We start from the raw sequence: 88,573 nt of genomic DNA, 5'->3' as shown, positions 1-88,573 counted from the left end.
GCACCTCGGGCTATCAGCTTGCCATTCACCGCTCTCACTTCAGATTCTATTCCTTCTCCAAGACACAAGCGGGCTTGCCCCGCGAAGAGGGCAACGCGGACTCAGCGCCGGACCGGGCGCTTCTGCAGCTTGCGCTGCAAGGTCCGGCGGTGCATGCCCAGCGCACGTGCGGTGGCCGAAATGTTGCCCTCGTGCTCGTTCAGTACGCGCTGGATGTGTTCCCACTGCAGGCGGTCGACCGACATCGGGTTTTCCGGCACCAGGGTATCCAGGTCGGTGTGCTCCGACAGCAATGCTGCCAGCACATCATCGGCGTCAGCCGGTTTGCACAGGTAATTGCAGGCGCCGCGCTTGACCGCTTCCACCGCCGTGGCAATGCTCGAGTAACCGGTCAGGATCACCACGCGCATTTCAGGGTCCAGCTCCAGCAGCTTGGGCAGCAGCACAAGGCCGGAGTCACCGTCCATCTTCAGGTCCAGCGTGGCGTAATCTGGCAGGTCCTGCTGGGCCAGAATCAAGCCTTCCTCGGCCGAACTGGCGGTGCTCACGCGGAAACCGCGACGGCTCATTGCCCGGGCCATGACCCGGGTGAAGGTGGCATCGTCATCCACCAACAGCAGGTGCGGCAGCTCTTCGCTTTCGACCTGGTTTTCTTCGCTCATCATTCATCTCCTCGCTTGCCATAGGGCAGGCGCAATTCGGTCAGGGTGCCACCCTGTTCATGACTATAGAGTTTCACCGAACCGCCCGCACGGGTCACGCTGGCCTTGCTCAAGAACAGGCCCAGGCCGAAGCCTTTGCCTTTGGTGGTAATGAAGGGTTTGCCGATGGCTTCGGCAATGGCCGGCGGCACGCCAGGGCCATGGTCACGGATACTGATGACGATGTCCTGAGCGTCCCAGTCCAGGCGCACTTCCAAGTCATCGGGGCAGGCATCGGCTGCATTGTTCAACAGGTTCAGCAGCGCCTGGGTCAGGTCTGGTGGTGGCGTCAGGCGCGGCACTTTGCCATCGCGCAACCGCTGGAAGCGGTAGCTGGCTTCCGGGCGCATCAGGTGCCAGCGGTTCAGCGCCTCGTCCAGCCAGGCGGTCACCTCCTGCTCCACGATCGCCAGGCGGCGGTTGGCTTCGGCGGCGCGCACCAGCTGTTGCAAGGTCTCTTTGCACAGCTTTACCTGGTCCTGCAGGATCTGCAGGTCTTCCTGCAGCAGCGGGTCGGTGTGGTCCTGACGCATTTCGTTGATCAGCACGCTCATGGTCGCCAGTGGCGTGCCCAGCTCATGGGCAGCACCGGCGGCCTGGGTAGCCACGGCCAGCAGTTGCTCATCGCGCAGGCTTTCTTCACGCCGCTCGGACCGCAGTTGCTCCTGGCGGCGCAGCTCTTCGGCCATGCGTGCGGCAAAGAAAGTGATCACCGCCGCAGCCAGGGCAATGCTCAGCCACATGCCGTAGACCTGCATCTTGTCCCGCGCCATGGGCAGGCCCTCAAGCGGGTAGAACTGCACCAGCAGCAGGCTGTAGGCGGTCAGGGCGATACCCGACAGAATCAGCGAATACAGCCACGGCAAGGTCACTGCGGCAATCGCCAGCGGTACCAGGTAATACGACACGAACGGGTTGGTCGAGCCGCCGGAGTAATACAGCAAGGCACTGTGGATCAACAGGTCACAGGCCAACTGCAGGGCGTACTCCATTTCGGTGACGGGCAGCGACAGGCGCAAGCGCAGCGCGGTGAAGGCACACAGCAGCGACGACAAAGCCAAGGTGCCCGCCAGCGACAGCCACGGCAAGGGTAGCAATTCGGTCCAGTAGGCGACGCCCACGGAGCCAGCCTGGGCAGCCAGGACCAGGACCCGGATGACGGTCAGGCGCCAAAGGTTCTGGCGGGTAGCAGATAGCGGTTGTACGGCGGCGAGCATGAGCTCTCCTGATGAGTGCTCCAGAAAATCGGCTGGAGTATACCGAAGCCGGGCGCCTCGCTGCAGCGCTGCGGCAAAGCGCCACAGTTTGTCACAGGTTCATGATGGCACTTTTGAACCCACTACACTGTTGCCGGTCTGATGGGCCATGCGTGGAATGATGGCCAACCCCACGCCTTTTATTGCCAAGGAGTACCACATGCAAATCCCACGTCGCGGCGCCGCCCTGATTCTGTCCTGCGGCTTGCTCGCCAGCCTGCCTGCGCTGGCTGCCGATGAGCCACGTTACAACCAGGTATCGCTGCGCGCTGAAGTGAGCAAGGAAGTGCCGCGCGACCTGATGGTCGTGACCCTGTACAGCGAAGCGCAGAACAGCGACCCGGGCAAGCTGGCCAAGCAGATCACCGAAACCATGAACAAGGCCGTGCAGCAGTCGCGACAGGTCAAGGACGTGAAGATCAGCCAAGGCAGCCGCAACAGCTACCCGGTGTATGACAGCAAGGGCCAGAAGATTACCGGCTGGCGCGAGCGCGCCGAACTGCGCCTGGAAAGCGACAACTTCCCGGCCCTGTCCCAGCTCACAGCCGACCTGCTGCAAGAGCTGAAAATGGGCGGCATGGACTTCTCCATCGCACCGGCCACACGCAAGGCCAGTGAGGATGCATTGCTCAAGGACGCCGTCGATGCCTTCAAGGCGCGTGCTCAACTGGCCACCGAGGCGCTGGGCGGCAAGGGCTACAAAGTGGTCAGCCTGAACCTCAACAGCAGCGGTTACCCGCGCCCGTACCTGCGCAGTGCGCCGATGGCGATGAAAGCCATGGGGGCCGACGAAGCAGCGCCAGCGCCGGATATCGAGGCGGGCACCAGCGAAGTGAGCATGAATGCTGATGGCCTGATCGAAGTGCAAATGCCCTGACAGCCACGAGCTTCAAGCGGCAAGCTTCAAATTGACTGTAAACCCGGTCTGCTTTGGCTTGCCGCTTGGCGCTTGCCGCTTGAGTCTGCTTTTCAGACATTTCCTACGCAACACCCAGGTGCATCCTACGTTTATCACCGCCTAGAAACATCGCGCAAAATGCCATCATTTTGCCTGCGCAAACGTTTAACTTCGCCTAAAGTTATACTGATGCGACATCCATGTACGCCCGTACCACTTTTCCGGCGCCAACTATCCTTATACCTGTTGCATTGGGAACACCCCCTGCATAAGTATCCTCAGGTCGGCTCACGAGGCCACCTCATCCAAAAAATGACAACAATGAGGCCACCATGCTCAAACACGCAGTCATTCCGTTCCTGCTTGGCGCAGGCTTGCTCACCGGCGCGCCGTCGGTCCTGGCCGCGTCCAACCTGGTGTTTTGCTCAGAGGGCAGCCCGGCCGGTTTTGACCCGGGCCAGTACACCACCGGGACCGACTTCGACGCCTCGGCAGAGACCGTGTTCAACCGCTTGACCCAGTTCGAACGAGGCGGTACTGCAGTTATCCCGGGCCTGGCGACCAAGTGGGAAGTGTCCGACGACGGCAAGACCTACACCTTCCACCTGCGCGAAGGCGTCAAGTTCCATACCACCGACTACTTCAAGCCCAGCCGGCCCTTCAACGCCGACGATGTGCTGTTCACCTTCAACCGCATGCTCGACAAGGATCATCCGTTCCGCAAGGCCTACCCTACCGAGTTCCCGTATTTCACCGACATGGGCATGGACAAGAACATCGCCAAGGTGGAAAAGCTGGACGAGCACACGGTGAAGTTCACCCTTAACGAGGTCGACGCTGCGTTCATCCAGAACCTGGCCATGAGCTTCGCTTCCATCCAGTCCGCCGAGTACGCCGACCAATTGCTCAAGAACGGCAAGGCCGCCGACATCAACCAGAAGCCGATCGGCACCGGCCCGTTCGTGTTCAGCAAGTACCAGAAGGACGCGCAGATTCGCTTCAAGGGCAACAAGGACTACTGGCAGCCCGAGGACGTGAAGATCGATAACCTGATCTTCGCCATCACCACCGATGCCTCGGTACGCATGCAAAAACTGAAGAAGAACGAGTGCCAGGTCACCCTGTTCCCGCGGCCGGCCGACATCGAGCCGCTAAAGGCCGACAAGCACCTGCAGATGCCCCAGCAAGCCGGGTTCAACCTGGGCTACATCGCCTACAACGTGATGGACAAGATCAAGGGCAGCAACGAGCCCAACCCCATGGCTCAGCTGAAAGTGCGCCAGGCGCTGGACATGGCGGTGGACAAGAAGAAGATCATCGAGTCGGTCTACCAGGGCGCCGGCCAGTTGGCAGTCAATGCCATGCCGCCGACCCAGTGGTCGTATGACGAAAGCATAAAGGACGCCCCCTTCGACCCCGAAAAAGCTAAACAGCTGCTCAAGGAAGCCGGCATCAAGGAAGGCACCGAGATCACCCTGTGGGCCATGCCCGTGCAACGCCCATACAACCCCAATGCCAAGCTGATGGCCGAAATGCTGCAATCCGACTGGGCCAAGATCGGCATCAAGGCCAAAATCGTCAGCTATGAATGGGGCGAGTACATCAAACGCTCCAAAGGTGGCGAACAAGGCGCCATGCTGATTGGCTGGAGCGGCGACAACGGTGACCCGGACAACTGGCTGGGCACCCTTTACGGCTGCGATGCCGTCGACGGCAACAACTTCTCCAAGTGGTGCTACAAGCCCTACGACGACCTGATCAAGCAGGCCAAGGCCACCTCCGACCAGGCCAAGCGCACCGAGCTGTACCAGCAGGCGCAGCACATTCTCAAGGAGCAGGTGCCGATTACCCCGATCGCCCACTCCACCGTGTATCAGCCCATGAGCGCCAAAGTGAAGGACTTCAAGATCAGCCCGTTTGCGCTGAACGCCTTCTATGGCGTAAGCGTGGACAAATAGGGTAACTCCAGCACCCGCCGTCTGGCGGGTGCCTTGCCCCCTTCCCCCTCTTCATGTCGTCCCGCGGCTATCCGCTGCGGGGTGGGCGAACTGTTGCCGCCATTCGCACCCCGAGGCGGCGCAAACAGCTGAAAAAGGACTTGCCATGCGTCACGCGACCCGTCTTTCAACCTTGCTGGCCCTGGGCCTGATGAGCCAATCCCCGGCCCTGTTGGCGAACAACCTGGTGTTTTGCTCCGAGGGCAGCCCCGCCGGCTTCGACACCGCCCAGTACACCAGCGCCACCGACAACGATGCCGCCGAGCCGATCTACAACCGCCTGGTCGAGTTCGAGCGTGGTGGTACTGCCGTGCACCCTGCCCTGGCAACCCGCTGGGAAGTATCCGACGATGGCTTGCGCTATACCTTCCACCTGCGTGAAGGGGTGAAGTTCCACAGCAACAAGGCCTTCTCCCCAAGCCGCGATTTCAACGCCGACGATGTGCTGTTCACCTTCAACCGCATGCTCGACAAAGGCCACCCGTTCCGCCAGGCCTACCCTACCGAGTTTCCTTACTTCATCAGCATGGGCCTGGACAAGAACATCGCCCATGTCGAGAAGATCGACCCGCTGACTGTGGCATTCACCCTGAACACGGTCGATGCCGCGTTCATCCAGAACCTGGCCATGAGCTTCGCCTCCATCCTCTCCGCCGAATACGCCGGGCAACTGATGGCCAGCGCAAGACCGAGCGACATCAACCAGCAGCCCATCGGCACCGGGCCGTTCGTGTTCCAGCGTTATCAGAAGGATTCGCAGATCCGCTACAAAGGCAACAAGGAGTACTGGGCGCCGGATGAGGTGAAAATCGACAACCTGGTGTTCTCGATCAACATCGACCCTTCGGTACGCATCCAGAAACTGCGCCGCAACGAATGCCAGGTCACCCTGCACCCTCGCCCGGCCGACCTGCCAGCGCTCAAGGCCGACAGCTCGCTGCGGGTATTGCAGCAACCAGGCTTCAACCTCGGCTACATCGCCTACAACACCCAGCACCCACCGTTCGACCGGCTGGAGGTGCGCCAGGCGATGGATATGGCTGTGAACAAGAAGGCCATACTCCAGGCGGTGTATCAGGATTCCGGCCAACTGGCAGTCAACGCCATGCCACCGACCCAGTGGTCCTATGACGAAAGCCTCAAAGACGCGCCCTACGACCCGCAAAAGGCCAGGCAGCTGCTGCAGCAGGCCGGCGTCAAACCTGGCACCGAAGTCACCCTTTGGGCCATGCCGGTGCAACGCCCTTACAACCCCAACGCCAAGCTGATGGCCGAAATGCTCCAGGCAGACTGGAACAAACTCGGGTTCAAGGTGCGCATCGTCAGTTACGAATGGGGCGAGTACCTCAAGCGCATGAAAAGCGGCGAGCACGACATCGCCCTGATTGGCTGGACCGGCGACAACGGTGACCCGGACAACTGGCTAGGCACCCTCTACAGCTGCGATGCCATCGGCAGCAACAACTACTCGCTGTGGTGCGACCCGCAGTACGACAGCCTGGTCAAGCAGGCCAAGCAGGTCACAGACCAACCGCAGCGCAGTGCGCTGTACCGGCAGGCCCAGCAACGGCTCAAACAGCAGGTGCCGATTACGCCGGTGGCGCATTCCACAGTTAACCAGCCGCTCAGCATCAAGGTTTCTGAGTTCAAGGTCAGCCCGTTTGGGCGCAATGATTTTTCCGGTGTGAGTGTTGATTAAGCGTTAGCCAATACCGGCCTCTTCGCGGGCAAGCCCGCTCCCGCAGGATCTCTACAGGTTCGGACCTTGCGCCCTATCTGTGGGAGCGGGCTTGCCCGCCAAAAGGCCAGCACAGGCAACACAACGCCCCCTTTTAGCCCGGCGACCCCGGGCAACTCTGGCAACACCGCAGCAAAAAACCCGGCCCACAAGGCCGGCAATAACTAGAAAGCAATGGGAGCTTCAACCTTGAAAGTACCAACCCTGAGCGCACTGGCCTTATCCATCAGTGCATTTTCCACCGTGGCCCAGGCCGATCCGCAAAGCCAGGACTACATTCCGCTCACCCTCAAAGGCAGCAGCGCGCAGGCGCAAGCCAGCGGCTTCATCGACGGCCAGAGCCTGTCCGGCAGCACCCGCAACTGGTACGCCCGCGAACGCGCTGCACGCGCCCCGCTGTGGAAGTACTACAAGAGCGACGGCACCCGCCACCCCACCCACAGCCGGGAAAACTGGCTGCAGGGCACCATCCTCAACTACAGCTCCGGTTTCACCCAAGGCACCGTGGGTTTCGCTGTCGAGGCCGCTGGCTATAACGCCATCGCCCTGCAGCAGAGCCGCGAAGCGATTGCCGGCCCCAACAACCGCACCCTCACCCACAGCGATGGCGACCCCGTCGGCCAGTGGAGCAAACTGGGCCTGGGCAACATCAAGGCGCGCGTGTCCAACACCACCCTTACCCTTGGCCGCCAGTCGGTGGACACGCCCATGATCGCCTACATCGGCAACCGCGCCCTGCCATCGAGCTTCCAGGGCGCGTTCCTGCACAGCGCCGAGTTCGACAACCTGAGCCTCGATCTGGGCACTTTCGACCGCGTTTCGCCACGCACCGAACAAAGCCTTAGCAAGTTTCGCAGCGAATACGGCGCCACCGGCGTGGAAACCGACCGCGCCAGCACTGCCGGCATCAATTACCAGCCGTTCAAAAGCCTGAGTACCAGCCTGTATGCCACCCAGGTAGACGACTTCTGGAACCAGTACTACTTCGGCGCCAACCACGTGCTCGGCGACAGCGCAGTGCTCAGCCTGAGCACCGGCCTTAACTACTACAAGACCGTCGATGCCGGCAGCCAGAAAATGGGCAAGATCGACAACGACACCTACAGCCTGTCGCTCGGCCTGACCCACCAGGCCCATACCCTCAGCGCCTCGTGGCAGCAGGTGAACGGCAACGAATACTTCGACTACCTGCACGAAACCAACGGCATCTACCTGGCCAACTCGTTGTTGTCGGACTTCAACGGCCCCAACGAGAAGTCGCTGCAGCTTTCCTATGTATTGAACATGGCGCCCTACGGCGTGCCAGGGCTGAAGTTCAACCTGTACAACGCACGCGGCTGGGGCATTGACGGCACTCACTACCGCGGCACCGCCTACGACGTGAATGGCCTGAACGGCGAAACCCACTACGAGTGGGGCATCGGCACCAGCTACGCGGTGCAGAGCGGGCCGCTGAGAGACACCAGCATCCGCGCGACCTACACCACCCACCGCGCCAGCAAGGCACAGGGTGACGGCAGCCTGGACGAGTTCCGGGTGGTTACCACCATTCCATTCAACATTCTTTGACCGCTGGCGCCACGGCCCCCTTCGCAGCGGGCCGTGGCGGCTACGCTGGAATCAATGCAAAAGCAGGGAGTGTTCAACCCATGCAGAGAGCTTTCATCAAATCGCTACCGTTACGCCTTGCCCTCGCCACGCTGGTGCTGGGCAGCGCAACGCAGCTGGCAGCCAAACCGCTGGTGGTCTGTACCGAGGCCAGCCCGGAAGGGTTCGACGTTGTCCAGTACACCACCGCGGTCACACTTGATGCGACGTCCGAGACACTGTTCAACCGCCTGGTCGACTTCAAACCAGGCACCACCGACGTCCAGCCGGCCCTGGCCGAGCGCTGGGACATTTCGCCAGACGGGCTGACCTACACCTTCCATCTGCGCCAAGGGGTGAAGTTCCACACCACCGACTACTTCGAGCCGACCCGCGACTTCAACGCCGACGATGTGTTGTGGAGCCTCAACCGCCAGCTTGACCCGCACCACCCGTGGCACGACAAAACCAGCGTCGGCTACCCGTATTTTGAAAGCATGGCCTTCAAGCAGCTGCTCAAATCGGTGATCAAGACCGACGACCACACCGTGGTGATCACCCTGGCCCGGCCGGAAGCACCGTTCCTGCATGACATGGCCATGGGCTTCACCTCGATCTACTCCGCCGAGTACGGTGACCAGTTGCTCAGGGCCGGTAAAACCGCCGAGCTGAACAGTAAGCCGGTCGGCACCGGCCCGTTCATCTTCCAGCGTTACAACAAGGATGCGCAGGTCCGCTTCAAACCCAACCCAGACTACTTCCGCGGCAAACCGCCGGCCGACGCGCTGGTGTTCGCCATCGCCACCGACAGCAACGTGCGCCTGCAGAAGCTGCGCGCCAACGAATGCCAGGTCGCCTTGTACCCCAAGCCGGATGACGTGCCATCGATCAAGGCCGACCCGAAACTCAAGGTCGCCGAAATCGAAGCGCTTGTCACCGGCTACATCGCCATGAATACCGAGCACAAATACCTCAGCGATGTACGCGTGCGCAAAGCCATCAATATGGCGTTCGATCGGCAGACTCATGTCGACCAGCTGTTCGGCAAAGGCAACGCGCTGGTGGGTGTGAACCCCTACCCACCGACCATGCCTGGCTTCAACACCGCCAACCAGAACCCGCCCCGCGACCTCGCAAAGGCACGCGCCCTGCTCAAGGAAGCTGGCGTACCGGAAGGCACGGTGATCACACTGTTTACCCGCAACGGCGGTGGCATGACCAACCCTAACCCGCGCCTGTCGGCCGAGATGCTGCAGGCCGACCTGAAGCAGATCGGCCTGCAGCTGGATATCCGCGTGATGGAATGGGCCGAAATGCTGCGCCGTGCAAAAAATGGCGAGGCCGACCTCGTGTCCACCGGCTGGGCTGGCGACAACGGCGACCCCGACAACTTCCTCACCCCGCTGCTCAGTTGCGACGCCGCCAAAACCGGCGAGAACTACGCCCGCTGGTGCAACTCGAAATTCCAGGAGCTGATCACCCGTGCCCGCGAGGTGGTCGACAACGACGAGCGCGCAAGGCTCTATAGCGAGGCATTGAAGGTGTACGATGACGACCAACCCTGGATCAGCATGGCCCATCCAAAGATGTTCACCGCCATGCGTGACAACGTGGAGGGCTACGTGATCAGCCCTCTGACCAACAATAACTTCGCCACCACCAAGGTGAAGTAGAACAACAACGACCGCCGGCAACCCACACGCGGACCGGCGGCATTGCCGTACCGGGCTGATCGCCCCGCGGCCTGATGAGGTAACCCCGACAATGTTGAGTTTTATTGCCCGGCGCCTTGGCCTGCTGATACCGACCTTTTTCGGCATCACCTTGCTGACCTTTGCGCTCATACGCCTGATCCCCGGCGACCCGGTGGAAGTCATGATGGGCGAGCGCAGGGTCGATCCCGAAATGCACGCCCAGGCCATGGAGCGCCTGGGCCTGAACAAGCCACTGCCGGTCCAGTACCTGGACTATGTCGGCAAGCTGGCCCAGGGTGACCTCGGCGAATCGCTGCGCACCCGCGAAAGCGTGTGGACCGAGTTTCTCACCCTGTTCCCGGCCACCCTGGAGCTGGCCTTCGCCGCCCTGCTGTTCGCCGGTATCGTCGGCCTGCTGGCCGGGGTGATCGCCGCGCTCAAGCGCGGTTCATTGTTCGACCACGGGGTGATGGGCATTTCCCTGGCCGGCTACTCGATGCCGATCTTCTGGTGGGGCCTGATCCTGATCATGTTCTTCTCGGTGAGCCTGGGCTGGACCCCAGTGTCCGGGCGCATCGACCTGCTCTACGACATTGAGCCGAAAACCGGCTTCATGCTCATCGATACCCTGCTCAGCGACGAAGAAGGCGCCTTCAAGGACGCGGTGATGCACCTGATCCTGCCGGCCATCGTGCTGGGTACCATCCCGCTGGCAGTCATCGCCCGCATGACCCGTTCGTCGATGCTTGAAGTACTGCGCGAAGACTACATCCGCACCGCCCGCGCCAAAGGCCTGTCGCCGGCCCGCGTGGTGTTCGTGCACGGCCTGCGCAATGCCTTGATTCCGGTGCTGACCGTGTTCGGCCTGCAGGTCGGCACGCTGCTGGCCGGTGCGGTGCTGACCGAAACCATCTTTTCCTGGCCGGGCATCGGCAAGTGGCTGATCGAAGCCATCGGTGCCCGTGACTACCCCGTGGTCCAGAACGGCATCCTGTTGATCGCCTGCCTGGTAATCCTGGTCAACTTCGTCGTGGACATCCTCTACGGCCTGGCCAACCCACGCATCCGTCATCAGCGCTGAGGCCTTCGCCATGACTAGCCCGATTGCAAAATCCGTGTCGCCGGCCAGCCCGGTGGACCAGAGCCTGCTCTACCCCTCGCCGTACAAAGAATTCTGGCAAGCCTTTGCGCGCAACAAAGGCGCAGTGATGGGCCTGGCCTTCATGTGCCTGGTGGTGTTCTGTGCACTGTTCGCGCCGTGGGTCGCCCCGCATGACCCGAGCGAGCAGTACCGCGACTTCCTGCTGACCCCGCCGGTATGGCTGGAAGGCGGCACCTGGCAGTTCATCCTCGGCACCGACGAACTGGGCCGCGACCTGCTTTCGCGCCTGATACAGGGGGCGCGGCTGTCGCTGCTGATCGGCCTGTCGTCGGTGGTGATGTCGCTGATCCCGGGCATCCTGCTGGGCCTGCTGGCCGGCTTCTTCCCGCACATCCTCGGCCCATCGATCATGCGCCTGATGGATGTGATGCTGGCCCTGCCCTCCCTGCTGCTGGCCGTGGCCATCGTCGCCATCCTCGGCCCAGGCCTGATCAACACGGTAATCGCCATCGCCATCGTCTCACTGCCCTCCTACGTGCGCCTGACCCGGGCTGCGGTAATGGTTGAACTGAACCGCGACTACGTCACCGCCGCACGCCTGGCGGGTGCCGGGCTGCCACGGCTGATGTTCGTCACCGTGCTGCCCAACTGTATGGCGCCACTGATCGTGCAGGCTACCCTCAGCTTCTCTTCAGCGATCCTCGATGCTGCCGCGTTGGGCTTCCTGGGCCTGGGCGTGCAACCACCCACCCCGGAGTGGGGCACCATGCTGGCTTCGGCCCGTGACTATATCGAGCGCGCCTGGTGGGTGGTGAGCCTGCCCGGCCTGACCATTCTGCTCAGTGTGCTGGCAATCAACCTGATGGGCGACGGCCTGCGCGATGCGCTGGACCCGAAACTCAAGAACGCCGCCTGAGGAGAACGCCATGTCACTGTTGCAGATCAACAACCTGAACGTGCGCTTCGGCGACGCCAATGCCGTACCTGTCGTCGATGGCCTGGACCTGTCGGTGGAGGCTGGCGAGATCCTGGCCATCGTCGGCGAATCCGGCTCGGGCAAATCCGTGACCATGATGGCCTTGATGGGCCTGATCGACGCCCCCGGGCGCATCACCGCCGACGCCCTCAGTTTCGACGGCATCGACATGCTCAAGCTCAGCGGCCGCCAGCGGCGCAAGGTTGTGGGCAAGGACATCGCCATGGTCTTCCAGGACCCGATGACCGCCCTCAACCCCAGCTATACCGTGGGCTACCAGATCGAAGAAGTGCTGCGCCAGCACCTGGGCCTGAAGGGCAAGGCCGCGCGCCAGCGTGCCCTTGAGCTGTTGAAAAAGGTCGAGATCCCAGCTGCGCAAAGCCGCCTGGATGCCTATCCGCATCAGCTGTCTGGCGGCATGAGCCAGCGTGTGGCGATTGCCATGGCCATTGCCGGCGAGCCCAAGCTGCTGATCGCCGACGAGCCGACCACCGCACTGGACGTGACCATCCAGGCGCAGATCATGGAGCTGCTGGTCAACCTGCAGAAGGAGCGCAACATGGCGCTCATCCTGATCACCCACGACCTCGCCGTGGTCGCCGAAACGGCCAAGCGGGTATGCGTGATGTACGCAGGCGAAGCCGTCGAGGTGGGCCAGGTGCCGACGCTGTTCGACGTGCCCGCCCACCCCTACAGCGAAGCCCTGCTGGCGGCGATCCCCGAGCACAGCATCGGCGCCGAGCGCCTGGCCACCCTGCCTGGCATCGTCCCTGGCCGCTACGACCGCCCCGTCGGCTGCCTGTTGTCGCCGCGCTGCCCCTATGTGCAGGAAAACTGTCGGCGCCAGCGCCCTCCCCTCGATCCCCAGGCTCACAGCCTGGTGCGTTGTTTCTACCCGTTGAACCAGGAGGTGGCGTGATGGCCGTCGTTCTATCTGCGCGCGAGCTTACCCGGCATTACGAAGTCTCCCGCGGCCTGTTCAAAGGGCACGCCCTGGTCCGTGCGCTGAATGGCGTATCGTTCGAACTGGAAGCCGGCAAGACCCTGGCGGTGGTCGGCGAGTCGGGCTGCGGCAAGTCCACCCTGGCCCGCGCCCTGACCCTGATCGAAGAGCCGTCGTCCGGCTCGCTGCAAATTGCCGGCACCGAGGTGAACGGCGCCAGCAAGGCTGAGCGCAAGCAACTGCGGCGCGACGTGCAGATGGTGTTCCAGAGCCCCTACGCCTCGCTCAACCCACGGCAGAAAATTGGTGACCAGCTGGCCGAGCCGCTGCTGATCAACACCTCGCTGAGCAAAGCCGAGCGGCGCGAGAAAGTGCAAAAAATGATGGAGCAGGTGGGCTTGCGACCCGAGCACTACCAGCGCTACCCGCACATGTTCTCAGGGGGCCAGCGCCAGCGCATCGCCTTGGCCCGAGCGATGATGCTGCAGCCAAAAGTGCTGGTGGCGGACGAGCCGACCTCGGCATTGGATGTGTCGATCCAGGCACAGGTACTGAACCTGTTCATGGATTTGCAGAAGGAGTTCAACACCGCCTACGTGTTCATCTCGCACAACCTGGCGGTGGTGCGGCATGTGGCCGATCACGTACTGGTGATGTACCTGGGGCGGCCGGCAGAGATGGGGCCGAAAACGGATATTTACGAGCGGCCGCTGCATCCCTATACCCAGGCGCTGCTGTCGGCAACACCTGCCATTCACCCGGATCCGCTGAAGCCGAAGATCCGCATTGTCGGGGAGCTGCCCAACCCGTTGAACCCGCCAGATGGGTGTGCGTTTCACAAGCGCTGCCCGTATGCGACGGAACGCTGTGCCAAGGAGGTGCCGGCGTTGCGGCAGGTGAGTAGCCGACAGGTGGCTTGCCACTATGCCGAGCAGTTCCTGTAGATGACCGGGGGCGCTCTGCGCCCCATTCGCAGCACAAGGCTGCTCCTGCAAGGGACCGCGATAACAGGGGATATCGCGGTCGTCTGTAGGAGCAGCCTTGTGCTGCGAATGGGCCGCAAAGCGGCCCTCTCGGTCAATGCATGAAAATGGCAATCAGGATGATGACCGGGATCGGTACACCAAGCATCCAGAGCAGTATCGAGCGCATGTCAGTTCTCCTTGCTTAACGTTGAATGGTGCGATGGGCTACGTATTCGCCTTCCAGCCACTGCACCTGGTCACGGCGGCGACCACCGTAAAGCGCTGCAAGGCTGGCGAAGAAGGCGCCACACAGCAGCGCGACGAAGGTCCACAGCGCTGTCCAGGCAGCGACCTTGGCGGCGGTATCAGCGGCTTGCTTGGCCTTCAGCTTCAGCTGTTGCACCTGGCCCATCACCTGATCGACACGGGCTTCGGCTTCGGCCTGGGTCAAGCGCGTACGCTGGGCCACCAGCTGCGCCAGGTAGGTACGGTCTTCGGCAGGCAGCGCACCATCGCTGGCAATGCCTTTGGCCAGGATGCGTGCGGCCACGCCATTGGCTGCATCCTCGCTGACCGGCGCCGGGCCATCCCCACGGAACAGGCTATCGACGAAATAGCCCATCGAATCGTTGTTGTCACCGGACGCCGCGGCACCACCGGCAGCGGCCGATACGGTAGCCGCCTGCGAAGCTGCACTGGCACCAGCACCCACCAGGTTGCCCGCAGCACCCAGCACCAACATGGCAGCCACCAGAGTTGCTACGGCCCAGGACAGGAAACCATGCGCGGTATCGCGGAAATACACTTCATCGCCATGCAGGTTGGCCCATTTCACCCGCAGCCGGCCGGCAATGTAGCCACCCAGGCCCGAAGCGATGATCTGCGTCAGCAGCAGCCATACGATGGTGGAAATGCCCAAGGCTTTTGCACTCGCCCCCTCGTCTGCCCAAGGTGAAGTGGCTGCAAAGCCAAGCCCTGCACCAAGGACCACCAGGATCAGAGACAAGGCAGCTGCAGTAGCGGCGCCAGCGAAGATCGCAGCCCAGGAAACACCTGAGCGGCTTTGTGAATCGACAGCGGGATAGTCGGCAGGGGTGATCATGATGTTTTCGCCTTAAGTGGTTAGCGACAAGTCCATTCGCGCAGTAACCTTTGCAGCGGCTGTGCCAGTTGTGACAAAAAATTAACCCATTGAAAAACAATGAGTTGGAAAAACGGATCAATTTTGAATCGTGCAAATTGCGCGACTGGGCCCTGTGCATCAGGTGTTCTGCATTCTTGTCGCAAACTTGGCGACGAGGCATCATTCACCCATGACGCTCCCTGATGGCCCTGCCCACACCCCGATTACCGCAGACACGGTGCTGCGCTATCACCTGTGCTGGAAGCACCGCGATCTAGACGGCGTGATGGCGCTCTACCACCCTGACATCCAGTACCACGACTTCTTCCAGAACCGCGTGCTCGGCTACCAGGAGCTGCGCGACTACGTCCGCGCCTGCCTGCCCCATGAGGCCGGCGAAGACATCGTCCACAGCGACCGCATCCGCGTCGACGGCTGCACAGCGTTCATCCAGTACCAGGTCACGGTCCAGGGCGGTGACGGCCTGGTAGCGTTCAAGTCCAGCGAAGCGATCACCGTCAAGGACGGGCTTATCTGGCAGGTCAACGAATACGCCACGCTGGTCCGCCACAACGGCACCCGCCACGCCAGCGCAGGCCCGCGCCCGGCAACCAGTCGCCTGGGCCTGTCACCCCGGCAGTTGTCGACCATGGCCCAGGACCTGGAGCACTACTTCCAGCGCAAGCGCCCCTACCTGGACGCAGAACTGAACCTGCAGCAAGTCGCCGACGCCAGTGGCTACAGCCGCAACCAGATTTCCTACCTGCTGAACCAGGTGCTGGGGCAAAGCTTCTACCGCTACGTCAACCAGGCCCGCCTGCAGCACCTGATGGCCAGCCTTGACGATGACAGCGTCGAAGCGACGATCGATGAGCTGGCCTTCAGCGCCGGCTTCAACTCGCTGTCGGCGTTCTACAAGTGCTTCCGTGAACACACCGGGTTCACACCCAAGGCTTACCTGAAGCAATTTTCCCTGCGTGCACGCACGTAAGACAGCGGCCGGCCCACATCACTAGGATCACCCACAGACCTTGACGGATGTGGAGTCGAACCCGATGCAACCCCTGCGCACGATAAGCCTGTGGATGGACCAGCTCGACGAGCCACTGTGCGCCCGCCCGGCCCTGCGCGAAGACCTGCACGCGGATGTGTGCATTATCGGCGCCGGCTACACAGGCCTGTGGACCGCCTACTACCTCAAGCGCCAGGCGCCACAGCTGAACATCGTGGTGATCGACGCCAACATTGCCGGTTTCGGCGCCTCTGGGCGCAATGGCGGCTGGCTGATGGGCAACCTGTTGGGCGAAGACCGCTTGCTGGCCACCCTGTCGCCCCAACAGCGCCGCGCCAGCATCGACCTGCTGCACGGCATACCCGATGAAGTACACGCCGTGCTGCAGCGCGAAGGCATCGACTGCGACTACCGCAAAGGGGGTGTGCTGTACTGCGCGGCACGCTACCCGGAGCAGGAGCGCAGCCTGCGCGCCTACCTCGACGACCTGTATCGCCAAGGCATGACCGAGGATGACTACCGCTGGCTACGCCCCGAGCAGTTGGGCAGCCAGCTGCGGATCAGCAATGCGTTTGGCGCCATCTACAGCCCGCACACCGCAACCATCCAGCCGGCCAAGCTGGTGCGCGGCCTGGCGCGCGCGGTCGAAGCGCTGGGTGTGCCGATCTACGAAAACACCCCTGCAATCGATTGGCAGCCCGGCGAAGTGCGCACCCCGCTGGCGCGCATCCGCTGCCAGTGGATGGTGCCCGCTGTTGAAGGCTATGCGGCCAGCCTGCCGCCGCTGGGCAAGCACCAGTTGCCTGTGCAGAGCTTGCTGGTGGCCACCGAACCGCTGCCGGAGGCCACCTGGGAGCAGATCGGCCTGAGCCAGGGCCAAGCCTTCAGCGAGAGCAGCAGGCAGGTCACCTACGGCCAGCGTACTGCCGATAACCGCCTGGTATTCGGCGCACGCGGTGGTTACCGTTTCGGTGGCCGCCTGCGCGAAAACTTCAACCTCCAAGCGCACGAAATCGAACTGCGCCGCTACCTGTTCAGCGAGCTGTTCCCCCAGCTCAAGCATGTGCGCATCACTCACTCCTGGGGCGGCAACCTGGGCATGGCGCGGCGCTTCCGCCCGCACATGCTCTGCGACCGCCAGCGCGGCATTGCCCTGGCCGGTGGCTACGGTGGCGAAGGCGTCGGTGCCACCAACCTGGGCGGGCGCACCCTGGCCGCGCTGATCCTTAACCAGCACAACGAACTGACGGCACAACCTTGGGTACTGGACAACCGCCCGGTTTCGAGCCTGGCCAGCTGGCCGCCCGAGCCCTGCCGCTGGCTGGGCTACAACGCGATCATCCAAAGCTTCGTCCACGAGGACCGCACCCTCGCCAACCCCGCCAGCGCGCCGTGGAGGCGGCGCCTGGCCAGCTCGCTTGCGGACTTCATGGAAGGCTTCATGCACTGACTTCCCTTATCAACTGCACAGGATCCACCGGTCATGAGCATCACCCAGTTCAAGAACACCGACAGCGCTGTGCTCGACAGCTCCAACCCGGTCGCGGTGCCACTTGGCGACCCCGTGGCTGTAACGTCTGTCACCTGCGTGGAGCGCAGTGATGGCGTCGAGACCGGCATCTGGGAGTGCACCCCCGGGCGCTGGCGGCGGCAGATCGTGCAACAGGAGTTCTGCCATTTCATCAAGGGCCGCTGCACCTTCACCCCTGACGGTGGCGAACCCCTGGTCATAGAAGCCGGAGACGCATTGATGCTACCGGCCAACAGCACAGGCACCTGGGACATCCAGGAGACCGTGCGCAAGACCTACGTACTTATCTTCTGATCCGCTGATCGCCTGCCTTCGATAACAACAGACAAAGCAAGGTAAACCCGACATGCGCACGCTCCTTCTCGCTCCTCTGATGCTGGCCGCCAGTGTGGCCAGCGCCGCCGAAACGGTGAAAATCTACAACTGGTCCAGCTACGTCGCCCCCGACACGCTGAAGAACTTCCAGCAAGCCAGTGGCATCGTGCCCACCTACGATGTGTACGACAGCAACGAAACCCTCGACGGCAAGCTGATGACCGGCAACTCCGGCTACGATGTGGTGTTCCCCTCCAACCACTTCATGGCACGGCAGATCCAGGGCAAGGCCCTGAAGAAGCTGGACAAGTCGCAGCTGCCCAACTGGCAAAACCTCAACCCGGTGCTGCTCAAGGCACTGGAGGTAAACGACCCCGGCAACCAGTACGGCTTCCCGTACCTGTGGGGCAGTACCGGCATTGGCTACAACATCGACAAGGTCAAGGCGGTGCTCGGCGACAACGCGCCGGTGGATTCGTGGGACCTGATCTTCAAGCCCGAGTACATGAGCAAGCTGAAAAGCTGTGGCGTCGCCGTGCTGGACAACGGCCCCGAACTGCTGCCGATTGCCCTGCACTACCTGGGCCTGCCGCACCACAGCCAGAACCCGGCGGACTACGAAAAGGCCAAGGCCCTGCTGATGCAGGTGCGGCCGTACATCAGCTACTTCCATTCGTCCAAGTACACCGGCGACCTGGCCAATGGCGATATCTGTGTGGTGGTGGGCTTCTCGGGGGATGTGCTGCAAGCGAAAAACCGTGCCGAAGAAGCGAACAACGGGGTGAAGGTGGGCTACTCGATACCCAAGGAAGGCGCGCCCATGTGGTTTGACATGGTGGCCATGCCGGCCGATGCGCCGGACGAAAAAGCCGGGTATGCCTACATGAACTATCTGCTGCAACCAGAGGTGATGGCCAACATCAGCAACCATGTGCAGTACGCCAACGGTAACCTGAAGGCGGACGGGCTGGTGGAGCCGGCAATGAAGGGCAATACGATGATTTACCCGAGCGAAGACATGATGGGTAAATTGTATGCGCTGGAAGCGATGCCAGCGAAGATCGACCGCATTCGCACCCGGATCTGGACCAGTATCAAAGCCGGAAATTGAAATGGGGCCGCCTAGCGGCCCTTCGCGGGCACGCCCGCTCCCACAGGTATCCCATGACCTCCAGGTATGGTGATTCCCTGTGGGAGCGGGCGTGCCCGCGAAGGGCTGCAAAGCAGCCCCGATTTCAGGCCTTAATGGTGCTCGCGGGTCGCGCGGAACTTGACGTCCGGCCAGCGCTCTTCCATCAGCGCCAGGTTGACCCGGGTCGGCGCCAGGTAGGTCAGGTGCCCGCCACCGTCGATAGCCAGGTTTTCCATGGCCTTGGTCTGGAATTCCTCGAGCTTCTTCTTGTCGTCACAGCTGATCCAGCGCGCCGACCACACGGTGATCGGCTCGTAGGCGCATTCGACTTTGTACTCTTCCTTCAGGCGGCTGGCGACCACATCGAACTGCAGCACACCCACCGCACCGAGGATGATGTCGTTGCTGCGCTCGGGGAAGAACACCTGGGTCGCGCCTTCTTCGGCCAGCTGCTGCAGGCCCTGGCGAAGCTGCTTGGACTTGAGCGGGTCCTTCAGGCGCACGCGGCGGAACAGTTCCGGGGCAAAGTGCGGAATCCCCGTGAAGCCCAGCGCCTCACCTTCGGTGAAGGTGTCGCCAATCTGGATGGTACCGTGGTTGTGCAGGCCGATGATGTCGCCGGCAAAGGCCTCATCCAGCTGCTCGCGCTCAGAGGAGAAGAAGGTCAGCGCATCACCGATGCGCAGGTCCTTGCCGGTACGCACGTGGCGCATCTTCATGCCCTTTTCGTACTTGCCCGAACAGATGCGCATGAAGGCGATACGGTCACGGTGTTTCGGGTCCATGTTCGCCTGGATCTTGAACACGAAACCTGTGAACTTTTCTTCCACCGGCTCCACGGTACGCTCGTGGGCGACCCGGGCCAGCGGCCGCGGCGCCCAGTCGACTACGGCATCGAGCACATGGTCGACACCGAAGTTGCCCAGCGCCGTACCAAAGAACACGGGCGTCAGTTGGCCGTTGATGAATTCGTCCTGGTCGAACTCATGGCATGCACCCTGTACCAGCTCAAGCTGCTCGAGGAAGCGATCATATTCGTCACCCAGGTGCGCGCGGGCTTCATCGGAGTCGAGCTTCTCGATGATCTTCACCTCGGTACGCTCATGGCCGTGGCCAGGGGTGTAGACAATGATGTAGTCACCGCGCAGGTGGTACACGCCCTTGAAGTCGCGGTAGCAACCAATCGGCCAGGTGATCGGCGCAGCCTTGATCTTCAGAACGGCTTCGATCTCGTCGAGCAGTTCGATCGGGTCGCGGATGTCACGGTCGAGTTTGTTGATAAAGCTGACAATGGGCGTATCACGCAGGCGGCAGACGTCCATCAGGGCGATGGTACGCGGCTCTACACCTTTACCGCCGTCGAGCACCATCAGCGCCGAGTCCACCGCGGTCAGGGTGCGGTAGGTGTCTTCCGAGAAGTCTTCGTGGCCGGGGGTGTCGAGCAGGTTGATCATGTGCTCGCGGTACGGGAACTGCATCACCGAGGTGGTAATCGAGATGCCGCGCTGCTTCTCCATTTCCATCCAGTCGGAAGTGGCGTGGCGGTCGGACTTGCGCGACTTCACGGTACCGGCGACGGCAATGGCCTTACCCATCAGCAGCAGCTTCTCGGTGATGGTGGTCTTACCGGCGTCGGGGTGGGAAATGATTGCGAAAGTGCGGCGCTTCGCGACTTCGGCGGCCTGGTTGGTCATGGGAAATCGCCTGACTGGGGGATTCAAAAAGGGGCGATATCATACCTGAAGTTGGGCTGGGACCAAAATCTGCTGAATCAGCGGCAGTTGCGCCGGCGTCTCGCGGGTGAACCCGCTCCCACAATGACCTGCGCTGTTTTCAAGCCTTGCGCAGTACCTGTGGGAGCGGGCTTGCCGGCGACAGGGCCAGCCCAATGGCAAAAAAAACATCTGACAATCGCTTTATCGCGACAAATGGCCAAAGCGCAGTTATTTCAACGCCTGCAGCGCATTAAGCTGCTGTTTTTTCTCGCCAAAATTCCTGACACCCAGTGATTAACGCTGGCCAAATGCCGCCTCAAATGGGAACCTTTACGCCCACGGAGACGTCCATTCCCCTGCAACCCGCTTCGGTTGGGGACTGGTTTCATCAGCATTTTCGGGCCCGACGGGGTTCGGCTCATGGCCTGATCGCAGCCTTCGGCGTGCGTCACGCTGCTACTCGCGAACACACCAACCGCCGCCAGGACTGGCCGGCAAAAAAGAAGTGTGCTCGCCGACAACACAAGGAGTCCGCCTGTGGCTAAACGCTACGGTAAAGGGCTGTTGGGATGCGCCACCGTGCTCGTCATCCTGGCCCTGCTGGTCCACTGGATCGGCATCGACACGATCGCGCGTTACCGCGACGATCTTGGGTTCTACCTGCAAGCGCACCTGGTTCTGGTGCTGGCTTCGATGGCGGCGGCGCTGGCCGTGGGCATCCCGGCTGGCATTGCCCTCAGTCGACCGCACCGGGTCGACAAAGCCGAACGCTTCATGCAGTTTTTCAACGTTGGCAACACCATCCCTCCCCTGGCCGTTCTGGCCATCGCGCTCAGTATCCTGGGCATAGGCGCCGGGCCTGCGATCTTCGCGCTGTTCCTCGCCTCCCTCCTGCCCATCGTGCGCAACACCTACGAGGGCCTGAAAAACGTCCCCGCCTCGCTCAAGGAAGCCGCCACCGGCATCGGCATGACCCCGCGCCAGCAACTCTGGCAGGTGGAGCTACCGAATGCCGTGCCGATCATCGTCGGGGGTGTACGTGTGGCCCTGGCATTGAACGTGGGCACCGCGCCACTGGCATTCCTGATCGGCGCCAACAGCCTGGGCAGCCTGATCTTCCCCGGCATCGCCCTGAACAACCAGCCACAGCTGCTGCTGGGTGCCGCCTGCACCGCACTGCTGGCGCTGGTACTGGACGCGGCGGTGAGTTTCTCCAGCAAGCGCTGGCTGGAACGTGGCCTGGCCCAACAAGGATAGGGAACCTATGAACAAGAGAATCGCCTTGCTGCTGGGCGCGGCCCTGCTGTTCGCAGGATTTGCCCAGGCAGCGGAAAAACCGCTGGTGCGCATCGGCGCGCGGGTGTTCACCGAGCAGACTGTGCTCGCCGAAATCACTGCGCAATACCTGCGCGCCAATGGCTTTGACGTGCGCGTCACCACCGGCCTTGGCAGTAACATCGCGCGCCAGGCCCAGGAAACCGGTCAGCTTGATCTGATGTGGGAATACACCGGTGTTTCGCTGGTGTCTTACAACCACATCGACGAGCGCATGCCCAGTGCCGAAGCCACCTTCGCCAGGGTCAAAGAGCTGGATGCAAAGAAGGACCTGATCTGGCTGACCCCGTCGAAGTTCAGCAACACCTACGCACTGGGCCTGCCCAAGCAAGTGGCCGAGGCCTACCCGCAGGTCAACACCATCAGCGACCTCAACCAGGTACTGCGTGACGAAAGCCCGCGCAACCACCTGGTGGCGCTGGACACCGAGTTCGCCAACCGCCCCGACGGCCTGGTTGGCCTGCGCGAGATGTACGGCTTGCCGCTGGACCGGCGCAACATCCGCCAGATGGACGGTGGCCTGGTGTACACCGCCATGCGCAACAACCAGGTGTTCGCCGGTTTGGTGTACACCACCGATGGCCGCCTGAGTGCGTTCAACCTCAAGCTGCTGGAAGACGACAAGCACTACTTCCCCGACTACACCGCCGCGCCTGTGGTGCGCAAAGCCGTGCTCGACGCCAACCCGCAACTGGCCGCCCTGCTCAAGCCACTGGCCGAGCAACTGGACGACGAAACCATGCGCCAGCTCAACGCCAAGGTTGACGTCCAGCACCAGAACCCGAGCACCGTGGCCGCCACCTTCCTGCGCGAGCACCCACTGAACAGCGAGGGCCAGCCATGAACCTGATCGATACCTTCAGCCACCTGGACTGGGCCCAGGTGCTGCAACTGACCTGGCAGCACATCATGCTGGTGGGCGTTGCAGTGAGCCTGGCCATCCTCGTCGGCGTACCGTTGGGCATCTTGATGACCCGCTTCCCGGCTGTTGCCGGGCCGCTGCAAGCCAGCGCCACGGTGCTGCTTACCATCCCGTCGATTGCCCTGTTCGGCCTGCTGCTGCCGTTCTACTCCAAGTTCGGCCAAGGCCTGGGTCCACTACCCGCGATCACTGCAGTGTTCCTGTACTCGCTGCTGCCGATCATGCGAAATACCTACCTGGCCCTGACCAATGTCGAGCCCGGTATCCGGGAAGCCGCACGCGGCATTGGCATGACCTTCGGCCAACGCCTGCGCATGGTCGAGCTGCCTATCGCGGTACCGGTAATCCTCGCCGGTGTACGCACTGCCGTAGTCATGAACATCGGCGTCATGACCATTGCCGCCACCATCGGCGCCGGCGGCCTGGGCGTACTCATTCTTACCTCCATCAGCCGCAGCGACATGTCGATGCTGCTGGTCGGCGCCGTACTGGTCAGCCTGCTGGCGATCATCGCCGACCTGCTGCTGCAAACCCTGCAACGTGCCCTGACTCCAGAAGGACTGCGCTCATGATCGAACTGAAGAACCTCAGCAAAACCTTCAACGTCAACGGCAAGGAAGTCAAAGCCGTCGACTCGGTGAACCTCACCGTCAATGAAGGCGAAATCTGCGTGTTCCTCGGCCCCTCGGGCTGCGGCAAGAGCACCACGCTGAAAATGATCAACCGCCTGATCACCCCTACCTCCGGCCAGGTGTTCATCAACGGCGAAGACACTACCGGGCTGGACGAGGTCACCCTGCGCCGCCGCATTGGTTACGTGATCCAGCAGATTGGCCTGTTCCCCAATATGACCATCGAGGAGAACATCACCGTGGTCCCGCGCCTGCTCGGCTGGGACAAGCAAAAGTGCCACGAGCGGGCGCGTGAGCTGATGCACATGATCAAGCTCGAACCCAAGCAGTACCTGCAGCGCTACCCGCGCGAGCTGTCCGGTGGCCAGCAGCAGCGGATCGGCGTGATCCGTGCCTTGGCGGCCGAAGCACCGGTATTGCTGATGGACGAGCCGTTCGGCGCGGTCGACCCGATCAACCGCGAAATGATCCAGAACGAGTTCTTCGAGATGCAGCGGGCGCTGAACAAGACCGTGATCATGGTCAGCCACGACATTGACGAGGCCATCAAGCTGGGCGACAAGATTGCCATCTTCCGTGCCGGCAAACTGTTGCAGCTGGACCACCCCGACACCCTGCTGGCGCACCCGGCGGACGACTTCGTGAGCAACTTCGTTGGCCAGGACAGCACCCTCAAACGCCTGCTGCTGGTACGCGCCGAGGATGCAGCGGACAACGCGCCGTCGGTGAGCCCGGAAACGCCCGTGAGCGATGCGCTCGAGCTGCTGGATGAGCACGACCGCCGCTATGTCGTGGTGACCGATGCACAGAACAAGGCACTGGGCTATGTGCGCCGACGTGACATGCACCGCCAGCAAGGGACGTGTGGCGACTTCCTGCGTTCGTTCAATGCCACGGCGTCGCACGATGAACATTTGCGCATCCTGCTGTCGCGCATGTACGAGTTCAACCGGGCGTGGTTGCCGGTGCTGGATGCCGAGCAGGTGTTTTTGGGCGAGGTGACGCAGGAGTCGATTGCGGCGTACCTGAGTTCGGGCAGATCGCGCGGGGCCAAGACCAGCATCGTCTCGCCAGCCGAAGCGGTGGTTTCGTAGAAAGCCGGGGGGCGCTTCGCGCCCCATTCGCGGGACAAGCCCGCTCCCACAGGTACGGCGCAAGCCTTGAGACTGACACTGTACCTGTGGGAGCGGGCTTGTCCCGCGAATGGGGCGCAACGCGGCCCCAGCAATCTCCAGTCAGAACCCTACGCTGGCCTGCACATAAAAGGTCCGCGGCTCACCTACATAGAGGCCGGCGTTGTTGTCGCTGGAGCGGGTGAAATACTGCTTGTCGAACAGGTTCTTCACCCCCGCCGCCAGCTTCAGGTTGGACATCTCTGGCCCGAACTCATACCCGCCACGGGCATGCCAGGTCACGTAACCCGGGATATCACCATACTGCCCATCCGCACTCGGCTCGGTGATGTAGTCGCCGTTGAAGCTGCCATCGGCATTGATCCCGGTCCCCGGTGCGCGCTGCCTGGATTGGGCATAGGCGTCCAGGTTCCAGGTCCAGCGGTTAACCGCGTAACGCACGCCGGCGGTGGCCACCTGACGTGAATAGAACGGTAGGTCACGGCCCTTGAAGCCCGGGATTTCACCTTCATACGTGGCCCGGGTAAAGGTGTAACCACCATTCACCGAAAGCCCTTCCAGGCGCGGGTCCAGCCCAGCCAGGTCATAACGCACCGAAGCCTCGATACCCTGGTGCTTGGTCGCCCCGAGGTTGGTCCAGCCTACGTCGTTGCTGATGTACTGCAGTTCGTCATCAAAGTCGATGTAGAACGCGGTCAGTTCACCCGCGAAACCGCCATTTTCATAACGCGTGCCGATTTCGTAGGTCTTGGCCTTTTCCGGCTCCAGGCCATTGGCCGTGCTGTTGCCAGTACCGCCTTGGCCCAGCTGGAAGTACTGCAAACTCCCGAACGAGGTTTCGTAGTTGGCGAACACTTTCCACGCGTCGGAGATGTGGTACATCACGCTCAGGGCCGGCAGTGGCTCGTTACTGGTGATGCTGCGCTTCTTCTCCGCCACCGGGCGGTTGTTGGCATCCAGCACCGGGCGGTCGCGCCAGTCAGTATTGATGTGCTCGAAGCGGATGCCCGGCGTGATGGTCCAGTTGCCCACATCGATCTTGTCGTCGATGTAGTACGCGCTGGCCTCCGTGCCGCCGCTGCGGTCCTGGAACACATGGCCGTCAGAGGTCGGAGTCACGGTCGGCACGTTGTCGATCAGCGCCAGGCGGGTCGACTGTTCGCGCATCGCTTCCTTCAGGTAGCGATAGCCCACGCTGACTTCCTGAGTGGTGGGGCCGGCAAAGAAGATGCGCGACACCCGTGGCTCGATGGCGAAGGTGTGGTAGTTGCGCGGGTAAGAGGACAGGGTCTTCATGTCACGCGAGGCGATGGCGCTGCCGCGGAAGCTGTCGGTGTAATACGTCAGTACTTCGAACTGGGTGGCATCGTCGAGCTGGCGTTGCCACTTGAACGACACATCCTTGCGCCTGCCGGCGAAGTAGTCGTAGTCGCGCAGCGACTGATAAGGGTTGCTGTCGTACTGCGCCTGGGTCAGGCCGCCGGGCATGTCGGCACGGCCATCGTAATAATGGAAGTTGAGCCAGAACTCATCGACATCGGTGGGCGCCCAGTGGGTCTTGAGGATGACGTCGTCGATGTCGTTGCCATTATTGCTTTCACGGTAACCGTTGCCGTTCACCCCGGTGTACAGCAGCGCCACGCCCATGCCGTTGTCCGCCGTGCCGCCGACGAAGGCCGACTCGGTGTGCTTCCAGCCGCCGTGTTGGGAGGTTTCAAGGGTGGTGGACAGTTCCGCCGAGGCCTTTTCCGGAATCGCCCGGGTGACGAAATTGATCACCCCACCCACGTTCTGCGGGCCATAGCGCACCGAACCGGCACCACGCACCACATCGATGCTGTCCAGGTTGCCTGAGGAAATCGGCGCCATCGACAGCTGTGGCTGGCCATACGGCGCGAAGGCGGCCGGGATGCCGTCGATCAATACGGTGGAGCGTGGCGACAGGCGCGAGGTGAGGCCGCGTACGCCCACGTTCAGCGACAGGTCGCTGCCGCCGGTACCGTTGGAGTCCTGCACCTGTACACCCGGGATGCCACGCAGTACGTCGCGCACGCTCATCGCGCCCTGCTCAACCATTGCCTCGCGGCGCACCACGGTGCGGGCACCGGGGTGGTTCTGCACCACGCTTTGCTGGGCATCGCCCAACCAGTCACCGACCACCTTGATGTCGGTGGGCGCCAGCTCCAGGCTGCCGCTGCCCAGGTCGAGGGCCGTCGGCAGCGGCTTTACCACCACGGTGTCCTGGGACATCTCGAAGGTCAGCCCGCTGCCTTGCAGCAACTGTTGCAACGCCTGCACCGGCGCCAGGTTGCCGGACACCGCCGGGGCCTGTTTGCCCGCCACCAGCTCGGGGCTGAAGAACAGCTGCAGGTTGGTTTGCTGGCCGAGCTGGTTCAGTGCCGAACCCAGCGGTTGGGCCTGGATCTGGAGGGTTTTGCCCGCCTCTGCGGCCTGGCTGTTGACGGTCACGGCGCTGACCGCCAAGGCCAGCGACAGGGCGCGCAAGCGTAATAAAGGCTTGTTGTTGTTCACGTCGTCGAAACTTCCTGAATGCGGAATAAACGCCAACTGCATGCAAATGGAAATGCTTGGCAGTTGCAGCTGGCGAGGAAGACGAACGAGCGAAAAAAAACCTGAATCTATTTCGCGATTATTTCGCGGGAGCCATCTTCATGGGCCTTGATGGCCACCGGCAGGATGCTCGGCAAGGCCCGCAACAGTGCGTCGGTGTCGTCGGTGCTGAAGGTACTCGAAAGGCGCATCTGGGCGACTTTACCGGGGGCAACGCGCAACGGCTGGCTACGGTAGCGCGATGCTTCGGCCACCACTTCGGCGAGGGTGGCGTTGTCGAACACCAGCTTGCCCTGGCGCCACGCTGTGACGGCAGCCGTATTGACTGCGTAGGGGGCGGTCACCGCGCCTTGTGCATCTATGTGCGAACCCTGGCCAGCCGCAAGCTGCGCCAGGGCGGCGCCCTTGCCCTGCACACGCACCGAACCCTGCTCTACCGCGACACGGGTACTGGCCGGGTCCAGACGCACATCAAAGCGGGTACCGGTCACGGTCACACGGCCTTGAGCTGTGTCCACCACAAACGGCCTGGCACTGTCGTGGGCGACGCTGAACATCACCTCGCCGGCATTCAGGCGGATATGCCGCTGGCCAGCGCTGAACTCGACCTGCAACTGTGTACTGCCATTGAGCTCCAGTTGCGAGCCATCCGGCAATTCGACCTGGCGGCGCTCATTGAAGGCAGTCTGCACGCTGGCTTGGTGATTCAGTTGTTGATAGTGCCAGCCGCCCCAGCCCAGCCCCAGTGCCAACACCGCCACACTGGCGGCCAGGGCCTGACGCATGAAGCGCCGACGTGGCAACTGCTGCACCCGGTCCGGTTGGCACAACGCTTCAAGGCGTTGGCGTGGAATGAAGTTGGCGGCCTGCCACACACGGCTGAGGTGCTGGTACTCCTGACGGTGGCGCTCGTCGCTGGCCAACCAGGCGCGCAACTGTTTTTGCAGCCCGGCATCCCGAGGCGCATCCTGCACGCGGGCAAACCATGCGGCCGCCTGCTCGCGGACGGTATCAGTACCGTGCTGTTTCATCGAAAAGGTCTCCTGACGCTTCATGCCGACACATCCAGGTGCTCACGCAAATGCCGGAGCGTGCGGATCATATACTTTTCGACCATGTTCTTGCTCAACCCCATGCGCTCGGCGATCTCGGCCTGGGTCAGGCCCTCGAGCTTCTGCCAGATGAACACCTGGCGGCAGTTCAGCGGTAACTCGGCCAGCGCCCGCTCGACGCTGTCGGCCAGTTCCAGCGCATGCACATAGGCCTCCGGGTCATCGCTGCCGGTGGTGCCATTGTCGATGGCTTCCAGCGCCAGCGCCTGGCGGCGGTCTTCGCGGCGCAAGCCATCTACGGCCAGGTTGCGTGCGGTCTGGTGCAGGTAGGCGCGCGGCTGCTCGACCTGCTCGCGCGGGTTTTCCAATACCCGGACAAAGGCATCGTGGGCGAGGTCCTCGGCCTGCTGACGACTGCGCAGTTTGCGCGTCCAGGTGCCGATCAGCTCATGATAATGATCGAGGAAGCCTTTGTGTCCGGACACGGTCTGGGTCATCAGGGAGGCGGATAAGGGTGCGAATAGTAATGTTTCGCATCAAAACCAGCAAATCCGCCAGTCGGTAACAAAAAATTTATGGAGGATTTCCTGTACGTGGGTACCAGGAAAATGTGGCCATAAATATGAACACCTGAGGCCCATTGGCAGGTGAACCCGCGCCTGCAGGCATTCCACAATCCCTATGGAAGCGGCTTCACCCGCCAAAGCGCCAATACGGTGTATTCCACAATATTTAACGCTTGAAACATCGCAGGGAACATCAGCCGGTCACACGAGTCGGTTATTCACATGGCTGGTCGTCGAGCCAGGTCGATCACGCCCGGATTGCCTGTTGATTCTGCATTCTTCACGCCCTAAAGTGCGCGCCGAACGTCCATGCTGGAAACGATCCATCCGGCTCAAGTACTGAGTAGGCGAACCAAAGTGGGGATACGGAGGACGTTCAGTTTGCAGCCACTTAAATTTTCAGTTTGCCCATGGAGTCCCTGAGCATGTCGATCCAGGTCGAAGATTATTTCGCGCGTGACACCTTCCAGAAAATGAAGGCGTTCGCCGACAAGCAGGAAACCCCGTTCGTACTCATCGATACCCAGATGATCAGCCAGGCCTATGACGACCTGCGTGCGGGCTTCGAGTTCGCCAAGGTCTACTACGCCGTCAAGGCCAACCCTGCCGTCGAAATCATCGACCTGCTCAAAGAGAAAGGTTCGAGCTTCGACATCGCCTCGATCTACGAGCTGGACAAGGTGATGGACCGCGGCGTCAGCGCTGACCGCATCAGCTACGGCAACACCATCAAGAAGTCCAAGGACATCCGCTACTTCTACGAGAAGGGCGTGCGCCTGTACGCCACCGACTCGGAAGCCGACCTGCGCAATATTGCCAAGGCCGCACCGGGTTCGAAAGTGTACGTGCGTATCCTGACTGAAGGCTCCACCACTGCCGACTGGCCACTGTCCCGTAAATTCGGCTGCCAGACCGACATGGCCATGGACCTGCTGATCCTCGCGCGTGACCTGGGCCTGGTGCCTTACGGCATCTCCTTCCACGTGGGCTCGCAGCAGCGCGACATCAGCGTGTGGGACGCCGCCATCGCCAAGGTCAAAGTGATCTTCGAGCGCCTGAAGGAAGAAGACGGCATCGAGCTGAAGCTGATCAACATGGGTGGCGGCTTCCCGGCCAACTACATCACCCGTACCAACAGCCTGGAAACCTACGCCGAAGAAATCATCCGCTTCCTCAAGGAAGACTTTGGTGACGAGCTGCCGGAAATCATCCTGGAGCCAGGCCGTTCGCTGATTGCCAACGCCGGTATCCTGGTCAGCGAAGTGGTGCTGGTGGCGCGCAAATCGCGCACTGCCGTCGAGCGCTGGATCTACACCGACGTGGGCAAGTTTTCTGGCCTGATCGAAACCATGGACGAAGCCATCAAGTTCCCGATCTGGACCGAAAAGAAAGGCGAAGCCGAAGAAGTCGTCATCGCCGGCCCGACCTGCGACAGTGCCGACATCATGTACGAAAACTACAAATACGGCCTGCCGCTGAACCTGGCCATCGGTGACCGCCTGTACTGGCTGTCGACCGGTGCCTACACCACCAGCTACAGCGCGGTGGAATTCAACGGCTTCCCGCCGCTGAAGGCTTACTACCTGTAATGCACAACGGGGCCGCAAGGCCCCGTTCTATCCGCAGCGATACCCCGTACATCACAGAGGCTTGTAATCGGCCAACGTAAAGTGCACCTCATCGCTCGTGACACTATGAGTGCTCAGATAGGCAATGAGGCTGAGCCCCGGGCCGTGGGTTTTGATCTTCACGGTATACCCCAGGCGATCTCGCAAAATGAATGCGGGACGAGCGTTCTCCCCTTCCCCATGCACACCAATCTCCTCGATCTTCCAGAACACATCGTCGGACACTGATCGGTAGAAACCAAGAAATCGATTGAGACTGGAATCCATTTGCCGCCCGAAGTAGTGCGAGCCCTCTGTAACGCAGGTAACCCGATAATGCCGACGGTTATCCCGTCGCTCGATGAAATCGAAGCGCAGCGTCACCGGCGTCGTATTTACTGTATCGAAGGATTCAGGCAGGCACAGCCAGCCAGAATCGGCCATGTCCATGAACGCACTCTCGATGATCATTACGGGCTTGATCGACGTGCCCCAATTAAGACAGTCCAGCTGGGCTGTAAAAGAAGTGTCCAAGTTTATTGCTGTCATACCATTCATCCCCCCGCCCGCACTACGTTTTGATTGAGGGCGAGGAGATTATCGAAGCGCAGGCATGTCTCTAAGCTGTGGACGTTTCCTCGGCAACTCGTTGCTGCAGTTCTTCGGCATAGGCTTGCACATAGGCTGCCATCGGTGCCCCGCCAGTCTGCAGTGTGGCCAGTGCGCTCTTGAGGAAGTTCACATTGCCCTCCTTTCGTGCACGCGCCAGCCAAGGCTCGGCCTCAGCAGCCTGCCCTCGCTCGAGCAGCACCGTCGCGAGGCTGAACATCCCACGAAAGTCTCCCGCCTGCGCCGAGCGCCGATACCAGCGCACGGCCCGCGCGGGGCCCGCCGCTGTGGCAATGCCGAGCTCAAGATAGCGCCCGTACAGGTTCATCGACTTGGCATGGCCCATCTGCGCGGCCTTCTCGTAACAGAGCAGGGCCTGGGCCTGGTTGGCCGGCACCCCACGCCCCGTGGCCAACAGGTTGCCTAAGTTGTAAAGGCCCCAGTCCAGACCGACATCGGCCGCGCGCGCATAGTGAATGGCTGCCTGGGCCACATCCTGATCGCCACCCCAACCATGTTCCAGGCACCGGCCAAGCATGTTGTGCGCCATGGCACTGCCGCCCTGGGCGGCGATACCGAACCAGCGCCGCGCCACGGCCTCATCCGCCTCGATGCCACGCCCGTCGAGCAGGATCTGCCCGAGCAGCAACTGCGCCTCGACCACGCCCTGCCCGGCGGCCGCCAGGATCGCCTGGGCGGCTTGGCCGGGGCTGTGTTCGAGCATGGCCTTGAGGCCGGCGACATCCACCGCTTCTTCACGCCACAATTGGTAAGACACGGCTCAGACCTCGGCCCAGCGGCGTAGCAGGTTGTGATAGGTGCCGGTCAGTTGTAGCAACGAAGGGTGCTCCGGTACATCGGCAGTCAGTTGCTGTATGGCATTGTCCATCTCGAACAACAGCGCCCGCTGGCTGTCCTCGCGCACCAGGCTTTGAGTCCAGAAGAACGCTGCATAACGCTGGCCCCGGGTCACCGGGTTGACCTTGTGCAGGCTGGTGCCGGGGTACAGCACCAGGTCACCGGCAGCCAGTTTGACCTGCTGCACGCCATAGGTGTCCTGGATCACCAGCTCACCACCGTCGTAGCTGTCCGGGTCGCTGAGGAACAGCGTGGAAGACAGGTCGGTGCGTACCCGCTCCGGGCTGCCCTTGGGCTGACGCAGGGCGTTATCGATATGAAAGCCGAAATTGCCACCCTCGCGGTAGCAGTTGATCAACGGCGGAAACACCTTGTGCGGCAGGGCCGCCGACATGAAGCGCGGGGTGTTCCACAGGCGGTCGATCAGCGCAGTGCCGATTTCCTTGGCCAACGGGTGCCCTTCCGGCAACTGCAGGTTGTGTTTGGCCTTGGCCGACTGGTAACCGGCAGTCACCTTGCCATCGGCCCAGTCGGCCTGCTCCAGCGCCTCGCGGATACGGGCCAGTTCGTCAGCGTCAAACAGGCCTGGGATGTGAAGCAGCATGGCGGCAGCACCGTTAGGAAATGTAAAGGCGCCAATGATATTGATTCCCTTTTGCGCTACACAAGCCCTTTCGCCGCTTAAGACGTTTCAGCTTGATGAAACCGTAAAGGCTAATTGTAAAGATTGTAAATTCTTCACGAATGGTAACGAATCTCAATTGTGAGTCACAATTGCTTACATTAAGATCCGCCGCCTCAACACCTTGGGGAAGGTCCTTAGCAATGCGCCAGTACGTACCATCTGCAGTGAGTTCGCCACGCCTGATCGTATCCGCCATCGGCGTCGCGCTTAGCGCCTCGTCGGTGTATGCCGCCGACCCGGCCGCCAGCAGTGCCATCACCCTCGATGCCACCAGCGTCAACGGCAAGGCTGAACAAGCCAGCACCGATTACAAGGTCGAAAAAGCCGCTTCGCAGAAGTACACCGCGCCGCTGGTGGACACCCCGCGCTCGGTTACCGTGATCCCGCAGCAAGTGATCAAGGACACCAATGCCCTGACCCTGCAGGACGCCCTGCGTACCGTGCCAGGCATCACGTTTGGCGCCGGTGAAGGGGGTAACCCGCAAGGCGATCGCCCGTTCATCCGTGGCTTCGACGCTCAGGGCGATACGTACCTGGACGGCGTGCGTGACACTGGCGCGCAAACCCGCGAAATCTTCGCCATCGAGTCGGTGGAAGTGGCCAAGGGCCCGAACTCGGCCATCGGTGGCCGTGGCGCCGCCGGCGGTACCATCAACCTGGTCAGCAAGCGCGCGCACCTGGGCAACTCGCTGGACGGTGCCTGGACCTGGGGCAGCGACCAGACCCAGCGCTACACCTTCGATGGCAACTACCAGTTCAGCGATACCGTTGCCGGCCGCCTGAACCTGATGACCCACGAAAGCAACGTTGCCGGCCGCGACAAGGTCAATTACGACCGCTGGGGTATCGCCCCGTCGCTGGCCTTCGGCCTGGGCACGCCGACCCGCGTCAACCTCGACTACTACCACCTGGAGAGCGATGACCTGCCGGATTCGGGCATTCCGTACACCATCCCGACCAACGGCAGCGCCGGGCGCACCTCGGCCCACCCGAGCAAGCCGAATGACGGCGGCGACAGCGACAATTTCTACGGCCTGACCGGTCGCGACTTCCGCAAGAGCCGTGTAGACATCGCCACCTTCGCAGTCGAGCACGACCTGACCGACTCGCTGACCATCAAGAACACCCTGCGTCACGGCAACAGCATGCAGGACTACATCCTGACCCAGCCTGACGACAGCAAGGGCAACGTCAACAACGGCAGCGTCTGGCGCCGTGCCAATACCCGCGTGGGCAACACCGCCACGACCACCAACCAGACCGACCTGTTCGGCGAGTTCTACGTCGGTGGCATGAAAAACAGCTTCTCGACCGGTATCGAACTGAGCCGCGAAGAGAGCGACCGTTCGTCCTACACCGTCGACACCGACACGGTCCCTGGCGGCGCTGCCAATACCAACTGCACCCCGGGCATGATCGGTGCCACCAGCGGCTACAACTGCACCTCGCTGAGCAACCCGAACCCGGATGACCCGTGGAACGGTGCCATTTCGCGCAACTACGCCGGCACCACCACCAACAGCAAGACCCGTGCACTGTACGTGTTCGACACCCTGGAGCTGACCCCCGAGTGGCTGGTCAACATGGGCCTGCGCTACGACCACTTCGACACCGACTACAAGACCTACAACGCTGCTGGCACCACCACCGCCAAAGGCAAGGATGTCAGCGAGTTCGTGACCGGCCAACTGGGCCTGGTGTGGAAACCGGCGGAAAACGGCAGTATCTACGTGTCCTACGCCACTTCTGCAACGCCACCAGGCTCGATGCTCGGCGAAGGTACAGAAGGCAACCCGCTGGGTGGCACCCCTGACCGTACCGGCAACCTGTTGGCCAGTGACATGGAGCCAGAGGAAACCACCAACTACGAAATCGGTACCAAATGGGACCTGCTCGACCAGCGCCTGTCGCTGACCGCCGCGCTGTTCCGCACCGAGAAGGAAAACGCCCGCGTCCAGGTGGACACCACCACCTACGAAAACGTCGGCGAAACCCGCGTACAAGGCATCGAACTGTCGGCCAGCGGCAAGATCACCGACAAGTGGCAGGTATTCGCCGGCTACACCTACATGCAGGCTCGCCAGATCGACGGCGGCCCACTGGGCAAGGCCAACGATGGCAACCAGTTGCCGAACACCCCGAACAACAGCGCCAGCCTGTGGACGACCTACTCGATCACGCCAAAGCTGACCGTGGGTGGCGGTGCGTTCTACGTGGATGACGTGTACGGCAGCGTGGCCAACACCACCATGGTTGACAGCTACGTACGCTACGACGCCATGGCCGCCTACAAGCTGACCAAGAACGTCGACTTGCAGTTGAACGTGCAGAACCTGACCAACGAGGTTTACTACGACAAGGCCTTCTCTACCCACTTCGCCAACCAGGCGGCCGGGCGGACTGCACTGCTGACCACCAGCGTGCACTTCTAAAGCAACAACCAAGGGCCCCGTTCATTGAGCGGGGCTTTTGCGTATCAAGGCATAATGCACGCCGCGCAGTCTGCGGTAGCAACACAAGGTGATCGATGTGGTGAAGAAGACGCTGTTCCAATTGCACTGGTTCTTTGGCATCACCGCTGGCCTGGTGCTGGCCCTGATGGGCATCACCGGAGCCCTGTACTCGTTCCAGGAAGAACTGCTGCGTGCGTTCAATGCCGATGTACTCAAAGTAGAAGTGCGCGCCGAAGGCGTGCTGCCTCCGGCCGAGCTGGTGCAACGGGTCGAAGCCCAGCAGCATGACAAGGTGTCGATGCTGTGGGTGGACGTGCGTGAAGGCAACGCCGCACGTATCTTCTTCACGCCAGCACCGGGCGAGCGCCGAGGCGAGCTGCGCTATGCCGACCCGTATACGGGCGAACTCAAAGGTGAAGTGGCCGGGCAAGGCTTCTTCAACCTCATGCTCAACCTGCACCGCTTCCTGGCCATGGGCGACACCGGCCGGCAGATCACCGGTGCCTGTACCCTGATGCTGGTGTTCTTCTGCCTGTCCGGCCTTTACCTGCGCTGGCCGCGCAAGGCGCTGGACTGGCGCACCTGGCTGACCTTCGACTGGGCCAAGAAAGGCCGTGCCTTCAACTGGGACCTGCACGCCGTGGCAGGCACCTGGTGCCTGCTGTTCTATCTTCTGTTCGCCCTTACCGGCCTGTTCTGGTCCTATGAGTGGTACCGCGAAGGCCTGAACAAGCTGCTGGCCGACGCCCCGGCAACCGGCCAGCAACAAAAACGCGGTGAAGGCCGTGGCCGCCACGGCCCGCAGAAAGTCGACAAGAACGCCCCGCCGCTGGTGGTCGACTATGACGCCATCTGGGCCAACCTCAAGGACGCCGCAGGCCCAGGCCTTGCCACGTACAACCTGCGCCTGCCACCGGTTGGCGGCCAGTCAGCCAACCTGTTCTACCTGCTGGACAGCGCCGACCACCCACGCGCCTTCAACACCCTGATGCTGGACCCGGCCACCGGCCAGGTAAAAAAACACGACCGCTACGCCGACAAATCCTTCAAGGCCCAACTGCTGCAGAGCGTCTACGCCCTGCACGTTGGCGAATACTTCGGCCTGCCAGGGCGCATCATCGTCACCCTCGCCAGCCTGACCATGCCGCTGTTCTTCGTCACGGGCTGGCTGCTGTACCTCGACCGCCGCCGCAAGAAGCGCCAGGTACGCGCAGCCCGTGGCAACGTTGCCAGCAGCAATGGCAGCGACGACAGCTGGTTGATCGGCTTCGCCAGCCAAAGCGGCTTTGCCGAACAACTGGCCTGGCAAAGTGCCGGCCAGTTGCAGGCAGCTGGCTTGCCAGTGCAGGTACGTGCACTGGCCGAACTGCGTGAAGACGACTTGCGCCAGGCCCGCCGTGCGCTGTTCGTGGTCAGTACTTTTGGCGACGGCGAAGCACCCGACAGCGCCCGCGCGTTCGAGCGCAAGGTGCTCGGCCAGCCTTGGGCGCTGAACAACCTCAACTACGCCCTGCTCGCCCTCGGCGACCGTCAGTACCCGCACTTCTGCGGCTTCGCCCGCCGCCTGCAGGCCTGGCTGGGAGAGCGCGGAGCCAGCAGTGCATTCAGCCCAGTGGAGGTGGACAACGCCGACCAGGCCGCCCTGCAGCAATGGCAGCAGGAACTGGCACAACTGACGGGCGCCCAGCCGGTGGCCGCCTGGCAGCCGCCAAGCTTTGGCAACTGGTCACTGGTGCGTCGCGAACTGCTCAACCCGGGCAGCCAAGGCCAGCCGGTGTACTTGCTCGGCCTGCTGGCTGAAGAGCCTGCAAGTTGGGACGCTGGCGACCTGGTGGAGATACTGCCACTCAATGGGCAACCAAGGATCGACGCGTTCCTCAAAGGCATGGCGCTGGACGCCAGTGCACGGGTACACGTGAACGGTCTGGACGAAACCCTTGCCCAAGCCCTCGCTGGCCGCCAGTTGCCGGCGCGCCGTGATCACCTGATCGGCTTGCAGCCGCAAGCGCTGGTCGACGCTCTGGTGCCAATCGGCAGCCGCGAATACTCCATCGCCTCCATCGCCAGTGATGGCGTGCTGGAGCTGATCGTACGCCAGGAGCGCCATAGCGATGGCAACCTGGGCCTGGGCTCTGGCTGGCTCACCGAATACCTGCCACTAAACGGTACGCTGAGCCTGCGCCTGCGGCGCAACAGCGGCTTCCACCTGCCGGAGGCAGCTGCACCGATGATCCTGATCGGTAACGGCACGGGCCTGGCCGGCCTGCGCAGCCTGATCCGGGCCCGGGTGAACGCTGGCGAACAGCGCAACTGGCTGCTGTTTGGCGAGCGTAATCAGGCGCATGACCTGCTGTGTGGTGACGAGCTGCAAGGGTGGCTGCAAAGCGGCGACCTGGCACGCCTGGACCTTGCGTTTTCGCGGGATCAGGCCGAGAAAGTGTATGTGCAGGATGTGTTGCTGCAGCAGGCCGAGGAGTTCAAGCGCTGGGTGGCGGATGGCGCCTGTGTGTATGTCTGCGGCAGCCTGCAAGGGATGGCTGCGGGGGTAGATGCGGCGCTCAACGGCATGCTTGGGGAGGCCGCAGTGCAGCAGTTGATCGAGGATGGGCGGTATCGGCGAGATGTTTACTGATCATTCATTGATGTAGCCGGTACTGGCCTATCGCCGGCTAGCCAGCTCCCACAGGTACAGCACCGGGCCCGAGGGCAGTGGGTTACCTGTGGGAGCTGGCTTGCCGGCGATAGGGCCGGTACAGGCTGTCAGTGTAAATCGAAGGTATCGGCATCCAGGTTGGCCGGGAATTTGGCCCGGTACGCCGCCAGTTCCGCAGCGCTCAACACGGCGGTAAACACCCCGTCTGCCTCACCGGCACTGAGCAGGCTCTCGCCCTGGAAGTCCAGCACCTGGCTGTCGCCCGAATAAGCAAAGCCCTTGCCGTCCGTGCCCACCCGGTTCACGGCCGCCACATAGCACAGGTTCTCGATGCCCCGCGCCGGCAGCAGACGATTCCAGTGCTGGCGGCGCGCCGCCGGCCAGTTGGCGGTATACAGCAGCAGGTCCGTGTCCTGAGCGTCACGGCTCCACACCGGGAAGCGCAGGTCGTAGCAAATCAGCGGGCGGATCCGCCAGCCCTTGAGCTCGAACTGCACCTGGCGTTCACCGGGGGTGTAGTGCTTGTGCTCACCGGCCATGCGGAACAGGTGGCGCTTGTCGTAGTGCAGAATTTCGCCGTCCGGCCGGGCCCACAGCAGGCGATTGCGGTGGCTGCCATCGGCGGCCTGGATGATCACGCTGCCGGTAATCACCGCGTTGTACTTCTTCGCCTGGGCCTTCAGCCACTTATAGGTCGGGCCATTTTCCGGCTCGGCCAGGCTTTCGGACTGCATCGAGAAACCCGTGGTGAACATCTCCGGCAAGATCACCAGATCCACCTCCCCGACCTGTTCCAGCAGCACCTCGAAGTGCGCATAGTTGGCCTCGCGGTCGTGCCAGGCCAGGGTCGTTTGCACCAGGGCGACTTTCAGGTTGGGCAGTGTGCTCAGATCGCGCATAGTCGTTCCGCTGCCTGACGCAGCGTCTCCTCACGTTTGGCAAAGCACAGGCGTACCAGGCGTTGCTCGGGGATGGGTTGCTGGTAGAACACCGATACCGGGATGGTCGCCACACCGTGCTCGCGGGTGAGCCACAGCGACATGTCGACATCGTTCAGGTCCGGGCGGATCTGCGAGTAATCCACCAGCTGGAAATAAGTGCCCGCCGTGCGGGTAAAGTTGAAGCGTGAGCCCTCCAGCAAGCCGCAGAACAGATCGCGCTTGGCCTGATAGAAAGCCGGCAGTTCATCGATATGCTCAGGGTGCTCGGCCATGAAGTCGGCCAGGGCGCACTGCAGCGGCGTCACGCCACAGAAGTTGACGTACTGGTGCACCTTGCGCAGCTCTGCACTCAACGCCGGGGGCGCAATCACATAGCCGGTCTTCCAGCCGGTCACGTGATAGGTCTTACCGAACGAGCTGACCACAAAGGCACGTTGATACAACTGCTCGTGGGCCAGTACGCTGGCGTGGTGGACGCCGTCGTACACCAGATGCTCGTAGACCTCATCGCTGACCAGGTAGATATCGCGGTCGGCAATCAGCATTGCCAACTGTTCAAGGTCTTCGCGGGTGATCAGGGCGCCACTGGGGTTGTGCGGCGAATTGAGGATGACCATGCGGGTGCGCGGGCTCAGGGCCTCGCTGAACTTCTGCCAGTCGATACGGAAGTCGCCGTCGCTCAGTTGCACATGCACGCAGCGACCACCGGCCAGTTCCACCGAAGGTTCGTAGCTGTCGTAGCACGGGTCGAAGACAATGACCTCGTCACCGGCATGGACCACCGCCTGGATGGCACAGAAGATCGCCTCGGTGGCACCAGGGGTGATGGTCACTTCCTGGTCGGCATCCACCTGTGCGCCATACAGCCGCGCCACCTTGGCCGCCACCTGCTGGCGCAAGGCCGGCAGGCCGGTCATTGGCGAATACTGGTTGTGCCCGGCAGCCACATGCCGGCCCACTGCATCGAGCAGGGCCTGCGGGCCGTTGAAATCAGGGAAACCCTGGGACAGGTTGAGCGCGCCAGTCTGCACGGCGAGCTGGGACATGGTGGTGAAGATGGTCGTGCCGACATTCGGCAGTTTGCTGCGGATCATGGAGCCCTCTTTCCTGGGGTGTATCCGGCACGGGGTGGAGTCCGAGCATAGCGGATCAAGCAGTCAGGAAAAAGGTTGAAACAATAGGGGGATTGCTCTGGATCAAAGGGCCTCTTCGGGGTGAACCCGCTCCCACAGGTGCTGCACAATATTCAAAATCTGTGGAGGACCTGTGGGAGCGGGCAAGCCTGCGAAGAAGCTGACGCGGAATCAGCGCTTGTCGCGGCGCTTCTTCTCGGCCTTCTTGTGATGCGACATCAAGCGGCGCTTCTTGTTGACCTGGCGGTCGGTGAGGGTGTTCTTCTTGCCCTCGAACGGGTTCTCACCGCCCTTGTACTCGATGCGGATCGGTGTGCCGACCAGTTTCAGCACGCGGCGGTAAGTGTTTTCCAGGTAACGGGAGTAGGACTTGGGGATGCTCTCGGTCTGGTTACCGTGGATCACGATCAGCGGCGGGTTGGCACCACCCAGGTGGGCATAGCGAAGCTTGATGCGGCGGCCGTTGACCAGCGGCGGCTGGTGCTCGCTGACCGCGTCTTCAAGGATCTGTGTCAGGCGGCTGGTTGGCCAGCGGGTCACAGCCGAGGTGAACGCGGCCTGCACCGACTTGTACAGGTTGCCCACGCCGGTGCCGTGCAAGGCGGAGATGAAGTGGATGTCGGCGAAGTCGACGAAGAACAGCCGGCGCTCCAGCTCGGTCTTCACGTAGGCACGCTCACCCGGCTCCATGCCATCCCACTTGTTCAGCGCAATGACGATGGCGCGGCCGGCTTCGAGGGCGAAGCCCAGCAGGTTCAGGTCATGATCAACCACCCCTTCACGGGCGTCCATGACGAAGATGACGACGTTGGCGTCCTTGATCGCCTGCAGCGTCTTGACCACCGAGAACTTCTCGACTTCCTCGTGGATCTTGCCGCGCTTGCGCACCCCGGCGGTGTCGATGAAGGTGTACTTGTCACCATCACGCTCGAACGGGATGTAGATACTGTCTCGGGTAGTACCCGGCTCATCGTAGACCACCACACGTTCTTCGCCGAGCATGCGGTTGACCAGGGTCGACTTGCCGACGTTCGGGCGGCCGATGATGGCGATCTTGATGCCATCCTTCTCGCTTGGGCCAGGAATGCGCACGGCCTCCTCGCCTTCTGCGACGTCCTGGTCGAGGGCTTCTTCCTCGGCATCACGCGGCAGGTGGCCGAGCACAGCTTCCATCAGGGCGCTGATACCACGACCTTGGGAGCCCGCCACCGGAATGGCGTTGCCCATACCCATCGGCGAGAACTCGGCGCGAGCCACGTCGGGGTCGATGTTGTCGATCTTGTTGGCGACCAGAATCGCCGACTTGTTGCGCTTGCGCAGGTGCTCGGCAATCATCTGGTCGGCGGCGGTCATACCGGCGCGGGCATCGACCAGGAACAGCACGTAGTCGGCTTCTTCAATGGCCATGAGCGACTGCTCGGCCATTTTTTCATCCATGCCCACTTCGTCACCGGTAATACCGCCGGTGTCGATCAGGATGAAGGAACGACCCTGCCAGCTGGCATCACCATACTGGCGGTCACGGGTCAGGCCTGACAGGTCACCCACGATTGCATCGCGGGTTTTGGTCAGGCGGTTGAACATGGTGGATTTGCCGACGTTCGGGCGGCCCACCAGGGCAATTACGGGAACCATCGGCTCTCCACTCTCGAATTCTTGAAAATGCAAAGGCCGCTGCAAGGCAGCGGCCGGAGTTTGGGCGGCGTGTCCTACGCCGCAGCTTGAAACCCGCCAAGGTTTCAAGCATAGCTTCAGCGGATGGTCAGTGCCTCGAGCTTGCCGCTGTTGCCGAAGACATAGATGGTGTCGCCGACCACAAGTGGGCGGGCGCGCAGGCCATCGCTGTCGATACGCTCACGACCAACGAAGCGGCCATCCACCTGGCTCAGCAGGTGCAGATAACCTTCAAAGTCACCCACAGCCACGTAGCTGCTGAACACTTCAGGAGCGGTCAACTGGCGGCGAGCCATGCTGTCGTTGCTCCACAGGGCGCTGGAAGAGCGCTCATCCACGCCTTCCACGGTACCCGAGGCTTCGCTGACGTAGACGTTACCGAAGCCCTGTGCGACACCTACATAGCTGGAAGCATCGCGCTGCCACAGCTCGCGGCCGCTTTCCAGGTCCAGGCCAGCTACACGGCCCTGGTAGGTGCTGACGTACAGGGTACCACCAGACAGCAGCAAGCCGCCGTCGATATCAACCACACGGTCCAGCTCGGAACGGCCCTTGGGGATGGCCACGCGGCTTTCCCACACCGGCACGCCGTTGTTGATGTCCACCGCGACCACCTTGCCGGTGGACAGGCCGGCGACGGCCAGGCGATTGGTGGCAATCGGTGCACCGGTGCCACGCAGGGTCAGCACGGCCGGGGAGTTCTCATAGATCCAGCGGCGGTCACCCGTGGCGGCATCCAGGCCGATCAGGCGGTCGTCCTGGGTCTGCACCACGACCACGTCACCGTTGTTGGCAGGCGGGGCCAGCACTTCGCTGGTCACGCGCGAGCGCCAACGCTCTTCACCGGTGCTGGAGTCCAGGGCGATGACTTCACCCTTGAGGGTGCCGAGCATGACCAGGCCATAGCCCACGCCAACCGCGCCGGAAACCTGCAGCTCCAAGTCCTTCTTCCACACCACATCACCGGTGATGCGGTCGAGGGCGAAGACTTCGCCGTTGACGTCGGAAGCATAGATACGGTCGTTCTCGATGGCCGGTACCAGGGTGTTGTAGGTCTCACCCTGGCCGTCACCGATCGAACGGCTCCACTGCTTCTTCAGCACCACTTCCTCGGTGAACTTGGTCAGCTCGGCCGGGGGCAGTTCCTTCTTGCTGTTGCTGCTGCAACCGGCGGCCAGTACGGCCAGGGTCAGCACTGCTGCATGTTTCCAACCGATCACTTACGCGTCCCCTTTAGCCAGGTCATCCAGCTTCAATTGCAGGCCACCGACCGCCGCCTCATCCGACAGCGCAGCCTTGGCTTTCTCGTAAGCGCTGTGCGCGTCGTCGGCGCGACCCAGCTGCACCAGCAGGTCACCCTTCAATTCTTCACGGCTGGCCAGGAAAGCCTTGTCGGCGTCGCCGTCCAGCAGCTTGAGGGCATCCTCGGCTTTGTTCTGGGCTGCCAGCACGCGAGCCAGGCGCTGGCGCGAAATCTCGCCCAGGGTCACATCGGCCGGCTTGTCCAGCACGCCTTTGAGCTCGGCAGCGGCGTCGTCGAGCTTGCCGCTCTCGACCGCGACCTTGGCTACGAACAGGCTACCGTACTGGGCGTAAGCGGTGCCGCCAAACTCGCTCTTGAGCTTGCTGGCCAGTTCCGCGACCTTGGTGGCGTCTGGCTGGCCAGTCGGCGTCAGGCTGGTTTCAATCAACGCCTGATACAGCTGCGAGGCACCTTGGGACTGGTTGTTCTGGTACTTGTGCCAGGTATTCCAGCCCAACACCACCACGCCTGCCAGCAACGCGCCAGTCAGCAGCGGCTTGCCGTTGCGGTTCCACCAGTCCTTGACCCCTGCCAGGTCATCATCATCGGTACTCGACACCCCAATACTCCTTTTCGCCTATTCGCTTGTTGAACCGCGTTACGCTTGCGCGATCGCGGTTTCCAGGTGCTCTGCCAGAGCATCCCAGGCAATGTTCTGTTGTTCACCCTGGCCACGCAGGGGCTTGAAGCCGATTTCTTGCCTGGCCAGTTCCTCGTCACCGAGGATCAGGGCGAACAGCGCCCCGCTCTTGTCGGCTTTCTTGAACTGGCTCTTGAAGCTGCCACCGCCTGCGTTCACCGCCAGGCGCAGGCCCGGCAAGCGGTCGCGCAGGGTTTCGGACAGGCGCAGGCCTGCCAGCTCGGCCTGCTCACCGAAGGCGCACAGGTAGACGTCGATCTGGCGGCTGATGGATTCCGGGACCTTGCCCAGGGTTTCCAGCAGCAGGATCAGGCGCTCGATACCCATGGCGAAACCGACGCCGGTGGTCGGCTTGCCGCCCATCTGCTCGACCAGGCCGTCATAGCGGCCGCCGGCACACACGGTACCCTGGGCGCCCAGCTTGTCGGTGACCCACTCGAATACGGTCTTGCTGTAGTAGTCCAGGCCGCGCACCAGCTTGGTATTGATCACGAACGGAATGCCGGCGGCGTCCAGGCGGGCCTTGAGGCCTTCAAAGTGCACGCGCGACGCTTCGTCCAGGTAATCTTCCAGCTTCGGCGCACCCACCAGCACCGCCTGGGTGTTCTGGTCCTTGCTGTCGAGGATACGCAGCGGGTTGCTCTTCAGGCGGCGCTGGCTGTCTTCATCCAGTTGCTCCAGGCGCGCCGAGAGGAACTCGACCAGCGCGTCACGGTAGCGCGCGCGGGCTTCGCTGGTACCCAGGCTGTTAAGCTCCAGCTTGACCGCGTCCTGGATGCCCAGCAGGCCCCAAAGGCGCCAGGTCAGCATGATCAGCTCGGCGTCGATGTCCGGACCGTCCAGGTTGAACACTTCCACGCCAATCTGGTGGAACTGGCGGTAGCGGCCCTTCTGCGGGCGCTCATGGCGGAACATCTGGCCGATGTACCACAGTTTCTGCACCTGGCCGTTGCCGGTGATGCCATGTTCCAGCACGGCACGGACGCAAGCGGCGGTGCCTTCGGGACGCAGGGTCAGCGAATCGCCGTTACGGTCTTCGAAGGTGTACATCTCTTTTTCGACGATGTCGGTCACTTCACCGATCGAGCGCTTGAACAGCTCGGTGAACTCGACGATCGGCGTGCGGATCTGGCTGTACCCGTAGGTGTCCAGCAGACCGGCCACGGTGCCTTCGAAGTAGCGCCACAGTGGCGACTGTTCTGGCAGGATGTCGTTCATGCCACGGATGGCTTGCAGCGATTTGCTCACGAAAAGTCCTTACGAATTCTGTGTGTCAGCCACGGGCGATCAGCGCCGCGTCGGCTTCGACCTTTTCGGCCGCTTTCTGACGGATGAGCCTTTCCAGCTCATCGACCAGGTTGTCATTGGTCAGTTTCTGCGCCGGCTTGCCGTCGATGTAGATCAGGTTCGGCGTGCCGCCGGTCAACCCTACATGGGCTTCCTTGGCTTCACCGGGGCCGTTGACCACACAACCGATCACCGCCACGTCCAGCGGCACCAGCAGGTCTTCCAGGCGCCCTTCCAGCTCGTTCATGGTCTTGACCACATCGAAGTTCTGCCGCGAGCAGCTCGGGCAGGCGATGAAGTTGATGCCACGCGAACGCAGGTGCAGCGACTTGAGGATGTCGTAGCCGACTTTCACTTCTTCGACCGGGTCGGCCGCCAGCGAGATACGGATGGTATCGCCGATGCCCTCGGCCAGCAGCATACCGAGGCCGACGGCGGATTTCACCGTCCCCGAACGCAGGCCACCGGCTTCGGTGATGCCCAGGTGCAGTGGCTGCACGATCTGCTTGGCCAACAGGCGGTAGGCTTCGACGGCCATGAACACGTCGGAGGCCTTGACGCTGACCTTGAAGTCCTGGAAGTTCAGGCGGTCCAGATGTTCGACATGGCGCAGGGCCGACTCGACCAGCGCCGCCGGGGTGGGTTCGCCGTACTTCTTCTGCAGATCCTTTTCCAGAGAACCGGCGTTGACACCGATACGGATGGGGATACCACGGTCGCGGGCAGCGTCGACCACGGCGCGTACACGGTCTTCGCGGCCGATATTGCCCGGGTTGATCCGCAGGCAATCGACGCCCAGTTCGGCCACGCGCAGGGCGATCTTGTAGTCGAAGTGGATGTCGGCAACCAGCGGTACGCTGACCTGTTGCTTGATCTTGCCAAACGCCTCGGCCGCGTCCATGTCCGGCACCGAAACCCGCACGATATCCACGCCGGCATCGACCAGGCGCTGGATTTGCGCCACGGTGGCGGCGACATCGTTGGTATCGGTGTTGGTCATGCTCTGCACCGCGATAGGTGCATCACCACCCACCGGCACATTGCCGACCCAGATTTTGCGGGATTCGCGACGTTTGATCGGAGATTCGCCGTGCATGACTTACTGTCCCAACTTCAGGCGAGCAGTCTCGCCACTGGTGAACGGGGCAACATCGACGGCCTGGCCGTTGTAGCTGACCTGGGCGCCCCGGGCAAAGCCCAGGCGTACCGCGAACGGCGGTTTGCCGGTCAGCTCGAGGTTGTCCCCCTTGCGCTTGACGGCGCTGAACAGCACCTTGCCGTTGCCATCGGACACCTGGGTCCAGCAATCGGCGGTGAACTGGATGGCGACCTTGGCGCTGCCTGCCGGTACTGCGGCGGGCTCGGCAGCGGCCACGGCAGCTGCAGGTGCTACAGGCGCAGCGGCGGCCGGTGCAGCTGGTGCTACCGGCGCAGGCGCTACGTTGGCTGCAGATTGCGCAGGCGCCTGCCGGGCGGGTGCGGCAGCAGCCAATTGCGCCGGGCTTGCCGGCGCCTGTTCGGCGGCAGCGGCAGGCTGCTCGGCAGTGCCCTGCTCCAGTGCCAGCGGCGCGCTCTCGGGCTGCTGCCCTGCGGTAACCGCCTGATCTTCAGGTTCGTCGAGCGGGTGAATCTGGGTGGTGCCGTCGGCACTTTCGACTTCGACGTGCTCCAGGGCGATCTTGGCCAGGTCCTTGCCACGCAGGCTGCCCTGGTCCTGCCACCAGACGAAGCCACCGCCGACCACGACCACCAACAACAGCAGGCTGACGCCGCGCAGAATATTGTGCGACAGGCGTACTGGCTCTTCGATACGCCCCAGCGAGTGCACATCGCTGCCTTTGGCGTGGGTACCGGTGTAGCGGTCGAAGGCCTCTACCAGGGTGGCCTGGTCAAGGTCCATCAATTTGGCATAGGCGCGAATATAACCACGGGCGAATGTATGACCGGGCAGCTTGTCGAAGGCGCCGGTTTCCACATGGTTCAACGAACTGACAGTGAGGTTGAGCTTGCGGGCCACCTCGGCTTGAGACCAGTCCCGTTTCTCACGGGCCAGGCGCAAAAGCTCACCGGGGTTCTGGCCAGGCGCTACTGCTACTTCGGGATGCGCGGCGTTCATCGTTGCTCCGACAGGTATTGCTGATATTCCGGCGTACCGGGATAAAGTCGTTGTAATTGCTGGCCCAGCTCGGCCAGTGTGCCCTGCTCGTCGAACACCCTGGCAAGGCGGCTACCCAGCAGCAGGCTACGGGCATCGTGGTCGCTCAACTGGCTGAAACGATCGTAGTAGTCCCGGGCCGGCACATAATGCCTGTTTTCGTAGGACAACTCAGCCATTTCCAGCAACGCTTTTGGTTGCCGCTGGTTGAGTTGCAACGCTTTGAGCAGATACGCGTGCGCCTGGTCGCGGCGTTCGAGCTTCAGGGCAGTCAGGCCCAGGTTCTCGTACACGCGTGAGCGCTCAGGATACAGGGTATCGCTACTGGCGAGGCGAAACATCTGCTGGGCCTCGGCAAATCGCCCCTGAGCATAAAGGAAACTGCCGTAATTGTTGCGAATTCGCGTATCGCCAGTGCGGGCCAGCAAGGCCTTGTGAAAGTGCGCTTCGGCCAACACCGGCTCACCTTCGGCCTGGAACACCATCGCCAGGGCGGCGTGCGCGTCGGCATCACGGCTGTCGAGGGCCAGGGCCTTGCCCAGCGGCGCCTTGGCCTGCCCGGTCAAACCCTGTTGCAAATAACCCAGACCTAGCTGCACATAAGCCCGCCCCGCTTCCACCCTGCCCTGGCGGCTGGCCAAGGGGTCGCCCGCGCCGCCCGACACGCAGCCGGCCAGCAGCGAAAGCGCAAGGATCGACAGCGCAGCGCGCAGGCTCATGGGCAAGGTCCCGGTCAGTGGCTGGCGGCGCTGTCTTGCAGCTCGACGTCCGCGGAAAGCTGGCGTACGGCGATGTAGCGCTCACTGCGACGGGTACGGTCGTTGACCTGGCCGACCAGCTGGCCACAGGCGGCATCGATGTCCTCACCACGGGTGGTGCGGGTGGTGACGTTGAAACCACCGTGGTGCAGCAGGTCCTGGAAGCGACGAATGGCGTTGTTGCTCGGCCGCTCGTAGCCCGAATGCGGGAACGGGTTGAACGGGATCAGGTTGATCTTGCACGGCACATCGCGCAGCAACTCGATCATTTGCGCGGCATGCTCAGGCTGGTCGTTGACGTCCTTGAGCAGGGTGTACTCGACGGTGAGCACGCGCTTGCCACCCAAGGTGGACATGTAGCCCATGCACGATTCCAGCAGCACTTTCAGCGGGTACTTCTTGTTGATCGGTACCAGCTTGTTGCGAAGCTCGTCATTCGGCGCGTGCAGCGACAGGGCCAGCGACACGTCGATGTGCTTGGCCAGTTCGTCGATCATCGGCACCACGCCCGAGGTGGACAGGGTGACGCGACGCTTGGAAATGCCATAGCCCAGGTCATCCATCATGATTTTCATGGCGGCAATGACGTTGTCGAAGTTCAGCAAGGGCTCGCCCATGCCCATCATGACCACGTTGGTGATCGCGCGGTCGACTTTGGCAGGGACGGTCCCGAAGGATTTGTTGGCAAGCCACACCTGGCCGATGACTTCAGCGGCAGTGAGGTTGCTGTTGAAGCCCTGTTTGCCGGTGGAGCAGAAGCTGCAGTCCAGGGCACAGCCGGCTTGCGACGATACGCACAGGGTGCCGCGGTCGTCGGTAGGAATATAGACGGTCTCGACGCAGCTGCCGGAGGCAACGCGGATCACCCATTTGCGGGTGCCGTCGGCGGAAATGTCTTCACTGACCACTTCCGGTGGGCGAATCTCGGCAACGGCCTCGAGCTTTTCGCGCAAGGCCTTGCCTACGTTGGTCATGGCCGCAAAGTCGGACACGCCAAAATGGTGAATCCATTTCATCACCTGGCCGGCACGGAAGCGCTTTTCCCCGATCGAGTCGAAGAATTGTTCCATTTCCGGCTGGGTCAGACCCAACAGGTTGATTTTGCCAGTAGATGTCGTCATGGATTCACCCTCACCCGTAAGCTTTCGCTTAGCGAGTGGTTACCTCGGTAGCAGCGAAGAAGTAAGCGATTTCGCGAGCAGCAGCAGCTTCGGAGTCCGAACCGTGAACGGCGTTGGCGTCGATCGACTCGGCGAAGTCAGCACGGATGGTGCCGGCAGCAGCTTCTTTAGGGTTGGTAGCGCCCATCAGTTCACGGTTCAGAGCGATGGCGTTTTCGCCTTCCAGAACCTGTACAACGACCGGGCCGGAAGTCATGAAGGCAACCAGGTCACCGAAGAAGCCGCGCTCGCTGTGCTCAGCGTAGAAGCCTTCGGCTTCGGCTTTGGACAGCTGTTTGATTTTCGAGGCAACGATTTTCAGGCCGGCTTCTTCGAAGCGAGTGGTGATCTTGCCGATGACGTTTTTGGCAACTGCGTCAGGCTTGATGATCGAGAAAGTACGTTGAACAGCCATGGAAAACTCCAGAATATGAGTGTTACGAAAAATTAAACCCGCGAATTATACGCGGGTTTCAGGGGATTGCCTAACCTGCAAGTGACGCTTAGTCGGCTTCGTCGATCCAGGCGCCCTGGATTGCCTCGAGCACTTTCTCACCGCCGCGTGACGGATCGTCGCTGAAGTCTGGCAATGCCAGCACCCAACGGTGCAGGTCCACGAAATTCACATAACGAGGATCGACCTCAGGCTTGCTTTCTGCAAGCTGGATTGCGATCTCAAGTACATCAACCCATTTCAGACTCATGTACAGGCCCTCAGTGCGGTGCTTCGGCAGCGTGGTTGAGCGAATACTTGGGTATCTCGATGGTCAGGTCTGCATCACCTACGACCACCTGGCAACCCAGGCGCGACTGCGCTTCCAGGCCCCATGCCTTGTCCAGCATGTCCTCTTCAAGCTCGTCGGCCTCTTTGAGGGAATCGAAGCCCTTGCGCACGATGCAGTGGCAAGTGGTGCAGGCCTTGACGCCGCCGCAGGCGCTTTCCATCTCGATGTGATGGTCGTGTGCCAGTTCCAGGATATTGGTCCCCGGCTCGACCTCCACGGTCAGCCCTTCAGGGCAGAACTTCTCATGCGGCAGGAATGTCACCAGCGGCATCGGTTACTCCTCGATCTCATTCAGGTTGCGCCCGGCCAGTGCGGCTTTGACCGTCGAATCAAGGCGACGGGCGGCAAATGCGTCGGTCACCTGCGACAGACGCTTGGTCTGTTGCTCGATGGCTGCGCCATCGGTGCCGGTCAGCAAATCACGTAGTTCTTGCATCTGGAATGCAATGGCATCGCGCTCGTCACTGCTGAGCAAGCGGTCACCGTCGGCGTCCAGGGCGCCCTGTACTGCTTCGAGCAGGCGCTCGGCGTCCACCTGGTGCTCGCGCAACTGACGGGCCTGCTTATCGGTACCTGCGTGTTCGAAGGAGTCCTTGAGCATGCGGGCGATTTCGCCGTCGGTCAGGCCGTAAGACGGCTTGACCTGGATGCTTGCTTCCACGCCCGACCCCAGTTCGCGGGCCGCAACGCTGAGCAGACCATCGGCATCCACCTGGAAGGTCACGCGAATTTTGGCAGCGCCGGCAACCATCGCCGGGATACCGCGCAGCTCGAACCGTGCCAGCGAGCGGCAGTCGCTGATCAGCTCGCGCTCACCTTGCAGGACGTGGATCATCATGGCCGACTGGCCATCTTTATACGTCGTGAACTCCTGTGCACGGGCCACCGGAATGGTGGTGTTGCGCGGGATCACCTTTTCCATCAGTCCACCCATGGTCTCAAGACCGAGCGACAGCGGAATGACATCAAGCAGCAACAGTTCGCCACCTTCGCGGCGGTTGCCGGCCAGGGTATCGGCCTGGATGGCGGCACCAATGGCCACAACCTGATCAGGGTCGATCGAAGTCATCGGGGCGCGACCAAACAGCGCGCCCACGGCTTCACGCACCCGCGGCACACGGGTCGAACCACCGACCATGACCACGGCACTGACTTCTTCGAGCTCGACGCCACTGTCGCGCACAGCGCGACGGCAAGCCTTGAGGCTGCGGGCAACCAATGGCTCTATCATGGCTTCGAAGGCCGTGCGGCTCAGTTCGCCCTGCCAGCTGCCATGGCTGACGCTGACCACGTCGGCGTCGGTCAGGGCTTCCTTGGCAGCGCAGGCGGTTTGCAGCAACTCACGCTGAGTGGCTGGGTCCAGGTCGGACGACAGGCCAGCCTGCTCGATGATCCAGCCGGCAATGGCGTGGTCGAAATCGTCACCGCCCAGGGCGGTATCGCCACCGGTAGCCAGCACTTCGAATACGCCAGCGGTCAGGCGCAGGATGGAAATATCGAAGGTACCACCACCCAGGTCATAGATGGCCACCACGCCTTCGGCGTTCTGGTCCAGACCATAGGCCACGGCGGCTGCGGTTGGTTCGTTGAGCAGGCGCAGCACGTTCAGGCCAGCCAGGCGCGCAGCGTCCTTGGTGGCCTGGCGCTGGGCATCGTCGAAATAGGCCGGCACGGTAATCACCGCACCAACCAGCTCGCCACCCAGGGTCGCTTCGGCGCGCTCGCGCAGCACTTTAAGGATATCAGCGGACACTTCCACCGGGCTTTTCGGCCCCTGCACGGTGTCGATGAACGGCATGTGCGACTCGCCGCCGACAAAGCGGTATGGCAGCTGCTCGCCCAATTGCTTGACGTCGGCCAGACCGCGCCCCATCAGGCGCTTGACCGACAGCACGGTGTTCAGCGGGTCACTGGAAGCGGCATCACGCGCGGCCTGCCCCACTTCGTTGCGCCCTTCGAGGTAGCGCACCGCGGACGGCAGAATCACGTTACCCTGCGCGTCGGGCAGGGGCTCGCTACGGCCGCTGCGTAATGCGGCGACCAGAGAGTTGGTGGTACCCAGGTCGATCCCCACCGCCAGGCGGCGCTGGTGCGGCTGAGGGCTTTGACCGGGTTCGGCAATCTGCAGTAGGGCCATGCTTATCTGAATACCTTAGGTGCCATCACGGGCAGCACCGGGTTAATCGTCGAGGCGCTCTTTCAGCTGGCGCACTTCTTGGGCGAGCTTGTCGAGGAACTGCATGCGGCGCATCAGGCGCTCGGCCTTGTCGCGCTCGCCTGGGGCATCCCAGCAGGCGGCAAAGTCCTCGTTCAGCGTGTCCTGGGCGGCCTTCAGGCGCTTCTTGAACACGCCGACACCGTCAAGGTCGGCTTCGTCCTGCAACTCTTCGAGCTCTTCACGCCACTGCATTTGCTGCAACAGGAATTCTGGGTCATGGACCGTGACTTCCTGAGGCACTTCGTGGCCGCTGATGGCCAGCAAATAGCGGGCCCGACGCGGCGCACTGCGCAGGGTCTGGTAGGCGTCGTTGAGGGCTGCGGACTTTTCCAGCGCTACGCGCTGCTCACGCTCGGAGGCGTCGGCAAAGCGATCAGGATGGACTTCGCGGGCCAGCTCGCGATAGCGAGTGGCCAGCTTGTCCAGATCCAGGCGGAAGCTTGGCTGGAGGTCAAACAATGCGTAATGACAAGGAGTACCCACAGCCAGCCTCAAACGTTGAAGCTTTCGCCGCAGCCACACTCACCGCGCACGTTGGGGTTGTTGAACTTGAAGCCTTCGTTCAACCCTTCCTTGACGAAATCCAGCTCGGTGCCATCGAGGTAGACCAGGCTCTTGGGATCGATGATCACCTTTACGCCGTGGTTCTCGAACACCTGGTCTTCATCCGCCAGTTCGTCGACGAACTCCAGCACGTAGGCCAGGCCCGAGCAACCGGTGGTGCGCACGCCCAGGCGAATGCCCTCACCTTTGCCGCGCCCGTCAAGGGAACGGCGAATGTGGTTGGCGGCGGCTTCTGTCATGCTGATAGCCATCAGGACTCCTTACCTCGCAACAGGCGACTTAGATCAAGCCTTTCTTCTGCTTGTAATCGCGTACAGCTGCCTTGATGGCATCTTCGGCGAGTACCGAGCAGTGGATCTTGACCGGCGGCAACGCCAGTTCTTCAGCCAGTTGGGTGTTCTTGATGGTTTCGGCTTCGTCCAGGGTCTTGCCCTTCATCCACTCGGTGGCGAGGGAGCTGGAAGCGATGGCCGAACCGCAGCCGTAGGTCTTGAACTTGGCGTCTTCAATAACGCCCTGCTCGTTGACCTTGATCTGCAGGCGCATAACGTCGCCGCAAGCCGGGGCGCCGACCATGCCGGTGCCAACGTCCGGGTCTTCGGCATTCATCTTGCCGACGTTGCGCGGGTTTTCGTAGTGGTCGATGACCTTTTCACTGTATGCCATGGTGCAATTCCTTCCTCATCAGGGAGCCGCTCTTGCCGGCGACTGCTTAGTGGGCGGCCCACTCGATCTTGGAGATGTCAACGCCGTCTTTGTACATGTCCCACAGCGGCGACAGCTCACGCAGTTTGTTGACGGCCTCGCAGACTTTCTGCGCGGCATAGTCGACTTCTTCTTCGGTGGTGAAACGGCCGAAGGAGAAGCGGATCGAGCTGTGCGCCAGCTCGTCGTTGCGGCCCAGAGCGCGCAGTACGTAGGACGGTTCGAGCGATGCGGAGGTGCAGGCCGAACCGGACGATACGGCGATGTCCTTCAGCGACATCAGCAGCGATTCGCCTTCGACGTAGTTGAAGCTCAGGTTCAGGTTGTGCGGCACGCGGGCGGTCTTGCTGCCATTGACGTACAGCTCTTCAAGGTCCGAAACCTGCTTGAAGAAGCGGTCGCTCAGGGCCTTGATGCGCACGTTTTCGGCGGCCATTTCCTGCTTGGCGATGGCGAAAGCTTCGCCCATGCCGACAATCTGGTGGGTTGGCAGGGTGCCCGAACGCATGCCGCGCTCATGGCCACCGCCGTGAATGATGGCTTCAAGGCGTACACGCGGCTTGCGGCTGACATACAGCGCGCCGATGCCTTTCGGGCCGTAGGCCTTGTGCGCCGAGAACGACATCAGGTCGACTTTCAGCTTTTGCAGGTCGATTTCGACCTTGCCGGCCGACTGGGCGGCGTCGACGTGGAACAGGACGCCGCGTGCGCGGGTCAGTTCACCGATGGCGGCGATGTCGTTGATCGAGCCGACTTCGTTGTTCACGTGCATCAGCGAGACCAGGATGGTGTCGTCGCGCAGCACCGCTTCTACCATGGCCGGGGTGACGATGCCGTCTTCGCCCGGTTCCAGGTAGGTCACTTCGAAACCTTCACGCTCCAGCTGGCGAGCAGTATCCAGGACCGCCTTGTGCTCGATCTTGGAGGTGATGATGTGCTTGCCCTTGGTCTGATAGAAGTGCGCGACACCCTTGAGTGCGAGGTTGTCGGACTCGGTGGCACCGCTGGTCCAGACGATTTCGCGCGGATCGGCGTTGATCAGTTCGGCAACCTGACGACGGCCGTTCTCGACCGCTTCCTCGGCTTTCCAGCCGAAGACGTGGGAGCGCGAAGCCGGGTTACCGAAGTTCCCGTCGACCAGCAGGCAGTCGGCCATTTTCTGGGCCACACGTGGGTCGACCGGGGTGGTCGCAGAGTAATCGAGGTAGATCGGCAACTTCATTTGTCTCTCCTATCAGGCGGTGGCGTCGCTCGTCGTCCCAGGGGGATCAATCGACGGCTGACGTCTCAATCTTGTCCAGCTGGGCGGTTCGGCCTGCGACACGACGCAGGTCCTGGCGCTGGGCAACTTCCTGCACCTCACGGCGCATGACGAGGTCGGCCAGGCTGATGCCGCTGAGGAATTCATGGATCTGCTGGCTGAGGTCGCACCACAGGTGGTGAGTCAGGCAGGTATCACCGGCATGGCAGTCCCCAAGGCCCTGGCACCGGGTAGCATCGACCGATTCATTGACCGCATCGATGACCTGGGCCACCTGGATGGTTTCCATGCCCCGCGACAGCTGGTAGCCACCGCCTGGACCGCGCACACTGGAAACCAGGCTGCTACGGCGCAGCTTGGCGAACAGCTGTTCCAGATAAGAGAGGGATATGCCCTGGCGCTCGGAAATGTCGGCCAAAGACACCGGCCCATGCTGCGCGTGCAACGCCAGGTCAAGCATGGCAGTCACGGCGTATCGGCCTTTGGTAGTCAGTCGCATGGCTATTGGGTACCACGGGAGTTTCGGGATGTGTCGAGTATGCGATTCCCGAGCATTTAAGTCAACTATTAGACCTACTGCTTTAGTCGGGTTTGCATCAGGGAGGCGGGCGCGATTGTAGCAGACGAGGGGCGTGAGCACACGCCCCGTATGTCACCATGGGTTCAGTGCGGCGTAATCAATGCGACTGAGTGTCGCGCTGGACCACCTGGGCAACCTCGGTGAAATCATCTTCCGGCAGCGCGGGCAGCTCCTTGGCGCAGTAATCGCTACCCATCTTGGTCAGGGCGCCACACATGCCCTCCAGCCGCTCGTCGACCGCCTGTAGATGATCGAGCATCTGGCCGATGGCACGCGCCACCGGGTCGGGCATGTCACCACTGACACCGTAGGCATCGAAGCCTATCTTCTCGGCCATGGCCTTGCGCTTGGCCTCGACTTCGGTGTCCTCGCTCTTGACGATGATGCGCCCCGGGATGCCCACCGCCGTGGCGCCGGGCGGTACCGCCTTGGTCACCACCGCGTTGGAGCCGATCTTGGCCCCGGCGCCGACGGTGAACGGGCCCAGCACCTTGGCCCCCGCCCCCACCACCACGCCGTTCTCCAGGGTAGGATGGCGCTTGCCTTTATTCCAGCTGGTACCGCCCAGGGTCACGCCCTGGTAAAGGGTGACGTCATCGCCGATCTCGGCGGTTTCGCCGATGACGATACCCATGCCGTGGTCAATGAAGAAACGCCGGCCGATTGTGGCACCGGGGTGGATCTCGATACCGGTCAGCCAGCGCCCGAAGTTGGACACCAGCCGGGCCAGCCACTTGAAATCACGCTTCCACAGGGCATTGCCCAGGCGGTGCAGCCAGATGGCATGCACACCCGGGTAGCAGGTGAGCACCTCGAAGGCATTGCGCGCAGCCGGGTCACGGTGGAATACGCTTTGAATATCTTCACGCAGGCGTTCGAACATCTGTCAGTCCTTCCGTTTATGCGGCTCGCCCCGGACCACTTTCTGGGTCTCGGTGAGGATGCCGCGCAAAATGCTCATTTCCGAACGCTCGACCGCCACCCGCCCATAAAGCCGGCGCAAGCGCGGCATCAGGTGCTTGGGCTTTTCGGGGTCGAGGAAGCCGATGCCCACCAGGGTTTTCTCCAGGTGGTCGTAGAACAGCTCCATTTCGTCCATCGTCGCCAGCTCGCTGGCGTCAACCTTCTCGACTTTGCCCGGCGCTTCGCCGGCGGCCAGCCAGGCCATGCGCACCTCGTAAGAGAGCACCTGGACAGCGGCCGCAAGGTTCAGCGAGCTGAAGTCGGGGTTGGAGGGAATGTGCACGTGGAAGTGACATCGCTGCAGTTCTTCGTTGGTCAGGCCGGCGTGTTCACGCCCGAACACCAGGGCGATCTCTTCACCACCCTTGGCATGCTCCACCGCCTTGGCCCCGCACTCGCGCGGGCCAATCAACGGCCACGGGATGCTGCGCTCACGGGCGCTGGTCCCCATCACCAGGTTACAGCCGACCAGCGCCTGTTCAAGGCTGTCGACCACCTGGGCGTTATCCAGCACGTCGTCGGCACCCGAGGCGCGGGCACTGGCATCCAGGGCGGGGAATTCTTTCGGCTGTACCAGCACCAGGCGCGACAAGCCCATGTTTTTCATGGCACGCGCAGCGCCGCCGATGTTGCCGGGGTGGCTGGTATTGACCAGAACAACACGAATATTTTGCAGCAAGGTGTTGTGCTCACAGATGCAGGAATCAGGGCATCCGATCTTACAGAACCGACAGACGTAACGCCATGAAAGCAAATGTGACACTTCTGCCGACAAAGTTTTCTGCTAGAATGATCGGCTTTCTTCTTTAACATCTCCAGGTGACCCGCCCATGCAGCCTATGCTGAATATCGCCCTGCGCGCCGCTCGCAGCGCCAGTGAACTGATTTTCCGCTCCATCGAACGCCTGGATAGCATCAAGGTGGACGAGAAAGAGGCTAAGGACTACGTTTCCGAGGTTGATCGTGCCGCCGAGCAGAAGATCGTCGACGCGCTGCGCAAGGCCTACCCGAACCACTCCATCCAGGGTGAAGAGACGGGCATGCACGCGGGCACCGGCGAAGAAGGTAAAGACTACCTGTGGATCATCGACCCACTGGACGGCACCACCAACTTCCTTCGCGGCATCCCCCACTTCGCCGTCAGCATCGCCTGCAAATACCGTGGCCGCCTTGAGCACGCCGTGGTGCTCGACCCCGTACGCCAGGAAGAATTCACCGCCAGCCGCGGCCGTGGCGCCCAGCTCAATGGCCGCCGCCTGCGTGTAAGCTCGCGCACCAGCCTGGAAGGCGCCCTGCTGGGTACCGGCTTCCCGTTCCGTGATGGCCAGATGGCCGACATGGACAACTACCTGGGCATGTTCCGCGCCCTGACTGGCCAGACCGCCGGCATCCGCCGCGCCGGCTCCGCCAGCCTGGACCTGGCCTATGTGGCCGCTGGCCGTTTCGACGCCTTCTGGGAGTCGGGCCTGGCCGAGTGGGACATGGCAGCCGGCGTGCTGCTGATCCAGGAAGCCGGTGGCCTGGTGAGCGACTTCAACGGTGGCCACGACTTCCTCGACAAAGGCCACATCGTTGCAGGCAACATCAAGTGCTTCAAGGCCGTACTGACCGCTATCCAGCCACACCTGCCGGAAAGCATGAAGCGCTAAGCAAACCCGCTCCCACAGGGATCGCATTACCTGTGTGGGAGCGGGTTTACCCGCGAAGAGGCCGGCTCAGGCGACATCGATCACTGGGCAGCTTCGCTCAGGATCAACTTGCCATTCTTGTCCAGAGGAATGGTCGCCCCTGGCTCGCGGTCCATCTTCACCTTGCCTACCTGATCACCGATGGAGTAGGTCACGTTGTAACCCACCACCTTCTCGCTGATGTCGTTGACCGTGTTGCAGCGTGTTTGTGTGGTGGTATAGGTGTCACGCTGCTGCATGCCTTCTTGAACCTTGTTACCGGCATAACCACCACCGACCGCACCGGCCACGGTAGCGATCTTCTTGCCGGTGCCGCCGCCAATCTGATTGCCCAGCAAACCACCCGCCAGCGCACCGACCACGGTACCGGCAATCTGGTGCTGGTCCTTGACCGGCGCCTGACGCGTCACGGCCACGTCCTTGCACACTTCACGCGGGGTTTTCACCTGCTGCTTGATCGGCTGCACGTCCGTCACCTGGGCGACTTCGGGGCCTTTGTTCACCAAGCTGTAGGTCGCCACAGCACCTCCGGCAGTTACACCGACAGCACCCAGCACCGCACCCACCAGCATTGATTTGTTCACGTGAACCTCCTGATCGTACCAGCGGGTCTCAACCCGCGCTTCTCCCAGCCTTGGAGCAAAAAAAAAGGCGCGAGTTCAACACTCGCGCCTTTTTGCTCGCCGTACGGCGTAGGGACGGGGCCTTATGGGCGCTCGTCCACACCTTCAGCCTTGACTGGAGGGATCAGGTCTTCGCTGTTCAGGTTCAGCCAGATCAGTACCACGTTGGCGATGTAGATCGACGAGTAGGTACCGGCCATGACACCGATGAACAGGGCCAGCGAGAAGCCGAACAGGTTGTCGCCACCGAAGAACAGCAGCGCGGCAATGGCCAGCAAGGTCGAAACCGACGTGGCGATGGTGCGCAGCAGTGTCTGGGTGGTCGAAACGTTGATGTTCTCGATCAGCGAGGCCTTGCGCATGACGCGGAAGTTCTCACGCACCCGGTCGAACACGACGATGGTGTCGTTCAGCGAGTAGCCGATGATCGCCAGCACCGCCGCCAGCACCGTCAGGTCGAAGGTAATCTGGAAGAACGACAGGATACCCAGGGTAACCACCACGTCGTGGATCAGCGAAACGATCGCACCCACGGCGAACTTCCACTGGAAGCGGAAGGCCAGGTAGATAAGGATGCCGCCCAAGGCCATGAGCATGCCCATGCCGCCCTGGTCGCGCAGCTCTTCACCCACCTGCGGGCCTACGAACTCGACACGCTTGAGGGTAGCCGGGTTGTCGCCGCCGGCCTTCTGCAAGGCAGCGGCCACCTTGTTACCCAGCTGCGGGTCGTCGCCCGGCATACGCACCAGCAGGTCGGTGGTAGCGCCAAAGCTCTGCACCACGGCCTCGTGGAAGCCGGAATCGACCAGCTCGGCACGCACCGCCTTGAGGTCGGCCGGGCGCTCGTAAGTCAGCTCGATCAGCGTACCACCGGTGAAGTCCAGGCCAAAGTTGAGACCCTTCTGCCACCAGCTGAACAGCGCCAGTACGGTGAGGAGCACGGTAATGGCGAACGCAACATTGCGCACGCCCATGAAGTTGATGGTTTTCATCGCAGCTCCCTCAAACCCACAGCTTCTTGATGTCACGCCCGCCGCAGGTCAGGTTGACCATTGCACGGGTCACCATGACGGCGGTGAACATCGAGGTGAAAATCCCGAGGGACATGGTAACCGCAAAGCCTTTGACCGGGCCGGTACCCATGGCGAACAGGATGCCGCCGACCAGCAGGCTGGTCAGGTTGGCGTCGATGATCGCGGTGTAGGCGCGGTTGAAGCCTTCGTGGATGGCGCGCTGTACCGACATGCCGGCTTTCAGCTCTTCGCGGATACGCGAGAAGATCAGCACGTTGGCGTCCACCGCCATACCCATGGTCAACACGATACCGGCAATACCCGGCAGCGTCAGGGTAGCGCCCAGCAGCGACATCAGCGCCAGCAGCAATACCATGTTGCCCGCCAGGGCGATGGTGGCAATGACGCCAAAGCCGCGGTAGATGGCGATGATGAACAGCGAGACGAACAGCATGCCCCACAGCGAAGCATCGATACCCTTGGTGATGTTGTCGGCACCCAGGCTTGGGCCAATGGTACGTTCTTCGGCGAAGTACATCGGCGCGGCCAGACCACCGGCACGCAGCAGCAGGGCCAGCTCGGACGATTCGCCCTGGCCATTCAGGCCAGTAATGCGGAACTGGCTGCCCAGCGGCGACTGGATGGTCGCCAGGCTGATGATCTTCTTCTCTTCCACGAAGCTTTGTACGGCAACGTCTTTCTCGACGCCGTCGACGGTCTGCTTCACATAGCGGGTCACCGGCTTCTGCTCGATGAAGATCACCGCCATGCTGCGGCCAACGTTGCTACGGGTAGCACGGCTCATCAGCTCGCCACCGTGGCCATCCAGGCGGATGTTCACTTGTGGGCGGCCGTGCTCGTCAAAGCTGGCCTGGGCGTCGGTTACCTGGTCACCGGTGATGATCAGGCCGCGCTCGACCGGGGCAGAACGGCCGCCTTCACGGAATTCGAACACTTCGGTCGTGGCCTTGGACGCACCCGGTTCGGCACCAAAGCGGAACTCCAGGTTGGCGGTTTTACCGAGAATACGCTTGGCTTCGGCAGTGTCCTGCACGCCTGGCAGCTCGACCACGATACGGTTGGCGCCCTGGCGCTGTACCAGGGGTTCAGCCACGCCCAGCTCGTTGACACGGTTGCGGACGGTGGTGAGGTTCTGCTTGATCGAGTATTCGCGGATCTCGGCAACTTTTGCCTGAGTCAGCGCCAGACGCAGCACGGCGAGGTCGTTGCGCTCGGTGGTGGTCAGGTCGAAATCATTGAAATTCTTGCGGATCAGGGCACGTGCCTGTTCGCGGGTTGCATCGTCAGCAAAGCCCAGCATGATGCCGCCATCCTGCTGGGGCAGGCTGCGGTAGCGGACGCGCTCTTTACGCAGCAAGGTCTTGACCTCGCCCTCGTAGACTTTCATGCGGGCCGTCATGGCCTTGTCCATGTCCACTTCCAGCAGGAAGTGCACACCACCGGACAGGTCCAGGCCCAGTTTCATCGGGCTCGCACCCAGGTTGCGCAGCCATTGCGGGGTAGTCTGGGCCAGGTTCAGGGCCACGACATAATCATCGCCCAGTGCCTTGCGCACGACATCCTTGGCTGGCAGCTGGTCTTCCTGGTTGGTCAGGCGAATCAGCCCGCTGCCCTTCTCACCCAGGCTCGCGCCCTTGACGGCGATCTTGGCATCGAGCAGCGCCTTGCTGACGCGATCGAGGTCGGCCTGGTTTACCTGCAGCGCCGAACTGGCACCGCTGATCTGCACCGCCGGGTCATCCGGGTAGAGGTTAGGAGCGGAATAAATGAAACCGACCACCAGTACCAGCACGATCAGTGCATATTTCCACAGAGGGTATTTGTTCAGCATCACGCCGCCCGTTCAAGACGCGGGGCGCGTTGCGCGCCCCGACTGGAAAATAAAACCGGTAACTCAGATAGCCTTGAGCGTACCTTTTGGCAGGGTGGCCGCGATGGCGCCCTTCTGGAACTTCAGCTCGACAGTGTCGGAGACTTCCAGCACCACGAAATCATCGGAAACCTTGACGATCTTGCCGGCGATGCCGCCGTTGGTGACAACTTCGTCACCTTTCTGCAAGTTGCCGAGCAGGTTCTTCTGCTCTTTGGCGCGCTTGGCCTGAGGGCGCCAGATCATCAGGTAGAAGATGACCAGGAAACCGACCAGGAAAATCCACTCGAAGCCGGTACCGGCTGGGCCAGCGGCAGGTGCTGCAGCGTCCGCGTATGCGGCGGGGATGAAGAAGCTCATTGGGCACTCCTAATGTAATTTTCTAATAATGGATGCAGACAGTCAGTCCAAAGGCGGTACAGGAAGCCCGCGCTTGGCGTAGAAGGCGTCGACAAAGGCGGCCAATTTACCCTGTTGAATAGCCTCGCGTAAACCGGCCATCAAGCGCTGGTAATGGCGCAAGTTGTGGATGGTATTCAGCATGCTGCTCAGCATTTCGCCGCACTTGTCCAGGTGATGGAGATAGGCACGGGAGAAGTTGGTGCAGGTGTAGCAGTCACAGGTCGGATCCAGCGGCGATTCATCATGGCGATGGAACGCATTGCGGATCTTGATCACCCCTGTATCGACAAACAGATGGCCGTTACGTGCGTTACGCGTAGGCATCACGCAGTCGAACATGTCGACGCCGCGGCGCACACCCTCAACGAGATCTTCCGGTTTGCCTACCCCCATAAGGTAACGAGGTTTGTCAGCAGGCATCATGCCCGGCAGGTAATCCAGCACCTTGATCATTTCGTGCTTGGGTTCGCCCACCGACAGGCCGCCGATGGCCAGGCCGTCGAAGCCGATGTTTTCCAGGCCTTCCAGCGAGCGCATGCGCAAGTCCTGGTACATGCCACCCTGGACGATGCCAAACAGCGCCGCCGTGTTGTCGGCGTGGGCGTTCTTCGAACGCTGGGCCCAGCGCAGCGACAGTTCCATGGAAGTACGTGCCACGTCGTGCTCGGCCGGGTACGGGGTGCACTCGTCGAAGATCATCACCACGTCCGAGCCCAGGTCACGTTGCACCTGCATCGACTCTTCAGGGCCCATGAACACCTTCGAGCCATCGACCGGCGAGGCAAAGGTCACGCCCTCTTCCTTGATCTTGCGCATGGCGCCCAGGCTGAACACCTGGAAGCCACCGGAGTCGGTGAGGATCGGGCCTTTCCACTGCATGAAGTCGTGCAGGCCGTTGTGCTTCTTGATCACCTCGGTGCCCGGGCGCAGCCACAGGTGGAAGGTGTTGCCCAGGATCATCTCGGCGCCAATGGCCTCGATATCGCGTGGCAGCATGCCCTTGACCGTGCCATAGGTGCCCACCGGCATGAACGCCGGGGTTTCCACCGTGCCACGTGGGAAGGTGATGCGACCACGACGGGCCTTGCCGTCGGTAGCCAGCAGTTCGAAGGACATTCGACAGGTGCGACTCATGCTTGATCCTCGGGGCCGCGTGGCGCCGGATTGCGGGTGATGAACATGGCATCACCGTAACTGAAGAAGCGGTACCCGTGCTCGACCGCCGCCGCATAGGCGGCCATGGTCTCGGGGTAGCCGGCGAAGGCCGAGACCAGCATCAGCAGCGTGGACTCCGGCAGGTGGAAGTTGGTGACCAGGGCATCGACCACATGGAACGGTCGGCCCGGGTAGATGAAGATGTCGGTGTCGCCGCTGAAGGCCTTGAGCACGCCATCGCGCGCCGCGCTCTCCAGCGAACGCACGCTGGTGGTGCCGACCGCGACCACCCGGCCGCCACGTGCGCGGCAGGCCTCGATGGCATCGACCACATCCTGGCCCACTTCGAGCCATTCTTTGTGCATGTGGTGGTCTTCGATCTTGTCGACCCGCACCGGCTGGAACGTGCCCGCGCCCACGTGCAGGGTAACGAAAGCCCGCTCCACACCTTTGGCAGCAATCTTTTCCAACAGCGCTTCGTCAAAGTGCAGGCCCGCAGTGGGCGCGGCAACCGCACCGGCGCGCTGGGCGTACACGGTCTGGTAGCGCTCACGGTCGGCGCCCTCGTCGGGGCGGTCGATGTAGGGCGGCAGCGGCATATGGCCGACGCGGTCGAGCAGTGGCAGCACCTCTTCGGTGAAGCGCAGCTCGAACAGCGTGTCATGGCGCGCGACCATTTCGGCCTCGCCACCGCCATCAATGAGGATGACTGCGCCTTCTTTCGGCGCCTTGCTGGCACGCACATGGGCCAGCACCCGGTGGCTGTCGAGCACGCGCTCGACCAGCACTTCCAGCTTGCCGCCAGAGGCTTTCTGGCCAAACAGGCGCGCCGGGATCACCCGGGTGTTGTTGAACACCATCAGGTCGCCGGGGCGCAGGTATTCGAGCAGGTCGGGGAATTGCCGGTGCGCCAGCGCGCCGGTCGGCCCATCGAGTACCAGCAGACGGCTGCCATGGCGCTCGGCCAACGGGTGGCGGGCGATCAGGGAATCAGGGAGTTCGAAGGAAAAATCGGCGACGCGCATGATGATGTTCGGTTCGGCAGGGCCGGGAAGTTTAGCCCAATGTGTGAAAATTGACCATGAAAGCCGATTGACCGACTAGCGGCAGCTCTCTATACTGCGCGCCACACGCCCTGATGGCGGAATTGGTAGACGCGGCGGATTCAAAATCCGTTTTCGAAAGGAGTGGGAGTTCGAGTCTCCCTCGGGGCACCAAGATCCGGAAAAAACCGACCTTACTGGTCGGTTTTTTTATGCCCGAATTTTGATCTGATGCAGAGCGTGCGGCTTGCATGGTCACGTCAGGAGCGGCACGAAATAATTGACGGCACCCTAATGACTCCGGGGCCTGTAGCCATGTCTGCATTCTATTGGCCGCAGTCAGGATTAATACTTAAGCTGTCATTCGTCGGATATATGCCGAAAGCATTGCTGGCGTAATGGCACTTAGCCATAGTTGCGTTCCCTTTTCTCCACGCCCCGTGTGACCCATGAAAACAATCGCGCCCTGCATGGCGGCAATGATGCTGCTCAGTGGGTGCAATGGAGTGCCAACGTCGTACGTTTCAGACCCCGTCTACAGCCAGGCTTTCGTGGTCACCTCGGGTGCGCCGCTGCCGATGTTGCTGATGGCCAGTGCCATCCAGTGGAACGAGGATTACGCAGTAACCGCCAAACACACCCCCTTCCTGCGCAACGTGGTCCACGAGGGCCTCGGCGATGTGGTGTTCTTCAAGCACAAGGCCAGCAGCGTGCCGCGCTGGCGCCAGTACGTGCCTGGGGAAGCGGTGACGGCGGTAGGTTTCAACAGCTTTATGATGCCGATGCAGGGCAAGGGCCATGCCTTGCCGTCATTGGTACGCCTTGAAGGCACGCCTGGCAGTGTCTTCTACTCGGTGCATGACGGCCCGATCACCAAGGGCATGTCGGGCGGGCCCGTGTTTGCGGATGACGGCACGGTAGTGGGCATCAACGTCGCCATCATTCCCACCAGCGAGATTGACGCCGGCAAGCGTCCCGACCTGGCCGGCAAGGACCGTATCAGCGTGTTCATGTCGTTCAGCGAAATCGACAAGGAATGGCGGCGCTATCAGTACCTGCTGGCGCACAAGGCCAAGCCCCAGGCACCGGCTTCGGTCAAAGGCTACGTTGCGGTGGCCGCCAAGCCTTGAGTTGACTGGCGGCCCGCATCTGCGCCTGCAAAGGGGCTTATGATGCAAGGCTGATGGCCTCTTCGCGGGTTCACCCGCGAAAAGGCCCGATCCGCCAGCGCAAGAGGGACCTGCCATGCACCTGACCCACCGCCCCATCCACCCTGACGACATCCCCGTCATCTGCAACTTCCCGCAGGGCCCGGACGAACTGTTCTACATGTTCCCCAAAGCCACCTATCCCTTCACCGCTGCCCAGCTGAGCGACGCCATAGCCCAACGCAGCGGCTCCACGGTGGTGGAAGGCAACGGTACTGTCCTGGCCTTTGCCAACTTCTACAAAGCCGAACACGGCGGCGCGTGTGCCCTTGGCAATGTGGTCGTGGCCCCTGCCGCCCGCGGCCATGGCGTAGCGCGTTACCTGGTAACCACCATGATCGACTTCGCCCGCCAGCACTACGCTGCTCGGGAGGTGTGGGTGTCATGCTTCAATCACAACACCGCGGGCCTGCTGCTTTATCCACAGCTGGGCTTCACACCGTTCGGCATCGAGGAGCGGCAGGCGTGGGACGGCACGCGGGTAGCGTTGGTGCAGATGAAGCAAATACTGACTTAACCGAGCTGGATCAGCGGGCCATTGCATGTGGCTGAACGAGAAGGTCCACCCCCAGGGCACGAATGACCCTCAAGACAGTGTCAAAACGACGTATTCTTATGGATACACCCATTCAAGGATTGAAGCGACCTACCCTGTCGTTTTTCCGCTGAATCAGGAATTCAGGCAAATCCTCTAATTTGGTCAGACTTTTCTCTTCACGTCAGCTTCTAAATCCCTTGCAACATTCGGCACGCGAACCTTCGATCCCCCTCGACGTCCCATCCTCCATCACCCACGCCTTGAGGTTACCCGCGTGAAAGACATCATCACCCGCAAGTACCGCCTGGTCGTGAAGACCATCGGCTACATCGGCTGGTCGCTGTTCTGGCTGCTGATCTGGGATGTGCTGGTCACCATCGACTTCATGCTGTTTCTCAACAGCAAGTTCACTCTACCGCTTATCCCGCTGACCCTACTGGGCTCGGCGCTGGTGGTGCTGGTGAGTTTTCGCAACAGCAGCGCCTACAACCGCTGGTGGGAGGCACGCACGTTGTGGGGGGCGCTGGTGAACGGTTCGCGCAGCTTCGCCCGGCAGACGCTGACCCTGATCGACGACCCGGATGATGGCCTGAACCCGGTCAAGGCTACCCTGCTGCGCCGCCATATCGCCTACGTGAACTGCCTGGCGGCGCACTTGAAGGGGGAACGCTGCCCCGAGGAGCTGATGGCATTCATCCCGCCCGCAGAGTTCGAACGCCGCAACCGTTCAAACAACTTCGCCAATGACATTCTCGGCGGCTCGGCGGCCTTGCTGGCGCGAGAATACAAAGCCGGGCGGCTGGACAGCATTCGCCTGGCCCGGCTGGAGTCGACCCTGGTGGACCTGTCCAACGCCCAGGGTGGCATGGAGCGCATTGCCAACACACCGTTGCCCTACCCTTACGTGTATTTCCCGCGGCTGTTCATTACTTTGTTCTGCCTGATCGTGCCGGTGGGGCTGGTGGAGTCGCTGGGCTGGTTCACACCGCTGGCATCGACGGTGGTGGGGTTCATGCTGCTGGCTATCGAGCGGATCGGCACGGATTTGCAGAGCCCGTTCCGTTTCAGTGAGCACCAGATCCAGATGGATACCATTTGCGAGACGATCGAACGTAATCTGGAGTCGATGCAGCGGGAAGCGCAGTGTGCCGAGGCAGTGGATGCGTGAGGGATTTTGCTAGGTGTCAGGCCCGTACATAACGCTGGCGCACCACGTCGCTCAACACATCCACCAGCAACACCAGCACCAGCATCCCGATGATCACCGTGCTGGCCTGGGCCTCCTGGAACAGGCTCAAGGTGGTGTACAGCATCTGCCCCAAGCCACCCGCCCCGACAAACCCCAGCACACTGGCCATACGGATGTTGTTTTCCCAGCGATACAAGCTGTAGGCCAGCAACTGCGGCCACAGGTTAGGCAAGGTGCCAAAACAGAACGCCGCCACCTGGCTGCCGCCCTGCAGGCGGATAGCCGCTGCCGGCTCCGGTGGTGCGTTCTCCAGCGCCTCGGCAAACAAGCGCCCCAGGACGCCAGCGGTATGCAGCGCCAGGGCCAGGGTGCCCGCATTGGGACCGAGGCCTGCCGCCAGCACTGTCAACGCCGCCCACACCAGTTCCGGGATGGCCCGCAGGGCGTTCAGCAACAGCCGCGCCGCGCCTTGTAACGGCCAGCCGAAACGCCCCGCCGCCGGCAGCGCCAGCAGTATCCCAAGCACCATTGCCAACAAAGTCCCCAGGCCTGACATGGCCAGTGTCTCCAGTGCCCCACGCCAGACCGCCTCAAGGTGCCCGGCAGACACATCTGGCTGCAGGAAACGCCCGGCATATTCGCCCATCTGCCCCAACCCGCCGTTGCCGACCAAGGCGCGCAAGTCCAGTTCCAGGAAGGCGAACGAGGCCACTACCGCCACCGCGATGGCGCCAAGCAGCAGCAGGTTGATGGCGCGGTTCATGCCAGCCTCCAGCGCAGCAAGCGGCTGAGCAGGTCGGCCAGCATCACCAGCAGCAAGAACGTCAGCAGCATGCTCGCCACTTGCGCACCATCGAACATACGCATCGACAGGTCGATCTGTTGGCCCAGCCCGCCCGCCCCGACAAAGCCCATCACCACCGACGCCCGTACCGCACACTCCCAGCGGTACACGGTGTAAGACACCACTTCCGATGCAGCATTGGGCAGGATGCCGTAGAGAAACGCCGCCAGCCGGCCACTGCCCGCCTGCAACAAGGCATGCGCAGGGCGCTGGTCGACCGACTCGAAGATTTCGGCGTAGACCTTGCCAAGCATGCCGCTGTAGGTAATGGCGATCGCCAGTACGCCCGCCGTCGGCCCCAGCCCCACGGCGCGCACAAACAGCAGCGCCCAGACGATCTCTGGCACGCTACGCAGGAAAATCAGAAGCCCGCGCACCGGCAGGCGCAGCAGCCGCGACCAGAAGCCGGCCCGCCCGCCGCGTGAAGCGGCACGCAAAGACAACGCACGGCTGGCCAGCAAACCCGCCGGAATAGCCAACACCAACGCCAGCGCCATACCGGCAGTCGCCACGGCCAGGGTCTGCAAAGTGGCCTCATACAGTAGCGCAAGAAAATCGGCATCATGTGCCGGAGGCCAGAAGGCGCCAGCGAAACTGGCTATCTGCTGCCGGTTCTCGGCCTGCAGCAGTACCCACGGGTTCAACTCGCTCAAGCGGATACCAGGCCACAGCACGGCCACTGCCAGCAAGGCCAGCAGCAACCGCGGCAGCAGGGCCGGGTCGCGGGTATCGGCCTTCAGCACCGCGGTATCTGCACGGTCAGGGTCGGCCCCTGGGTTGGCGGCGAAACGAGTTGTTCGTTGGCGTATAGCGCTTCCAGCAATTGCTCGGTAACGGCCTGAGCCGGGCAGTCGAACACCACCTGCCCTTCGCGGATACCGATTACCCGCGGAAAATGTGCCAGCGCCAGCTCAACGGCATGCAGGCTCGCCACCAGCGTCACGCCGTTGGCCTGGGCATGGCGGTTGAGCAAGGCCAGGCTGTGGTCGGCCAGTACCGGGTCCATGGCCGATACCGGTTCATCGGTCAGCAGCACCTGCGGCCGCTGGTACAGCGCCCGGGCAATGCCCACGCGCTGCAACTGGCCACCGGACAATTGCCCACACTGCACGAACAGTTTGTCGGCCAGCCCCAGCTCCGCCAAAACCTGGCGCACGCCCGGCACATCGCCGGGGTATAGCAGGTTGAGCAAACCGCGCATCACCCCCCACTGCCCCAGGCGGCCGGCCAGTACCGCTGTCACCACCCGCTGGCGTGGTGGCAAGGGCGGCGCCTGATGCACCAGGCCAACCCGCGCCCGCAGGCGCTGGCGTGCCCGGGCCGACAACGCCCAAGGCTGCTCGGCGAGCAGTTCCAGGCGCCCGCCGCTGGGCTGGATGGCCGTGGCCATCAGGTGCAGCAAGCTGGACTTGCCCGCCCCCGACGGCCCGATGATGGCAACCCGCTCGCCCTGCTCAATGCGCAGGCTCACCGCGTCAAGCGCGCGGACCTGGCCATGGCGCAGGCTGGCACCGTGCAGATGGATGGCTACATTCGAAGCGGTCACTTGAGCAGGCCGGCCTCACGTGCAGCTTGCTCGGTGCCCAGGTAGTTCTCAGGCTTGGTTTCGATGAAGCGGCTGGCGGCCTGCAAGTCCAGAATCGCCTTGTGCTCCGGGTTGGCCGGGTCGAGTTCAAGGAAGGCTTTCTTGATCTTGTCCTTCAACGCAGGGTCCATGTTGCCGCGCACGGTCCAGTTGTAGTCGAAGTAGGTCGGGGTGGTGGCGAACACCTTCACCTTGCTGGTATCCACCTTGCCGGCATCCACCAGCTTTTGCCACACACTGGCGTTGAGCACGCCACCATCTACCTTGCCAGCCTGTACCCAAGCCACGGTGGCGTCATGGGCCCCCGAGTAGGCCACGCGGCTGAAGTACGCTTCAGGCTTGATGTTGTCCTGCTTGAGCATGAAGTAGCGTGGCATCAGGCTGCCCGACGTGGACGAAATGGAACCGAAGGCAAACGACTTGCCCTTGAGGTCGGCCAGGCTCTTCACGTCGGGGTTGGCAGTAATGAACTTGGATGTGAACTGCGCGTCCTGCTCACGCTGCACCAGCGGCGTGGCGGACGGGTCCTTCAGGTGAACCTGCACAAAGGTGAAGCCACCCAGCCAGGCCAGGTCCAGGCGGTCGGCGGCCAGCGACTCGACCACCGCCGGGTAATCGGCCACCGGTACGAACTTCACTTCCATGCCCAGCTGCTTGGCCAGGTATTCACCCAATGGCTTGAACTTGCGCTGCAGTTCGGTAGGCGCTTCGTCGGGAATGGCGCTGACCCGCAGGGTTTCAGCGGCCTGAGCGGCAACGGCACAGCAAGACAGCACGAGACCGGCGGCGAGCGCCAGGGGGCGTTTGAGCATGGGTATTCTCCGGTTCAATAGCGGGGAAATGCCGACAAATCCGCCGACAACGTGAATTATAAGAGGCAAGGGCCCAAAGGCCAGCTTTGCTACAATCGCGCGACAATTTGACCTGCTGAGGTACACATGAGCGAGCCGATTCGCCTGACCCAGTACAGCCATGGTGCCGGCTGTGGCTGCAAGATCTCCCCCAAGGTGCTGGACGTGATTCTCGCCGAAAGCGGCACCCAGGCCCTGGACCCGAAACTGTGGGTCGGCAACGCGTCGCGCGACGATGCCGCAGTGTACGCGCTCGACGATGAGCGCGGCGTGGTCTCGACAACCGACTTTTTCATGCCCATCGTCGATGACCCCTACGACTTCGGCCGCATCGCCGCCACCAACGCCATCAGCGACATCTACGCCATGGGCGGCGACCCGCTGATGGCCATCGCCATCCTCGGCTGGCCAGTCAACGTACTGCCACCGGAAGTGGCACGGGAAGTGATACGTGGCGGCCGTGCCGTGTGCGCCGAAGCCGGCATCCCGCTGGCTGGCGGCCACTCCATCGACGCGCCTGAGCCAATCTTCGGCCTGGCCGTCACCGGTGTGGTCAGCAAGCGCCACCTCAAGCGCAATGACACCGCCACTGCAGGCTGCCAGCTGTACCTGACCAAGCCACTGGGCATCGGCATCCTCACCACTGCCGAGAAAAAGGCCAAGCTGCGCGAACAAGACCAGGGCCTGGCCCGCGACTGGATGTGCACCCTCAACACCCCCGGCAGCCGCTTCGGCAAGCTCGACGGGGTCATGGCCATGACCGACGTGACCGGCTTCGGCCTGCTCGGCCACCTGGTCGAGCTGGCCGAAGGCAGCGGCCTTACCGCGCACCTGGACTACGCCGCTGTACCACGCCTGCCCAGTGTCGACCACTACCTGGCGGAGGGCTGCATCCCCGGTGGAACCCTGCGCAACTACGACAGCTACGGGCACAAGATCGGCACCCTCACTGATGACCAGAAGCACCTGCTGTGCGACCCGCAGACCAGCGGTGGCCTCCTGGTGGCCGTTACCCCGGAGGGTGAAGCCGGGTTCCTCACCGTGGCGGCCGAACTGGGCCTGCAACTGTCGCCAATCGGCAAGCTGGTCGAGCGACAGAGCCACGCGGTCGAGGTGATCTGATGCGCCCCGACTGCACCGACTTCCGTCAGCTGTTCCTCGACGATGTGCCGATGATGGACATGCGCGCCCCCGTGGAATTCGCCAAAGGCGCCTTCCCGGGCGTGGTCAACCTGCCATTGATGAACGACCAGGAGCGGCAGAAGGTCGGCACCTGCTTCAAACAGCAGGGCCAGGCCGCCGCCATCGCCCTTGGCCACCAGTTGGTCAGCGGCACCACCAAACAGGCTCGGATGGATGCCTGGGTGGCGTTCACCCAGGCCAACCCGCAAGGTTACCTGTACTGCTTCCGGGGCGGCCTGCGTTCGCAGATCGTGCAAGGCTGGCTACGCGATGAGGCGGGTATCCAGTACCCGCGTGTCAAAGGGGGCTACAAGGCCATGCGCACCTTCCTGCTGGAAACCACTCAGCAGGCTGTAGCGCAATGCGATTTCGTGCTGGTAGGTGGCCTGACCGGTACCGGCAAGACCGATGTGCTGCACCAGCTGGACAACGTGCTCGACCTGGAAGGCCATGCCAACCATCGCGGTTCCAGCTTCGGCAAACGCGCCACTGCACAACCGGCACAGATCGATTTCGAAAACCAGCTGGCCATCGATGTGCTTAAAAAGCGCGCCCGCGGCTGCGAGCAGTTCGTGCTGGAAGATGAAGGCCGCATTGTCGGCAGCTGCACGGTGCCACTGGAGTTGTACCAGGGTATGCAGCAGTACCCGCTGGTGTGGCTGGAAGACAGCTTCGCCAACCGCGTGGAGCGCATCTTGCGCGACTATGTGGTCAACCTGAGTGCCGAGTTTATCGCCGTGCATGGCGAAGAGGATGGCCGTCGATTGTTTGCCGAGCGCATGCTGCAAAGCATGGCCAACATCTACAAGCGCTTGGGTGGGGAGCGCTATCAGCGGCTTTCGGAGATCCTGCGCCTCGCCCTTGAAGAGCAACAGCGCAGCGGCGCAGTGGACCTGCACCGGGGCTGGATCGAAGGCTTGCTGAACGAGTATTACGACCCGATGTATGCCTACCAGCGTGCGGCCAAGGCAGAGCGTATCGAGTTTGCCGGGGATGCGGTGGAAGTGCGCGAATACCTCAAAGCTCGGGTGCTGCGCGAACCGCACAAGTAAAAGCGGGGCCGCTTCGCGCCCCATCGCCGGCACAGGCATCGTCATTGCCCCGGGCTGAGCACCCGTTCCAGCTCTGCCGCCCGGTCGCGGGTCATGTCCATCATGCATGACCCTCCCTCCAGCTGCGCCATGGTCCCGCCACTGGCCTGCACATGGAACTGGCAATTGCCATCGCGGTAGGCCAGCCATTTACGCTGCACATCCCGCAGGCTTTTCTGCTGCCCGGCATCCAGCTTGCCCATCAACTGCTTGTACACCCGGTTCAGGCGCTGGTCCTGCACGTGCGTCTCGGCCTGGATGCACTGGCTCATGGCCACGGTGCTGGAGGCCTTGTCCATGCACTGGCCGTAGGCCGGCGTGTAATCGTCCGCCACGGCCAGCGGCAAAATGCCGGCCAGTGCCAGGCCTGTCAGGCAATGCTTGATCATGCAAACCCTCCTTGCGGATATCAAAACGACTGCGGCTGTTCCGGCGGCATCAGTACCTTGCCTGGCTGGAAGCGCAATGATTGCATCTGCGTTGCCGAATAGAGCGCCACGCCCAGCGCCGCAATCAACGCCACATCCAGCCAGTTCCAGCCCGGCATGTCGTCGGCGCTACGTGCCTTCCAGCAATGCCAGGCCTGCCCCAGGCAAAACACCCCAATGGCCGCCAGCCATAGATAAAAGCCAGCACCGAAACCGGTCAGGTCGTGGAACTCATAGCTCTGGTTGTCCGGAAGGCGGGTGATGCCGAAACTGCTGGCCGCCAGGTACGCCGCCACCAACCCGGCCAGCAATGCCAGGCGGCGGAACCGTCGATGGGCAAGAATGGCCAGGGCCAGCAGCGGGTTGGCAAACCATTGGTACAAGCCGAACGGCATACCCCATGGCCCGTACAGCAACATTTGCAGGGCCGGCATGTGGCGATCGCCACTCATCAGCGCGCCATCGAAAAACAGGGCGAGCAGATACAGCAGCAGGCTGATGCTAAGGTAGAAAACGGGCAAGGGGCACACCTGGAGGAAACGGGACAGCCTACGACCTTAACCCAGGCCCTGCCCCGCTTCCAGACCCTGGACGGTTGCCGCACGGAGACACCATGCGGCGCAAGACTATGCAACGGGTGGCTCAAGCAACAAGCCATAGATACCCGAGTCAGACAATTCGCCGGCCACACACCAGCGTGCCCGCAGGGTGCCCTCCAGCACGAAGCCCTGGCGCTCGAGTGTGCGCGCCGAGCCTTGGTTGCGGGGGTCGATTTCGCCTTCCAGGCGGCGCAGGTGCAGGGTGTGAGCGAGGTAATCGATGAAGCAGGTCAATGCTTCGTCCATGTAGCCCCTGCCCTGCACGGCACTGGCCAGGCAGTAGCCGATTTCGCCGCGGCGGGACACATCGTCGATGTTGAACAGCTGCACCATGCCGATGAGTTCGCCGTTGTCACGGCGGTACATGCCAAGCTTCAGCTGGTCGCCATTGGCGTAGGCTTCGCGGTCGGCGGCCAGGGCGCTTTCGGCTTCGGCCAGGTCTTGCCAGGGGGCATGGTGCCAATAACGCATGACCTCGGGGTCGGCCATGATCGCTAGCCACTGCGCGGCATCGGCATGGCGCATGGGGCGCAATTGCAGACGCGGGCTGTCGAGGCAGAGGTCACTGGGGAAACTGCGGGGTGGGGTCACGCCGGATCTCCTGTCCATTGCTGGGGAGATGACAGTTTAACGTCAAGTGGCGTGACTGGGGCAGGTCTATGGAGTGTGTTTGAGGAGGCTTGGCTTGGGATTTTTAGTGGCGCGCCAATCGAGCGCCGCCCGCGCGGCGCTCGGTCTCAAAGACGACGGACAACTCAAGGGATACACTTGCCAGCCGCAACTGGCCCGCCGGACAGGCACACCAAGCCTTACTCAATTTCCCCTGTTCAAGCCCATTTCCATGTCATTGATCAGCGCCTTGGCCATGGCACTGAGAATCCGCGCCGCGCTGCCGGCGACCTTGTCGCCCTCCATCTCGGCCTCCTCGTTCAGGTGTTTGATGCAGCCGATCAGCACCGACAATTCATCGAATGCCAGATCAAGCGGTACACCTGGCTCTACCCGGTACAGCTCAAGGAATTTTTCCACGCCTGCGGTGCTGCGGGATGTGAGGTGGTTGGTCATGCCTTTGCCTCCAGCGCTTTCATATGGGCTAGCAGGGCATGCAGCTGGCTGGTCTGGGCCGACATGGCTTCGAGCAATGAAGCACGCAAAACCGGAGCTTCGGCGTCGAGATACTGGATGATGATGCTGGAAAGGGTGTCCATGACCTGTGTGGCCTGGGACTTGGCGGCTTGGTATGTCAGGTCTGTAACGGGTGGATCAGGGACCAGTTTTTTCATGATTGACTCCAATAGGTTCAAAGGAGCAACCACCTGAAATCCTTCTCACAGATTTGGGCGGCAGCCGTGCGCGAGGTGAGAAGCCCGTGTTGGAGTCACCACGGTCAGACCGAAGCCTGCACGCGCACAGCTGCCATGAACTGACAGGAAGACTACCAACGACGAGTTCTCACACTCGCTCGCCTTTTGGGCGAGCAATGAAGTTACCGCTGGAGCATTTCCCCGTATGTCAGACGGCATCCGACTGAGGTCGTAGGATAAATCCCAATCCTTGGCAACCTGAAGCATTTGGTTTCAGGTTCAGAATTTTCTTACAGCTGATGGCTAGCGCGATCCCTGTGGGAGCGGCCTTGTGCCGCGAAAGGGCCGCACAGCGGCCCCTAGGTATCAGCGGCGCTGCGGGAATTGCCGGGGCTGCTGTGCAGCCCTTTCGCGGCACAAGGCCGCTCCCACATTGACCGCGTCAGGCTGATCAATACTTCAGGCCACCTCAGCCCCATCATCCGGCCAATGCGGCTCGTTGGCGCCTGGCGGCGTCAGTGGTGGCAGCCCATACGCCGCCCGCGCATCGTCGCAGCTGGGGTTGTGCACCCCACCCTCCCACGATGCTTCGAACTCGCGGCAAGGGCTGGAGCGGTTGGCGTAAATGGTACAAGCAACTTCCTTACCGATCTCGCCTTCAAGGCTGACGCAACGGCAGGGCTTGGCATCGGTGCCGATCATGGCAACGCGGGTGGGGTTGATCTGTACCACCAGATCGTCCGGCACAACGCCCCCGGCAGACTGGCATTCGCCCCAGAAGAAGGACACACGGAAGTACCCGCAGCAGGCGCCGCAGTCAAGGCAAGGGTTATATTCAGACATGATGCCACGGAGGGAAGGTTGTTGTTATCGGGGCTGGCCCGCCGCGCCATTTTCAATCGAACCGGGGGCGGCTGGATAGAGGGCACATGCAAAAAATTTCGCCACTGATCCGGCCGCCTGCTTCATTCAGCGCAATGCCTTGTAGGTGGAGGCATCCCAACGCTGCAGCGCCAGGCCTTCGGTCGGGTCATAGGCATCACCACACACCTTGCTGAAGTGCGTGCGGGCTTCGCCGCAATGCACCAACCGGTCGTGCTTCTCCCCCTCGGTCAGCACCGTATACGATTTGCTGCGCATGGCTTGGTACTGCGTTTCGGCTGCGGCCATGGCCTGGTGATATTCCATCACCTGGCGGTCATCCAAGGCCAGTCGCTTGCCCAGTTGAACACCCCAGCGGGTCAGGCAGACTTCGGCGAAATGGCGAACGATAAGCCCGGGTTCCTTGAGCACCTTGCCATCGCCGGCACCATCTACCGATGCATTACCCACCAGCGTGGCATGACGCCCCGGCATTGGATAAATGCAGATTTGCGTGCCACTGGCGACGGTAGGAATTACGCAGGCAAACCCTTTGGACCGCTCATCCCGCGAATAGAAGCCGACGTATTCACGCACGTTCTGCGCTAGCGCGATGCGCTCGGCCTGCACATTGCCAACACCCGGCACCGGGTCGATGGCGAAGATATTCACCGGCACCTCCCGCAGTACCGGGTCATTTGCCATGGCGTTGGCCAGCATGTGGCAGCTGATACCACCCCGGCTCCAGCCCACCAGGTTCACCTGGGTTGGAATGCGCGGCTTGCGGAACATGCTGATGATGCGCTCTTGCAACGCCTGCGGGGTTGGCTGGCGATCACCGTAGTCGTAGGTGCGCCAGAACCACGAGGCCGTGGAGGAAACGTCCGGTACAGGTACACCAGCGTCCTTCAGCCGCTGGTATTCTTCCTCGCTCAGCTTGGTGCGCTGCCAACTGCTTTCGCCTTTGATCACCTGCAGCACATGGTTGACGTTTTCTTCCCAGCCGCGGCCGAACAATTGGCCGGTCCAGTTGAAGTAGCCACCGGGTTCTACGAACAGGTTGTCATCCTGAAGGTTGCCGCTGCCTGGGCCGTCTACGGCGATCCAGTGGGCAAATTCGCGGCCCTCGTCATTTGCGGCCAGGGTCGAGACCAGCTCGCCGTTCCAGAAGTTGGGGTTTGCGTCGTCGAAACGGTGAGAACCGGTACCGCAGAAATAGGCGGTGAACACACTCATTGGGGAGTCTCTGTGGTGAGAAATGAGTGCTGAAGATAGGTAGGCAGATCGGGGAAATGCAGGCGGAAAGCTCGCCCTGGGGTAGATATGGGGCTGCCTGGCAGCCCCAACTGGCTTATTTGCGAGCCAGCCCATCAGCCCGGAACATCTGCCGGATCCCGCGGATGGCCTGGCGTATGCGGTCCTGGTTCTCGATCAGGGCAAAGCGCACATGGTCATCACCATATTCGCCAAAACCGATGCCCGGCGACACGCACACCTTGGCCTCGGCCAGGAGTTTTTTGGCAAACTCCAGCGACCCCATATGTGCATATTGCTCAGGGATCTTCGCCCACACGTACATCGACGCCTTGGGGTTCTCAACCATCCAGCCCAGTTCGTGCAGCCCTTTCACCAGCAGGTTGCGGCGCTGGCGATACTGTTCGGCAATGTCGCGCACGCACTGCTGATCGCCTTCCAGCGCGGCAATGGCAGCCACCTGCAACGGGGTAAAGGTGCCGTAGTCGTGGTAGCTCTTGATGCGCGCCAGGGCGCTGACCAGTTCGGGGTTGCCGACCATGAAGCCGATCCGCCAGCCCGCCATGTTGTAGCTCTTGGACAGGGTAAAGAACTCTACGGCAATGTCCTTGGCACCAGGCACCTGCATGATCGACGGGGCCTTCCAGCCGTCGTAGACGATGTCGGCGTAGGCCAGGTCATGCACCACCAGCACGTCGTACTGCTTGGCCAGGGCCACCACGCGCTCGAAGAAGTCCAGTTCCACGCACTGAGCAGTGGGGTTGGACGGGAAGCCGAGGATCATCATCTTCGGCTTGGGGATCGACTCACGGATCGCCCGCTCGAGTTCGTTGAAGAAGTCCACACCCGGTACCAGCGGCACTGAACGCACCTGGGCACCGGCGATGACCGCACCGTAGATGTGGATGGGGTAGCTGGGGTTGGGCACCAGCACCGTGTCGCCCTGGTCGAGCGTGGCCAGCATCAGGTGGGCCAGGCCTTCTTTCGAGCCGATGGTGACGATGGCTTCGCTTTCCGGGTCGATGTCGACCTCGTAGCGTTCCTTGTACCAGTTGGAAATGGCCCGGCGCAGACGCGGGATACCGCGAGAGGTGGAATAGCCGTGGGTGTCTTCCCGCTGGGCAACCTGCACCAGCTTCTCGACGATGTGCGGCGGTGTAGCGCCGTCGGGGTTGCCCATGCTCAGGTCGATGATGTCTTCGCCACGGCGGCGGGCAGCCATCTTGAGCTCGGCAGTGATGTTGAAAACGTAAGGGGGGAGACGATCAATGCGCGCAAAGCGGCGCGGCGAACCTGGGTTAGCCATGGCTTCCTCTGAGGACGTAAGCGCCCGGAACCGTCCGAGCGACGTTGGCCGATGTGGCGGCCTGACTCAGAAGATAATGCCGAAACATAAAATATGTAAAGGACATTTTCCTGTTTTGTCATATATTTTCAGACGTATTATTTGAAAAGCCAGATTTCATGTTTCCTGTGCTGGCCTCTTCGCGGGCGAGCCCGCGAAAGGGCCGGCACAGGAAGACAGGCATAAAAAAACCCCGGCACATGGCCGGGGTTTTCGTGAAACAGGCAGCAGTTTCAGCGTGCGTAGGTCATCAGCACGTCCGCAGCGGTTTGGCTGTCCACGCCCATCATCACGCTCAGGGCAGTGACGGTGAGGATCGAGAAGCCGAACACCTTGCGGGCCCACTTGCTGTCGTCCTCTGCCTTGTAGCCACCCCAGGCCATGTACAGCCAGTACAGGCCCATGGCAGCTGCCACGGCCAGGTAGCCGAGGCCGGCGTAACCGCCGAGGGTAAGCATCAAGGTGGCGAGCACGAAGGCCAGCACGTACAGCACGATCTGCTTCTTCGCCGCGAGGATGCCACGTGCCACCGGCAGGACCGGGATGTTGGCAGCGCTGTAATCCTTGAAGCGGAAGATGGCGATGGCAAAGCTGTGCGGCATCTGCCACAGGCTGAACATCACCAGCAGGGTTACCGCAGCCAGGTCGAAGCTGTTGCTTACGGCGCAGTAGCCGATCACCGGAGGCATGGCACCCGACAGGCTGCCGACCAAGGTGCCGTGCACCGATTTACGCTTCAGCCACAGGCTGTAGAAACCGACGTAGACGATGAAGCCTACAGCTGCGCAGAACGCCGACAGCGGGTTGGCCTGGACATACAGCAGGCTGAAACCCGCCACCCCGAGCAGGGTGGCGTAGATCAGCGCGAGGGGCAGCGACATGCCGCCCTGCACCATGACGCGGTTCTTGGTGCGCTCCATCTTGTGGTCGATGTCACGGTCGATGCAGTTGTTGAACACGCATCCGGACGCAACCACCAGCGAAGTACCGATCACCACCGCCAGGAACAAGGCGAAGTCCACATGGCCCTTCGAGGCAAGGAAGAAACCGCCTGCCACGGAAAGCACGTTACCGAAAATGATCCCCGGTTTGGTGATTTGGATAAAGTGCTTAACGGACATGCAGTCTTACCTCACTTGGCCATCATTTCGATGTGGATGTTGAACATGATCCACAGCGACAGGCCGACCAGCAGTGCAATTACCAGTACGGTGAACAGGAACGTCGACACGTTGTTGCGTTGCTCTTTCGAGCGGTCCATGTGCAGGAAGTACACCAGGTGTACAACTACCTGGATCACGGCCATGGCAACAATGATCAGAACGGTCAGGTTCTTCGGCAGGCTGGCGGTCATGGCCAGTGCGAACGGGATCGCAGTCAGGATGATCGACAGGACAAAGCCGATCATGTACGACTTGACGCTGCCGTGGTTACCTTCGTGATGAGTGTCGTGTGCGCTAGCCATTACAGAACCCCCAGCAGGTAGACGACGGTGAACACGCAGATCCAGACCACGTCCAGGAAGTGCCAGAACAGGCTCAGGCAGCTCATGCGGGTCTTGGCGGTCGGCGTGATGCCATGCTTGTTGATCTGGTACATCATGATTGCCATCCAGATCAGGCCGGCAGTCACGTGCAGACCGTGGGTACCTACCAGGGCGAAGAACGCCGACAGGAAGCCACTGCGCTGCGGGCCGAAGCCCTCGCTGATCAGGTGATGGAACTCATAGATTTCCATCGCGATGAAGCCTGCACCGAACAGGAAGGTCACAGCCAACCAGCCCAGTACACCGGCTTTCTTGCCATCGAACATCTTCAGCATGGCGAAGCCGAAGGTGATCGAGGACAGCAGCAGGAACAGCGTTTCAACAGCTACGAAATCGAGCTGGAAGATGTCATGACCCGACGGGCCGCCGGCAAAACTGCCGGACAGCACCGCGTAGGTGGCGAAGAGCGACGCAAACAGGATGCAGTCGGTCATCAGGTACAGCCAGAAACCCAGTACGGTCATCTGGCCCGAGTCGTGGTGGTGGTCGTCATGCCCATGGTCGTGACCATGAGCAGCGCCGCCGTGCATTACTTGACTGGACATTGATTACACCCGCTCAAACGATTCGACACGTGCGCCGGCAGGCAGAGCACCTGCTTTGGCCAGCGCTTTCATACGCTCGCCTTCGATGCGCGCCACTTCTTCGGCCGGAACCATGTAGCCCTGGTCGTCACGTGCAGCGTGGCGAACGAAGACTGCGATGGTTGCCAACAGGCTCGCGCCCACCAGCCACCAGATGTGCCAGATGAAGGCGAAGCCGAACACGGTCAGGAACATACCCATGAACAGACCGGTGGAGGTGTTGCTCGGCATGTGGATCGCTTCGTACTTGGCCGGGACCTTGTACGCAACACCGGCTTCCTTGGCTTCGTGCCAGGCGTCCAGACCAACTTTCTCAGGCATGTGAGCGAAGTTGTAGAACGGCGGTGGCGACGAAGTGGACCACTCGATGGTACGGCCGCCCCATGGGTCGCCAGTGACGTCCATGTTGTCTTTGCGGTCGCGAACCGACACGAAGATCTGGATCAGCTGGCAAGCGATACCGAACAGGATCAGCACGGCGCCGACAACGGCTACGTACAGGTAGGGTTCCCACAGTGGGTTGTCGGAGTGGTTCAGACGACGGGTCATGCCCATGAAGCCCAGGGCGTACAGCGGCATGAACGCAACGTAGAAGCCCGACAGCCAGAACCAGAAGGCAGCTTTGCCCCACTTCTCGTTCAGGGTGAAACCGAAGGCTTTCGGGAACCAGAAGGCGAAACCGGCGATGTAGCCGAATACCGCGCCACCGATGATCACGTTGTGGAAGTGCGCAATTACGAACAGGCTGTTGTGCAGAACGAAGTCAGCACCCGGAACGGCCAGCAGTACGCCGGTCATGCCACCGATGGAGAAGGTGACCATGAAGCCCAGGGTCCAGAGCATCGGTGCGGTGAAGCGCACACGGCCTTGGTACATGGTGAACAGCCAGTTGAACAGCTTCACACCGGTCGGGATGGAGATCAGCATCGTCGCCAGGCCGAAGAAGGTGTTGACGCTGGCGCCGGCACCCATGGTGAAGAAGTGGTGCAGCCATACCGCAAAGCCAAGGATGGCGATCGCGCCCGATGCGTAAATCATCGAGTGATGGCCGAACAGGCGTTTGCCAGAGAACGTCGAGGTAACTTCCGAGAACACGCCGAAGGCCGGCAGGATCAGGATGTAAACCTCAGGGTGACCCCACGCCCAGAACAGGTTGACGTACATCATCGGGTTCCCACCAAGCTCGTTGGTGAAAATGTGGAAGTCCAGATAACGGTCAACAGTCAGCAGAGCGAGTGCAGCAGTCAGAATCGGGAACGAAGCAACGATCAGTACGTTGGCCCAGGTGCAGGTCCAGGTGAAGATCGGCATGTCCATCAGCTTCATGCCAGGTGCGCGCATCTTCATCACGGTGACGAGGAAGTTCACGCCGGTAAGCGTCGTACCCAGTCCGGATAGCTGTAGCGCCCAGATGTAGTAGTCGACACCCACCCCAGGGCTGTACTGAATGCCTGCGAGCGGCGGATAGGCAACCCAGCCGGTCTTGGCGAATTCACCAACGCCCAGCGAGATGTTGACCAGCAGCACGCCTGCCAGCAGCAGGTAGAAGCTCAGGGAGTTCAGGAACGGGAAGGCAACGTCACGTGCACCGATCTGCAGAGGAACCGCCAGGTTCATCAGGCCGGTGAAGAACGGCATCGCCATGAAGATGATCATGATCACACCGTGAGCGGTGAAGATCTGGTCATAGTGTTCAGGCGGCAGGTAGCCTTCGGAGCCACCGGTAGCGGCAGCCAGCTGGGTACGCATCATGATGGCGTCGGCAAAGCCGCGCAGCAGCATGACCATCGCGACGATGATGTACATCACGCCGATCTTTTTGTGGTCGACAGTAGTCAGCCACTCGCTCCACAAGTAGGTCCACTTGCGGAAATAGGTGATAAGACCGACGACAGCGATACCGCCGAGCGCGATCATGGCAAGCGTCACCATGACTATCGGCTCGTGATAGGGTATCGCCTCCAGGCTTAATTTACCGAACATCTCTTACTCCTCTGCACCGGCAGCTGGTTGCATACTCGATTCCACACCCTTGGTTGTGGCCAGATCTTTGCTGCCTGCTTCTTCGTGGCTACGACCGCGGTTCATGCCTTCGTACTTGTCGACGATCAGCTGGAACTGCTCTGGCGAAGCCTCGCTATACAGCGCGACCGGGTTGTTTTCGCTTGGTTTGGCCAAGGCGTCGTATTCAGCCTTGTCCAGCTTCTTCGGCGACTGCTTGACTTCAGCGACCCACTTGTCGAAGTCTTCCTGAGAGGTGGCAGTAGCCTTGAATTTCATGCCGGTGAAGCCAGCACCGCTGTAGTTGGCGCTGATACCGTCAAACACACCGTTTTCGTTGGCGATCAGGTGCAGCTTGGTGGTCATGCCGGCCATGGCGTAGATCTGGCCGCCCAGGCCCGGGATGAAGAACGAGTTCATCACGGCGTCGGAAGTGACGCGGAAGTTGACCGGGGTGTTAGCCGGGAAGACGATCTTGTTGACCGTGGCAATGCCCTGTTCCGGGTAGATGAACAGCCACTTCCAGTCCAGTGCGACAACGTCGATCTGGATCGGCTTCACGTCCGAGTCCAGCGGACGGTACGGGTCCAGCTTGTGGGTGGAGTGGTAAGTGACGTAACCCAGGGCGATGATGATCAGGATCGGGATGATCCACACCGCAGCCTCGATCTTGGTCGAGTGCGACCAGTCAGGGGTGTAGGTGGCTGCCTTGTTGGAAGCACGGTACTTCCAGGCGAACGCCAAGGTCATGATGATCACAGGGATAACCACCAGCAGCATCAGGCCGGTAGCGATCAGGATCAGGTTCTTTTGCTCAATGCCGACCTGTCCCTTCGGGTCGAGCAGGGTCCAGTTGCACCCACTGAGTAAAAGCATGCCTAAAAAGGGCAATATGCCAAACAGTCTGGGGTAACGCTTTTTACTCATCTCACGACCTCTAGATCAGCTTGCTTCAATGCAATTTGTGTTTTGGTAGCCAACACTTCGTCCTGCCAAGTGAGGCATTTTGCGCCCGTACTCGCTCCTGCCTGGGGTCCGACTGCAGGACCTTGGCTTCAAGCGTTGTTAGCGGTGCTTATGGTTTCGTAGGCAACAGGCCTGTACTTCAGACCAAGTCCATTTGGTGCGGGAAAACGCGGAGGGGGGTCCGCCCGGTATCGCCGTTGGGCGAAACTTGACGAAGTCAGCAAAAAGGAGCGCTGGGGCTTCCTTCAATCCTGCGACTCGCAAGCAGTGCCGAACGGAAATTGGGGGCGATTGTAGTGAGGTCGCCAACCCTTGACTATGACTTATTGAGCAACAGTCTTTTACAGAATGTGCAACAATGCTGCTCGATAATTCAACTTCGCGACAGTTTGTCGCACCCCGCTTGCCAGGCCTCAAAGCCGCATTCTACAAGGCTTTGTGATTGATCTGGATCAAGCGGTGAGCGACTTTTCCCTCTTCACATGCGCTGTAAAAGACCCTATGCGATTCGGGACTTTTGTCTAAGCCTGGCGTCGGTTGCGGTAGATCCCGAGCGGCACCAGGATGGCGGTGAGCACGAACGCCACAAGCGCCCATTGCGCCAGCGACAAACCGAGGAGTGGCGGGTACGGGGTGCTGCAGAAGCCGTCGACCTGGAATGCCAGCGGCCACAGCTTGGCCAGCGGCAGGTCATCCACGATCGGCTGGAGGGTGTCGATGCCGCAACTGACCATGGGGTTGGCGAGTATATACACATGGTTGCCGGCCGCAATGATTCCGCCAATCGCGCTGAGCACAACCAGTGCTTCGAAGAAGGTCAGGCTGCGGCGCCCGGGCATCGCTGCGGCGATGAAGGCAAACACGGCAATGAACAGCAGCGCGTAACGCTGCAGGATACACAACGGGCACGGTGCCTCGCCCAGTACCACTTGCATGTAGAGGGCGCCGCCAATCAGCGAAAGGCAGATCAGGCCCAACAGCACCAGAAAGCGCCGTTCCCGATTCAGGCGCGATGTTTGTTCGTTCATTGCCGGTTCCTTCGATGGATAGTGGCAGCGTGGTCCGCCTGCCTGGGCGCAAGTCTACACGCTGGGCAGGGCCTTTGAGCGTGCCGAGGAAGCGGCGTGACAGCACTGCGCAGGGCTATCCGGTGTGGCTGAGACCGGCCGCAACAACGTCGGTTCAACGCCGGGCGGCAAAAAAACGGCTGCACGGGTACCGCGCAGGGGCAAGCCCCTCGACACCCGGGAGTGAAGGATACCGTGATTAAAGGAGGATTAAAGATGAAAGCTGAGCAGGCGCTTTTCATCTCTCCTTATATATAGGCAGGAAGGAGTACTGTGGCTGGGATACATATTTGTGCCTGTACCGGCCCGAAGAACTCGTAGCGGCTCTGCTGCTCCGGCACACCCAGGCCCTTCAACTGGCGCTTCACCGCCGCCATGAACGCCTTTGGCCCAAGGAAGTAGGCATCCACATCCCGCTCCTGCGGCAGCCACTCGGCCAGCAGGTCCTCACTCAGCAGGCCGACGGCATCGGCCTCGGCGCCCTCCGCAGGCTCCGCATAGCAGTAGAAGCGCTTAAGCTGCGGATAACGCGCCGCCAGGCCATCGACCCAGTCACGGAAGGCATGCACCGCACCGTTACGCGCACAGTGGATGAAGTGCACCTCACGCCGGGTTTGCAGCGCGGCCTGCAACATCGCCAGGGTCGGTGTAATGCCTACGCCGCCACTGATCAGCACCAGCGGCTTGTCGCTGGCTGCCAGGGTAAAGTCACCCGCAGGCGGGAACAGTTGCAGGGTCTCGCCCACCACCAGCTGATCGTGCAGGTAATTGGAAACCTTGCCGCCCGCCTCGCGCTTGACGCTGATGCGGTACTCCTTGCCATCGCACAGCGCCGACAGGGAGTAGTTGCGGCGCTGTTCGGCTCCGTCAATGTCCAGTTTCAGGCCGATGTACTGGCCTGGCTCGGCCTTGAGCACGGGCTTGCCATCCACCGGTACAAAGTAGAACGAGACGATCTCGCTGCTTTCCTGCTCGCGGCGTACCAGGCGGAATGCGCGGGTACCGCGCCAGCCGCCCTCGGCCTCTTCCTTCTGTTTATAAAGGTTTTCCTCTGCACCCATCAGGATGTCGGCCAGCTGACCATAGGCCGCGGCCCAGGCATCGATCACTGCCGGGGTGGCAATTTCCTTGCCCAACACTTCTTCGATGGCGCGCAGCAGGCAACTGCCGACGATCGGGTAGTGCTCCGGCAGAATCTGCAGGGCAACATGCTTGTTGATGATCTGCCCAACCAGGCCGCCCAACTGCTCCAGCTGGTCGATGTGGCGGGCATACAGGAGCACGCCGTTGGCCAAGGCGCGTGGTTGGTCACCACTGGCCTGGTGGGCCTGGTTGAACAGTGGGCGTACCTCTGGGTACTCGTTGAGCATCATCTTGTAGAAGTGGGTGGTCAGTGCTTCGCCGCCGCTTTCCAGCAGGGGGACAGTGGCCTTGATGATTGCACGTTGTTCGGCATTGAGCATTGCAGCAACTCCTGAGCCTGTGGCTTCAAATGACTGCCCTTGCCGTTTCAGCATTCGTGCCAACTTTCACAGCCAGCAAAATCAAGGGTTTGATGCAGCCCATGTCAAAATGACTCGGCTCGATGTATAGTCATATGGACCTACAGGAGTCAATATGACTACAAAGCCGTTGCTAACCGCCCTGCTGCCCCTCGTCAGTGATCTGTCCCGCGATTTGCCCGATCAGGAGCGCTACCGCCGCCTGCTGCAGGCCATGCGCAGCCTGCTGCCGTGCGACGCCGCTGCGCTGCTGCGCCTGGACGGTGAATGGCTGGTACCCCTGGCTGTGGACGGCCTGAGCCCCGACACCCTGGGCCGCCGATTCCGGGTCAGTGAGCATCCGCGGTTCCAGATTTTGCTCAGCCGACCGGAACCCACCCGGTTTGCCAGCGACTCCGAACTGCCCGACCCCTACGATGGCCTGGTCAACGCCGCGGATGCCGACCTTGAAGTGCACGACTGCATGGGCTGCCCATTGATGGTCGATGAACGCCCGTGGGGCCTGGTCACCCTCGACGCCCTCACCCCCGGGCAATTCCAGAGCCTGGAGCTGGATGCCCTGCAGGCCTTCGCCAGTTTGGCGGCCGCCACCGTTACCGTGGCCGAGCGCATCGAGCACCTGGCCCTGCGTGCTGAAGACGAACACCTGCGCGCCGAGATCTACCGTCAGGCCAGCGGCCAGGACAAAGAGCTGATTGGCCAGAGCGCCGCACACAAGCGCCTGGTAGAAGAAATCCGCCTGGTCGGCGGCAGCGACCTCACCGTGCTGATCACCGGCGAAACCGGGGTTGGCAAGGAACTGGTGGCCCAGGCCCTGCACCAGGCCAGCAGCCGCGCCGACAAGCCGCTGGTCAGCCTCAACTGTGCCGCCCTGCCCGACACCCTGGTCGAGAGCGAACTGTTCGGCCATGTACGCGGTGCCTTCACCGGTGCGCACGGCGAACGCCGTGGCAAGTTCGAACTGGCCAACGGTGGCACGCTGTTCCTCGACGAAGTGGGCGAACTGCCACTCACCGTGCAGGCCAAGCTGCTGCGGGTGCTGCAAAGCGGCCAGCTGCAACGCCTGGGCTCGGACCGCGAGCACCGGGTGGACGTGCGCCTGATCGCCGCTACCAACCGCGACCTGGCTGCCGAAGTGCGCAATGGCAACTTCCGCGCCGACTTCTACCACCGCCTCAGCGTATACCCACTACACGTGCCGCCCTTGCGCGAACGTGGTCGAGATGTACTGCTGTTGGCTGGCTATTTCCTTGAACAGAACCGATCGCGACTTGGCCTGAACAGCCTGCGCCTGAGCCACGACGCCCAAACCGCGCTGGTCGCCTACGACTGGCCAGGCAATGTGCGCGAACTGGAACACCTGATTGGCCGTTCGGCACTCAAGGCGCTCGGCCAGCACCCTGACCGGCCACGTATCCTCACCCTCGAAGCCATCGACCTGGACCTGCGCGTTACCCCCCCGACAACGGGCTCACAACCCTCCTCTGCAGCCCCGCTGCAGGTGGCAGCATTGCCTGAAGGCGGCTTGCGCGAAGCGGTCGATATCTACCAGCGCCAGGCGATCGAAGCCTGCCTGCAACGGCATCAGGACAACTGGGCGGCGGCCGCCCGTGAGCTGGGCCTGGACCGCGCAAACCTGAGCCGATTGGCCCGCCGGCTGGGGCTTCGCTGAGGTTCACCTACAAAAGGATTAACCCAGAAAGCCATCTGGTTGCTTCCTGCCCGGCTGCTATATCTCCCTAACCACCCGTTTTTCGACTGCCTGGTCGAGACTGCGCCTAACAACCCTGAAAGGGTGTGTTACGCCGGTTGTGGCCCGAACAGTCGGGCCGGGGGATCCGGATACCAGCAGGGAGCATCCATGGACAACATCGTCGTCGCCGATAAGCAATCCGAAGTCGCCACGCAGAGCGCCTGGGGCAATATCAATCTCAAAGGGCCAGGCGTCGTGCAGATGCCGGTATCTCCCGACAAGGTGGCTACCGTTACCCAGCGCGGGCAGGACCTGATCGTCACCCTCAAGTCGGGTGAAAAGGTCACCATCGGCAACTTCTTCGCCGTGGACCAGGCCGGGGTCGGCAGCGACATGGTCTTCGTCGGCGAAGACGGCACCCTGTGGCATGCCCAGTACGATGCGGCAGCGTTCACCGGCTTTACCTTCGAAGACGTGGCCTCGCTGGACGAACTGGTAGCGGGTATCGGCACCGCCGGCAGTGCCATGCCGACCTGGGCGATTGCCGGGCTCAGCCTGCTCGGCGTGGGCGGCGCAGCGGCAGCGGCAAACAACGGCGGCGGTGGCAGCAGCGGCGGTTCCGACCCCGACACCGCCGCACCGGCCACGCCTATCGACCTGCTGGTGTCGCCGGATGGCCTGCGCCTGAGCGGCCGCGGTGAAGCGGGCACCACGGTTAACATCCGCGATGCCGCTGGCAACCTGATCGGCAGCGGCACCGTGGGTGCCGACGGCAGCTTCAACGTGACGTTGAACCCACCGCAGGTCAACAGCGAGAACCTTGAAGTCACCCTGACCGATGGCGCCGGAAATGTCTCGGCGCCAGGCACCGTCACCGCCCCGGACGCAACCGCGCCACTGGCACCGACCGACCTCGCGATCAATGAACAGGGCGCCAACCTTACCGGTCGCGGCGAACCCGGCGCCACCGTGCAGGTGCGCGATGCCGCCGGCAACCTCATCGGCAGTGGCCTGGTGAACGCCGACGGTACCTTCAGCCTCACCCTTTCGCCCGCCCAGGCCAATGGCGAGGTACTGGACATCCGCCAGGTCGATGCCGCTGGCAACAGTTCGATACCACTGGAATTCACAGCCCCGGACATCACCGCCCCAGGTGCCCCGACCGAGCTGGCCGTCAGCGCGGATGGCACCGTCCTGACCGGCCGTGCCGAACCGGGCAGCACTGTGCGTAT

Annotated in this window: 84 protein-coding genes and 1 tRNA gene; 29 read left to right on the top strand and 56 right to left on the bottom strand. The window is 61.9% G+C overall.

The annotated features are described in order from the left end of the window. Window positions 1-101: 101 nt before the first annotated feature. Both AC07XM_RS14900 and AC07XM_RS14895 read right to left on the bottom strand, forming a co-directional pair. Window positions 102-662 (bottom strand): response regulator transcription factor, encoded by a 561-nt coding sequence (locus AC07XM_RS14900; protein WP_003255244.1) that lies wholly within the window; start codon window positions 660-662, stop codon window positions 102-104. After that, window positions 662-1,918 (bottom strand): ATP-binding protein, encoded by a 1,257-nt coding sequence (locus AC07XM_RS14895; protein ID WP_016485012.1) that lies wholly within the window; start codon window positions 1,916-1,918, stop codon window positions 662-664. Before AC07XM_RS14895 ends, AC07XM_RS14900 begins: the two co-directional genes overlap by 1 nt. A 199-nt stretch (window positions 1,919-2,117) precedes the next feature. Between AC07XM_RS14895 and AC07XM_RS14890 the strand changes: the two genes are divergently transcribed. The 9 genes from AC07XM_RS14890 to AC07XM_RS14850 all read left to right on the top strand — a co-directional run bounded on the left by AC07XM_RS14890 (window position 2,118) and on the right by AC07XM_RS14850 (window position 13,836). After that, window positions 2,118-2,834, top strand: a complete 717-nt coding sequence (locus AC07XM_RS14890) for an SIMPL domain-containing protein (protein ID WP_016485011.1) — start codon at window positions 2,118-2,120, stop codon at window positions 2,832-2,834. A 353-nt stretch (window positions 2,835-3,187) separates the two neighbouring features. Beyond that, window positions 3,188-4,813, top strand: a complete 1,626-nt coding sequence (locus tag AC07XM_RS14885) for an ABC transporter substrate-binding protein (protein WP_102689343.1) — start codon at window positions 3,188-3,190, stop codon at window positions 4,811-4,813. A 145-nt stretch (window positions 4,814-4,958) separates the two neighbouring features. After that, complete coding sequence (locus tag AC07XM_RS14880; RefSeq protein ID WP_060517620.1) at window positions 4,959-6,551, top strand: ABC transporter substrate-binding protein; 1,593 nt, start codon at window positions 4,959-4,961, stop codon at window positions 6,549-6,551. A gap of 228 nt (window positions 6,552-6,779) precedes the next feature. After that, window positions 6,780-8,159, top strand: a complete 1,380-nt coding sequence (locus AC07XM_RS14875) for an OprD family porin (RefSeq protein WP_023048009.1) — start codon at window positions 6,780-6,782, stop codon at window positions 8,157-8,159. Between the two features lie 80 nt (window positions 8,160-8,239). Further along, entirely contained in the window at window positions 8,240-9,850 is a 1,611-nt protein-coding gene (locus AC07XM_RS14870) for an ABC transporter substrate-binding protein (RefSeq protein WP_095115801.1), read from the top strand. Window positions 9,851-9,941: 91 nt separating this feature from the next. After that, window positions 9,942-10,952, top strand: coding sequence for an ABC transporter permease subunit (locus AC07XM_RS14865; protein ID WP_016485006.1), 1,011 nt, complete (start codon window positions 9,942-9,944; stop codon window positions 10,950-10,952). Between the two features lie 10 nt (window positions 10,953-10,962). Next, on the top strand, window positions 10,963-11,889 hold the full coding sequence (locus AC07XM_RS14860; RefSeq protein WP_016485005.1) for an ABC transporter permease subunit: 927 nt from the start codon (window positions 10,963-10,965) through the stop codon (window positions 11,887-11,889). 10 nt (window positions 11,890-11,899) lie between these two features. After that, window positions 11,900-12,868, top strand: coding sequence for an ABC transporter ATP-binding protein (locus AC07XM_RS14855; protein ID WP_102689342.1), 969 nt, complete (start codon window positions 11,900-11,902; stop codon window positions 12,866-12,868). After that, window positions 12,868-13,836, top strand: coding sequence for a peptide ABC transporter ATP-binding protein (locus tag AC07XM_RS14850; RefSeq protein WP_016485003.1), 969 nt, complete (start codon window positions 12,868-12,870; stop codon window positions 13,834-13,836). The genes AC07XM_RS14855 and AC07XM_RS14850 overlap by 1 nt, the downstream gene beginning before the upstream one ends. A 223-nt stretch (window positions 13,837-14,059) precedes the next feature. Here AC07XM_RS14850 and AC07XM_RS14845 read toward each other — a convergent pair whose 3' ends face one another. Next, on the bottom strand, window positions 14,060-14,959 hold the full coding sequence (locus tag AC07XM_RS14845) for a hypothetical protein (protein ID WP_016485002.1): 900 nt from the start codon (window positions 14,957-14,959) through the stop codon (window positions 14,060-14,062). Between the two features lie 211 nt (window positions 14,960-15,170). Here AC07XM_RS14845 and AC07XM_RS14840 point away from each other — a divergent pair, with 211 nt between their 5' ends. From AC07XM_RS14840 to AC07XM_RS14825, 4 genes are all read left to right on the top strand, one after another. Continuing rightward, window positions 15,171-15,971, top strand: coding sequence for a helix-turn-helix domain-containing protein (locus AC07XM_RS14840; RefSeq protein WP_024717618.1), 801 nt, complete (start codon window positions 15,171-15,173; stop codon window positions 15,969-15,971). A 64-nt stretch (window positions 15,972-16,035) separates the two neighbouring features. After that, complete coding sequence (locus AC07XM_RS14835) at window positions 16,036-17,442, top strand: NAD(P)/FAD-dependent oxidoreductase (RefSeq protein WP_102689341.1); 1,407 nt, start codon at window positions 16,036-16,038, stop codon at window positions 17,440-17,442. 33 nt (window positions 17,443-17,475) lie between these two features. Continuing rightward, window positions 17,476-17,817: a cupin domain-containing protein gene (locus AC07XM_RS14830; protein WP_016484999.1), complete on the top strand. Its 342-nt coding sequence runs from the start codon at window positions 17,476-17,478 to the stop codon at window positions 17,815-17,817. 52 nt (window positions 17,818-17,869) lie between these two features. Continuing rightward, window positions 17,870-18,949: a polyamine ABC transporter substrate-binding protein gene (locus AC07XM_RS14825; protein WP_102689340.1), complete on the top strand. Its 1,080-nt coding sequence runs from the start codon at window positions 17,870-17,872 to the stop codon at window positions 18,947-18,949. Window positions 18,950-19,080: 131 nt separating this feature from the next. On the opposite strand, the gene AC07XM_RS14820 is transcribed toward AC07XM_RS14825, so the two are convergent. Beyond that, window positions 19,081-20,664, bottom strand: a complete 1,584-nt coding sequence (locus AC07XM_RS14820; protein WP_016484997.1) for a peptide chain release factor 3 — start codon at window positions 20,662-20,664, stop codon at window positions 19,081-19,083. Window positions 20,665-21,222: 558 nt separating this feature from the next. Between AC07XM_RS14820 and AC07XM_RS14815 the strand changes: the two genes are divergently transcribed. From AC07XM_RS14815 to AC07XM_RS14800, 4 genes are read left to right on the top strand one after another with little or no spacing between them, the layout of a single operon-like run. Then, window positions 21,223-21,942, top strand: coding sequence for an ABC transporter permease (locus AC07XM_RS14815; RefSeq protein ID WP_016484996.1), 720 nt, complete (start codon window positions 21,223-21,225; stop codon window positions 21,940-21,942). Window positions 21,943-21,949: 7 nt separating this feature from the next. Further along, on the top strand, window positions 21,950-22,864 hold the full coding sequence (locus tag AC07XM_RS14810) for a glycine betaine ABC transporter substrate-binding protein (protein ID WP_102689339.1): 915 nt from the start codon (window positions 21,950-21,952) through the stop codon (window positions 22,862-22,864). Next, window positions 22,861-23,514: an ABC transporter permease gene (locus tag AC07XM_RS14805; protein ID WP_016484994.1), complete on the top strand. Its 654-nt coding sequence runs from the start codon at window positions 22,861-22,863 to the stop codon at window positions 23,512-23,514. The genes AC07XM_RS14810 and AC07XM_RS14805 overlap by 4 nt, the downstream gene beginning before the upstream one ends. Further along, window positions 23,511-24,668, top strand: a complete 1,158-nt coding sequence (locus tag AC07XM_RS14800) for an osmoprotectant ABC transporter ATP-binding protein OsmV (RefSeq protein WP_102689338.1) — start codon at window positions 23,511-23,513, stop codon at window positions 24,666-24,668. Before AC07XM_RS14805 ends, AC07XM_RS14800 begins: the two co-directional genes overlap by 4 nt. Window positions 24,669-24,809: 141 nt before the next feature. On the opposite strand, the gene AC07XM_RS14795 is transcribed toward AC07XM_RS14800, so the two are convergent. The 3 genes from AC07XM_RS14795 to AC07XM_RS14785 all read right to left on the bottom strand — a co-directional run bounded on the left by AC07XM_RS14795 (window position 24,810) and on the right by AC07XM_RS14785 (window position 28,827). After that, on the bottom strand, window positions 24,810-27,239 hold the full coding sequence (locus AC07XM_RS14795; protein WP_095115809.1) for a TonB-dependent siderophore receptor: 2,430 nt from the start codon (window positions 27,237-27,239) through the stop codon (window positions 24,810-24,812). Window positions 27,240-27,346: 107 nt separating this feature from the next. Then, on the bottom strand, window positions 27,347-28,309 hold the full coding sequence (locus AC07XM_RS14790) for a FecR family protein (RefSeq protein WP_024717614.1): 963 nt from the start codon (window positions 28,307-28,309) through the stop codon (window positions 27,347-27,349). 20 nt (window positions 28,310-28,329) lie between these two features. Continuing rightward, the gene (locus AC07XM_RS14785; RefSeq protein ID WP_016484990.1) at window positions 28,330-28,827 is read right to left on the bottom strand and encodes a sigma-70 family RNA polymerase sigma factor; all 498 of its coding nucleotides are present in this window, start codon (window positions 28,825-28,827) and stop codon (window positions 28,330-28,332) included. Window positions 28,828-29,321: 494 nt separating this feature from the next. Between AC07XM_RS14785 and AC07XM_RS14780 the strand changes: the two genes are divergently transcribed. After that, window positions 29,322-30,485: a type III PLP-dependent enzyme gene (locus AC07XM_RS14780; protein WP_012270610.1), complete on the top strand. Its 1,164-nt coding sequence runs from the start codon at window positions 29,322-29,324 to the stop codon at window positions 30,483-30,485. A gap of 51 nt (window positions 30,486-30,536) precedes the next feature. On the opposite strand, the gene AC07XM_RS14775 is transcribed toward AC07XM_RS14780, so the two are convergent. From AC07XM_RS14775 to AC07XM_RS14765, 3 genes are all read right to left on the bottom strand, one after another. After that, the gene (locus tag AC07XM_RS14775) at window positions 30,537-30,953 is read right to left on the bottom strand and encodes a hypothetical protein (protein ID WP_054833427.1); all 417 of its coding nucleotides are present in this window, start codon (window positions 30,951-30,953) and stop codon (window positions 30,537-30,539) included. Window positions 30,954-31,122: 169 nt separating this feature from the next. After that, window positions 31,123-31,890 (bottom strand): tetratricopeptide repeat protein, encoded by a 768-nt coding sequence (locus AC07XM_RS14770; protein WP_102689337.1) that lies wholly within the window; start codon window positions 31,888-31,890, stop codon window positions 31,123-31,125. A 3-nt stretch (window positions 31,891-31,893) separates the two neighbouring features. Beyond that, complete coding sequence (locus AC07XM_RS14765; protein ID WP_060517636.1) at window positions 31,894-32,574, bottom strand: Fe2+-dependent dioxygenase; 681 nt, start codon at window positions 32,572-32,574, stop codon at window positions 31,894-31,896. Window positions 32,575-32,795: 221 nt separating this feature from the next. Between AC07XM_RS14765 and AC07XM_RS14760 the strand changes: the two genes are divergently transcribed. Together AC07XM_RS14760 and AC07XM_RS14755 are read left to right on the top strand one after the other, a co-directional pair. After that, a complete protein-coding gene (locus AC07XM_RS14760; RefSeq protein ID WP_016484986.1) occupies window positions 32,796-35,087 on the top strand; it encodes a TonB-dependent receptor in 2,292 nt (763 codons plus the stop codon). Between the two features lie 97 nt (window positions 35,088-35,184). Next, on the top strand, window positions 35,185-37,740 hold the full coding sequence (locus AC07XM_RS14755) for a PepSY domain-containing protein (RefSeq protein ID WP_102689336.1): 2,556 nt from the start codon (window positions 35,185-35,187) through the stop codon (window positions 37,738-37,740). Between the two features lie 128 nt (window positions 37,741-37,868). Here AC07XM_RS14755 and AC07XM_RS14750 read toward each other — a convergent pair whose 3' ends face one another. The 21 genes from AC07XM_RS14750 to trmJ all read right to left on the bottom strand — a co-directional run bounded on the left by AC07XM_RS14750 (window position 37,869) and on the right by trmJ (window position 56,567). After that, on the bottom strand, window positions 37,869-38,660 hold the full coding sequence (locus AC07XM_RS14750) for an amidohydrolase (protein WP_016484984.1): 792 nt from the start codon (window positions 38,658-38,660) through the stop codon (window positions 37,869-37,871). Next, window positions 38,648-39,796, bottom strand: a complete 1,149-nt coding sequence (locus tag AC07XM_RS14745; RefSeq protein WP_095115815.1) for a pyridoxal phosphate-dependent aminotransferase — start codon at window positions 39,794-39,796, stop codon at window positions 38,648-38,650. The genes AC07XM_RS14750 and AC07XM_RS14745 overlap by 13 nt, the downstream gene beginning before the upstream one ends. A gap of 210 nt (window positions 39,797-40,006) precedes the next feature. Then, window positions 40,007-41,470: a ribosome biogenesis GTPase Der gene (gene der, locus AC07XM_RS14740; protein WP_016484982.1), complete on the bottom strand. Its 1,464-nt coding sequence runs from the start codon at window positions 41,468-41,470 to the stop codon at window positions 40,007-40,009. Window positions 41,471-41,586: 116 nt separating this feature from the next. Beyond that, window positions 41,587-42,729, bottom strand: a complete 1,143-nt coding sequence (bamB, locus tag AC07XM_RS14735; protein WP_003248513.1) for an outer membrane protein assembly factor BamB — start codon at window positions 42,727-42,729, stop codon at window positions 41,587-41,589. Continuing rightward, on the bottom strand, window positions 42,730-43,371 hold the full coding sequence (locus AC07XM_RS14730) for a tetratricopeptide repeat protein (RefSeq protein ID WP_016484981.1): 642 nt from the start codon (window positions 43,369-43,371) through the stop codon (window positions 42,730-42,732). Between the two features lie 39 nt (window positions 43,372-43,410). After that, window positions 43,411-44,700: a histidine--tRNA ligase gene (gene hisS / locus AC07XM_RS14725; protein WP_016484980.1), complete on the bottom strand. Its 1,290-nt coding sequence runs from the start codon at window positions 44,698-44,700 to the stop codon at window positions 43,411-43,413. A gap of 25 nt (window positions 44,701-44,725) precedes the next feature. Next, complete coding sequence (ispG, locus tag AC07XM_RS14720; RefSeq protein ID WP_016484979.1) at window positions 44,726-45,835, bottom strand: flavodoxin-dependent (E)-4-hydroxy-3-methylbut-2-enyl-diphosphate synthase; 1,110 nt, start codon at window positions 45,833-45,835, stop codon at window positions 44,726-44,728. A gap of 3 nt (window positions 45,836-45,838) precedes the next feature. Continuing rightward, window positions 45,839-46,855 carry a RodZ domain-containing protein gene (locus AC07XM_RS14715; protein WP_016484978.1) on the bottom strand — a complete coding sequence of 339 codons (1,017 nt, stop codon included), beginning with the start codon at window positions 46,853-46,855 and terminating at the stop codon, window positions 45,839-45,841. Next, the gene (pilW, locus tag AC07XM_RS14710; RefSeq protein ID WP_102689335.1) at window positions 46,852-47,613 is read right to left on the bottom strand and encodes a type IV pilus biogenesis/stability protein PilW; all 762 of its coding nucleotides are present in this window, start codon (window positions 47,611-47,613) and stop codon (window positions 46,852-46,854) included. Before pilW ends, AC07XM_RS14715 begins: the two co-directional genes overlap by 4 nt. Window positions 47,614-47,627: 14 nt before the next feature. Next, window positions 47,628-48,773 carry a dual-specificity RNA methyltransferase RlmN gene (rlmN, locus tag AC07XM_RS14705; protein ID WP_016484976.1) on the bottom strand — a complete coding sequence of 382 codons (1,146 nt, stop codon included), beginning with the start codon at window positions 48,771-48,773 and terminating at the stop codon, window positions 47,628-47,630. A 28-nt stretch (window positions 48,774-48,801) separates the two neighbouring features. Continuing rightward, a complete protein-coding gene (gene ndk / locus AC07XM_RS14700; RefSeq protein ID WP_012316140.1) occupies window positions 48,802-49,227 on the bottom strand; it encodes a nucleoside-diphosphate kinase in 426 nt (141 codons plus the stop codon). A gap of 88 nt (window positions 49,228-49,315) precedes the next feature. Continuing rightward, entirely contained in the window at window positions 49,316-49,516 is a 201-nt protein-coding gene (iscX, locus tag AC07XM_RS14695; protein ID WP_016484975.1) for a Fe-S cluster assembly protein IscX, read from the bottom strand. A gap of 10 nt (window positions 49,517-49,526) precedes the next feature. Then, a complete protein-coding gene (fdx, locus tag AC07XM_RS14690) occupies window positions 49,527-49,868 on the bottom strand; it encodes an ISC system 2Fe-2S type ferredoxin (RefSeq protein ID WP_016484974.1) in 342 nt (113 codons plus the stop codon). A 3-nt stretch (window positions 49,869-49,871) separates the two neighbouring features. Then, on the bottom strand, window positions 49,872-51,734 hold the full coding sequence (gene hscA / locus AC07XM_RS14685; protein ID WP_023049496.1) for a Fe-S protein assembly chaperone HscA: 1,863 nt from the start codon (window positions 51,732-51,734) through the stop codon (window positions 49,872-49,874). 42 nt (window positions 51,735-51,776) lie between these two features. Then, the gene (gene hscB / locus AC07XM_RS14680) at window positions 51,777-52,298 is read right to left on the bottom strand and encodes a co-chaperone HscB (protein WP_102689334.1); all 522 of its coding nucleotides are present in this window, start codon (window positions 52,296-52,298) and stop codon (window positions 51,777-51,779) included. Between the two features lie 8 nt (window positions 52,299-52,306). After that, a complete protein-coding gene (iscA, locus tag AC07XM_RS14675) occupies window positions 52,307-52,630 on the bottom strand; it encodes an iron-sulfur cluster assembly protein IscA (protein WP_003248536.1) in 324 nt (107 codons plus the stop codon). A gap of 28 nt (window positions 52,631-52,658) precedes the next feature. Next, window positions 52,659-53,045, bottom strand: coding sequence for a Fe-S cluster assembly scaffold IscU (iscU, locus tag AC07XM_RS14670; RefSeq protein ID WP_003248539.1), 387 nt, complete (start codon window positions 53,043-53,045; stop codon window positions 52,659-52,661). Window positions 53,046-53,091: 46 nt separating this feature from the next. Beyond that, window positions 53,092-54,306: an IscS subfamily cysteine desulfurase gene (locus tag AC07XM_RS14665; protein ID WP_016484971.1), complete on the bottom strand. Its 1,215-nt coding sequence runs from the start codon at window positions 54,304-54,306 to the stop codon at window positions 53,092-53,094. Window positions 54,307-54,352: 46 nt separating this feature from the next. Continuing rightward, window positions 54,353-54,844 carry a Fe-S cluster assembly transcriptional regulator IscR gene (gene iscR / locus AC07XM_RS14660; protein ID WP_008092572.1) on the bottom strand — a complete coding sequence of 164 codons (492 nt, stop codon included), beginning with the start codon at window positions 54,842-54,844 and terminating at the stop codon, window positions 54,353-54,355. Between the two features lie 178 nt (window positions 54,845-55,022). Next, window positions 55,023-55,808: a serine O-acetyltransferase gene (gene cysE / locus AC07XM_RS14655; protein ID WP_102689333.1), complete on the bottom strand. Its 786-nt coding sequence runs from the start codon at window positions 55,806-55,808 to the stop codon at window positions 55,023-55,025. A 3-nt stretch (window positions 55,809-55,811) separates the two neighbouring features. Then, window positions 55,812-56,567, bottom strand: a complete 756-nt coding sequence (gene trmJ / locus AC07XM_RS14650; RefSeq protein ID WP_023049495.1) for a tRNA (cytosine(32)/uridine(32)-2'-O)-methyltransferase TrmJ — start codon at window positions 56,565-56,567, stop codon at window positions 55,812-55,814. 151 nt (window positions 56,568-56,718) lie between these two features. Between trmJ and suhB the strand changes: the two genes are divergently transcribed. Then, window positions 56,719-57,537 carry a type III secretion system regulator SuhB gene (gene suhB, locus AC07XM_RS14645; protein ID WP_019472646.1) on the top strand — a complete coding sequence of 273 codons (819 nt, stop codon included), beginning with the start codon at window positions 56,719-56,721 and terminating at the stop codon, window positions 57,535-57,537. An 80-nt stretch (window positions 57,538-57,617) separates the two neighbouring features. Here suhB and AC07XM_RS14640 read toward each other — a convergent pair whose 3' ends face one another. The 6 genes from AC07XM_RS14640 to queA form a co-directional block, all read right to left on the bottom strand. After that, on the bottom strand, window positions 57,618-58,160 hold the full coding sequence (locus tag AC07XM_RS14640) for a glycine zipper 2TM domain-containing protein (protein WP_016501403.1): 543 nt from the start codon (window positions 58,158-58,160) through the stop codon (window positions 57,618-57,620). A gap of 122 nt (window positions 58,161-58,282) precedes the next feature. Then, the gene (secF, locus tag AC07XM_RS14635; protein WP_016484966.1) at window positions 58,283-59,191 is read right to left on the bottom strand and encodes a protein translocase subunit SecF; all 909 of its coding nucleotides are present in this window, start codon (window positions 59,189-59,191) and stop codon (window positions 58,283-58,285) included. 10 nt (window positions 59,192-59,201) lie between these two features. Continuing rightward, window positions 59,202-61,064 (bottom strand): protein translocase subunit SecD, encoded by a 1,863-nt coding sequence (gene secD / locus AC07XM_RS14630; RefSeq protein WP_016484965.1) that lies wholly within the window; start codon window positions 61,062-61,064, stop codon window positions 59,202-59,204. Between the two features lie 63 nt (window positions 61,065-61,127). Further along, entirely contained in the window at window positions 61,128-61,463 is a 336-nt protein-coding gene (gene yajC / locus AC07XM_RS14625) for a preprotein translocase subunit YajC (protein ID WP_016484964.1), read from the bottom strand. Window positions 61,464-61,505: 42 nt separating this feature from the next. After that, a complete protein-coding gene (gene tgt / locus AC07XM_RS14620) occupies window positions 61,506-62,621 on the bottom strand; it encodes a tRNA guanosine(34) transglycosylase Tgt (RefSeq protein ID WP_016501406.1) in 1,116 nt (371 codons plus the stop codon). Between the two features lie 14 nt (window positions 62,622-62,635). Beyond that, window positions 62,636-63,685, bottom strand: a complete 1,050-nt coding sequence (gene queA / locus AC07XM_RS14615; protein ID WP_016484962.1) for a tRNA preQ1(34) S-adenosylmethionine ribosyltransferase-isomerase QueA — start codon at window positions 63,683-63,685, stop codon at window positions 62,636-62,638. Window positions 63,686-63,792: 107 nt separating this feature from the next. On the opposite strand from queA, the gene AC07XM_RS14610 reads away from it, so the two are divergent. From AC07XM_RS14610 to AC07XM_RS14595, 4 genes are all read left to right on the top strand, one after another. After that, window positions 63,793-63,877 (top strand) — tRNA-Leu (locus AC07XM_RS14610). Window positions 63,878-64,185: 308 nt separating this feature from the next. Continuing rightward, window positions 64,186-64,833 (top strand): trypsin-like peptidase domain-containing protein, encoded by a 648-nt coding sequence (locus AC07XM_RS14605; protein WP_102689344.1) that lies wholly within the window; start codon window positions 64,186-64,188, stop codon window positions 64,831-64,833. A gap of 115 nt (window positions 64,834-64,948) precedes the next feature. Continuing rightward, entirely contained in the window at window positions 64,949-65,428 is a 480-nt protein-coding gene (locus tag AC07XM_RS14600) for a GNAT family N-acetyltransferase (RefSeq protein ID WP_102689332.1), read from the top strand. Window positions 65,429-65,723: 295 nt separating this feature from the next. Further along, the gene (locus AC07XM_RS14595; RefSeq protein WP_016484959.1) at window positions 65,724-66,617 is read left to right on the top strand and encodes a bestrophin family protein; all 894 of its coding nucleotides are present in this window, start codon (window positions 65,724-65,726) and stop codon (window positions 66,615-66,617) included. Between the two features lie 16 nt (window positions 66,618-66,633). Here AC07XM_RS14595 and phnE read toward each other — a convergent pair whose 3' ends face one another. Genes phnE through AC07XM_RS14575 form a run of 4 tightly spaced genes read right to left on the bottom strand, consistent with a single transcriptional unit; the run spans window position 66,634 to window position 69,879 of the window. Beyond that, complete coding sequence (gene phnE / locus AC07XM_RS14590) at window positions 66,634-67,401, bottom strand: phosphonate ABC transporter, permease protein PhnE (RefSeq protein ID WP_095115821.1); 768 nt, start codon at window positions 67,399-67,401, stop codon at window positions 66,634-66,636. Then, window positions 67,398-68,225 (bottom strand): PhnE/PtxC family ABC transporter permease, encoded by an 828-nt coding sequence (locus AC07XM_RS14585; protein WP_102689331.1) that lies wholly within the window; start codon window positions 68,223-68,225, stop codon window positions 67,398-67,400. Before AC07XM_RS14585 ends, phnE begins: the two co-directional genes overlap by 4 nt. Beyond that, on the bottom strand, window positions 68,219-69,028 hold the full coding sequence (locus AC07XM_RS14580) for a phosphonate ABC transporter ATP-binding protein (RefSeq protein ID WP_095115823.1): 810 nt from the start codon (window positions 69,026-69,028) through the stop codon (window positions 68,219-68,221). Before AC07XM_RS14580 ends, AC07XM_RS14585 begins: the two co-directional genes overlap by 7 nt. Further along, window positions 69,025-69,879, bottom strand: coding sequence for a putative selenate ABC transporter substrate-binding protein (locus tag AC07XM_RS14575; RefSeq protein ID WP_016484955.1), 855 nt, complete (start codon window positions 69,877-69,879; stop codon window positions 69,025-69,027). Before AC07XM_RS14575 ends, AC07XM_RS14580 begins: the two co-directional genes overlap by 4 nt. A 126-nt stretch (window positions 69,880-70,005) precedes the next feature. On the opposite strand from AC07XM_RS14575, the gene selD reads away from it, so the two are divergent. Beyond that, window positions 70,006-71,040 carry a selenide, water dikinase SelD gene (gene selD, locus AC07XM_RS14570; RefSeq protein WP_016484954.1) on the top strand — a complete coding sequence of 345 codons (1,035 nt, stop codon included), beginning with the start codon at window positions 70,006-70,008 and terminating at the stop codon, window positions 71,038-71,040. Beyond that, a complete protein-coding gene (gene mnmH / locus AC07XM_RS14565; protein ID WP_102667971.1) occupies window positions 71,040-72,152 on the top strand; it encodes a tRNA 2-selenouridine(34) synthase MnmH in 1,113 nt (370 codons plus the stop codon). Before selD ends, mnmH begins: the two co-directional genes overlap by 1 nt. Before the next feature lie 41 nt (window positions 72,153-72,193). Here mnmH and AC07XM_RS14560 read toward each other — a convergent pair whose 3' ends face one another. From AC07XM_RS14560 to hmpA, 15 genes are all read right to left on the bottom strand, one after another. Then, window positions 72,194-72,580, bottom strand: a complete 387-nt coding sequence (locus AC07XM_RS14560) for a lysozyme inhibitor LprI family protein (protein WP_016484952.1) — start codon at window positions 72,578-72,580, stop codon at window positions 72,194-72,196. A gap of 20 nt (window positions 72,581-72,600) precedes the next feature. Continuing rightward, on the bottom strand, window positions 72,601-73,140 hold the full coding sequence (locus tag AC07XM_RS14555; protein ID WP_102689330.1) for a hypothetical protein: 540 nt from the start codon (window positions 73,138-73,140) through the stop codon (window positions 72,601-72,603). Between the two features lie 105 nt (window positions 73,141-73,245). Beyond that, entirely contained in the window at window positions 73,246-73,809 is a 564-nt protein-coding gene (locus AC07XM_RS14550; RefSeq protein WP_016484950.1) for a GNAT family N-acetyltransferase, read from the bottom strand. Window positions 73,810-74,031: 222 nt separating this feature from the next. Further along, window positions 74,032-74,283, bottom strand: a complete 252-nt coding sequence (locus AC07XM_RS14545) for a DUF3077 domain-containing protein (RefSeq protein WP_016484949.1) — start codon at window positions 74,281-74,283, stop codon at window positions 74,032-74,034. Next, window positions 74,280-74,501: a hypothetical protein gene (locus tag AC07XM_RS14540; protein WP_172455932.1), complete on the bottom strand. Its 222-nt coding sequence runs from the start codon at window positions 74,499-74,501 to the stop codon at window positions 74,280-74,282. Before AC07XM_RS14540 ends, AC07XM_RS14545 begins: the two co-directional genes overlap by 4 nt. A 480-nt stretch (window positions 74,502-74,981) precedes the next feature. Further along, entirely contained in the window at window positions 74,982-75,365 is a 384-nt protein-coding gene (locus AC07XM_RS14535; RefSeq protein WP_016501425.1) for a YkgJ family cysteine cluster protein, read from the bottom strand. Window positions 75,366-75,491: 126 nt separating this feature from the next. Next, on the bottom strand, window positions 75,492-76,619 hold the full coding sequence (locus AC07XM_RS14530; RefSeq protein WP_060517657.1) for a hypothetical protein: 1,128 nt from the start codon (window positions 76,617-76,619) through the stop codon (window positions 75,492-75,494). A 115-nt stretch (window positions 76,620-76,734) separates the two neighbouring features. Continuing rightward, complete coding sequence (gene alaC, locus AC07XM_RS14525; RefSeq protein WP_019473730.1) at window positions 76,735-77,943, bottom strand: alanine transaminase; 1,209 nt, start codon at window positions 77,941-77,943, stop codon at window positions 76,735-76,737. 272 nt (window positions 77,944-78,215) lie between these two features. After that, window positions 78,216-79,103: a heme o synthase gene (gene cyoE / locus AC07XM_RS14520; protein WP_016484944.1), complete on the bottom strand. Its 888-nt coding sequence runs from the start codon at window positions 79,101-79,103 to the stop codon at window positions 78,216-78,218. An 11-nt stretch (window positions 79,104-79,114) separates the two neighbouring features. Continuing rightward, on the bottom strand, window positions 79,115-79,447 hold the full coding sequence (gene cyoD, locus AC07XM_RS14515; RefSeq protein ID WP_016484943.1) for a cytochrome o ubiquinol oxidase subunit IV: 333 nt from the start codon (window positions 79,445-79,447) through the stop codon (window positions 79,115-79,117). Next, window positions 79,447-80,073 carry a cytochrome o ubiquinol oxidase subunit III gene (gene cyoC / locus AC07XM_RS14510; protein WP_016484942.1) on the bottom strand — a complete coding sequence of 209 codons (627 nt, stop codon included), beginning with the start codon at window positions 80,071-80,073 and terminating at the stop codon, window positions 79,447-79,449. The genes cyoD and cyoC overlap by 1 nt, the downstream gene beginning before the upstream one ends. Window positions 80,074-80,076: 3 nt before the next feature. Beyond that, window positions 80,077-82,095 carry a cytochrome o ubiquinol oxidase subunit I gene (gene cyoB / locus AC07XM_RS14505; RefSeq protein ID WP_016484941.1) on the bottom strand — a complete coding sequence of 673 codons (2,019 nt, stop codon included), beginning with the start codon at window positions 82,093-82,095 and terminating at the stop codon, window positions 80,077-80,079. A gap of 3 nt (window positions 82,096-82,098) precedes the next feature. Continuing rightward, window positions 82,099-83,040 carry a ubiquinol oxidase subunit II gene (gene cyoA, locus AC07XM_RS14500; RefSeq protein WP_016484940.1) on the bottom strand — a complete coding sequence of 314 codons (942 nt, stop codon included), beginning with the start codon at window positions 83,038-83,040 and terminating at the stop codon, window positions 82,099-82,101. Window positions 83,041-83,600: 560 nt separating this feature from the next. Continuing rightward, entirely contained in the window at window positions 83,601-84,107 is a 507-nt protein-coding gene (locus AC07XM_RS14495; RefSeq protein WP_016484939.1) for a disulfide bond formation protein B, read from the bottom strand. Between the two features lie 287 nt (window positions 84,108-84,394). Further along, entirely contained in the window at window positions 84,395-85,609 is a 1,215-nt protein-coding gene (hmpA, locus tag AC07XM_RS14490; protein ID WP_102690327.1) for an NO-inducible flavohemoprotein, read from the bottom strand. 154 nt (window positions 85,610-85,763) lie between these two features. Here hmpA and norR point away from each other — a divergent pair, with 154 nt between their 5' ends. Together norR and AC07XM_RS14480 are read left to right on the top strand one after the other, a co-directional pair. Then, window positions 85,764-87,320, top strand: coding sequence for a nitric oxide reductase transcriptional regulator NorR (gene norR / locus AC07XM_RS14485; protein WP_016484937.1), 1,557 nt, complete (start codon window positions 85,764-85,766; stop codon window positions 87,318-87,320). Window positions 87,321-87,509: 189 nt separating this feature from the next. Continuing rightward, window positions 87,510-88,573: Ig-like domain-containing protein (locus AC07XM_RS14480; protein ID WP_146024525.1), on the top strand; the 1,064-nt coding region annotated here is incomplete at its 3' end.

This window comes from Pseudomonas sp. GW460-LB5, assembly GCF_059423245.1.
This window is presented reverse-complemented; position numbering and strand designations above follow the sequence as displayed.

Excerpts from the sequence above, each read along its gene's own strand:
- AC07XM_RS14900 (WP_003255244.1), bottom strand. The coding sequence starts at position 662 with ATGAGCGAAGAAAACCAGGTCGAAAGCGAAGAGCTGCCGCACCTGCTG.
- AC07XM_RS14895 (WP_016485012.1), bottom strand. The coding sequence starts at position 1,918 with ATGCTCGCCGCCGTACAACCGCTATCTGCTACCCGCCAGAACCTTTGG.
- AC07XM_RS14890 (WP_016485011.1), top strand. The coding sequence starts at position 2,118 with ATGCAAATCCCACGTCGCGGCGCCGCCCTGATTCTGTCCTGCGGCTTG.
- AC07XM_RS14885 (WP_102689343.1), top strand. The coding sequence starts at position 3,188 with ATGCTCAAACACGCAGTCATTCCGTTCCTGCTTGGCGCAGGCTTGCTC.
- AC07XM_RS14880 (WP_060517620.1), top strand. The coding sequence starts at position 4,959 with ATGCGTCACGCGACCCGTCTTTCAACCTTGCTGGCCCTGGGCCTGATG.
- AC07XM_RS14870 (WP_095115801.1), top strand. The coding sequence starts at position 8,240 with ATGCAGAGAGCTTTCATCAAATCGCTACCGTTACGCCTTGCCCTCGCC.
- AC07XM_RS14865 (WP_016485006.1), top strand. The coding sequence starts at position 9,942 with ATGTTGAGTTTTATTGCCCGGCGCCTTGGCCTGCTGATACCGACCTTT.
- AC07XM_RS14860 (WP_016485005.1), top strand. The coding sequence starts at position 10,963 with ATGACTAGCCCGATTGCAAAATCCGTGTCGCCGGCCAGCCCGGTGGAC.
- AC07XM_RS14855 (WP_102689342.1), top strand. The coding sequence starts at position 11,900 with ATGTCACTGTTGCAGATCAACAACCTGAACGTGCGCTTCGGCGACGCC.
- AC07XM_RS14850 (WP_016485003.1), top strand. The coding sequence starts at position 12,868 with ATGGCCGTCGTTCTATCTGCGCGCGAGCTTACCCGGCATTACGAAGTC.
- AC07XM_RS14845 (WP_016485002.1), bottom strand. The coding sequence starts at position 14,959 with ATGATCACCCCTGCCGACTATCCCGCTGTCGATTCACAAAGCCGCTCA.
- AC07XM_RS14840 (WP_024717618.1), top strand. The coding sequence starts at position 15,171 with ATGACGCTCCCTGATGGCCCTGCCCACACCCCGATTACCGCAGACACG.
- AC07XM_RS14835 (WP_102689341.1), top strand. The coding sequence starts at position 16,036 with ATGCAACCCCTGCGCACGATAAGCCTGTGGATGGACCAGCTCGACGAG.
- AC07XM_RS14830 (WP_016484999.1), top strand. The coding sequence starts at position 17,476 with ATGAGCATCACCCAGTTCAAGAACACCGACAGCGCTGTGCTCGACAGC.
- AC07XM_RS14825 (WP_102689340.1), top strand. The coding sequence starts at position 17,870 with ATGCGCACGCTCCTTCTCGCTCCTCTGATGCTGGCCGCCAGTGTGGCC.
- AC07XM_RS14820 (WP_016484997.1), bottom strand. The coding sequence starts at position 20,664 with ATGACCAACCAGGCCGCCGAAGTCGCGAAGCGCCGCACTTTCGCAATC.
- AC07XM_RS14810 (WP_102689339.1), top strand. The coding sequence starts at position 21,950 with ATGAACAAGAGAATCGCCTTGCTGCTGGGCGCGGCCCTGCTGTTCGCA.
- AC07XM_RS14805 (WP_016484994.1), top strand. The coding sequence starts at position 22,861 with ATGAACCTGATCGATACCTTCAGCCACCTGGACTGGGCCCAGGTGCTG.
- AC07XM_RS14800 (WP_102689338.1), top strand. The coding sequence starts at position 23,511 with ATGATCGAACTGAAGAACCTCAGCAAAACCTTCAACGTCAACGGCAAG.
- AC07XM_RS14790 (WP_024717614.1), bottom strand. The coding sequence starts at position 28,309 with ATGAAACAGCACGGTACTGATACCGTCCGCGAGCAGGCGGCCGCATGG.
- AC07XM_RS14785 (WP_016484990.1), bottom strand. The coding sequence starts at position 28,827 with ATGACCCAGACCGTGTCCGGACACAAAGGCTTCCTCGATCATTATCAT.
- AC07XM_RS14780 (WP_012270610.1), top strand. The coding sequence starts at position 29,322 with ATGTCGATCCAGGTCGAAGATTATTTCGCGCGTGACACCTTCCAGAAA.
- AC07XM_RS14775 (WP_054833427.1), bottom strand. The coding sequence starts at position 30,953 with ATGGACATGGCCGATTCTGGCTGGCTGTGCCTGCCTGAATCCTTCGAT.
- AC07XM_RS14765 (WP_060517636.1), bottom strand. The coding sequence starts at position 32,574 with ATGCTGCTTCACATCCCAGGCCTGTTTGACGCTGACGAACTGGCCCGT.
- AC07XM_RS14760 (WP_016484986.1), top strand. The coding sequence starts at position 32,796 with ATGCGCCAGTACGTACCATCTGCAGTGAGTTCGCCACGCCTGATCGTA.
- AC07XM_RS14750 (WP_016484984.1), bottom strand. The coding sequence starts at position 38,660 with ATGCGCGATCTGAGCACACTGCCCAACCTGAAAGTCGCCCTGGTGCAA.
- AC07XM_RS14745 (WP_095115815.1), bottom strand. The coding sequence starts at position 39,796 with ATGATCCGCAGCAAACTGCCGAATGTCGGCACGACCATCTTCACCACC.
- der (WP_016484982.1), bottom strand. The coding sequence starts at position 41,470 with ATGGTTCCCGTAATTGCCCTGGTGGGCCGCCCGAACGTCGGCAAATCC.
- ispG (WP_016484979.1), bottom strand. The coding sequence starts at position 45,835 with ATGCACGGCGAATCTCCGATCAAACGTCGCGAATCCCGCAAAATCTGG.
- AC07XM_RS14715 (WP_016484978.1), bottom strand. The coding sequence starts at position 46,855 with ATGAACGCCGCGCATCCCGAAGTAGCAGTAGCGCCTGGCCAGAACCCC.
- pilW (WP_102689335.1), bottom strand. The coding sequence starts at position 47,613 with ATGAGCCTGCGCGCTGCGCTGTCGATCCTTGCGCTTTCGCTGCTGGCC.
- rlmN (WP_016484976.1), bottom strand. The coding sequence starts at position 48,773 with ATGACGACATCTACTGGCAAAATCAACCTGTTGGGTCTGACCCAGCCG.
- ndk (WP_012316140.1), bottom strand. The coding sequence starts at position 49,227 with ATGGCTGTTCAACGTACTTTCTCGATCATCAAGCCTGACGCAGTTGCC.
- iscX (WP_016484975.1), bottom strand. The coding sequence starts at position 49,516 with ATGAGTCTGAAATGGGTTGATGTACTTGAGATCGCAATCCAGCTTGCA.
- fdx (WP_016484974.1), bottom strand. The coding sequence starts at position 49,868 with ATGCCGCTGGTGACATTCCTGCCGCATGAGAAGTTCTGCCCTGAAGGG.
- hscA (WP_023049496.1), bottom strand. The coding sequence starts at position 51,734 with ATGGCCCTACTGCAGATTGCCGAACCCGGTCAAAGCCCTCAGCCGCAC.
- iscA (WP_003248536.1), bottom strand. The coding sequence starts at position 52,630 with ATGGCTATCAGCATGACAGAAGCCGCCGCCAACCACATTCGCCGTTCC.
- iscU (WP_003248539.1), bottom strand. The coding sequence starts at position 53,045 with ATGGCATACAGTGAAAAGGTCATCGACCACTACGAAAACCCGCGCAAC.
- AC07XM_RS14665 (WP_016484971.1), bottom strand. The coding sequence starts at position 54,306 with ATGAAGTTGCCGATCTACCTCGATTACTCTGCGACCACCCCGGTCGAC.
- iscR (WP_008092572.1), bottom strand. The coding sequence starts at position 54,844 with ATGCGACTGACTACCAAAGGCCGATACGCCGTGACTGCCATGCTTGAC.
- cysE (WP_102689333.1), bottom strand. The coding sequence starts at position 55,808 with ATGTTCGAACGCCTGCGTGAAGATATTCAAAGCGTATTCCACCGTGAC.
- suhB (WP_019472646.1), top strand. The coding sequence starts at position 56,719 with ATGCAGCCTATGCTGAATATCGCCCTGCGCGCCGCTCGCAGCGCCAGT.
- secF (WP_016484966.1), bottom strand. The coding sequence starts at position 59,191 with ATGAAAACCATCAACTTCATGGGCGTGCGCAATGTTGCGTTCGCCATT.
- secD (WP_016484965.1), bottom strand. The coding sequence starts at position 61,064 with ATGCTGAACAAATACCCTCTGTGGAAATATGCACTGATCGTGCTGGTA.
- yajC (WP_016484964.1), bottom strand. The coding sequence starts at position 61,463 with ATGAGCTTCTTCATCCCCGCCGCATACGCGGACGCTGCAGCACCTGCC.
- tgt (WP_016501406.1), bottom strand. The coding sequence starts at position 62,621 with ATGTCCTTCGAACTGCTGGCTACCGACGGCAAGGCCCGTCGTGGTCGC.
- queA (WP_016484962.1), bottom strand. The coding sequence starts at position 63,685 with ATGCGCGTCGCCGATTTTTCCTTCGAACTCCCTGATTCCCTGATCGCC.
- AC07XM_RS14605 (WP_102689344.1), top strand. The coding sequence starts at position 64,186 with ATGCTGCTCAGTGGGTGCAATGGAGTGCCAACGTCGTACGTTTCAGAC.
- AC07XM_RS14600 (WP_102689332.1), top strand. The coding sequence starts at position 64,949 with ATGCACCTGACCCACCGCCCCATCCACCCTGACGACATCCCCGTCATC.
- phnE (WP_095115821.1), bottom strand. The coding sequence starts at position 67,401 with ATGAACCGCGCCATCAACCTGCTGCTGCTTGGCGCCATCGCGGTGGCG.
- AC07XM_RS14575 (WP_016484955.1), bottom strand. The coding sequence starts at position 69,879 with ATGCTCAAACGCCCCCTGGCGCTCGCCGCCGGTCTCGTGCTGTCTTGC.
- selD (WP_016484954.1), top strand. The coding sequence starts at position 70,006 with ATGAGCGAGCCGATTCGCCTGACCCAGTACAGCCATGGTGCCGGCTGT.
- mnmH (WP_102667971.1), top strand. The coding sequence starts at position 71,040 with ATGCGCCCCGACTGCACCGACTTCCGTCAGCTGTTCCTCGACGATGTG.
- AC07XM_RS14560 (WP_016484952.1), bottom strand. The coding sequence starts at position 72,580 with ATGATCAAGCATTGCCTGACAGGCCTGGCACTGGCCGGCATTTTGCCG.
- AC07XM_RS14545 (WP_016484949.1), bottom strand. The coding sequence starts at position 74,283 with ATGACCAACCACCTCACATCCCGCAGCACCGCAGGCGTGGAAAAATTC.
- AC07XM_RS14540 (WP_172455932.1), bottom strand. The coding sequence starts at position 74,501 with ATGAAAAAACTGGTCCCTGATCCACCCGTTACAGACCTGACATACCAA.
- AC07XM_RS14535 (WP_016501425.1), bottom strand. The coding sequence starts at position 75,365 with ATGTCTGAATATAACCCTTGCCTTGACTGCGGCGCCTGCTGCGGGTAC.
- AC07XM_RS14530 (WP_060517657.1), bottom strand. The coding sequence starts at position 76,619 with ATGAGTGTGTTCACCGCCTATTTCTGCGGTACCGGTTCTCACCGTTTC.
- alaC (WP_019473730.1), bottom strand. The coding sequence starts at position 77,943 with ATGGCTAACCCAGGTTCGCCGCGCCGCTTTGCGCGCATTGATCGTCTC.
- cyoE (WP_016484944.1), bottom strand. The coding sequence starts at position 79,103 with ATGTCCGTTAAGCACTTTATCCAAATCACCAAACCGGGGATCATTTTC.
- cyoD (WP_016484943.1), bottom strand. The coding sequence starts at position 79,447 with ATGGCTAGCGCACACGACACTCATCACGAAGGTAACCACGGCAGCGTC.
- cyoC (WP_016484942.1), bottom strand. The coding sequence starts at position 80,073 with ATGTCCAGTCAAGTAATGCACGGCGGCGCTGCTCATGGTCACGACCAT.
- cyoB (WP_016484941.1), bottom strand. The coding sequence starts at position 82,095 with ATGTTCGGTAAATTAAGCCTGGAGGCGATACCCTATCACGAGCCGATA.
- cyoA (WP_016484940.1), bottom strand. The coding sequence starts at position 83,040 with ATGAGTAAAAAGCGTTACCCCAGACTGTTTGGCATATTGCCCTTTTTA.
- AC07XM_RS14495 (WP_016484939.1), bottom strand. The coding sequence starts at position 84,107 with ATGAACGAACAAACATCGCGCCTGAATCGGGAACGGCGCTTTCTGGTG.
- hmpA (WP_102690327.1), bottom strand. The coding sequence starts at position 85,609 with ATGCTCAATGCCGAACAACGTGCAATCATCAAGGCCACTGTCCCCCTG.
- norR (WP_016484937.1), top strand. The coding sequence starts at position 85,764 with ATGACTACAAAGCCGTTGCTAACCGCCCTGCTGCCCCTCGTCAGTGAT.